General features: G+C 41.6%; 97 protein-coding genes, 3 tRNA genes and 2 pseudogenes (1 of these 102 running past the window's edge). 40 read left to right on the forward strand and 62 right to left on the reverse strand.

Going from position 1 to position 115,343, the window contains the following annotated elements; all coding sequences use genetic code 11:
- Nucleotides 1-383: 383 nt before the first annotated feature.
- The 7 genes from KN811_RS09640 to KN811_RS09670 all read right to left on the reverse strand — a co-directional run bounded on the left by KN811_RS09640 (nt 384) and on the right by KN811_RS09670 (nt 10,326).
- A complete protein-coding gene (locus KN811_RS09640) occupies nt 384-881 on the reverse strand; it encodes a lipid-binding protein (protein WP_187965972.1) in 498 nt (165 codons plus the stop codon).
- A 10-nt stretch (nt 882-891) separates the two neighbouring features.
- Nucleotides 892-1,539 (reverse strand): immunoglobulin-like domain-containing protein, encoded by a 648-nt coding sequence (locus KN811_RS09645; protein WP_187965971.1) that lies wholly within the window; start codon nt 1,537-1,539, stop codon nt 892-894.
- Between the two features lie 30 nt (nt 1,540-1,569).
- Entirely contained in the window at nt 1,570-3,033 is a 1,464-nt protein-coding gene (locus KN811_RS09650; RefSeq protein WP_187965970.1) for a SusD/RagB family nutrient-binding outer membrane lipoprotein, read from the reverse strand.
- A 24-nt stretch (nt 3,034-3,057) separates the two neighbouring features.
- Nucleotides 3,058-6,204 carry a SusC/RagA family TonB-linked outer membrane protein gene (locus KN811_RS09655; protein WP_247716456.1) on the reverse strand — a complete coding sequence of 1,049 codons (3,147 nt, stop codon included), beginning with the start codon at nt 6,202-6,204 and terminating at the stop codon, nt 3,058-3,060.
- 505 nt (nt 6,205-6,709) lie between these two features.
- Entirely contained in the window at nt 6,710-8,788 is a 2,079-nt protein-coding gene (locus KN811_RS09660) for a M13 family metallopeptidase (protein WP_187965969.1), read from the reverse strand.
- Nucleotides 8,789-9,065: 277 nt separating this feature from the next.
- Nucleotides 9,066-9,569: a nuclear transport factor 2 family protein gene (locus KN811_RS09665; protein ID WP_187965968.1), complete on the reverse strand. Its 504-nt coding sequence runs from the start codon at nt 9,567-9,569 to the stop codon at nt 9,066-9,068.
- A gap of 97 nt (nt 9,570-9,666) precedes the next feature.
- Nucleotides 9,667-10,326 carry a hypothetical protein gene (locus tag KN811_RS09670; protein ID WP_187965967.1) on the reverse strand — a complete coding sequence of 220 codons (660 nt, stop codon included), beginning with the start codon at nt 10,324-10,326 and terminating at the stop codon, nt 9,667-9,669.
- A 254-nt stretch (nt 10,327-10,580) separates the two neighbouring features.
- On the opposite strand from KN811_RS09670, the gene KN811_RS09675 reads away from it, so the two are divergent.
- Both KN811_RS09675 and KN811_RS09680 read left to right on the forward strand, forming a co-directional pair.
- Nucleotides 10,581-11,528, forward strand: a complete 948-nt coding sequence (locus KN811_RS09675; RefSeq protein WP_187965966.1) for an NAD-dependent epimerase/dehydratase family protein — start codon at nt 10,581-10,583, stop codon at nt 11,526-11,528.
- A gap of 46 nt (nt 11,529-11,574) precedes the next feature.
- On the forward strand, nt 11,575-11,994 hold the full coding sequence (locus KN811_RS09680; RefSeq protein WP_187965965.1) for a hypothetical protein: 420 nt from the start codon (nt 11,575-11,577) through the stop codon (nt 11,992-11,994).
- Between the two features lie 178 nt (nt 11,995-12,172).
- Here the strand turns inward: KN811_RS09680 and KN811_RS09685 are convergent, their stop codons facing one another.
- From KN811_RS09685 to KN811_RS09710, 6 genes are all read right to left on the reverse strand, one after another.
- Entirely contained in the window at nt 12,173-12,571 is a 399-nt protein-coding gene (locus KN811_RS09685; RefSeq protein WP_187965964.1) for a hypothetical protein, read from the reverse strand.
- Between the two features lie 214 nt (nt 12,572-12,785).
- On the reverse strand, nt 12,786-13,175 hold the full coding sequence (locus tag KN811_RS09690; RefSeq protein WP_187965963.1) for a GreA/GreB family elongation factor: 390 nt from the start codon (nt 13,173-13,175) through the stop codon (nt 12,786-12,788).
- 474 nt (nt 13,176-13,649) lie between these two features.
- Nucleotides 13,650-14,948, reverse strand: a complete 1,299-nt coding sequence (locus KN811_RS09695; RefSeq protein ID WP_187965962.1) for a Glu/Leu/Phe/Val family dehydrogenase — start codon at nt 14,946-14,948, stop codon at nt 13,650-13,652.
- A 544-nt stretch (nt 14,949-15,492) separates the two neighbouring features.
- On the reverse strand, nt 15,493-16,824 hold the full coding sequence (locus tag KN811_RS09700) for a sigma-54-dependent transcriptional regulator (RefSeq protein ID WP_187965961.1): 1,332 nt from the start codon (nt 16,822-16,824) through the stop codon (nt 15,493-15,495).
- Nucleotides 16,821-17,918 (reverse strand): sensor histidine kinase, encoded by a 1,098-nt coding sequence (locus KN811_RS09705; RefSeq protein WP_187965960.1) that lies wholly within the window; start codon nt 17,916-17,918, stop codon nt 16,821-16,823. The genes KN811_RS09700 and KN811_RS09705 overlap by 4 nt, the downstream gene beginning before the upstream one ends.
- A 175-nt stretch (nt 17,919-18,093) precedes the next feature.
- Nucleotides 18,094-18,687 (reverse strand): RNA polymerase sigma factor, encoded by a 594-nt coding sequence (locus KN811_RS09710; protein ID WP_187965959.1) that lies wholly within the window; start codon nt 18,685-18,687, stop codon nt 18,094-18,096.
- Between the two features lie 284 nt (nt 18,688-18,971).
- Between KN811_RS09710 and KN811_RS09715 the strand changes: the two genes are divergently transcribed.
- The 7 genes from KN811_RS09715 to KN811_RS09745 all read left to right on the forward strand — a co-directional run bounded on the left by KN811_RS09715 (nt 18,972) and on the right by KN811_RS09745 (nt 29,406).
- Nucleotides 18,972-20,126 carry a FecR family protein gene (locus tag KN811_RS09715; RefSeq protein WP_187965958.1) on the forward strand — a complete coding sequence of 385 codons (1,155 nt, stop codon included), beginning with the start codon at nt 18,972-18,974 and terminating at the stop codon, nt 20,124-20,126.
- Nucleotides 20,127-20,264: 138 nt separating this feature from the next.
- Nucleotides 20,265-23,723 (forward strand): SusC/RagA family TonB-linked outer membrane protein, encoded by a 3,459-nt coding sequence (locus tag KN811_RS09720; protein ID WP_187965957.1) that lies wholly within the window; start codon nt 20,265-20,267, stop codon nt 23,721-23,723.
- 91 nt (nt 23,724-23,814) lie between these two features.
- The gene (locus KN811_RS09725; RefSeq protein WP_216334798.1) at nt 23,815-25,350 is read left to right on the forward strand and encodes a SusD/RagB family nutrient-binding outer membrane lipoprotein; all 1,536 of its coding nucleotides are present in this window, start codon (nt 23,815-23,817) and stop codon (nt 25,348-25,350) included.
- Between the two features lie 17 nt (nt 25,351-25,367).
- Complete coding sequence (locus tag KN811_RS09730; protein ID WP_247716457.1) at nt 25,368-25,592, forward strand: RidA family protein; 225 nt, start codon at nt 25,368-25,370, stop codon at nt 25,590-25,592.
- 4 nt (nt 25,593-25,596) lie between these two features.
- Nucleotides 25,597-26,829 carry an aminotransferase class V-fold PLP-dependent enzyme gene (locus KN811_RS09735; protein ID WP_187965956.1) on the forward strand — a complete coding sequence of 411 codons (1,233 nt, stop codon included), beginning with the start codon at nt 25,597-25,599 and terminating at the stop codon, nt 26,827-26,829.
- Complete coding sequence (locus tag KN811_RS09740; protein WP_187965955.1) at nt 26,829-28,094, forward strand: amidohydrolase/deacetylase family metallohydrolase; 1,266 nt, start codon at nt 26,829-26,831, stop codon at nt 28,092-28,094. Before KN811_RS09735 ends, KN811_RS09740 begins: the two co-directional genes overlap by 1 nt.
- A gap of 70 nt (nt 28,095-28,164) precedes the next feature.
- Nucleotides 28,165-29,406, forward strand: a complete 1,242-nt coding sequence (locus KN811_RS09745; RefSeq protein WP_187965954.1) for an aminotransferase class V-fold PLP-dependent enzyme — start codon at nt 28,165-28,167, stop codon at nt 29,404-29,406.
- 294 nt (nt 29,407-29,700) lie between these two features.
- Here the strand turns inward: KN811_RS09745 and KN811_RS09750 are convergent, their stop codons facing one another.
- From KN811_RS09750 to KN811_RS09760, 3 genes are all read right to left on the reverse strand, one after another.
- On the reverse strand, nt 29,701-32,085 hold the full coding sequence (locus KN811_RS09750; protein ID WP_187965953.1) for an ABC transporter permease: 2,385 nt from the start codon (nt 32,083-32,085) through the stop codon (nt 29,701-29,703).
- A 799-nt stretch (nt 32,086-32,884) separates the two neighbouring features.
- Nucleotides 32,885-33,169, reverse strand: coding sequence for a hypothetical protein (locus tag KN811_RS09755; RefSeq protein WP_187965952.1), 285 nt, complete (start codon nt 33,167-33,169; stop codon nt 32,885-32,887).
- A gap of 94 nt (nt 33,170-33,263) precedes the next feature.
- Nucleotides 33,264-33,926, reverse strand: coding sequence for a hypothetical protein (locus tag KN811_RS09760; RefSeq protein WP_187965951.1), 663 nt, complete (start codon nt 33,924-33,926; stop codon nt 33,264-33,266).
- Between the two features lie 224 nt (nt 33,927-34,150).
- Here KN811_RS09760 and KN811_RS22110 point away from each other — a divergent pair.
- Nucleotides 34,151-34,927: pseudogene (locus KN811_RS22110) on the forward strand (transposase); the annotation flags it as partial.
- Nucleotides 34,928-34,971: 44 nt separating this feature from the next.
- On the opposite strand, the gene KN811_RS09770 reads toward KN811_RS22110, so the two are convergent.
- The 3 genes from KN811_RS09770 to KN811_RS09780 all read right to left on the reverse strand — a co-directional run bounded on the left by KN811_RS09770 (nt 34,972) and on the right by KN811_RS09780 (nt 37,194).
- On the reverse strand, nt 34,972-36,219 hold the full coding sequence (locus KN811_RS09770; RefSeq protein WP_187965950.1) for a GTP pyrophosphokinase: 1,248 nt from the start codon (nt 36,217-36,219) through the stop codon (nt 34,972-34,974).
- 303 nt (nt 36,220-36,522) lie between these two features.
- The gene (locus tag KN811_RS09775) at nt 36,523-36,672 is read right to left on the reverse strand and encodes a hypothetical protein (protein WP_187965949.1); all 150 of its coding nucleotides are present in this window, start codon (nt 36,670-36,672) and stop codon (nt 36,523-36,525) included.
- A gap of 207 nt (nt 36,673-36,879) precedes the next feature.
- Entirely contained in the window at nt 36,880-37,194 is a 315-nt protein-coding gene (locus KN811_RS09780; protein WP_187965948.1) for a hypothetical protein, read from the reverse strand.
- 477 nt (nt 37,195-37,671) lie between these two features.
- Between KN811_RS09780 and KN811_RS09785 the strand changes: the two genes are divergently transcribed.
- Nucleotides 37,672-37,953, forward strand: a complete 282-nt coding sequence (locus KN811_RS09785; RefSeq protein ID WP_187965947.1) for a helix-turn-helix domain-containing protein — start codon at nt 37,672-37,674, stop codon at nt 37,951-37,953.
- 35 nt (nt 37,954-37,988) lie between these two features.
- On the opposite strand, the gene KN811_RS09790 is transcribed toward KN811_RS09785, so the two are convergent.
- Nucleotides 37,989-39,095, reverse strand: a complete 1,107-nt coding sequence (locus KN811_RS09790) for a Fic family protein (RefSeq protein ID WP_187965946.1) — start codon at nt 39,093-39,095, stop codon at nt 37,989-37,991.
- A 645-nt stretch (nt 39,096-39,740) separates the two neighbouring features.
- On the opposite strand from KN811_RS09790, the gene mobA reads away from it, so the two are divergent.
- The 3 genes from mobA to KN811_RS09805 all read left to right on the forward strand — a co-directional run bounded on the left by mobA (nt 39,741) and on the right by KN811_RS09805 (nt 42,377).
- A complete protein-coding gene (mobA, locus tag KN811_RS09795; RefSeq protein ID WP_187965945.1) occupies nt 39,741-40,190 on the forward strand; it encodes a conjugal transfer protein MobA in 450 nt (149 codons plus the stop codon).
- 393 nt (nt 40,191-40,583) lie between these two features.
- On the forward strand, nt 40,584-40,745 hold the full coding sequence (locus tag KN811_RS09800) for a hypothetical protein (protein WP_187965944.1): 162 nt from the start codon (nt 40,584-40,586) through the stop codon (nt 40,743-40,745).
- Nucleotides 40,746-40,808: 63 nt separating this feature from the next.
- Nucleotides 40,809-42,377, forward strand: a complete 1,569-nt coding sequence (locus KN811_RS09805; protein ID WP_187965973.1) for a recombinase family protein — start codon at nt 40,809-40,811, stop codon at nt 42,375-42,377.
- Here the strand turns inward: KN811_RS09805 and KN811_RS09810 are convergent.
- The 4 genes from KN811_RS09810 to rseP form a co-directional block, all read right to left on the reverse strand.
- Nucleotides 42,340-42,411, reverse strand: a tRNA-Arg gene (locus KN811_RS09810). The two genes, KN811_RS09805 and KN811_RS09810, sit on opposite strands and share 38 nt — an antisense overlap.
- 156 nt (nt 42,412-42,567) lie before the next feature.
- Nucleotides 42,568-42,641: transfer RNA gene (locus tag KN811_RS09815), tRNA-Asn, on the reverse strand.
- A 176-nt stretch (nt 42,642-42,817) separates the two neighbouring features.
- Nucleotides 42,818-42,891, reverse strand: a tRNA-Asn gene (locus KN811_RS09820).
- Between the two features lie 124 nt (nt 42,892-43,015).
- On the reverse strand, nt 43,016-44,374 hold the full coding sequence (rseP, locus tag KN811_RS09825) for an RIP metalloprotease RseP (RefSeq protein ID WP_187967267.1): 1,359 nt from the start codon (nt 44,372-44,374) through the stop codon (nt 43,016-43,018).
- A gap of 612 nt (nt 44,375-44,986) precedes the next feature.
- On the opposite strand from rseP, the gene KN811_RS09830 reads away from it, so the two are divergent.
- The 3 genes from KN811_RS09830 (at nt 44,987) to KN811_RS09840 (ending at nt 46,933) form a co-directional block, all read left to right on the forward strand.
- Nucleotides 44,987-45,832, forward strand: a complete 846-nt coding sequence (locus KN811_RS09830) for a thymidylate synthase (RefSeq protein ID WP_187967266.1) — start codon at nt 44,987-44,989, stop codon at nt 45,830-45,832.
- A gap of 222 nt (nt 45,833-46,054) precedes the next feature.
- Nucleotides 46,055-46,438 (forward strand): 2TM domain-containing protein, encoded by a 384-nt coding sequence (locus KN811_RS09835; RefSeq protein WP_187967265.1) that lies wholly within the window; start codon nt 46,055-46,057, stop codon nt 46,436-46,438.
- A 3-nt stretch (nt 46,439-46,441) separates the two neighbouring features.
- A complete protein-coding gene (locus KN811_RS09840; RefSeq protein WP_187967264.1) occupies nt 46,442-46,933 on the forward strand; it encodes a dihydrofolate reductase in 492 nt (163 codons plus the stop codon).
- A gap of 346 nt (nt 46,934-47,279) precedes the next feature.
- Here the strand turns inward: KN811_RS09840 and KN811_RS09845 are convergent, their stop codons facing one another.
- The 23 genes from KN811_RS09845 to KN811_RS09955 all read right to left on the reverse strand — a co-directional run bounded on the left by KN811_RS09845 (nt 47,280) and on the right by KN811_RS09955 (nt 75,617).
- Complete coding sequence (locus KN811_RS09845; protein ID WP_247716460.1) at nt 47,280-49,598, reverse strand: GumC family protein; 2,319 nt, start codon at nt 49,596-49,598, stop codon at nt 47,280-47,282.
- A 74-nt stretch (nt 49,599-49,672) separates the two neighbouring features.
- Complete coding sequence (locus tag KN811_RS09850) at nt 49,673-50,467, reverse strand: polysaccharide biosynthesis/export family protein (RefSeq protein ID WP_247716461.1); 795 nt, start codon at nt 50,465-50,467, stop codon at nt 49,673-49,675.
- Nucleotides 50,468-50,596: 129 nt separating this feature from the next.
- On the reverse strand, nt 50,597-52,666 hold the full coding sequence (locus KN811_RS09855; protein ID WP_187967262.1) for a polysaccharide biosynthesis protein: 2,070 nt from the start codon (nt 52,664-52,666) through the stop codon (nt 50,597-50,599).
- A gap of 819 nt (nt 52,667-53,485) precedes the next feature.
- Complete coding sequence (locus KN811_RS09860) at nt 53,486-54,616, reverse strand: DegT/DnrJ/EryC1/StrS family aminotransferase (protein WP_187967261.1); 1,131 nt, start codon at nt 54,614-54,616, stop codon at nt 53,486-53,488.
- Between the two features lie 89 nt (nt 54,617-54,705).
- Entirely contained in the window at nt 54,706-55,737 is a 1,032-nt protein-coding gene (locus KN811_RS09865; protein ID WP_187967260.1) for a lipid II:glycine glycyltransferase FemX, read from the reverse strand.
- An 11-nt stretch (nt 55,738-55,748) separates the two neighbouring features.
- A complete protein-coding gene (locus tag KN811_RS09870) occupies nt 55,749-56,738 on the reverse strand; it encodes a sulfotransferase (RefSeq protein ID WP_187967259.1) in 990 nt (329 codons plus the stop codon).
- Entirely contained in the window at nt 56,735-57,358 is a 624-nt protein-coding gene (locus KN811_RS09875; RefSeq protein WP_187967258.1) for a sugar transferase, read from the reverse strand. The genes KN811_RS09870 and KN811_RS09875 overlap by 4 nt, the downstream gene beginning before the upstream one ends.
- A gap of 12 nt (nt 57,359-57,370) precedes the next feature.
- Entirely contained in the window at nt 57,371-58,510 is a 1,140-nt protein-coding gene (locus KN811_RS09880; protein ID WP_187967257.1) for a glycosyltransferase, read from the reverse strand.
- 46 nt (nt 58,511-58,556) lie between these two features.
- Complete coding sequence (locus KN811_RS09885) at nt 58,557-59,651, reverse strand: glycosyltransferase family 4 protein (RefSeq protein ID WP_187967256.1); 1,095 nt, start codon at nt 59,649-59,651, stop codon at nt 58,557-58,559.
- A gap of 46 nt (nt 59,652-59,697) precedes the next feature.
- Entirely contained in the window at nt 59,698-60,864 is a 1,167-nt protein-coding gene (locus KN811_RS09890; RefSeq protein WP_187967255.1) for an alginate lyase family protein, read from the reverse strand.
- A gap of 12 nt (nt 60,865-60,876) precedes the next feature.
- Nucleotides 60,877-61,989, reverse strand: coding sequence for a glycosyltransferase (locus tag KN811_RS09895; RefSeq protein ID WP_187967254.1), 1,113 nt, complete (start codon nt 61,987-61,989; stop codon nt 60,877-60,879).
- 224 nt (nt 61,990-62,213) lie between these two features.
- On the reverse strand, nt 62,214-63,629 hold the full coding sequence (locus tag KN811_RS09900) for a hypothetical protein (RefSeq protein ID WP_216334799.1): 1,416 nt from the start codon (nt 63,627-63,629) through the stop codon (nt 62,214-62,216).
- Between the two features lie 61 nt (nt 63,630-63,690).
- Nucleotides 63,691-64,740, reverse strand: a complete 1,050-nt coding sequence (locus KN811_RS09905; RefSeq protein WP_187967601.1) for a glycosyltransferase family 2 protein — start codon at nt 64,738-64,740, stop codon at nt 63,691-63,693.
- 10 nt (nt 64,741-64,750) lie between these two features.
- Nucleotides 64,751-65,569 (reverse strand): sulfotransferase domain-containing protein, encoded by an 819-nt coding sequence (locus KN811_RS09910; RefSeq protein WP_187967600.1) that lies wholly within the window; start codon nt 65,567-65,569, stop codon nt 64,751-64,753.
- 19 nt (nt 65,570-65,588) lie between these two features.
- Entirely contained in the window at nt 65,589-66,788 is a 1,200-nt protein-coding gene (locus KN811_RS09915) for an ATP-grasp domain-containing protein (protein ID WP_187967599.1), read from the reverse strand.
- A 10-nt stretch (nt 66,789-66,798) separates the two neighbouring features.
- Complete coding sequence (locus tag KN811_RS09920; RefSeq protein WP_187967598.1) at nt 66,799-67,500, reverse strand: WbqC family protein; 702 nt, start codon at nt 67,498-67,500, stop codon at nt 66,799-66,801.
- A 215-nt stretch (nt 67,501-67,715) separates the two neighbouring features.
- Nucleotides 67,716-68,783: a DegT/DnrJ/EryC1/StrS family aminotransferase gene (locus KN811_RS09925; protein ID WP_187967597.1), complete on the reverse strand. Its 1,068-nt coding sequence runs from the start codon at nt 68,781-68,783 to the stop codon at nt 67,716-67,718.
- Nucleotides 68,780-69,472 (reverse strand): sulfotransferase family protein, encoded by a 693-nt coding sequence (locus KN811_RS09930; RefSeq protein ID WP_187967596.1) that lies wholly within the window; start codon nt 69,470-69,472, stop codon nt 68,780-68,782. The genes KN811_RS09925 and KN811_RS09930 overlap by 4 nt, the downstream gene beginning before the upstream one ends.
- The gene (locus tag KN811_RS09935; RefSeq protein ID WP_187967595.1) at nt 69,469-70,917 is read right to left on the reverse strand and encodes a lipopolysaccharide biosynthesis protein; all 1,449 of its coding nucleotides are present in this window, start codon (nt 70,915-70,917) and stop codon (nt 69,469-69,471) included. The genes KN811_RS09930 and KN811_RS09935 overlap by 4 nt, the downstream gene beginning before the upstream one ends.
- Complete coding sequence (gene rfbA / locus KN811_RS09940; RefSeq protein ID WP_187967603.1) at nt 70,908-71,777, reverse strand: glucose-1-phosphate thymidylyltransferase RfbA; 870 nt, start codon at nt 71,775-71,777, stop codon at nt 70,908-70,910. The genes KN811_RS09935 and rfbA overlap by 10 nt, the downstream gene beginning before the upstream one ends.
- Nucleotides 71,778-71,788: 11 nt before the next feature.
- Nucleotides 71,789-72,832 (reverse strand): dTDP-glucose 4,6-dehydratase, encoded by a 1,044-nt coding sequence (gene rfbB / locus KN811_RS09945; protein WP_187967594.1) that lies wholly within the window; start codon nt 72,830-72,832, stop codon nt 71,789-71,791.
- A gap of 48 nt (nt 72,833-72,880) precedes the next feature.
- A complete protein-coding gene (locus tag KN811_RS09950; RefSeq protein WP_216334800.1) occupies nt 72,881-74,173 on the reverse strand; it encodes a nucleotide sugar dehydrogenase in 1,293 nt (430 codons plus the stop codon).
- 46 nt (nt 74,174-74,219) lie between these two features.
- Complete coding sequence (locus KN811_RS09955) at nt 74,220-75,617, reverse strand: UDP-glucose 6-dehydrogenase (protein ID WP_187964294.1); 1,398 nt, start codon at nt 75,615-75,617, stop codon at nt 74,220-74,222.
- Nucleotides 75,618-76,234: 617 nt separating this feature from the next.
- Between KN811_RS09955 and KN811_RS09960 the strand changes: the two genes are divergently transcribed.
- Nucleotides 76,235-77,794: a DUF4301 family protein gene (locus KN811_RS09960; RefSeq protein ID WP_187964293.1), complete on the forward strand. Its 1,560-nt coding sequence runs from the start codon at nt 76,235-76,237 to the stop codon at nt 77,792-77,794.
- Nucleotides 77,795-78,132: 338 nt separating this feature from the next.
- Here KN811_RS09960 and KN811_RS09965 read toward each other — a convergent pair whose 3' ends face one another.
- The 6 genes from KN811_RS09965 to KN811_RS09990 all read right to left on the reverse strand — a co-directional run bounded on the left by KN811_RS09965 (nt 78,133) and on the right by KN811_RS09990 (nt 81,951).
- Nucleotides 78,133-78,354: a hypothetical protein gene (locus tag KN811_RS09965; RefSeq protein ID WP_216334803.1), complete on the reverse strand. Its 222-nt coding sequence runs from the start codon at nt 78,352-78,354 to the stop codon at nt 78,133-78,135.
- Nucleotides 78,355-78,628: 274 nt separating this feature from the next.
- Nucleotides 78,629-79,171, reverse strand: coding sequence for a hypothetical protein (locus KN811_RS09970; RefSeq protein ID WP_187964291.1), 543 nt, complete (start codon nt 79,169-79,171; stop codon nt 78,629-78,631).
- Between the two features lie 2 nt (nt 79,172-79,173).
- Entirely contained in the window at nt 79,174-79,812 is a 639-nt protein-coding gene (locus tag KN811_RS09975) for a fibronectin type III domain-containing protein (RefSeq protein ID WP_187964290.1), read from the reverse strand.
- A gap of 122 nt (nt 79,813-79,934) precedes the next feature.
- Nucleotides 79,935-80,480, reverse strand: a complete 546-nt coding sequence (locus tag KN811_RS09980; RefSeq protein WP_187964289.1) for a C40 family peptidase — start codon at nt 80,478-80,480, stop codon at nt 79,935-79,937.
- Entirely contained in the window at nt 80,399-80,863 is a 465-nt protein-coding gene (locus tag KN811_RS09985) for a hypothetical protein (protein WP_187964288.1), read from the reverse strand. Before KN811_RS09985 ends, KN811_RS09980 begins: the two co-directional genes overlap by 82 nt.
- Nucleotides 80,864-81,117: 254 nt before the next feature.
- Nucleotides 81,118-81,951, reverse strand: a complete 834-nt coding sequence (locus tag KN811_RS09990) for an RteC domain-containing protein (RefSeq protein ID WP_187964287.1) — start codon at nt 81,949-81,951, stop codon at nt 81,118-81,120.
- A gap of 408 nt (nt 81,952-82,359) precedes the next feature.
- On the opposite strand from KN811_RS09990, the gene KN811_RS09995 reads away from it, so the two are divergent.
- The 8 genes from KN811_RS09995 to KN811_RS10030 all read left to right on the forward strand — a co-directional run bounded on the left by KN811_RS09995 (nt 82,360) and on the right by KN811_RS10030 (nt 89,922).
- Nucleotides 82,360-83,070: a LytR/AlgR family response regulator transcription factor gene (locus KN811_RS09995; protein ID WP_187964286.1), complete on the forward strand. Its 711-nt coding sequence runs from the start codon at nt 82,360-82,362 to the stop codon at nt 83,068-83,070.
- A 228-nt stretch (nt 83,071-83,298) separates the two neighbouring features.
- On the forward strand, nt 83,299-83,526 hold the full coding sequence (locus KN811_RS10000) for a hypothetical protein (RefSeq protein WP_187964285.1): 228 nt from the start codon (nt 83,299-83,301) through the stop codon (nt 83,524-83,526).
- A gap of 92 nt (nt 83,527-83,618) precedes the next feature.
- Entirely contained in the window at nt 83,619-85,652 is a 2,034-nt protein-coding gene (locus KN811_RS10005; RefSeq protein WP_187964284.1) for a tetratricopeptide repeat-containing sensor histidine kinase, read from the forward strand.
- A gap of 12 nt (nt 85,653-85,664) precedes the next feature.
- Entirely contained in the window at nt 85,665-86,345 is a 681-nt protein-coding gene (locus tag KN811_RS10010) for a response regulator (protein ID WP_187964283.1), read from the forward strand.
- An 857-nt stretch (nt 86,346-87,202) separates the two neighbouring features.
- A complete protein-coding gene (locus KN811_RS10015) occupies nt 87,203-87,697 on the forward strand; it encodes a MauE/DoxX family redox-associated membrane protein (protein WP_187964282.1) in 495 nt (164 codons plus the stop codon).
- A 71-nt stretch (nt 87,698-87,768) separates the two neighbouring features.
- Nucleotides 87,769-88,839 (forward strand): hypothetical protein, encoded by a 1,071-nt coding sequence (locus KN811_RS10020; protein WP_187964281.1) that lies wholly within the window; start codon nt 87,769-87,771, stop codon nt 88,837-88,839.
- An 84-nt stretch (nt 88,840-88,923) separates the two neighbouring features.
- Nucleotides 88,924-89,214: a DUF6520 family protein gene (locus KN811_RS10025; RefSeq protein ID WP_187964280.1), complete on the forward strand. Its 291-nt coding sequence runs from the start codon at nt 88,924-88,926 to the stop codon at nt 89,212-89,214.
- A gap of 408 nt (nt 89,215-89,622) precedes the next feature.
- Entirely contained in the window at nt 89,623-89,922 is a 300-nt protein-coding gene (locus KN811_RS10030) for a DUF6520 family protein (RefSeq protein WP_187964279.1), read from the forward strand.
- 167 nt (nt 89,923-90,089) lie between these two features.
- Here KN811_RS10030 and KN811_RS10035 read toward each other — a convergent pair whose 3' ends face one another.
- The 7 genes from KN811_RS10035 to KN811_RS10065 form a co-directional block, all read right to left on the reverse strand.
- A complete protein-coding gene (locus KN811_RS10035) occupies nt 90,090-91,289 on the reverse strand; it encodes a TlpA family protein disulfide reductase (protein ID WP_187964278.1) in 1,200 nt (399 codons plus the stop codon).
- 15 nt (nt 91,290-91,304) lie between these two features.
- Nucleotides 91,305-92,717: a TlpA family protein disulfide reductase gene (locus KN811_RS10040; RefSeq protein WP_187964277.1), complete on the reverse strand. Its 1,413-nt coding sequence runs from the start codon at nt 92,715-92,717 to the stop codon at nt 91,305-91,307.
- 50 nt (nt 92,718-92,767) lie between these two features.
- Nucleotides 92,768-94,147, reverse strand: coding sequence for a RagB/SusD family nutrient uptake outer membrane protein (locus KN811_RS10045; protein ID WP_187964276.1), 1,380 nt, complete (start codon nt 94,145-94,147; stop codon nt 92,768-92,770).
- A gap of 34 nt (nt 94,148-94,181) precedes the next feature.
- On the reverse strand, nt 94,182-97,379 hold the full coding sequence (locus KN811_RS10050; protein ID WP_187964275.1) for a SusC/RagA family TonB-linked outer membrane protein: 3,198 nt from the start codon (nt 97,377-97,379) through the stop codon (nt 94,182-94,184).
- Between the two features lie 352 nt (nt 97,380-97,731).
- A complete protein-coding gene (locus KN811_RS10055) occupies nt 97,732-98,991 on the reverse strand; it encodes a FecR family protein (RefSeq protein ID WP_187964274.1) in 1,260 nt (419 codons plus the stop codon).
- Nucleotides 98,992-99,033: 42 nt separating this feature from the next.
- Nucleotides 99,034-99,495, reverse strand: a complete 462-nt coding sequence (locus tag KN811_RS10060) for a protein-disulfide reductase DsbD domain-containing protein (RefSeq protein WP_187964273.1) — start codon at nt 99,493-99,495, stop codon at nt 99,034-99,036.
- A 159-nt stretch (nt 99,496-99,654) separates the two neighbouring features.
- Nucleotides 99,655-100,326, reverse strand: coding sequence for an RNA polymerase sigma factor (locus tag KN811_RS10065; RefSeq protein ID WP_187964272.1), 672 nt, complete (start codon nt 100,324-100,326; stop codon nt 99,655-99,657).
- 1,307 nt (nt 100,327-101,633) lie between these two features.
- Here KN811_RS10065 and KN811_RS10070 point away from each other — a divergent pair.
- The 6 genes from KN811_RS10070 (at nt 101,634) to KN811_RS10095 (ending at nt 104,583) form a co-directional block, all read left to right on the forward strand.
- Nucleotides 101,634-101,879, forward strand: coding sequence for a helix-turn-helix domain-containing protein (locus KN811_RS10070; protein ID WP_187964271.1), 246 nt, complete (start codon nt 101,634-101,636; stop codon nt 101,877-101,879).
- Between the two features lie 30 nt (nt 101,880-101,909).
- Nucleotides 101,910-102,383: a hypothetical protein gene (locus KN811_RS10075; RefSeq protein WP_187964270.1), complete on the forward strand. Its 474-nt coding sequence runs from the start codon at nt 101,910-101,912 to the stop codon at nt 102,381-102,383.
- A gap of 410 nt (nt 102,384-102,793) precedes the next feature.
- A complete protein-coding gene (locus tag KN811_RS10080) occupies nt 102,794-103,348 on the forward strand; it encodes a hypothetical protein (protein WP_187964269.1) in 555 nt (184 codons plus the stop codon).
- Between the two features lie 356 nt (nt 103,349-103,704).
- Nucleotides 103,705-103,959, forward strand: a complete 255-nt coding sequence (locus KN811_RS10085) for a DUF6364 family protein (RefSeq protein WP_187964268.1) — start codon at nt 103,705-103,707, stop codon at nt 103,957-103,959.
- The gene (locus tag KN811_RS10090) at nt 103,949-104,380 is read left to right on the forward strand and encodes a type II toxin-antitoxin system VapC family toxin (protein ID WP_187964267.1); all 432 of its coding nucleotides are present in this window, start codon (nt 103,949-103,951) and stop codon (nt 104,378-104,380) included. The genes KN811_RS10085 and KN811_RS10090 overlap by 11 nt, the downstream gene beginning before the upstream one ends.
- Nucleotides 104,381-104,442: 62 nt before the next feature.
- Nucleotides 104,443-104,583 (forward strand): hypothetical protein, encoded by a 141-nt coding sequence (locus KN811_RS10095; protein WP_425596709.1) that lies wholly within the window; start codon nt 104,443-104,445, stop codon nt 104,581-104,583.
- Between the two features lie 222 nt (nt 104,584-104,805).
- Here KN811_RS10095 and KN811_RS10105 read toward each other — a convergent pair whose 3' ends face one another.
- The gene (locus tag KN811_RS10105; RefSeq protein WP_187964266.1) at nt 104,806-105,783 is read right to left on the reverse strand and encodes a GlxA family transcriptional regulator; all 978 of its coding nucleotides are present in this window, start codon (nt 105,781-105,783) and stop codon (nt 104,806-104,808) included.
- Nucleotides 105,784-105,925: 142 nt separating this feature from the next.
- Between KN811_RS10105 and KN811_RS10110 the strand changes: the two genes are divergently transcribed.
- The 8 genes and pseudogenes from KN811_RS10110 to KN811_RS10145 all read left to right on the forward strand — a co-directional run bounded on the left by KN811_RS10110 (nt 105,926) and on the right by KN811_RS10145 (nt 111,330).
- A complete protein-coding gene (locus tag KN811_RS10110; protein ID WP_187964265.1) occupies nt 105,926-106,351 on the forward strand; it encodes an SRPBCC family protein in 426 nt (141 codons plus the stop codon).
- Nucleotides 106,352-106,361: 10 nt separating this feature from the next.
- Nucleotides 106,362-106,736: a DoxX family protein gene (locus KN811_RS10115; protein ID WP_187964264.1), complete on the forward strand. Its 375-nt coding sequence runs from the start codon at nt 106,362-106,364 to the stop codon at nt 106,734-106,736.
- A gap of 15 nt (nt 106,737-106,751) precedes the next feature.
- Nucleotides 106,752-106,982 (forward strand): annotated as a pseudogene (locus KN811_RS10120) (SRPBCC domain-containing protein); the annotation flags it as partial.
- Nucleotides 106,983-106,994: 12 nt separating this feature from the next.
- A complete protein-coding gene (locus KN811_RS10125; protein WP_187964263.1) occupies nt 106,995-107,396 on the forward strand; it encodes a VOC family protein in 402 nt (133 codons plus the stop codon).
- A gap of 487 nt (nt 107,397-107,883) precedes the next feature.
- Nucleotides 107,884-108,618: a DUF2846 domain-containing protein gene (locus KN811_RS10130; RefSeq protein ID WP_187964262.1), complete on the forward strand. Its 735-nt coding sequence runs from the start codon at nt 107,884-107,886 to the stop codon at nt 108,616-108,618.
- Nucleotides 108,619-108,909: 291 nt separating this feature from the next.
- Entirely contained in the window at nt 108,910-109,404 is a 495-nt protein-coding gene (locus tag KN811_RS10135; RefSeq protein WP_187964261.1) for a DUF3592 domain-containing protein, read from the forward strand.
- 540 nt (nt 109,405-109,944) lie between these two features.
- The gene (locus KN811_RS10140) at nt 109,945-110,412 is read left to right on the forward strand and encodes a hypothetical protein (RefSeq protein ID WP_187964260.1); all 468 of its coding nucleotides are present in this window, start codon (nt 109,945-109,947) and stop codon (nt 110,410-110,412) included.
- A 516-nt stretch (nt 110,413-110,928) separates the two neighbouring features.
- Nucleotides 110,929-111,330 (forward strand): hypothetical protein, encoded by a 402-nt coding sequence (locus KN811_RS10145; RefSeq protein WP_187964259.1) that lies wholly within the window; start codon nt 110,929-110,931, stop codon nt 111,328-111,330.
- Nucleotides 111,331-111,416: 86 nt separating this feature from the next.
- Here the strand turns inward: KN811_RS10145 and KN811_RS10150 are convergent, their stop codons facing one another.
- Nucleotides 111,417-115,343, reverse strand: the 3' portion of a protein-coding gene (locus KN811_RS10150) for an excinuclease ABC subunit UvrA (protein WP_187964258.1). It continues 564 nt past the right edge of the window; the window shows 3,927 of its 4,491 coding nt (coding positions 565-4,491); the start codon falls outside the window, past its right edge; its stop codon occupies nt 111,417-111,419.

The raw sequence follows: 115,343 nt of genomic DNA on the forward strand, positions 1-115,343 counted from the left end.
TGCCCTTGGGTATGTGCCTCCGGTTGAGTACGCAAAGAAAAATCTCAGCAAGGCTAGCCTTGCTGAGATGAATCAAAAAGATGATAAAATTGTACTAACTAACAGTTCTAATTAGGGGAAGCTTACAAGCCTTATTCATTACTCAAAATTATATATGGGTTTTCCAAAAATAATAGAACACTTCCTTATCGTATTATGGGTTTCCGTAAGTAGTGGTAAAGAAGGCCTCGAAAATTGGCCAAACTGTCAAAAAGCAAGGCTTTCTTTTTCTAATTTACAAACTAATCGGTTGAATTAATTTTATTCAATTCCGAAAGTGCTTATCTAACTGACGAAAAAAGGCTCCCGAACGGAGAGCCTTTTTCAGTTAAAGCTCAACAAAATCAATGTTCATCTTCTAAAAAGCCACTTCTTTTAAACCCTGCTACCAAATAGGTATTTTCGTCATTCGCAAAAGTAACTTTAAATGCTACACTATCTACTACCGCTTTAGTATTTGAAGCCATTCCTCCATCTTTGAACACTTTCCCCTCGGAAACAGTTGCTGCACCCTCTTCGTCATATACATTTTCGGTGTTTTGACCTGAAAATGTAAGCTCATCGACATTTGCCGACACTATCGCTTTTAATGGAAAAACACTATTGTGATCATCAACCCACATTGAAGCGTTATCCTCAGCAGTATTGTAAGTCGAAAACAGAAAATAACCTGTTAAATTATCATTTCCACTTTCATCATAAACAGACACATACCAATCTCCGGACAACTCTTTGGTCTTCGACTCATATGGACTATAGTCTTCATAGCCTTCTTCACTACATCCGTAGAAGCCTAAGGCAGCTATTAAAAAGGCAGATATAATTGTTATATTTTTTTTCATCTGTTTATTTTTATTGTTTAGTCAACTCTATACCATCAAAAATTGGATACCCCGCTACTCTCAGGTCCCAACCAATGGTAACATCATCAATGATTAAACCGCCGGCATCCGGGTCGTTATATTTATCGGCGGAAACATCTCCATAGGGCGATGGCTGTACGGGTATGACCAAAACACTGTCATTGACCTGCCCAAAAATTGCAGAAATACCATTTGAAGGAAACACATCCGGACAGTTGTAAAATCCATCTGCAATTTTCGTGATTGTCTGTGTTCCATCATTATCATTTCCCGGCTCATATTTCCCGCTCAAATCATTATTCCTCACATTTTCTATTTGGTCGGTAACAATTACATACCGCAAAGCGGTACCGTCAAAGCCATCCGAATTGGTTGCGGAATAATTTAAGACATACAACCCCTCTACATTGGTATCCACACTTCCTGTCGTAACTACCTCTATTTCCGTATCTCCTTCCATGGCGGTCACCACGTCTTCATAAGACGTGCCTTTTTCGACAAGCACATACGGCCCCCCGGCCAATTCAAATGTCGGGTAAAACGTTATATCCGACTCTATAGGCCTTTCTTCTGAACAAGAAACAGCAAGAAATCCCAGTACTACAATTACAAGTATATTTATTTTAAAAATCTTCATATCGAATTTATTTTAATTGTACCTAATCCCTTATTCCTGTTTCTGATCCCACCATATTTTATCTGTTATGGAAGATTTTTGCTCCATATTAGGATTTCTCGTAACCTCGGCATCCGGGTAGAATAACGAATTCGGAGTTTGTGTTCCGGGCAGGACCGAATTAATAGAAGATATCAGGTTTCCCATTTCATAATCCTCAGAACCTGAAGCCACTGTTTCCGGATATTTTGTCCTGTTCACTTCAAAAAAGGCTTCTATATTATTAATATAGGCCAGCGATGCCCATTTTTGTATCATGACCTGCCTGAGTGCAGTTTCTACATCCGCATCCGGAACATACTCATAATCCCCTCCGGGCGCAATAAAGGGTTGGGCTGCTGCAGATGTTAACCCATAAGTTAAAAACGAATTTTCAACACCGGCATTATATTTTGCCTCAGCCCCGTTACCGGAAGCATATCTGATCAGTGCTTCGGCCTGTAAAAAGTTACTCTCAGATACTGTCATAAGATAAACAGGAGTTGTAGGTGTAACGTTAGGACGGGAGAAACTTGGGGCCTGTTCGGAAGCAAAAGCTGCCCGATTACCCTGATCCAACCCCCTATAAATTTCGGCATTATTCAAACGATATACCATATCTATTCTCGGATCTGAATGCGCCTGGTAAAATTGTAATAGTGAATTACTCGCAACGTTATTTACATCTCCCAGTCTGTCTAACTGCACATCATAAAAAGGATTGCTCTTATCAATTTCACCGTCATATGCCGAAAATTTGGCATCGGCAGATATAAAGTTATCTTCATTAATCAAGGACATTACCTCCGAGGAGCTAACACTGGATGTATACGACATACGCAAATACAACTTAAGCATTAACGTATTGGCAAATTTCATCCAATTATCCATATCTGCATTATAAATAGCATCCTGCTTCCCAACCGAAGAAGGGGTTGGATTAGCCAAATATGCCGCTTTGGCATTTTTAATTTCAGCAATCAGGTTTTGATAAATTTCTTCTGATGGGTCCAAAGATGCAGTTATGTTATCGTTTCCCTGCAGGGCCTCTGAATACGGTATATCTCCAAACAGGTCTGTCAACACCTGAAAAGTATACGCTCTTAAAACCCTGGCGATAAACAAAGATCCTGCATCTCCGTCTTCATTGGATACACTTACCACATAATTCAAATCGTTTAAGCAGCCGGCATATAATTCCGTCCATAACCGATTTGCATAATCCGTATTAATATTATAGGTATCTATGTTCAGATATTGGCTGGCACTGGGAGCTTGCGTATGGTATTGCGCAAAAAAACCACCCAAATTGGTTAAATTTCCGCCCATTACCGTGACAAGTGATCCCTGTGCTGCGGTAAGGATATAACTTTTGTCCGGATTTGCAGGATTGTTTGGATCTGTATTAATATCCAAATCATTCTCACACGATACAATCAGGCAGAAAAGCATTAATATGTTGAATATTTTTTTCATCTTACTGTTTTTTGAGGTTTTTACTTAAAATTTCGCTTTCAATGTAAGCCCCAAGCTTCTAGTGCTCGGATTTGCACTAAATTCTCCAAACTGACTTCTCAAATCCGTACCAAAAGTAGATGACTCAGGGTCTATGTACTGGTTACTTTCCGGTGTAAATAAAAGTAAATTCCTACCTACAATACTTATGGAAAGATCATCAAAAGGAGTTTGTTCTATAATGCTCTTCGCAAACCTGTAACTCAAAGTTACCTCACGTAATTTCACGAAAGATTTGTCAATAACCGTTTCCCTGTCTAAAGCACTTGCACTGTGATAATCGTCCATATGTTCGGTATCTACGGCCGTAGTATTTTCCACATATGTGCCATCTTCCAGTTGTCTTACAGAATTAGGCACCACGAAGGGCTGCCTGTCATTTGTCATAGTCGTGATAGAATTTCCTGTAAACCTGGTTATGCTTGCCGTTCGCGAATACATCAATCCTCCCTGTCTGATATCAAGTGTAAAGCCCAAAGAGATTCCCTTATAAGAGAAATCATTTGAGATACCTAATGTATAATCATACTGTGTATCTCCGTATACTTCTTTTTCGGGGGATGCAATAGGCACTCCGTTATTATCTACCACAATACGTCCGTCGGGATCTCTTAAGGGCACAGTTCCTTCTATTAATGCAAGCGGTTCTCCTTCTCTTGCGACCAACGTTGTGGTACTGAGCCCTCCCAAATCTACCTGTTCAATTCTGTCATCAAGTTCCTCTAGAACCGCATCGTTTGTTCCAAAGTTCAGGGTAGATGTCCAGTTAAATCCATCCCTTTTCTTAAAGATGTCCAGCCTTAACAGAGCTTCTATACCTTTATTGGAAATGGTTCCTATATTAGCAGTCTGAGTAGTATACCCGGAAGAAGGAGAAAGCGGCAGGGCCAGTATCTGGTTTTCCACCTTGGCGTCGTAATACGTAAAGTCCAATCCTATCCTATTCTTAAAAAAGGACAATTCCGCTCCAATTTCAAATTCTTTTCTCCTTTCGGGCATCAAATCCGGGTTCTGCGCCCGGTTTCCTACTTCCCAGGCATTTAGCCCTCCAGTAGCAAATCGTAAAGACCTGAATCCCTGATTATCCACATTTCCACGAACAAAGGTCGATTGGACCTGATACGGGTCCGTATCTACCCCGGTTTCTCCGTACCCGGCTCTAAGCTTTCCATAACTTATAATACCGGAAAGCGATTCAAATGTCCTTGTAAAGACCCAGCTGGCATTTATACCACCATACAACACCGACCTGTTGGCCTTGGGAAGTGTAGAATACCAATCGTTCCGTATATTCCCGGTAAAGTACAGCATATCCTTATAGGATAAAGTAGTACTATTCAGCAAACCGACAAGCCTTCTCTTATTTACCGAAGATGCTACAGTAGGAGTACTTGCCGAATTCCCGAACGAATAATATCCAGGGATATCCTGTGTAGAAACACTCGCAGACGCCGCAGACGTATATCTTTCGTTATAGTTAAGCCCGAAATTAGACTGGATATTAACATCTTCACTCAGGTTTAAATCCAGATTATAAAAGATATCGTGATTCACCTGTTTTACAAATCTCATAAGTTCTCCATATGAACCGGGTTGTTCTGTACTCGATCCATCATTCGGACTACCCGGTTCGGCATCAACTATAGCCGCCCACTGTTTAAGGTAATCGCTATATTGGTCCAGGCCTAACCTGTAGGATACGTTAGACCAGTCATTTATTTTTGCGGTCAGGCTAACAGAACCATAGAACCTCTCTTTTTTATAAGAGTTACCATCCTCATTTAATGTAAAATACGGGTTAGTAACCCCATATGGTGTGTAGTAGTTTGACACATTATTAAAAGGATCGTTCTTATAATCCTTAAACTCCGTAATATCTATATCCGTAGGGATTTGCAAAAGGTTATTATAAACCGTCAAACCCTGCCCGGTAGCAACAGCACTCCCATCGGTATTAACATAGTTAAACGTTCCTCCGAACGTCAAAAAATCCAGTTCAGATTGAAAAGACAGTGCCAATGTATTCCTTTCATAAGAATCGGCTTTCGTAGGAAATATTCCATCGGTAGTCGTATTGGAATATGAAACTCTTCCCGAGGTACTCCCTTTACCACCTGAAACGGCAATATTATTTATAAAGGAATTTCCTATATCAAAAAAATTTCTCAACTGGTCCTTCTGAAATGCATATGGTTTAATTTTTTGGGCATTATCAACAACATTCCCCCATGGGATGACCCTATTGTCAAACCTTGGTCCCCAAGAACCATTCTCAATTAAATAGTGCTGGCCGTCCCAACCCTGTCCATATTTATCCTGATACTTAGGAACTCTTAATACATCAGAAAAGAAAACACTACTCGAATACTCTATGGATAGTTTTTCAGAACTCCCCTTTTTGGTAGTGATCAATATAACTCCATTTGCGGCTCTTGAACCATATAAAGAAGTTCCCGAGGCTCCCTTTAAAACAGTCAGAGATTCGATATCTTCGGGGTTAATATCTCCCGAACCTCTACCAAAGTCATATCCACCATTTAAATCATTATCAAAATTGGATTGATTGTTAATCGGCACCCCATCTACCACGTACAAGGGTTGATTTGAGCCTCCTAATGTGCTAAAGCCCCTGATTATCACACCCGAAGAAGAACCGGGATCCGTCGAAGCATTAGATATGACAACACCAGCCACTTTACCCTTAAGGGCATCAGATAAATTAGTTTGTGACCCCTTAACTATGTCATCAGACAATACCGTTGTGGTTGCAGACCCCACAGACGACCTTTCCCTTTGAATATTCATCGCGGTCACCACAACCTCTTCCAAAGCCTGTGCATCTTCTATCATCTGCACATCAATAGCCGAAGCAGTTGCAACGGTTCGTTCTTCGGTGGTCATACCTACATAGGTAAACACCAACACCTGCCCTTCACTGGCAGTAATACTGTAGTTCCCGTCAAAATCGGTCTGGGTACCCGTAGTGGTCCCTTTTATCACAATATTCACCCCCGGTAATGGCACACCCCCTGGGTCTGTGACATTACCCGTAATTGTCTTCTCCTGCGCAAAGGAGAACTGCATAATGAACGCTAACAAGAGCGTCAAAATCTGAGTAAACTTTGATCCCATATTACATATATTTGATTTAGCTATCAACAAATATCATAAAATTTATTCCAAAACAGCAAAATTTTAACATAACAAAAAGTTAATTCAATAACATAAATTTTACGTAAATCATACTAATATAACACACAATCAATCACAACTTATTTATTATAAACGAAATACATTAAATTAAAACATAACCAACAGGTGTTAAACAACACTAAAATATATGTTAATTTTATTTCCGTGAAGCATCAGAAAAAAGAGCTGAAAAAGTGAAAAAGTAGGAGAATACCCCGGCAAAGAACTATGGGATTGTAATGTGATCAGAGGAGTTTGATTTATGGCCCGAACGGGTCCATACAAAGCTTTAAAAATGACAAATCCCGGACCAGTTTTCGAACCGGGCCGGGATTTGATATGCTATCGGGAAATATATGGGTTTATCCCATGAAGGATTTTGAATAAAACTATGTATTCCCAGGGTAAATTCCCTTAAAACAAACGATGGGTCATAAGTGTACAGCTACCATATCTTCACCCGTTTTTCAGGCTCCAGGTACATGGCATCTCCTTCTTTGACATCAAACGTCTCATAGAAAGCATCGATATTGAGAAGTGGCTGCGTGGCCCTGTACTGCCCGGGGGAATGCGGGTCTGTTTTTATTTGGTTTTTAAGGGCTTCATCCCTTGTCTTGGTCCTCCACACGGTAGCCCAGGACATAAAGAATCGCTGTTCGGGGCTATAACCGTCTATCGGGCCGGGGTTTCCATGTTCTTTCAGATACATTTGAAGGCCGTCATAGGCTGCATTTACTCCGCCGAGGTCGCCTATGTTTTCTCCCAGGGTAAATTTACCGTTTATAAACACATCGGGCAGTACTTCGATACTGCTGTATTGTTCGGCCAGGTTACCTCCCAGTTTCTGAAACTGTTCGAAATCTTCGTCGGTCCACCATTTTTCCAGGTTTCCGTCCGCATCGTATTTGGCGCCCTGATCATCGAAGCTATGGGATATCTCATGGCCGATCACTGCCCCTATCCCTCCGTAATTCACTGCGGCATCTGCGGTAAAATTAAAGAAAGGAGGTTGCAGGATGGCAGCGGGGAACACGATCTCATTAAAAGAGGGATTAAAATAGGCGTTGACAATCTGGGGAGGCATATACCATTCGGTCTTGTCTACGGGCTTGCCCAGTTTTTCCACATCTTCCTTAAAGTTCCAGTTCGAAACGTTCAGCATATTTTCCATATAAGAACCTCCGTCTGCAGCAGTCCTGATCTCCAGTTCTGAATAGTCCTTCCATTTGTCGGGATACGCTATTTTTATGGTAACCTTATCCAGCTTTTCAATAGCCCTGGCCTTGGTTTCTTCATCCATCCAGGGTAATGCCTGTATACGGGCTTCGTAGGCCCGGATAACATTGGCTATCATTTCTTCGGCCTGGACCTTGGCCTCGGGCGGGAATTTTTTTTCTACATACAGCTTTCCGAGAGCCTCGCCCAGGGTCCAGTTGATCGTTTGCAAGGCCCTTTTGTCCCTCGATTCCTGTTCTTTGGTCCCTTTCAGGGTTTTACTGTAAAATTCCCAATCTGCGGTCTCTATTTCTTCCGACAACTGATCTGCTGCACGGTTCAGTGCTGTCCACCTCAGGTATGATTTCCAGTCATCCAGCTTTCCTTTGGCGAGGAACTCCGGCAATTGTTTAAAATATTTCACTTCGCCGATAACAACGGTATCTTCCTTTATACCGAGTGCTGAAAAATAATGGTCCCAGTTCACTCCCGGGGTTGTTTTTTTCAGATCTGCCACTGCTGTGGGATTATACCTCTTTTCCGGGTTTCGCCGCTCTACCTTGTCCAGCCTCGGGCTTGCCATTTTTGTTTCAAAGGCGAGTATGCGCTCTGCTTCTTTAGCCGCTGTTTCTTTATCATAATCGATAAATTGCAGCATACGGGCTATATGCGCCTTGTATTTTTCCCTTTTTTCCCTGGAATCTTCATCATCGGCAACATAATAATCCCTGTCGGGCAACCCGAGCCTCCCTGCGTTGAGATAAACCACATTTTTATTACTGTCCTTGGCATCTGCCCCAACACTGATCCCGAAAAATCCTGCTCCCCCGTAGGGTTCCATTTCGGTAAGGTAAGCCAGAAGGTCTTCCGGAGAGCCGATAGCATTGATCTTGTCGAGGTAAGGTTTTAACGGTTTTATCCCCTGGGCATTCCTCGACTCCATGTCCATGATCGTCTGATAGAGATTAGCGGCCCTGGCCTGATCGGAACCGGGGTCCAGCGAAGTATCATTGACGGCTTCTTTCAGGATGGCCAGGGCATCCGTATTTGTCTTTTCCCGGAGCTCGAGAAAACTTCCCCAGCTGGTCTTATCGTCGGGGATCTCGGTAGCATCGAGCCATCGTCCGTTCACAAACCGGAAAAAATCTTCCTGGGGTGCAACAGTGGTATCCATATATTCCAGGTTTATCCCGGGCACTTTTTCCACTTCCGCTTCCGCCACCTCTTTTTTCTTTTCCTGTTTACACGAAACAATCATACCGAGGGCCAAAGCCCCCATAAGTACAGGTTTGGTACACGTTATTTTCATCTGTTAATTTTTTGTTTATTTTTCAATGGTCAGATGTAACCTTTGATGACTAAAACAATCATTGCTTTATAGGTTAAAGATTATTTTAATCATGCCGGTTTCATTTATAACACTTTTTTGATTATCAGGAAGCAAGTTAGTAAAAAAACATTTCTCCTGTGGTTTTGTTACAGCATTAACACGGAAATGATTTAAACCTTTTTCAAGTTATACGTTTAATTCCTATACGATACTTTGTATAACCTCTATAAATCGCCTCAAAGAGAAGAACGGCTTTCTATTTCTTTTGCCGGAGCTTGTTTATCAATGCATCGTCTGTTTCTTCCTTAATCTTTATCAGTGCTTCAATGTCATCGTTCGGCACCGTAACAGACAGTACGTAGTGCTTTATTTTCCACCGGCCGTTTTTCTTTACCAAAACCCCGGACCCCCTGCATATCTTCATTTGAGTATCCAGAAGCTCATCGAACCAGGCCATATCGCTTTCCGGGTCCAGGTACACATTTCTTTCCAGAGATGTAAAGCTCCAGGCCTTTCCCTTGTCGAAATAAGGTTTGGCAAAGGCCTTAAATGCATCTCCCTTCCAGTTCTCGGTGGCATCCGTACCTATAAACACCGCATCGGAGGTCATATGACCGAAATAAGCCCCAAAATCGGCATTGGTCGCAGCCTGGTGCCAGGCATCAATAGTGGTATTGATCGCCTTTTCTGCTGTACTTTCCTGCCCTTTTATCCCGTAAGACAGGAAGATCATTATCAAAAGTGTGATTGTTCTTTTCATTTGTTTGTTTTTGGGACGGAAGACCGATGACCGGTGACGGATGAGTGTTTCCGTTGATTTTTTAGTATGTTTTTAAAAGCTGTCCTGCTTTCCGGTTTTATTTCCTTATCCCGATACTGTCTGCCGGAATACTGTCGGTTACCACCGAATCTCTTTCGGCCAGGGGTTTATTGGACAATTCGTCCAGGAATTCTTCTGTTACACTTCCCTGCATCATCACGTAGAGCTGCCGGTCCAGGGCATTGAAAGCATCGAGTATCTTCACTTTCTGTTTCATCAGGTAGCTTTCGGGCACCGGGTCCGGGGCTTCCAGCCTGGTTTGCATCAGGTAGGTCTTCAAAGCAGCCAGCCTGCTTTTTACGGAAGGATTGTCAAATTTTTCGGGAAAATCGGATGCTGCCAATTCCTTTTCCTTTTCCAGCAGGTTATCGAGCTGCAGGGGCACATCTCCCCCTTTTTCTTTCCTGAAATCGCGTATCGCCTTATGCAGTTCGGCATATGCCGCCCAGCGGTTCAGCTCTTCCTGTTTTTCCGCATCAAACTGACGGAGTTCCGGCAGGCTTATCTGAACGGCAGGTTCTTCTTTGACTTCCGGGGTATCGATCTCCTTCTTTTTTTCCTGGCATGCGACCACAAAAAGTATGGTCAGAGCCAAAAATACATTCTTTATCATTTTATATGGATATGCATACATTTTTACGAAGATACGGCATCCGGAAAATATATGGCAGGTGAAGCGGTTTAAACTTTTTTTCATTTTTTTAAAGTCTGGTGGTCCCGGGGAATCAGCGGAGATCTATATTTCTGATCTTGAGTTTTTTTTTGGCCATTGCCCGTCACTATCCTATCAATCTTTATCAATCTCATATCAACCTCCTACGGATCACCACGAGTCCTTATAAGACATAATCGCAAATCAGGTTTATGGTACATTTACCCCGGATTTATATTATTTTAAGCCGCAAAGTTTTTTGTTAAATATTATCTTTGCCGAAAATCAATTTTCACTTTATGACTCCAAAGATCCTGATCATAGGTGCATGCGGACAAATCGGTTCTGAACTGACCCTGGCCCTGAGAGAGATACACGGCGATAATCAAGTCATTGCCAGCGACATACGCGAAGGACATGAGGAACTGATGCAATCCGGTCCTTTTGAGATCTTAGACGTGACAGACCAAGCGGCGATAGCCTCGTGTGTTCGAAAACATAAAATTACCGATGTCTATCTCATGGCGGCCATGTTGTCGGCCACAGCCGAAAAATATCCGGACAAGGGTTGGGATCTGAATATGAACTCGCTTTTTCACATTCTGAACCTGGCCAGGGACAAGCAAATAGCCAAGATATTCTGGCCGAGTTCCATTGCCGTTTTCGGGCCTTCCACACCCAAGCAGAACACACCTCAGCAAACCGTAATGGAACCGTCTACGGTTTACGGCATCAGCAAACTTGCCGGGGAGCGCTGGTGTGAATACTATTTTAGGAATTACGGAGTGGATGTGAGAAGTATACGCTATCCCGGCCTCATCAGCTGGAAAACCAAGCCGGGGGGCGGCACTACCGATTATGCCATCGACATTTACCACAAGGCGCTGGAAAATGGTACTTACGAATGTTTCCTGAGCGGCGAAACTACCCTGCCCATGATGTATATGGACGATGCCATTACGGCTACCATCAATATCATGAAGGCCGATCCGCAATTGATAAAGATGCGGTCTTCCTATAATCTTGCAGGCATCAGTTTTAACCCGGAAGAAATGGCCAGCTCCATAAAAAAGCACCTCCCGGATTTTACAATTAGTTATGCGCCCGATTTCCGGCAGAAGATCGCAGACACCTGGCCACAAAGCATTGACGATTCCAGGGCAAGGAAAGACTGGGGCTGGGAAGCCCGGTATGACCTCGATACGATCACGGAAAAAATGTTGTCTAACCTGCAAAGCCTGGTGTAAAATCCCATATGCTCCCCGATATCACTTAACCTAAACCAAACGCAACATGATCGTCAAAGAAAAGAAAGAGGTCCGCCCGTTTATCGGAATTTTGCTCTTTGTCATTTCCATTGTATTGTTCATTACCACTTGTCCGATCGGGCTGTTATACGGCCTGCTCCATACGACTATACGGAAATCGGTGAAAGGATTGGGAGAATACACCCTGAAAATAGCTATTTCCATCGATCAGCTGGGCAATGTGGTGATGCAGCATATCCTCAACCTGCTGCTCATTAAAAAAGGCGGTTATAAATTCGGCAACCGGGACGAGACCATTTCCAGTGCCATAGGAAAGAACATTCAACTGGAAACACTGTCGGGCTTCGGTAAATTCATAGACAGGATGCTCAACTTTATCGACCCCGATCACTCCCTGAACTCCATAGACTATTTTATAGAACCTGTGGAAAAGGCGTATAAATAAAAAACGATCTCCGGAAAGCCAGGCCCTATTGTACTCGGGGTAAATACATCTTAAGTTTTCACTCCGCACGGTTTTAAGTTATTTCACAGAGCTTCACAAAGAAACACAGAGGTACACTGAGCAATATTCTTTGTGGTTCTCTGTGGATTTGTGTACTAATTAAGATGCGGTTGCCCTGCTATTGTGCATACTGTCCTCGGTTATGGAGCAGTTTGGAAAGTACCTTTAATTTCAGTTCCCTGTATTTCCTGAGATGTTCCATGCAGGAATTCCTGTTCTTTTCGTGGTTGTTCAGGTAAAAAGCATCGCACTGCATATCGTCGCATTCCAGGGCGTTTACCATACTGTTTTCATAGCGGCAAAGTGCGGCCATTTGCAGGGTATTTTCCCGGCGGATGTTATGAAGTTCACGGGATAGTGCGTCACTGCCCGGTATCCTGCTTTCCAGCCGTATCAAATATTCGATCTCCCGGGCTGTGAACTCCAGGTATTCCAGCCAGTTCCCGATCTCCGTTTTGTCCTTTTTCTTCATAATGACCCCGTCGTCTTCGTGGGTATGAAATGGTCTTGAATACATAGTTATATGTTAAAACCGTTACGCATTTTAGCTCCAACTGTTATCCGGAGAGATCTTCTCTTTTGCTCCCGGTCCGAAACCTGCCTGAGCCGGAAGGGAAGGGATATATGAGGATTTTCCATTTCACTCTCGGAGCAAAGCGGTGGCCCGCCCGGAAATATCAGTATCGGAAGGGATAGCCCTCCAAAATGCGCAACGGTGAATTAAATATTTCTTATTCTTGTTCTACTTCTACAATGGTCAGGGACCGGGAACCTGCGGGAAACTCCCAAACCAGGGTGTCCCCGGTGGCATACCCCATAACCGCCGCCCCCATTGGGGTGAGAATGGAAATTTTATTTTTCTTGATATCGCTGTCATTGGGCAATACCAGCTGAAAGCGTTTATTCCAACCCTCTCCGGATGTTATGGAAACAAAAGAATTGAACCGGATTACATCGTGCGGCATTTCTTCTTCATCACAGATACGTGCAGAGAGGAGTTCTTTATACAGATGCTTTATGGAATTCCGGAAAACATTATCCCCATAGTACCCCGAAAGCTGTATAAGCTGTTTTAAAAGCACGTATTCTTTCTTTTCAATGATCAGGTTTGTGTATTTCATCTGTTCTTTTTTATTTACCCTTTCAAAGGTCATGCTTCGATAAACTCAGTATAGTATTTACCGAAGTGTGATATACTGAGCTTGCCGAAGTGCTCAGCACAGGTATGTAATGCCATGAGAACGTTTTCGTCCCGAAAGCTTTTGGGAGGTTTGATATATCCGTTAACAGGCATTTCATGTCGAATTGTTACTCTTAAAAAAGCCTGTTTCCCCGGGCCAGGGCAAATGCATCCCAACCAGGTAATTTTGAAGCGTCAGGGTTTCGGGTTTCAAGGTTTACAACTTATAGGTTCCCGAACGGAAATCTCTTTCAATCTACTCCATTTCAACCCTTCTCACATTCTCACTCTCTCACATTCTCACTCTCTCACATTCTCACATTCTCACTCTCTCACATTCTCACTCTCTCACATTCTCACATTCTCACATTCTCACATTCTCCAGGACAGGTTTCCAGACCTTGTTTCTTTTTTCTCATGGGAATATCCCCCTTTGCCTATAGGCCTGCTCCAGCCTTTCCATAGCTATGATAAAGGCAGCGGTACGCATGTCCACTTCACGGTCTTCTGTGACCTTCATCACCCTGGTAAAGGATTCCCTAAGTTTTTTACGGAGTTTTTCCATGACCTCTTCCAGCTGCCAGATCTCTCCGTTGCGATTTTGAAGCCATTCAAAATAACTTCCGATCACTCCTCCGGAATTACAGAGAATATCGGGAATGATCGCCACGCCCCTGTCCAGCAGCATCTTTTCGGCCTGGACATCAGTGGGGCCATTAGCTCCTTCTGCAATGACCAGTGCTTTTATGTCCCCGGCGTTCTTTTCCGTGATCTGGTTTCCGAGGGCTGCGGGGATGCATATATCGCAATCCAGTGCAAAAAATTCGTCATTATTTATACGGTCCGCACCGGGAAATCCCGCAATCTTATGATCGTGCTGAGCCATATATTCGCTAAGCTCATCCACTACTATTCCGTCGGGATTGAAAATACTTCCCGAAGCATCCTGAACCGCGGTGAGCACAGCGCCTTCCATTTCCAGGAAAAGCGAGGCCCAGTAGCCCACATTGCCAAAGCCCTGGACAATGAATTTCCTGCCCTGCAGGTCTATATTGTTGTGTTCGGCCCAGAATTTTACACTCAGGTATACCCCATAACCCGTAGCCCGGTCCCGGCCTTCCGACCCTCCGGCACCAACAGGTTTCCCGGTAACGACATGCAGATTGGTAGAACGTTCGTTCGGGGATTTTGTAGACATATAAGTATCCAGTATCCAGGCCATGGTCTGGGCATTGGTATTGACGTCGGGCGCAGGGATATCGAGCTCCGGCCCTATATTATCGCCCAGGGCATAGGTAAACCTCCGGGTAATGCGCTCCAGTTCGCCAGTGGAATAACGCGAAGGGTCTATCTGTATACCTCCCTTGGCCCCTCCCAGCGGCAGGCCTGCCAGGGAAGTCTTCCAGGTCATCCACATGGCCAGCGCCCGGGCCGCGTCCAGGTCTACCGTAGGGTGATAGCGGAGCCCTCCTTTGTAAGGCCCAAGGGCATTATTGTGCTGCACTCGGTACCCCGTAAAGACTTCCACGCTACCGTTGTCCATCTTCACCGGAAAATGCACCACAAGCTCATTGTTGGTGATGCCCAGTATTTTTCTGATACTGGGATCCAGCCCGATCTTGTCGGATGCATTGTTGAACTGCCGCATTACGTTGTCCAGCATACCCTGTTTGGGCTTTTGTGTCTTTTCTTGTTTTTCCTCTTTGGTTATCATTTTTGTGTGTCTTGTGTGTTAGTGAATGTATTAAACAGGCCGCACAGATGTAGGCGCGGCATTGTGCTGCACCATTGTGTGGTCGTATTCGCTGCAGGAAATCACAGAAGATTTTTCTTCCGTAAGTATGCACGAGTACAGATAATTGCAGGTCGTGCAAATACTTTTGCCATACTTTTCCATAATTGTTTCGGATTAATGTTACCCATTCCGGGCAAGAGGTGTGCCGGAAAATACAGGAAAGGAGCCTCAACTCCGTAAAAAACTCATTTACAAATAGTTAATTTAGGATCTGAAAAAGGCCCAAAGGAAAGCACCGGGGGAATTTTTCCCGCAGAGGGGAATTTGTCCCCGGTATGGAAAAGGAGGCTACACGCCCCCGGAGAAGGACCTGGTGATCATTCTGTCTGGTGCTCGTTTGCAACGAGTTCCAATTTTAGCATTTGTAATACCTTTTTAAGCGCGTTATAAACGCTTCTTACGTAAGGTTCTCGTTTCCGCTTTGCTCAAACGAGCACCAGTGAGTCATTATTTACTACGGCATTTACGGCAGCTTACTGCGAAGTGTTTTCCGGTCTATGCCCAGGATCTCCGCTGCCCTGGTCTTATTATTGTTTACGGCGCGCAATACCTTCTGAACATATTGCTTTTCCATCTCGACCAGGGGAACAAAGGCATCTTCCGGGAAATCTATCTGGAATTTCAGGGTATCGGGCAGGTCCCTGAGCTCGATCTGTCCGTCGCACATAATCACGGCCCGCTGAATGACGTTCTCCAGTTCGCGGATATTCCCGGGCCAGTCGTACCTCAGCAAAACGTCCATGGCCTCGGGTACCAGCGACAACAGGCGGTCTTTGTATTCCACGCCGTATTTCCTGATATATTTTTCGACCAGCAGCGGAATATCCGTTTTTCTTTCGCGAAGCGAAGGTACATTGATCTCCACCACGGTGAGCCTGTAATAAAGATCTTCCCGGAATTTCTTCTGGCGGACCAGTTCCCGAAGGTCACTGTTCGTTGCTGCAATAACCCGGAGTTCTATTTTCTGCGGTTTCCGGGCCCCGACCCCGGTGACCTCCTTTTCCTGCAAGACCCGGAGCAACCCGTTTTGCACCTGCGGGGAGGCATTGCCGATCTCATCCAGGAAAATAGTTCCCTTATTTGCGGCCTGGAAAAAACCCATCCGGTTCTCAGAAGCCCCGGTAAAAGCCCCTTTTTCATAGCCAAAGAGTTCCGATTCCAGCAGGCTTTCCGGGATGGCACCACAATTCACAGCTACAAAAGGCTCCCTGGAAAACCTGCCGCTGTAATGGATGGCCCGGGCTATCAATTCCTTTCCCGTTCCGCTTTCTCCCTGTATGAGTACCGTAGCCCTGTTGTCCTTAACCCGGCCAATAATATCGTTGACCCTTTCAAACGCTTCCGACTTTCCGATCAGTTCGCCATAAGCAGCATTTCCCGTGTTTACGGTTGCCGGCCGTTTTCTCTTGTCCGTACTTTTGCCGGAGCTTTCGAGCGACTTGGTCACCGCACTCTGCAGTTCATCCCGGGTAAAGGGCTTGATCAGATAGTCTACCACCCCCGATTTCCCGATATTAAGGGCATTCTTCGTGGAAATATAGCCGGTAACGACCAGTACGGGCATATCCGGATAGTGCTCGGCGGTATATTGTATAAGCTGAAAACCATCCACTCCCGGCATTTTCAGGTCGGTGACCAGCAGGTCCACGGCAGAATCGCGGAGGATAGAGACTGCTTCCTTTACCGAAACCGCCTTATAGGTGTGGTAGTTCATGGATTGCAGGTGGCGTTGCACCAGCTCCAGAATGTGAACATCATCGTCTACGATCAGAATATTTTCCTTGCGATAACTCATTCGGTCGGCTTTTTTGGAAAGTTTATGACAAATACGGTCCCCCCCTCTTTACGCGGTCGGTGAAATATGTGCCCCCCGTGACCGGAAATAATGCCGTGCACCACGCTAAGCCCCAGCCCGGACCCTTCTCCTGTAGGTTTGGTGGTAAAAAAGGGTTCGAAGATCCGGTCTCCCACATTTTCGGGGATCCCTTTTCCCTGGTCGGCTATTTCTATGGTTATGGCATCTTCGCCTTCATTTACATCAATATCTATACTTCCGTGTTCGGGCGAATAATATACCGCATTCATGATCAGGTTGAACAATACCTGGGTGATCTGTATTTCATCGGCCTTTAATTCTGTTTTTTCATCACTGAAGTTTATATGATGTGTCAACTGACGGTTTTGGAATGTCGGTTTCAGCAATTGCAACACATTCTCCACGATGGGCTTCAGGGCCACGGGTTTCATCATTTGCGGTACCTCACAGGTAAAAAACATCAGTTTTTTCACCACTTCCCTGCAAAATATGGCGCTTTCCCTGATCTTGTGAAGGTCGTCCGTTTCTTCCCGGCCTGTCATTCTGCCCTCCAGTAATTCGGCAAATCCGAGGATATTGGTAAGCGGTGTATTGAGCTCATGTGCGATACCCGCGGTGATCTCCCCGAGGATACTGAGCCGGTCTGCCCGCTCCATTTGCCGTTTAATAGCAAGTTCGCTTTCCCTGATGCGCTTTCGTTCCAGGAGGTTGCCGACTTCCAGGCCAACATTGTCCAGCAGCCTTTTTTCTTCGTCCAGGAAATCGGACAGCGTGTATTTTTCTGCCGGGTATCCCACTTCTATGAATCCTTCCTCCTTGTTGAATACCCGGATGCCCGCCCTTATGGAGATACGTTCTCCCGGAGAAACAATTTCTGTAAATGTATAATCCCCGATCTTCATGACCACATTGGTGTCGTCCTCGAACTGCCATGCTTTTTTCAGGCAATGCCCGATAGCGTCCAGAGAGATCTCCGGCCGGTCGTAATCGCAGTTCACAATAATGGAAGTGACCTCGTACAGGCAGGTGAGTTCCTTGATGCGCTCCTTGAGTTTTTTTTCTGCAGTTTCCATAGGCATTTGCAATCCGTGTGTCCAAAAGTAAGAAACTGTTTTGATTTTATCGCCCGGTTCTTTTATATGTTGGTAAGGGCTGAAATTAAAAGATTGAAGAAGATTGATCCGGCTACGCCGGAAGATTGAATGAGATTGAATGATTTAAAATCAATCTCATTCAACCCGTGGAAGACTAAGCTGTGTTGAGCAGGAGCCTTTCCTGTTTTTTAAGCGTCCGCAACAGGAAAATGAGAAACAGCTCTTCGTCTTTAAATGCCTCCCGGATCTTTTGAAAGGCTATACGCATCTGCGATTCTACGGTCTTTACCGATATGCCCAGGATCTCGGAGATCTCACGGTATTTGAGCCCCTCGATCTTGTTCATTTCCAGGATCCTTTTACAACGGTCCGGCAATGTGTCTATGGTCATTTTTAGCCTTTGAATGCGTTTTTCTATGAGTTCTTCGCTTTCCTTTTCATTTTCCTCAATAGCCCTGGCCTTGAGCTGGTCGAGCAATGAATACCGGAGCTTTTTCCTCCTGAAATGATCTACATAAAGATGATAGGCAGTGGCGAACAGGTAACTTTTCGGGGAATCGTTTTCATCAATTTTTTTCCGGTTCAGCCAAAAATTGACAAAAGCCTGCTGGGTGATGTCCTCGGCCATGTCCCTGTCCATAACATAAGACAAGGTATAGGCAAAAAGCCTGTTGTAATATTCCGTAAAAAAGGTATAAAAGGCTTTTTCATCATCTTCCTTAATGGATTTGATTATGCTTTTATTCATTCTGAGTTGGTTAAAGAAACTGCTTTAATTTTATCCTTTGGCTCTTTTATGCGTCTTTTTCCGCCATATTTCAGCTATTTCTCGGTCCGTAGCTATGGCTATGCACCTCAAAATACCTTCATCTGACGAAAAAATACACTATAAAATATTCCAAAAACAAAATCAAAACAGTTTCTGGGTTTAGACTAAAAAAATTCCTTTAAAACATAAATATTATAAAAAAAATTAATTTATTGTTAAGGGTTTTATTGAAATTAACGTAATAGATTAAAAATAAGATTAACTTGGAAGCATTAATCGTTAAATTTTTATCTGATTCTTTGAAACCGGGAGAACTGATAAGGCTCCGGGAGTGGTTGACAATGCCCGGAAATCAAAAAATTTTTGAAAACTATGTTAAATCTAACCAGGACCTGTTACTCCTGTTCCACAATGGTAAGAAAGATGAAGCCTATTCAAAAATATGGAATAAAATCAATGAAAAGGAAAAACCCGTTAAAAAATTAAATACCAAAAAGTTAAGCTACACCATGGCCGCTGCCGTTTTGGTGTTTATTCTGGGATCCGTTTTTTTGATCCGTACCTATTTATCCCCGGAAAACAACACCGGCGATCTTGTTCCTTCCCGTAAATCGGTCGTCCTGAAGCTGAGTAACGGCGAGAGCCTTATCCTGGACCCGGACGATACCCTGGTAAACGTTACCAGTAATGGTATGGTAAAAAGCCGTCACCGGTCTAACCAGCTCAATTACCACAACCCGCAATTAAAAACTACGGGAGAGCCTGAACTCAATATTATCGAAGTCCCCAACGGAAACCGGTTTAAGCTGGTACTGGCCGATAGTACAGTAGTACATTTAAATGCAGGAGCCACCTTAAAATACCCGGTATATTTCCGCAAAACGGGAAACAGGGAAATAAGCCTCAACGGGGAAGCCTACTTTGAGGTTGCCAAAGATAAAGAACGGCCGTTCGTGGTAAGATCTGACGATCTGGAAATTGAAGTTTTAGGCACCAGGTTCAATTTTTCGAGCTATCAGGACAAGGAGCTATCGGAGGTGGTCCTGGTAGAAGGCTCGGTAAAGATGAAACCGAATCTTCCGGATCATCCTTCTGTCAGCGAAGTGGTATTAAAACCCGGGTTTAAGGGAGCGTTAAACAATGCATCAGAAACCATCGAGGTAGAAGAAGTCGACACCTATTTATACACGGCCTGGATCAATGGCAAGCTCATATTCCGAAACAAGACCTTTAATGAGATCCTCGAAACCCTGGAAAGGCATTACAATGTAAAGATCGTCAATGAAAACCAGGAACTGGGAAGATCGAAGTTCAACACCAGCTTCGGGGATGTAAAGTTAGAGCGGATCCTTTTTTACTTCGAAAAAATGTATGGGATCAGTTACGAGATCAAAGAAGATAAAATCGTCATAAAATAAAAAAATGCCTATGTAACAACTTAAACAGACACCATAACGCATCTCCATAAAAAAATCGGAAAATGTTAGCCCCATTTCCCGATTCGATACGATGCGATTAATCCTTAGTAATTAACCACTCATAAACATTACAAAAGTATGAAAAAACTTCTTAAGCGTAAAAGGAATTTTCAGCTATTAAAATTTGACCTTAAGATGAAGCTAAGTGCGCTCTTCCTCTTTACAGCACTTTTTGCCATGCATGCAAATAACTCTTATTCGCAGCGCAACAAGGTTACCTTGAACGTTAATCAGAAATCTGTCCACCAGGTTTTGGAACAGATAGAACGCAAAACAGATTACCAGTTTAGCTACAAACTGGAAGATGTGGACCTGAACAGAAAAGTAACATTAAAAGTATCTGACGAATTAGTGACCAGGGTACTTGATGTTATTTTTGATCACTCGGATACCGAATATACTATCATAGACAAACAGGTGTTTCTCTTAAAAAGAAAAAGGCCGGCTCCGGCCGATCCCCCCACTTCAGGCCTCCGGGCACAAGCACCCGTACAACTCCGGGTTACGGGTACCGTAGTTGACGATAAAAACATACCGCTACCTGCCGTGAACATTCTTGAAAAAGGCACAAACAACGGAACATCCACAGATTTTGACGGCAATTATTCCATAACGGTCGGGGAAGGAGCCGTACTCGTATTTTCCACCATCGGATTTGAAACCCGGGAAGTTAGCGTAGGCAGTGAAACCACCGTCAATGTCAGTTTAAAGCCCGCCACAGAACAACTGGGAGAAGTAGTAGTTACGGCACTCGGCATTAAAAAGGAAAAACGCGCGCTCACCTATGCAGTCACCGAAGTTGACGGAGAGCAGTTCACCCAGGCCAAAGAAACGAACCTGGCCAATGCCCTCTCGGGCAGAATAGCCGGTGTCAATGTGTCCAGCCTGGCAACCGGGGCCGGTGGTTCGAGCAGGGTTGTTATCCGCGGTAATACCTCCCTGTCCGGAAATAACCAGCCTTTGTATGTCATTAATGGCATGCCCATGGACAATACCACGATGGGAGGCAGTGCCACTACAAGCGGCGGCGGGTTTAATATCGATCACGGCGACGGGACCGGCGGTATTAATCCGGATGACATCGAGTCCATAAGTGTGCTGAAAGGAGCCACCGCGGCTGCTCTATACGGTTCAAGAGCATCGAACGGGGCCATCATCATTACCACAAAAAAGGGGGCGTTACAACAAGGGCTCGGCATAGAAATAAATTCCAGCTTTACCCTGGACTCCCCTATGGATTTTACCGACTGGCAATACGAATACGGCCAGGGCAACGGAGGAAAAAAGCCTGCCAATCAATCAGAAGCCGTTACCTGGGGCCGGAGGAACTGGGGGGCCAGGATAGACGGTTCTCCCTATATCGCTTTTGACGGGCAGGAACATCCTTATACGGGCAAGAAGAACAATATTAAAAATTTCTACGATACCGGGAGCACTTTTACCAATACCGTAGCGATCAGCGGTGGCGGGGAAACCACCAGTTACAGGTTTTCCGCATCAGACACGGACAACAAAGGTTTGGTGCCGAACAATACCTTTAACAGGCGGATCTTCAGTTTAAACTTCAATTCCAGGATCGGGGAAAAATTAACCCTGGAAGGCATGGTGCAGTTCAATAAGTCCAAAGCCTATAACAAATCGAGTGCAGGCGATGCCACCGGTAACCCCAACTGGGTAAATATGCTGGCCAATACGGTAGATGTCCGATGGCTCGATCCCGGCTATGACGAAAATGGCACCGAGGTGGAATGGAATGAAACCCCTTATGCCTCAAATCCGTATTTCGTGGCCAATAAATTCAAAAATAACGAGGTGAGGGAGCGCTTTATAGGCCAGTTCTCCTTAAACTATCAGTTAACGGACAACCTGTCTGTCAAAGGTTCGGTAAGTAAGGACTATACCGATTTCAATTTTACGGCCATACTGCCTACCGGAACACTTTACACCATCAATGCGGCAGGTGAATATCACGGTTTTGACCTCATGGTCAGTGAAACCAACAGCATGTTGAACATTAATTACAACAAAGACCTGTCTGAAGACATAAACCTCGGGGCCATGATCGGGGGAAATATCAGAAAGTACAAAAATGAACAAACCTCTTATGACGGCACCCAGTTCATTATCCCGGATTTTTACAGTTTCACCAACCTGGCCACAAGCACCACCGTGCCAACCAACAAGCACTTAACGACGAACTCTCTTTTTGCTTCGCTGGATTTGAGTTACAAAAACTTTCTCTACCTGAATGCTACGGCTAGGCAGGACTGGTTTTCAACCTTAACGGCTTCGGACGGCAGCAATAGCGATAACAGCATTTTTTACCCTTCTGTCGGTGCCGGATTTATATTTTCGCAGGTATTAAAATTACCCGAATGGATCAGTTACGGAAAACTCAGGGGTTCCTGGGCCCAGGTCGGCGGAGGCCTGCCCGATCCCTATACCTTAAGTGAGAGCTATACCATGACACCGAGTAGCGGAGAGCCGTTACAACAGGTCACCCAGGTTTCCGGGCAGCGTTTGCTGGCCAACTCAAACCTGCGGCCCTATACTTCCACGACCTACGAATTTGGCCTGGAAGCCAAAATGTTCAACAACCGGTTCGGTTTCGATATCGCCTACTACGATAAAACAACTACCGACGATATTGTAAATGCACAATTGCCGGTAACCACAGGTTATGAATACACCTATTTCAATGTAGGTAAGGTAGCCAACCAGGGTGTAGAATTAACGCTGGACGGAACTCCCGTGAGAAACGATAATTTTACCTGGAATGTCAACTACAACCTGGCTTACAACAAAAGCGAGGTACAGCAGCTGGCCGAAGGGCTAAACACCATCTCGGTAGCCAGCAGTGTAAATAACTGGGCAGAGATCCATCACGAGGTCGGGGAGCCTTTTGGTATTATTAAAGGCTATTCCATGCAGCGCGATGAAGCAGGGAACATCGTTTTTGATTCCTCATCCGGGTTTCCCGTAAAAAGTGAACTGAAGAAGATCGGAAATTCTGTTGCCCCTCTTTCTATGGGTTTTAACAACAGGTTTACCTACAAGAACTTTACGCTCGATGTATTGGTCGATGGCAAGTTCGGCAACGATGTTTTTTCCGTATTGAACATCTATGCCACGCGTTTCGGCCTCTCCAAAAGAACGCTGGAAGGGCGCGAAGACGGTTTAACACTGACAGGGGTTGACCAAAGCGGCAATCCTTATACCAACCATATCCCTTCAACAGATATCCGGTCGTATTATCAGAACCTGAGAAATTATTCCGACCAGTTTGTATACGACGGGAGTTTTGTAAAACTGAGGCAGGTGGTTTTCAGCTACAATATTCCCGTAGAGAAGTTAAAACTTTTCAAATTGCAATCGGCCTCCATATCGTTCATCGCCAGAAACCTGGCCCTGCTTTACAGCAAGACCGACAATTTTGATCCGGAATCGTCATACACCAACAGTAACGCACAGGGTTTCGAATCTTTTGCCCTGCCGAGAACAAGGAGTTACGGATTAAACCTGAAGCTAAAATTTTAACTGAAACACCTCGGAAGTCGGAAGCTCGAAGCTCGAAGTAAATATACTTCGGACACCGGACATCGGACTTCGGACCTCAAAAACAAACACTATGAAAACACTTTATACAAAACACCTTTTGGCCTTATTGGTATGTGCACCCTTGCTTATGGTGTCGTGCGACAAGAGCTTTGAAGAAGAAAACACCAATCCGGACGCTTCTACGAAGGTGGAACCGGAATACATGTTCAGCAAATCCCTTTACGATGCGCTCAATAACAGCACCAGTGCTGCATATGAGTTTTCCAGCGGCGGTTTTGTACAACACTTTGCCACCTATCTGGAAGTCCCGGGCCTGGGCGACAAATACGTCTATACCTCCGGCACATATCCCTATGCCTACTTTTCCGGAGCCTATGTTGACGGGATCAATGAAATACAAAAGACCATCCAGGCTCTGGAAGATGATGCAGACAAAGTGAATATGCGTGCCATAGCCAATATCTGGAAAGTATATATTTTTCACCGGATAACGGACCTGTACGGAATGGCCCCCTATACCGAAGCCGTTACCGCCTACGGGGAAGCCAATTACAGCCCGGCCTACGACACCCAGGAAGACATCTATACCCATATGCTTTCTACCCTGCAAACTTCAATTGATGAATTTGACAACAGTAAGGAAAGTTTTGGCAGCGGCGACCTCATCTATGGAGGGGATACCGGAAAATGGAAAAAATTCGCCTATTCCCTCATGTTCCGCCTGGCGATGCGCATGACCAAGGTAGATGCCGCCTCTGCGCAGACCTGGGCACAGGCCGCTATTGCCGGAGGGGTCATAGAGAACGCCGCAGACAATGCCATTATAGCATATGTAGGCGGACAGGAGATCAATTCAAACCCCATTTCCTACCAGTTGCGCAATAATAATTACAGCGAGGCCAACCAGGGAACGAGCAATACCGAAGGCGGAAAATTTTCAGAGACCTTTATCAGCCACCTCAAAGAAAACAACGACCCCCGTTTAACATCCATCGCCGCGGTCTGGGTCAATGGCATACAGGACACTACCGCCTCCATGCAACAAGGTATGCCCAATGGCCTGGTAAACAGGCCTGCCGATTTTGCCTCATTGTCCGAGCCCAATTTAGGGACGTTCCTCTCTCTTACCGCATCGTTGCTGGTTATAGGAAGCCCGGAAATGAACCTGTTGCTGGCCGAATGTGCCGCCAGGGGATGGGTTTCCGGAGACCCGTCTGCCTATTACGAAAAAGCAGTGACCGATGCCATGAATAATATGGGCGTGCTTTACGGCAGTGCAGCGGCCATTTCAAACGACAGGATCCGGAATTATATAGAAGATCACCCCCTGCCCTCGTCCTTCGAAGCACAAATGGAAGCCATTCATACCCAGTTCTGGGTATCCGTTTTCCCCGATGAGATAGAAGTCTATTCGAACTGGAGAAGAACGGGATATCCGAAATTGGCCCCGGTAAATGTCACCGGGAATCTGACTAACGGAACCATTCCGCGGAGATTAACTTATCCACCAAGCGAAATAAGCGTAAATTCAGAAAGCTACCGGGAAGCCATTGAACTCCAGGGAGCAGACAATTTTACGACAAGGGTTTGGTGGGATGTCGAATAATAAAAACACCAATACTTATGAAAACACATCGAAGAAGCGCTTTGCACAAGATTGCAACTTCAATTTTCGGTTTAAAAGTAAATGTATACCTCGCCGACCTGCACGATTATAAGGCCATGAATGAAGTATACCGGGGCAAATTCGGAAAAAACCCTCCCGTCCGGACCACAGTGGCCGTTTACGGAGGCGTTCCCGGAGATTCCCTCGTGGAAATGGATTGTATAGCGACCCTGAAATCATAAAGCCATGATAAGCAGACGCAGACTCATACAGCAATTATCGGCCCTCCCCCTCATGGGAGGCCTGATGTCTTTTGACCTGGCCGGGGCATCCCGGCTCATACAGCCCGGCGCAACCACACCTGCTACCCGTAATTATTTCCAGGAGTTGGGAATCCGGACATTTATCAACGCGGCAGGCACCTATACTTCCATGACAGGCTCCCTGATGACCGATGAGGTAAAACAGGCATACCTGGAGACCTCCGAAGATTTTGTCGATATCGATGAACTCCAGGACAAAGTCGGTGAACGCATAGCATCCCTGTTGGGGTGCGAAGCAGCTACGGTAACTTCGGGCGCGTCTTCGGCCATCACCTTAGGCACGGCCGGGGTGCTTACCGGGACAGACCCGGAAAAAGCGAAAAAGTTGCCCCACCTGCAAGGCACCGGTATGAAGACCGAAGTCATTATGCAGCGCAAGCATTATATAGATTACGCTCATGCCATGGAAAACTGCGGGGTAAAAATTGTATATGTAGACACCAAAGACGAACTGAAAAAGGCCATCAACAGGAATACGGCCATGTACTATTTCGTGAATTTCCTGAATTACGAAGGACAGATCCAGTGGGAGGATGTCCTCGAAGTTTGCCAGGCACACAAGATCCCGACAATGATAGACTGTGCAGCCGATGCACCTCCTGCAGAAAGCCTTTCGAAATACACCGACATGGGATTTGATATGGTCTGTTTTTCCGGGGGAAAAGGCCTTCGTGGCCCACAGAGTGCCGGGGTACTGTTAGGTAAAAAGAAGTATATCGAGGCTGCCAGGGTAAGCGCCCCGCCAAGGGCAAATACCGTTGGCAGGGGCATGAAGGTCAACAAGGAAGAGATCGTAGCCATGATGGTAGCCATTGAAAGCTATCTGAAGCGCGACCATAAAAAGGATTGGGCCCTATGGGAAAACCAGGTCAATCTCATAAAAAAAGGAGTTGACGATATCCCCGGGCTCAAGGCCAAAATAGATGTGCCTGTTCTGGCCAATGTGGTGCCTACCCTGAACCTTTCATGGAACACGAAACAGGTAAAGATCTCCGGAGATCAATTGAAAGAAGAAATGCGGAAGGGACATCCTTCCATAGAAATTGCAGGAGGCGGCAAAAACTCGGTCAGTATTACCACCTGGATGCTAAAACCCGGCCAGGAACGCATTGTCGCTTCCAGGCTATCCGAAATCCTACATCAAAAAAGTATGTAATGCAAAAAAGAAAAATAACCCTCAGCCTCATCATATGTATCTTATTTCCCCTATGCCATGCCATTGCCCAGAAATATGACCTCTTACTCCAGGGGGGCACAGTGATAGACCCGAAAAACAAGATACACGAAAAAGTAATGGATATAGCCATTGCCAATGATACCATTGTGGCCATATCTGACCACCTGGACCCGGGAGATGCCCGGAAAGTCATTTCCGTAAAAGGCCTGTATGTCACTCCCGGCCTTATAGACCTCCACAGCCACCATTTTTTTGGCACCGAAGAAGATCACTACCTCTGTAACGGTTTTTATGCCGTACAACCGGATGCCTTTACCTTCCGTTCGGGAGTCACTACGGTGGTCGATGCCGGAAGTCCGGGATGGAAGAGTTTTGAGAAATTCAAAAAACAGACCATCGACCATTCCAAAACAAGGGTCCTCGCCTTTTTGAATATTGTGGGCGAAGGTATGCGCGGCGGTGTGTGGGAACAGGACCTCCGGGACATGAATGCAAAAATGACCGCCATGACCATTGCACAGCATCCGGAATTGGTGGGCATAAAAGTAGCACATTATTCCGGGGCAGAGTGGGCCCCTATTGAACGTGCCGTAGCGGCCGGAAAACTAACCAATACTCCCGTAATGATAGATTTCGGAGGCCATGAACCACCGCTCTCCCTCACCAGGTTATTACTGGAAGAATTGCGCCCCGGCGATATTTTTACCCATATGTATGCCAACCTTGCCGATGTCCGTATGACCCTTATCAACCCCGAAACCGGGGAACTTTACGATTATGCCACCAAAGCAAGGGCCAGGGGCATTGTCTTTGACGTGGGCCACGGCGGGGGCAGCTTTGAATTTTCCCAGGCCGTGCCCGCTGTAAAAAAAGGGTTCTTTCCGGATGCCATCAGTACAGACCTGCATACGGAGAGTATGAACGCAGGGATGAAAGACCTGCTGAACGTCATGTCCAAATTCCTGAATCTCGGCATGCCCCTTCCCGATGTCATTAAGGCCTCAAGCTGGAAACCCGCCCAGGTGATCCACCGTGAAGAATTGGGAAGCCTCAGCAAAGGGAGCGCCGCAGATATTGCCGTTTTGTCCGTGTTAAAAGGGGACTTCGGTTTTGTAGATAGTGCAGGCAACAAGATGAAAGGCACTCAAAAACTGCAATGCGAAATGACCCTGAGGGCCGGGAAGGTGGTATATGACCTCAACGGGTTGTCCAGCCCGTTGTGGAATACAGCAGGCGCCCGCTAACCCCAAAAAAATCTTTTCGGATATTTGAAAAAGAGAACCTTATAATACACCACAACCAAAACCGAACTAAATGAAACGAAGAGACCTCATAAAAGGACTGCCATTATTCCCCCTGATGGGAAGTATAACAGGAGGACTACTCTCCCCGGGCCTGCTGTTTGCAGCCCAAAAAACTCCCCGGCCCGATACCCCCGACTATTTTGAAGAACTGGGCGTTACACGTGTCATTAACGCCGCAGCCACAATGACCTATTTATCCGGTTCTTTAATGTTGCCCGAAGTCCTGGAGGCCCTTACGGCCACCGCCCACGACTTTGCCAATATGCACGAATTGCAGGATAAGGCAGGAGCGAAAATTGCAGAGATGTTGCATTGTGAAGCTGCCATGGTAACTTCCGGTGCCGCCTGTGCACTCGTTTTGGGGACCGCTGCGGCCATAACCGGAACGGATGAAAACAAACGTAAGCAGATCCCCAATCTCCCCGGGCCCCGGCCGGAAGTGATCATGCAAAAAAAACACCGCTATGTTTTTGACCAGGCCATCACTACCACAGGGGCAAAGATCGTCGAAGTAGAAAATGCAGAAGAAATGGAAAAAGCGATCAATGAAAGAACGGTCATGACCCTCTTCTTTAATGCCGCAGTATCGTGGTATGGCGGAAAAGACAGTATTGGCCATGAAGAATTTATCGCTATTTCCAAACGCCATAACATCCCGTCATTTATCGATGCCGCTGCAGATGTGCCTCCCGTAGAAAACTTATTCAAGTATCAGAAAATGGGATTTGACCTCGTAACATTTTCCGGGGGTAAAATGATCCGGGGCCCGCAAAGCGCCGGACTGCTTTTCGGCAGAAAAGACCTTATCGAAGCCGCAAAATTAAACCACAGCCCCCACGAAGCTCCCATAGGAAGGCCCATGAAGGTCAACAAAGAAGAGATCTTTGGCATGTATGCCGCTTTAAAAGCATACCTGGAAAGAGACCATAAAAAAGAATGGCAGGACTGGCTCAACAGGATATCTTCCATCAGGAATATTATAGAAGATGTTCCCGGGCTCACCACACAGGTACATGTACCGGCCGGCCCTGCAAATGTATTGCCCGCACTGGATGTCTTCTGGGAAGAGGACAAGATAAAAATAAGCCCGAAAGAAATCTATGAAAAACTCAAAAGCGGACAACCGAGTATCATGACCAGCCTGGCCACCAGAAATGATAAAGAAATACTGAATGTCGGTGTGGCCCTGTTAAAACCGGAACAGGTAAATATAGTAGCTAACAGGATAAAAGAAATACTGCAGACCGCCTGACCGGTTATCCGGTATTCGGCCACCGGTCATCAGCCATTCGCCGGTCGATTTGAACCGTTTTTTAAAGTACATGACAAAACAATACCCATTTGATTTTCCATATGTTTAACGGGTATTTCCCGCAGATGGCGCAGATTTTCGCAGAGCGCACTGTCTGGCTGTAACCGGAAATATATGCGCCAATAGCTGCTGCCAAAACTCCGGAATGGAGATTATGAACATTTGAAACACGGTACCATCATAACAAAAGCACATCCCGGACTATCTGCCGGTTGCCGTACACTCCCGATCACTTTATTCATCCCTCAAACTATCCGCCGGATTGGCCACTGCCGCCCTGATGGCTTGCCAACTCACCGTTAAGATGGCTATCAACGCCGCCAGCCCTCCCGTCAGGGCAAATACCCACCATTCGATACCGATTCGGTACGAATAGCTGACTAACCACTTGTTCATAGCATACCAGGCGATAGGGGAAGCGATGACAAAAGATAACATTACCAGTTTCAGAAAATCCCTGGACAATAGCCGTGTAACGCTCCATACCGATGCGCCAAGCACCTTCCGTACCCCGATTTCTTTGGTGCGGCTCTCTGCCATGTAAGCCGCTAACCCGAACAGGCCCAGGCACGAGATTACAATGGTAAGTATGGCAAACAGTCCGGCCAGCTTTCCCGAACGCTCGGCATTCCTGAATTTCAGTGCATAATTTTCATCGGCAAACACATATTCAAACGGGTATTGCGGATTGTATACTTTGAAAATCCTTTCCATCCGGGCGAGGTTGTCGGTTGTGCTGTTATCCGGGTTCAGCTTTACGTGCAGGATGTTCGGCGAGTACCCGGCGGGCCCGTTTATCATCATCGGGCTGATGGTTCGCTCGAAAGGTGACTGCAGGATGAAATCCTTAATGACCCCAACCACATGGAAGTACTCGGTGGTCCCCACCCATTTCATACGCGTTCCGATGGGATCCTTAAGTCGCATGGCTTTCACAGCAGCCTCATTCAAGAGGATTGCCATACTGTCGGTGGGATATTTGTACACATCGATATCGCGGCCTTCAACCAATTCGATGCCGAAGGTCTCAGTGAAACCGGCATCCGTGCCCAACCGTACAAAGTCAATTTTCTCATCAGCTTTCGTGCTACCTTCCCAATGGAATCCCCAACTGTCGCTCCACTGCTGGGTAATGGGATTGGCCGAAAGGGAAACGGATGTTGTGGCATTGCTTGCTAGTAATTCGTTTTTAATGGAAGTATAATTCTTCTCCATATCCCCTTGAAAAAAGAGGTATACCAGGTTATTACGGTTGTACCCGGCATCCCGGTTCAGCCCGTATTGGATCTGTCGGTAAACGATGATGGTAGCGATAATGAGGATACTGGCAAAGGTAAACTGTATGGTGACCAATATTTTCCGCGGAGCGATCAGGGCATTTTCCTTCTTGAAGGTCCCTTTGAGTACACTTACCGGGTTGAATGAGGAGAGGTAAAAGGCCGGATAGCTGCCCGCAACCAGACCGGTGAGCAGGATAAACCCAAGAGCAGACAGCCAGAAAAGCGGGTTACCATATGGAACGAACAATTCTTTCCCGACCAACTGGTTGAAACCACCCAAACTCAATTGAACGATCAGCAGCGCTATAAAGAACGAAAAGATACTCAACAGGATGCTTTCGATAAGAAATTGGGTAATTAACAGGGTTTTGCTCACACCGACGACCTTCCGGATCCCCACTTCCTTCGCACGCCGTTCGCTCCGTGCGGTGCTCAGGTTCATGAAGTTGATACACGCGATCAGCAAAATGAATGCAGCAAGCACTATAAATAGCCTTACGGTGACCAGGTTTCCCGCTACCAATCTGCCGTCTTCCGACTTGTTGTACAGGTAATAGCGGCTCAGTGGCTGCGTAAACACCTCGGTTGTGGATGCGTTTGCCGTCTCTTTCGTATGGTCTATCGTGATGGTCCTTATTTTCCGGTCAAAAGCCGCCTGGCTTGCTCCCGGTTTCAGCAGCGTATACGTTTTGACCGAGTTGTTGCCCCAAAACGTATCGTTCCAGCCCAACCTGTCCATATGTTCCCAGGGGAGCAGGTAATCGAACGCCAATAACGTATTGTTCGGCAGGTCTTTCAGGATACCGGTTACCGTGACGTTTCGGTTGCCATCAATGCGGATGGTCTTGCCCATGGCATCGGTATTGCCAAAGAGGGTTTTAGCGAATTGCTCGGTCAGGACAATACCGTGCCCGTCTGCCAATGCTGCGGAGGCATTTCCTCGTATCAATGGAAAACTGAAGACGTTGAAAAAACCACTATCCGTAAAGGCACCTCTGGCATTCAGGTTTTTATCCCCAACCGTAAATAGGAACGTGATGTTGTTGAACCGAACGGCATCCTCCACCTCAGGATAGTCTGCTTTCAGGGTGGGGGCCAGTATTTTTGGGGTATTGTTCCATGCCCAGCGGTTGCCTTCGGAATCGGCATCGCGGTTGTACATGGCATAAATACGGTCTTCCTTTTCGTGAAACCGCTCCATGCCCAGCTCATTCCGGATCCAAAGGATAATCAACAAGGCAGCCGCCATGCCCACGGATAATCCAGTCACGTTGATCAACGAATAGGTCTTGCTTTTAGCAAAGTTCCGGAATAATGTACTTAAATAATTCCTGATCATATTTTTTAGTGTTCAATGGTCGAGTTCCGGTATTCCGCAAGTTGGTTCATGGGTTCTGCTTTGCTTCTGCCCATGGCCACACTCCGCCCTATTCCCATGGTCTTGCCCAAAATACTGAACATGAACTACGCCAAAGGTATAAATATCTGATTTTTTGCAACATATATTAAAAACACCGGGGCAAAAGTGTTCGGCACCGGACACTTTCTGTTCGTATTCGGACGGATTACAGCATGTTACCCCTGCAAATTCTGATGTTCAACATTAAAGTAGAATATGGCCCGATATCCGGAAGATAAGACAATCATCGCCCAACCGGGCTACCGGGGGACAACCTGTTATAATACGTTAAACCATCCGGCAGGTTTGGGATCCCGGGGAAACGGATATGCAACATAAGGTCAATGCATCATCGGGTAAGAAAGTAGATTTCGTCGATTTCCTCTTGTCCTCCACGCCCTGCAATACGTGCAATAACAGTCTATAGACTTTATCGAAATCCCGGAAAAACCGGAATCTGACGGAAAAAGTTATCGAACCACCCGAATGAATGTGGCTTCCTGCCATATCTTCAAGGCAGGCAATGGATTAGATGAAAATAAAAACAGGAAAAGCGACCATTTTAATCACTTTTCCTGTTACGTAGCCGACACCGAACAAATCTCGAAATATTTTGTTGAAGATTTGGAGCGATTGGCGGGGTTAAATCCGGAAGTCGAGGTTCTATAAATGCTTTACGATACACCTATAATCATTCCAAAAATTTTCCGCAATACCGCTTGGTGGATTATCTATATTATTAGAGTAGAGAGAACATTTCCCAACACAAGAGGAGAAAAAGCGCAGCAAAGGTAGTGCCCGCCGTCAACTCCGAGCGCATAATGACGGGTGTGCCACCCGTCACCCTCCGGGACTTATAGCTCTCCGTTTCCTTGCTGGGCACTTCTGCTTCGCTTTCTTTTTTTCCTCTTTTTTTCTTTTGGGAAATGTTTTTTAAGAGTGGCAGGGCGGGAAGAAAACAGGAGGCATCACTCAGTGGTTTGGGAGAAACGTGGGGGTTATATAGCCTTATCCAATTTGGCACAAATAGGTAGTTTCAGTTTTGCAAGATTTTATCTAATTGTCAAAAAAACAAAACCGCCTTAAAAGCGGTCATGAATAATAGTAGCTACTGGGTTTTATTTTAATATGTGCTTTCTCATTTTCATCCCCATTTTACTAATCACATAAACCAGCATGTTCTTATTATTATCGTCTATGATTACCGAGTCGCCATACATTGACTTTATATCCATGATAATTGGTGTCATAAGTCCAAGCGAACTAAGGTTTGCTTGGATTTCTTTCGGTAAATCATCGTTTTTCTCCATTTTGGAAAATAGCAATAAGTCATCGATAAATGCTTTTTCTATAATTGAGCAAAATTGTGTAAGCTCAGATTTTGAAATTTCCGTCTTCAAGTATGCAGCAAAAATATTCGCAATGAAATGGGTTTTATCGAGTTCATCTATTTTGTCAAGAATCATTATCAAAGTCTGCCCAATTTTGGTTTTTTCTTTTCTGTCTGAAGTGATTTTCTCAAGAAACTCTTCTTTGTCTTTTGGTTTTATTTGCTCAAACTCTTTGATGAACTTATAAACTTTCATCGCAAATAGAGCATCTCTTATACCCTGCACAGTTTTTATGCTTTTATAAAAGATGGAAAAGAATGGAATTTCTTTAAGAAGATCATTTTCAATGAATTGGTCAATCGTTAGTTCGGCTATATCGACACCCAAATTCAAAGATTTATCAGTTATTGTTTCGAAAAGAGAAATTTCAAGATTAGAATTTTTACTCATTTTAAGTTTTTTTGCCTTGCAGCTAACGATTCTCGACTATGAGTAGTTGCATGGGTTAGTATTAAACTTTGAAAGTATACTCCAAACTGAAAAATCAGCGAGGATTTTTAGAAGTAGGCCAGAACAAGCAATTACTTATAACCATTGTGCCTGCTGTTGCACAAGTTAGCAAAAAAATGATATAGGGTTGATATTATCCTTATCTAAGCAAGGTATCTTGGAGTATGCAAAGTAAAAAACAGTATCAGGAAAAGCTTTTCAATCAATTTCAGTTAAGTGATCGGGTACCCAAAGACAATTTCTACCGTCGGTTAAAAGAAGTATTGGATTTAAATTATTTATATCCACTTACCAAACAATATTATGGCAGCAGTGGACAAAAGAGCATCGATCCGGTAGTGTTCTTTAAACTCTGTCTGGTGGGCTATTTAGAAAACATTACCAGCGACCGTCAGCTTATAACGCATCGCAGTATGCGTTTGGACATTTTGTTCTTTTTGGACTATGATATCGATGGGGATCTTCCCTAGCACTCGACCATCAGCCGCACCCGACAATTGTTTCCTGAAGCCGTGTTTGAAGAAGTTTTCACCAAGGTATTTGAACTATGTGTATCAGCCGGGATGGTCAGCGGCCACACCCAAGCTATTGACAGTGCGCCTGTAAAAGCCAATGCTTCAATGGACAGCCTGGAACTGAAAGTACCTGAAGAAGAGTTAGAGTCGCATCTTCGAAAAGTGCGCCATATCAGTAAACACGACAAAGATAAACCATTACGTCAGGCCAAAGCGAACAAAGCAGATAGAGAGCAGCAAACTCTGTCGGCCAGTAAAAAAGAATTGTAGGATATTAACAGCAGAAATATCAAGTGGGCAAAGGAACAGGATGGGCGTCCCGGAGCTGGTAATAAAGGAGCGAGGTATACCAGTAACAAAACCCATTACAGTCCTACCGATCCCGATGCCCGTATTAGTGTCAAACCGGGCAAAGCCAGGAAATTAGTGGGTTGTGCAACAGTTACCGGTGTTGTGGTTAGGTTAGTACTTTATTTCAGTTCATTGGTTAATTTAAGTCTAATATTTTCGTCTTGTATTGCTAAAATACATTTCGCAACAATTGCTTTTAAGTCTTTGTAATATTTCTCAAGTTGTTCGTTTGAAAACGATTCGTAACCGTGAAGCATTTGATTTCGTATTTTTCTTAATCGATGTATTTGGTTTTTTTCTTTTTGAGTTAAATGAGAAACTTCTCCAACTATATCTAAATTTGGAATGAAATTTTTACGATTCTTGTTTCCATTTTCATGATTTAATTGAGCTATCACTTTTTCAAACACAATCCAAGTTTTTGTAAATAATTCAAATCCAGAAACCTTCTTTTTGTCAGTTGTTATTTGACTAAAATATTTTTTCAGATTATCATTTTTTTCGTTGAGTGCAATAATATTTTGAAAAAGTTGGTCGGAAAAGGTCTCGTTTATATTGAGATTAATTTTACTAATTGCTTCTTGTATTTGGTTAGTGTCAATTTTGTCAATCGCTTTTAAATAATTATTTAAGTATTCTGTATTACCGAAATTAATTTTCTTAAAATTGTTTTTATAATTAGAGAAAATCAAATTTGTTAAATCATACTTATCGGTTATTTCAGCTTGTTTTGTAGTTCTTTCAGTAATTGCTTTCTGTAGTCTTTCCAATGCAATTTCTCCAGTTAATACTAAACCATTTATTTCGTCTAATATTGACAGCTCTTCTTCGGTCAGATTTCCAGAAAACGGTTTGTAGACTAAATCATGTTCAACTTCAGACCAAGCGTGCATTAAAACACTTGCTACTTGTATTTCAAAAACGGTATTAGTGAATCTTTTCTCAACTTCGTCAGATTTTTTTAGTCTCACACGATAATGAGTTGCCCAATAACCTGAAAACCGCTTATTATGCTTTGGCTTATGTGGATTTTCAGGAAATGTTTTGGTTTCTTCAATATCAAATAACTCTTCGATAACTTGCCCAACAACTTCTCTGTCAGACGGGAAATATAGAGCCACTCTTATTCCAGCCAAATCAACTATATCTTTTTCAATTGCTCGTTTCGATTTGTAGTTTTTCTTTTGGTTACGCTGTACGACTTTTTCCTTAAGTCTGTCGATTCTTTTAGCTCGATTTGAAATGATGGCTTTTAAACCTCTATTTATAATTTCAGTTTCTAATACATCGTGTCCAAGACGTGCAAGTTGTCTATAGAAATCATATTCCTTTTCGTATTGTGTTATGAAATTATCAATTATACTCATTTAGTTTCTTCGGTATTAACCACAACACTCAAATATACACAATTCACGACTTCAGTTTACTTGAAAGTATTTAATCTTATAAAACATCAATATTCACATGGTTTTAGAAAACTTTGATATATTCATTATTTTATATATCGTTAATTATTTTGTATATCAAACTTTAAAACATCTCTTCCTCCGACCAATATATAGCCATTATCAAAATAAATTTTACGGCTTTCCGTAATATCAAAAAAATCCCGGCCTCCATAAAAAACAGAAGCCAGGAATCGGTCCGCAGAAAACCTGAAAAGGAGAAGATTAAATAAAGATCATGGCCAGGACAGCCATGACCAAAACACCTGCTATCATACCAAACAGGAAGCAGATATAAGGCAAGCGAAGCCAATCTGTTGCTTTAAGGTGTTCGGTGCTTGTATTAATATCATTATCGTAGTAATTTTTACACATAGTCAATAATCGTCTGAAACTCCTATGATATTCTTTCAAAATCTCTTCCAGACATTCCATTTATCGATAGTGCACGCCACACCTGATTGGCCGGGTGCATTTTTGAATTCGGGGCAAGCCACGAGTTGTTGTTCTTCCAAACCCGTGGCCTACACTTTAAAATTACCGAATCCCCGGGCGTGAGCTTTTGTAGTTATGGTTAATAGATCATTTATCTATCAGTCGGGCTATCTTCGATTCCGGGACGAACTCTTTTACCTTTTCCCGGAAAGCCATGCGCTCCCATACTGTATTGCCTTCCTCAGAGCATACTTTTTTGAAGTTATCCAGTCTGGAAACTAAAAAGGAAATCACATCATCGGGGACACGTACTTCTTTGATCTTGTTTCGCTTTCTATTCATTCGTAGTAGCAAATACCTGGAATTAGCATAGCTTTTCGAAAAGATGGCCCATTCAAAGTACCTCACGATAGCGATGGGTTCCTGGCTGTCTATCAAATTTTTGACCTCTGTACTCTTCATTGACGAGCGATTTTAAGATTAATGAAAAGGTGTAGAGGTAGTAGATGGATAAGTGGAGTATTTAAAAGAAAGGAAAAGGCGTCCCTCTTCCTTTCCTACTACCCCAAAATAACAGGACAAAACTGCCCCGTTATGCTTTAATGTGCGAAAACTCCAAAAGGTTTTTGTAGATAGCTTTTTGCTAAAGAGAAGTAGAGTAACAAAAAAATAGGCGTGGAACTCAACTTACCGGATGAAGGTACTGGTATACCTGTACACGAATAAGTGAGCCCACGCCCGGGTCGTGAGCTTTATCACTTATCATCTCGCGTACATAAAAAATTACCAGTTTTTCATCCGAGACTCTAAGCGAATAGCTTCTAATATTTTTCTATAAGAAGTGTCGCAAATATATGTAACGTTGAACAAATATATACAAAAACGTTTTGTCATCCAAATGGATTACAAAAATAAAATTATTATTTCCAAAATTGCAGTATGGCAGAACTTTCAAAAGAGGATATAATTTTAGCTAATAAAATAGCCAAGAGAATTAAACAACTCCGCATTCAAAGCACCGGAGTTAAACAAATAGATTTCGCCAATAAGTACAATATTGACCGACAAATAGTAAGCCGATGGGAAAGCCTGATAGTCGTTGATCCAAAAACGGGTAAACCAAAAGGACGGGGAGTTACTATTTATACAGTGGAGAAATTCTGTAAATTACTTGGCATTACTCTAAAAGATTTCTTCAATGATCCGATATTTCTCAAATAAAAACACTTAGGTCAGGACACTACCTTTTGTTTACATTATAAAAGACCACCAGGATAATCTATATTCAAATAGTACCTTGTCCCCTTCCGCTCACCTGTTCTTATAAAAGCCTCCAGCTCTACTAACTTTTGCAGATCACGTGTTGCGGTGGAAGCCGTAGTTTTAGTAATACGCCTGTAATTATCAGCACTTAATCCTCCCTGAAATCCATGAATCCCCTCTTTAAAGATCCGCGCCACTACTTTTTGCTGTCTTTCGTTTAACTTGGCCTCAAAACGCTGATAAAACCCTGCTTTTTCGATAAGAAAGTTTATCCTGCCCTGTGTATAGTTCTGGGCCTGAAGAACCATTTTACAGAAATACACCAACCATTCCGTAATATCCAGCCTGGTACTGTTTTGATGAAGCGCTTCATAATACTTCTTTTTGTCGTGTTCAATGGTATGGGAAATTGCAATAAGTGTAGGTCTTTGCAAACTTTGGGATAATGCTTTTTCCGAAACAGCACGGCCTATTCTCCCATTCCCATCCTCAAATGGGTGAATACTTTCAAAATAGAGATGGGCAATCCCCGCCCGGGTAAGTGGATCGAGGCTTTCGGTACTATTGAACCATGAAATGAAAAGGTCCATCTCTTTTTTCACCTGATGTGAAGGCGGAGCCTCATAATGGATTCTCGGACGATTCATAGGGCCGGATACAATTTGCATTGCATCGTCATGGGTCCTATAGCTTCCTATGTCCAGCAGATCACGACGCCCTTTGGCTAACATGGCATGCCATTGGCATAATTGCTCATGGGATAAAGGGGTATGATAATTTTTATACAGATCAATCATCATTTCAGAAATTCCTTGCTCAGCCGGTGAAATCCGACGTACATCCCCTTTTAGTCCAAAATGTTTTCGAATGGAAGATTGCAACGAATCCCTGTTGAGCAGCTCCCCTTCTATTTCAGAGGTTTTATATGCTTCATCACTAATCAGCATAACTTTCAATACATCCTGATCTTTACTACTTACGTGTTTAAGACTGCCGTACAACATTCCTGCATTATGCAAAAAATCTTTCTCATAAGCCGTTAAAAGGGTTGTATCATAGGTAAAATCCGGCCAGTTTTTATGTTGCCAATTCCATGCCATGGGCTATATTATTTATATTATAGCTCAATATACATATTAAACATGAGCTATAAAAATATTTTTATAGCTCACTAACTATTGCGTTATCCATATTTCAATCCAAACGCCCTCCTTACTAAGGTCACCCCCCTGTTTACCTTTTGCCCATATCAAAGGGAAAGCCCTGTCCCAAAAGCCCCATATCTTACCTGAACTAATACTATTTTGCATAGACAACATCTTTATATATCCATTCTATTACCGTAACTACGTAGCTACACATGCACAGCCGTGCATACCTAAATAAATTTAATCATCTATACATCGGCATGTAGATATCTATATACCGTTTTTTGCCAAGTTGTCCTGTTATGGCTTCCTGTAGCACTGTTTGGCCACGTCCAACAGTATAGTCCTTCCATCATCTGTCCTTTACTTTGTTTTAAGGATTTTTCGGGTTTTCAGGGGTAGGGGGTAGCTTCGGGCTAACCATCTTAGCTAAATTCTATCCGTACCGAAGGGCGGATTTTTGTGTTCACCGGAACGCAGCAAGTTGTGTTTTGAGCTGCTCGAATTGCATTCCGCAGCGCAAAACAACTTGCCCTTGCAAGGGGCTGAAAACCCCTCCGAAGTCGGGATTTTGTAGAACTTAAAAATGGGTACATCATGGACGAAAGAAACAACAATGAGAAAAGAAAACGATTATGGAAAGGCGGGCGAAAACCCAAAAATGACCCTGCGGTTTACCGCTATTCCATATCGCTCAACGCGGCGGACAACGCCCGTTTTCTATCACTTTTTGAAAAGTCGGGTATGAAAGTTAAAGCTCATTTTATTACGGCCTGTATCTTCCAAAAAACGGTAAAGACCGTGAAAATCGACAAGGCGGCCATGGATTATTACATGCGGCTCACCACTTTGTATGGCCAGTTCCGTGCCGTAGGCGTAAACTATAACCAGATCGTAAAATTACTTTATCGCAATTTTTCCGAGAAGAAAGCTGCCGCTTATCTATACAGACTGGAAAAACAGACCGCGCAGATGGCAGTGTTATGTCAAAGGATTATCAAGTTAACAGAAGAATTTGAAGCAAAATATTTAGGAAAAGACAGATAAGATAATGGCAATCGGCAAAGGATAGAACCTTTGGAGCACTTATATCTCCTTTCAATATGCTTCACAAGCTGGGTTAGATCAATCAAAACTTCATTATAATGGTTGTTGCAAGGTAAAGCAGATGTTTATGGTGTTCATAAAAACTGTTTTGCAACAAAAAACAAACTATATTTTGTCAATAAATAACGTTTAGTGTCAAAATATAGTTCACATAGTATATATCCTCTACCCAAAGGGGATTGAGATTGGGATTTGACTTCCCTTCCTTGTCAATAGTATCCATGGGTTATCTCCCATAATCGCCAACACACGACAAATAAGACCCCTCGATGCCATAATCCCAAGTCTCCCTATCTCTACATCTATTTTTAATGTAGCAGATACATCGCAGGGATGCACGGAAAAAAAGAAATAAAGAAAATGCCCATCGGGGAAGCCATGGAACTCCTCCGGAAGGAGGGTATTGTCGTAGACAGGGAAGAAGCAGAACTCATCATGGAGTTCCTGTACAACCTTACGATGATCGTTATCCGGGAATACTTTGATGCAGAATAGTTTATTTCGTATCTTAGCTACTATCTTCAGCAGTTTAGTGCACCCAACCACAATAAATTATCTATGAAAATAGCAGATTTATACATCCGTGTTTCCACTGATGAGCAGGCGGACAAAGGATATTCCCAAAGAGACCAGGAAGAGCGGTTAAGGCGTTTCTGTTCCGCAAACGGAATCACCATTGGACAGGTTATTCGTGAAGACTATTCCGCCAAGACCTTCAATCGTCCTGAATGGATAAAGCTGCTGGCCAATCTTAAAAAGAAAAGTTCGAAAACGAATCTCATCCTTTTTACAAAATGGGATCGCTTCAGCCGCAATGCGGGGGATGCCTACCAGATGATAAGCACATTGACAAAGCTGGGTGTGGAACCACAAGCCGTGGAGCAACCTCTTGACCTTACCATCCCGGAGAACAAAATGATGCTTGCTATTTATTTGGCTGCTCCTGAAGTGGAAAATGACCGCAGGGCGCTCAATACCTTCTATGGTATGCGCAGGGCAAAGAAAGAAGGGCGTCTGATGGGGAGAGCTCCATTTGGATATATCAATAGAAGCAAAGAAGATAGCCAAAAGTATGTCGCCGTAAAAGAACCCGAGGCATCAAGTTTGCGATGGGCATTCAATGAAATCGCCAAAGGGGTCTTGGCTGCTGACCAGGTTCGTAAAGAAATGAATAGACTTTGCTCAAAAAAACTAAGCAGAAGTGCTTTCCATGTAGCTGTCCGCAACCCGTTGTACTGCGGTAAGATATTCATCGAGAAATTTAAGGACGAGGAAGCTCATTTTGTACAGGCACAACACGAACCATTGATAACCGAAGTGCTTTTCAATAAAGTACAGCAGATGCTGGATGGTAACAAAAGAGCGGAGCGCCCGAACACCAAAGTCCTTTCCGATACCAATTTACCTTTACGGGGCTTTCTGACCTGCCCCAGATGTGGGCACAACCTGACTGGTAGTGCATCCAGGGGAAGTACCGGTCGTTGCTACTATTATTATCACTGCTCATCTACCTGTGGTTTCCGGCAAAAAGCCAAAGTAGCCAATGATGTTTTCGAGAAAGGTCTGTCTCAATTGAAGATCAACAATGGCATAAACAATATTCTTAAAAAACTGCTGCTTGACAACTACAAACAGTTTGTAAAAAATCCGATGGACGAACGGAAAAGGATTTCAGAAAAGATAGATATGCTGAATGCAAAACTTTCCGTTGCGAGGAACAAGCTGCTCGCCGAAACCCTGGATGATGAAGATTACCTTAAAATCAAAAAAGAGTGCAAAGCGCAGATCGAAAAACTGGAAGAACAATTAAGTAAAAAGGGGTTAGAAACTCAAGGCATCAACATCAACGAACTGTTAGACAAGGCATTAAAAGGTGCCGAAAACATCGCAAAACTGTATGGAGATGGGGGAATCAGAACCCGAAGGGATATCATTAGTTCGATATTCCCTGAAAAACTGGAATTTGACGGAACAAATTATCGAACTTTTCGGATGAACGTAATTGCACATCGTATCTTTCAGATAAACAATGAATTACCAGAAAATAAAAACAGGAAAAGCGACCATTTTAATCACTTTTCCTGTCAAGTAGCCCCGCCAAGAATCGAACTTGGATCTAAAGTTTAGGAAACTTCTATTCTATCCATTGAACTACGGGGCCTCCAAGAGTTGGATACAACTCTTACAAAACAGTACAGTAAGTTTAAAACTTAAAACAAAAAAGCAACCGTAAGTTGCTTTTTTTTCTTTGCTCCTCCTCTTGGGCTTCCTTCGGCTACGCTCAGGATAAACTTCTCACCCAAAAGTATTCGCTTTGCTCCTCCTCTTGGGCTCGAACCAAGGACCCTCTGATTAACAGTCAGATGCTCTAACCAACTGAGCTAAGGAGGAAAATATCTTCAATACTACACGTTATGAACGTTTTTTTGCTCCTCCTCTTGGGCTTCCTTCGGCGAAGTTTATACTGAGTTTACCTGTACTGAGCCTGTCGAAGTATCGAAGTGCTCAGGATAAACATTTCGGCTCTGCTCAATGCATCGCTTCTCACCCAAAAGTCATCGCTTTTGCTCCTCCTCTTGGGCTCGAACCAAGGACCCTCTGATTAACAGTCAGATGCTCTAACCAACTGAGCTAAGGAGGAAAATCACTGCCGTCTATATTCAAAAATAATGACAGTTAAACCTGTTTTTTCACTAGGCGGGTGCAAATATATATATTATTTTTATTTTTTGCACCAAATAAAAAGGATTTTTAGGCACAAATAATCACTTGAACAACCACCTGTAAATATCGTTTCCATTAGCAAACAATACCAGGGCCATCAGTACAAAGAATCCCGCGATCTGGGCGTATTCCAGGAACTTGTCGCTGGGTTTTCTTCCCGACACCATTTCGTAGAGCAGGAACATCACATGTCCGCCATCCAGCGCGGGTATGGGTAACAGGTTGAGCACTCCCAGCATAATGGACAACAGGGCGGTTATTTCCCAGAATGCCTGCCAGCTCCACGTTTGCGGAAAAAGGTCGAAGATCGCTTTGAATCCGCCTACACCTTTATATGCCCCGGTTTCGGGGTTAAAGATCATTTTCAGTTGTTTTCCGTAGCTCACCAATCGGTCCTTTCCTTTTTGAAGGCCCCTGGGGATCGATTCCATAAACGTATATTGTTTTCTGCTCACCTCGTACAGCCCCAGTCGCTCCAGGTTGGTAAGCCCCAGTCCGGGAGCATAGAATATCCCCATTTTCCCGGTATCGTCTACCGTCAGATCTACTTTTATTTCTTTATCGTCCCGTTTTACTACGGCGGGTACAGTCTGTCCTGTTAAACCTTCTACCCTGGCCAACGCCTCATCGGCATAAGTGATCTTTTCTCCGTTAAGGCTTACCAGTATGTCCCTGGTTTTTATCACCCCTGCATTCGGAGAATCTTCATCAGTCCCCATGATCACAAAAGGTATACGCACCCCCATAATAGGGCCAGCGCCTTCTTTTCCTTCCCTGCTTTTCATCAGCTGGTCGATAAAATCTACGGGCATCATTATTTTCTTTATATCCCCGTTCCTTTCCACCGTTACTTCTTTACTTAGCAGGAGCCTTTCGGTAGATCCCGAAAAATTCTCTATCGGCTTGCCATCAATGGACACCAGCTTATCACCGGTACGAAATCCGATATCTTCCATTGCGCTGTTGGTCACCCAGATCCCGTCTTTGACATTGTCATTTTGTATGTACCGTTCGCCATAGGCATAAGCGATGCCAATATAAATGATAAAAGCCAGGATAAAGTTTACCGTGACCCCTCCCAGCATAATAATAAGTCGCTGCCAGGCCGGTTTGGAACGGAATTCCCAGGGCTGGGGCGGTTGCTCCATCTGCTCCTTGTCCATACTCTCGTCGATCATCCCGGATATTTTTACATATCCTCCCAGGGGCAGCCAGCCTATGCCGTAAACCGTTTCTCCTATCTTCTTTTTGAACAGGGCAAACTTCACGTCAAAGAACAAAAAGAACTTTTCTACCCTCGTACCAAAAAGCCGGGCGGGAATAAAATGCCCGAACTCGTGCAGCACGATCAGCAAAGAAAGGCTCAACAAAAACTGACTTAGCTTAATAACTATATCCATGGTGTTTCGTTAATGATCTAAAACGCACAAAAGTAATCTTTTCGTATAACTTAATAAAACTTATCAGAAAGAACTCCCCGGGTTTTAAGAATGTTTTAGGTATTATCTTTCTCTTTCTGTGTTTTTTGCATCCTTTCCGCCTGTAAAAAGATTGATTGGAGATTGGAATGCTCAGGCAAAACCAGTTTCCCAGGCCAGCGGGATTCAATCTTCTATCAATCTCATTCAGTCTCCTGTCAATCTTTTATAAAAGAAAGCTGTTTAATACATGACAAAAAACACATCGACTTAGCAAAAATCGGGCTTACGAACACCTCTTTATCGTCAGCCCGGCTAAAAAGTCCTCCCCCGGCCTCCCGATATACATCGGGACAGGCTCTCCCATGCTTCGACTACACTCAGCACAAGCGGAGGGGAGCCCATAGCTCCTCCCCTTGGGGGAGGTTGGGAGGGGACAAACGCCAAAAAAAAATAAATTGATCATTTTTAGCAAGTTATAAAGTTTTATCATGTACTAAAAGAAAGTTGATAAACCATGAATAATTTTCGCCGGATATTTTCCGCCTGTGCCAACCTATTCCCTACTTTTACCCCTGAAATATTTCGTTTGACATGAAACAATACCATCAACTGCTAGAACATATCTTAGAACACGGAAACGACAAACAGGACCGTACCGGTACGGGAACCCGCAGTGTCTTTGGCTACCAGATGCGGTTTGATCTCAGTGAGGGCTTCCCCCTGGTCACCACCAAAAAGCTGCACCTCAAATCCATTATATACGAACTCCTCTGGTTTCTGAACGGCGATACCAATGTAAAATACCTGCAGGAAAACGGGGTACGTATATGGAACGAATGGGCCGATGGGAACGGCGATCTGGGCCCCGTATACGGCCATCAGTGGCGCAACTGGAACAGTAAAGACATCGACCAGATCTCCGAAGTGATACACACCCTGAAAAACAACCCCGACAGCCGCCGTATGCTGGTTACTGCCTGGAACCCCGAGGTTATGCCCGATACTTCGGTCTCTTTTGCGGAAAACGTGGCTAACAATAAGGCCGCACTACCGCCGTGCCATGCTTTTTTCCAGTTTTATGTGGCCCCTTCGACAGGCTCAGGGCAAGCTCGAAAACTTTCCTGTCAGCTCTACCAACGCAGCGCCGATGTCTTCCTCGGAGTGCCTTTTAACATTGCTTCTTACGCCTTGTTCACCATGATGATGGCACAGGTATGCGGGTACGAAGCCGGGGACTTTATCCATACCTTCGGCGATGTTCATATCTACAACAATCATACGGAACAGGTCAAACTCCAGCTGAGCCGGCAACCGAAACCGCTACCCAGAATGACGCTCAATCCCGAAGTAAAAGATATTTTCAGCTTTAAGTTCGGGGACTTCACCCTTACGGGGTACGATCCGCATCCGCATATCAAAGGTGCCGTTGCCGTGTAGCAGGCAAACGCATCTTGGCTATTACACAAAGTTTCACAGAGTTCCACAGAGAACCACAAAGAATATTGCTCTGTGTACCTCTGTGTTTCTTGGTGAAGCTCTGCGGAATAACCCAAACCCATGCAGAATGAAAACTTATGATACGCTTACCCTGATCACAGACGGCATTTTAGGATTTTTCAATCAAAAATTGTGTAAATTTGCTATATAAGCTATAATCTTATGTGGTTTAAAAGCAAAAAAACAAAGAAAGTTGACGAGGAACAGTACGAACTCCTCAAAAATGCGGAAGCCAGGATACGCCAGAAAAAAAGGTTGTACAATCATTTTGTAATCTTCCTTATCGGCAGTATTTTCCTCATTATCGCCAATAAGATCCTGAAGTACGGAGAGCAATACAACTGGTTTGTATGGGCCATTACGTTCTGGGCTTTCTTATTTGTCATCCACTTTTTTAATGTATTTGTCACCCATAGGTTTATGGGAAAGGAATGGGAAAAGGTCCAGCGCGAAAAACTCGTCGAAAAGCAAAAGGCAAAGATCGTTAAGATAGAAAAAGATGTGGAACAGGAATTCCTGGATTCCGACCTCAACAAAACAGAATAAAGCATGGTGACCATCATAGCCGCTGCTGCGGAGAACAATGCCCTGGGTAAAGACAATGACCTCGTATGGCACTTACCTGACGATTTTAAACGGTTTAAATCCCTCACCACGGGCCATCATATCATTATGGGAAGAAAAACCTTTGAGAGCTTTCCCAAACCCCTCCCTAACCGTACCCATATTGTGGTTACCCGTCAAAAAGATTATCAGGGAGAAGGGTGTATTACCGTACACTCCATAGAAGAGGCCCTGCAACTTGCCCGGGAAGACGACCAGCCCTTTATCATAGGCGGCGGAGAGATATATAAACTGGGAATGCCATACGCTGATAAAATTGAACTCTCCAGGGTCCACGCCGGTTTTGAAGCGGATACCTTCTTTCCTGAAATTGATCTGAATCAATGGGAATTAATAACTTCGGAATATCATCCTAAAGACGAAAAACATCAATACGACTTTACATACCTTACCTATATAAGGAAATCCCTGTCTTAGCCAAGAGTATCTTCCCCCAAAAAAAAGAATCTCCAAGAGCTCCTCCTACTTCGACAAGTGCTCAGCACAGGCTTTGTGACGAAGGGAGGTGGTCCCGATCTCTGATCGGGAGCGGAGAGCCTGTCCTGAGATATCGGGAGTTAGAAAGCCCAAGCCATAGGAAAACATAAGTGTTTAGCGATAATCCCCAAGCTTAGGCCGTGTCAAACTCCCCGACCCCCTAAAGTGGGCCACCCTGCTTCAGCAGACTCAGCACAGGTCTTCATCTGAAGCGGGGAGCTTCAAAAAAAAGGCCGTGCAATGCACAACCTTTCAGAGAACCTTAAATTTAAAACCTTTCGGCCCCTTAACTATATTTCTTCATAATCCGCTTCCACCAGGGTTTGGTCTCCTGGCCATAGCCATAGCCATAACCATAGCCATATCCTTTTTTGGCATCCGTATCATTGATCAGGATGGCCATATTGGGGAGGCGTTTTTCCTTGTAGAGATTTTCCGGGATCACTAGCAGACGTTTATCCAGGTAACCGGCACGGCATACATAGACAAAGACATCGGCATACTTACTGATAAGCAGCGTGTCTGTCACCAGGCTTACCGGGGCAGTATCCACTACGATATAATCATAGCGATCTTCCAGCTCGGCAAACAACCGCCCTACCTTGTCACTCATCAGCAACTCTGCCGGGTTGGGTGGTATAACCCCCGAAGTAAGCACATCCAGGTGGTCGAAGCCTTCCTTATTGAATTTAAAGATCATATCGTTCAAAGAAGTCTCTCCGTTGGTCAGGTAATTGGTGAGACCTCGAGAATGTGGGAATTCCACATATTCCGTAAGCTTGGGGTTACGGATATCCATCCCGACCACTAACACTTTCTTACCAGACAAAGCCAAAGTTCCTGCAAGGTTGATCGATACAAAGGTCTTTCCTTCTCCACCTACTGTTGAGGTGACAAATATTTTTTTCGCCTTGCCCTTGCCTGCATTGGCCAGCATAAAATCCAGGTTGGTCCGTAATATCCGGAAAGCTTCTGCCGTACTGCTACGGCTGTCCATGGAAATGATCTCTTCACTCGTTTGAGACTTAGGTACATCCCCCAGAAAAGGCACAGTAAGCCTACCTTCGATATCTTTACGTCCCTGTAGCTTGGTATCCAACAGGTCTTTTAAATATATTGTCCCGAAAGGAATTAAAAGCCCTAACATAAATGAAGCTAGCAATATAATCTTATTTTTAGGAGACACAGGCTTATCTGCACCATAAGCCGCATCAATGATCTTGGAATTAGGAGCCGTGACCTCCAGAGAAATAGCGGTCTCTTCCTTCTTTTGCAATAAATAAAGATACAATGTCTCCTTGATTTGTTGCTGACGCTCTATGCCTCGATAACGTCTTTCTTGCCCAGGCACATTGGATATTCTGGAACTCAGAAGGTTTTCCTGCTGTTTTAAATCATTCAGAGCAATGGTCTGAGATGTTTTCAAATTGTTCAGGGTTTGTCTTATGGTTTGTCGGAGCTTAGATATTTGACTATCCAGGTTTACAATCACCGGGTTGTTTTCAGTAGAGCCCTCCATCAACCGGCTCCTCTCCTGTACCAACTTGTTATATTCCATAATCAATGGACTTATACTGGTATTCTCTGTCCCTACATTGGCTGGTATGAGGCTACTGTTATCCTGAATATCCGCTAAGTAATCAATTAAAAAATTAGTCAATTGTAGCTGGGTTTCCACCTCTACAATACGCTTAGCATAATCACTGGCATTCCCTAGGGCTATCTCTGCCTCAGAAGTAATATCTGTCAGTTGATTGGTTTCCTTAAAGTTCTCCACATTTTCCTCCACTTCTCCCAATTCGGCCTCTATAAGCGCCAAACGTTTTTCGATAAACCTAGCCGTGTTCCCGGAAACCAGATTCTTATCTGCAACAACATCAATATTATACTGTTCTATTAAGGTATTAAGGATATCTTGGGCCTTTTGCCTAACCACATCTTCAAGTTTTAACTGAATGACACTGGTGTTCTGCCCTGTTGGAGCTATTTCTATTCTATCCCTATAAGCTAATGTAACCTTTGCCAGAGGTTTAATAACCACATCCACCTCTTTACTACTTAGTTCTTCAACTCTATCAAATCGCGGCAATATCATCATGTTTCCAACACCAGAATTCAGTTTTTCTCCAAACCCATATTTCCCCATGTTATTTCCATCTTCATCAAATAAAGTAAAACCCATCTCCGTGTTTATCTTCACTGTAAAAGTAGTATCTACTTCATACAACACGGAGTCTGGTACAGAAAAATTAATATGTATAGGAGTATTTTTATATGCCTCAGAAGTTCGTATATTTCCTTTAACAAAATAAGAGACATTTATACCCAGCTTTTTAATTACATTTTCCATTAAGGTCCTGGATTTTAGCACCTCTATTTCATTATCCACACTATTAGTCACATTACCAAATAAGCCAATATCCTGGAAAGCTGAAAGTTCAGAAGTTATCCCTCCTTTTTTATCATCTTTTATCATTATGGAAGCAGAAACACTATAATGTGGCGTAGTGTAACGGAGATAAAGCAAAGCAAAAGCTATACAAAAAACCACACTAAGGACAAACCATTTCCAATGGACAAGGTAAGCCTCTAACTGATCTCTCAAGCTTACTTCTTCATCTCCAGCCGGCCTTATAGGCTGCTGTATTTGTTGATCTGATTGCATTATAGAACTACTGATTATCGTGTTAAAATGGAAATTAACGAAATTATAATAGAAGCCACCGATACGATGACCGATGCATTCCTATTGTAGGCTGAAGCCTGCACTTGTGCTCCGTTAGGCTCTACGTATATCACATCGTTTTGTTGCAGATAGTAATATGGGGATTCAAGCATGTCCTTTTTTGTCAGATCTACTCTCGTATAAGTTTTTTGTCCATTTTTATCCCGTATAACCAAAATGTTATCCCTCTTACCATATACAGTAAGATCACCTGCCAACCCTAGTGCCTCCGGTATGGTAATACGTTCGTTGGGAATGGTATAGGATCCAGGCCTGGCCACTTCCCCCAGTACCGTAACCTTGTAATTCATGATCCGTATATTTACAATAGGATCTTTAACATAATGAGATATTTTGCCTCTTAGTAAGTTAATTGCTTCCTTACGGGTAAGACCTCCTAACTGCACAGTACCTATTACAGGGAACTCTATATTTCCTTCATTGTCTACAAGGTAAGTTTGGTATTGAGTCCTTCCTGCAGCAACTCCATCCGCTCCCATAAAAGCTACCACTGGCAAATTAAATAACTCCACAGTTTCTCTATTAACTGCAGAAACAGTAATCGTCAATAAATCATCAGGCTGTAATACAGGATCATAGATAACTTTACTAGCCAGTTTATCAATATCTTCAATATCTTGAAAATATACGATATTCTTGCGTGAGGCACAGGAGGTCATTAAGACAACACTAAAGATCACTAATAAAAAAGAAGGGGCGTGGTAGGGCACTAAACATCTTATTCTCATTATCTCTCGTTTATATCACTTCACTCACTCTTTTAACGACTAAACAGGGCAAAGCGTATATTATTTGCTGCAAATATAACATTTGCGAATTAAAATTCTACTTTAAAAGTTAAAGGGATATTAATTCTGTTATCCGGAGAAGCCTATACGGTGTTTTCCCGTACCATACAGTTCCTTCCGCTCCTTTTCAGAAATCTCTGCGGGAAGAACTCCCTCAGACACTGTCTTTATACTACCATTGTCCAGGGATTCAAACAAAGAATTCATGCTTTTATACTCAGGAACGAGGTTTTTCATACGTTTTACCGTCTTGTCATTTTTATACCGCTTAGCCACCTCAAAAATGGAAAGTATAGCTTTGTTTACATACTCAAAATCGTCGATAGTTTCTGTGGCGATCATGATCTTTTCATGATGAGTAGGAAGTGTTTTCGCCTTGTCACTCAGCAATTCTTCATATAGCTTTTCTCCAGGTCTAAGTCCGGTCACTTTGATCTCTATATCTTCTTCGGGGATAAAACCAGCCAGGCGGATCATCTTAGTGGCCAGGTCCATGATCTTTACGGCTTCGCCCATATCAAAGATAAAGATCTCCCCGCCTTTCCCCATGGCCCCAGCCTCCAGTACCAGGCGGCAGGCTTCGGGAATGGTCATAAAATAGCGGATAATATCCGGATGAGTAATGGTTATTGGTCCGCCTTTGGCGATCTGCTCCTTGAACAGGGGAACTACCGAACCATTAGAACCCAGTACATTGCCAAAACGGGTAGTGATAAAGCGGGTTGTCTTTTTCTCTTTTTCCTTATTCGTAAAGTACAGGGATTGTACATACATCTCGGCAATCCGTTTGGAAGCGCCCATAACGTTGCTCGGGTTTACGGCCTTGTCCGTAGACACCATCACAAATTTTTCTGCCTTGTGTTCCACAGCCAGGTCGGCCATATTTTTGGTCCCCATGATATTGACAAACACCGCTTCGGAAGGATTTTCTTCCATAAGAGGCACGTGCTTATAGGCTGCAGCATGATAGACCACATGCGGGGAAAACGCTTCAAAGACACGGTTCATCCGTTCGTAATTCCGAACATCTCCCATCACTGCCTCATACCGAACCTCATCAGGCAAGTTGTTCAGTTCAAGCCGCAACTGATGGAGAGGGGTTTCGGCCTGGTCTACGATAATAAGAAGCTCGGGGTCGTATTTTAATACCTGGCGTACGATCTCGCTACCTATGGAGCCCGCTGCCCCGGTAACCAGCACTCTTTTCCCCTTGAGTTCTTTGGAAATACTTTTGTTATCAAGAACAATAGGTTTCCGCTCCAGCAGGTCCTCGATCTGTATGTTTTTGATCTGTCTCGAAAAATCCTGTTCGTTTTCCCAGTCAGACACCAATGGTGCTGTAAATACCTTATACCCGTTCTCGAGGCAATCGTCTACCAGTTCTATTTTTTCTGCCTTGGTAAGATGCCTGTCTGCCAGGATCACCCCTTGTGCTCCGCGGGCCCTCAGCAGTACGGATATACGCTTGTTCTTGCTAAGTATGGGAAGGTCCAGGATACGCTTGCTGGTATTATGGTTGCTTTTATCTACAAAACCCAGTATCTTAAACCGGGCCGGCTGTTCCGTACGGATCGCATTGGCCACCGATATAGCGTTGGAATCCGCCCCGAAAATAAGTACCTTGGTCTTTTCCGCCTTCCTGGTCTCACCGAAATACGTGTGAAACACCTGCTTGACCACAACCCGGAACAGGAACAGGAATGCAAAAGAAATGATAAAGTACATAAACAGCCCCGGCACGAGGAAAAGTTTTTCCCCGGTAATAAGATAACTCGCATAGCTGATACCTGCCAGGGTAACAAAAGAAGCAAAAGTGGAAAACAGCAGTTTTAAACCGTCGATATACGAAGAATACCGTATCAGGCCAGCATAGGTCCGGAACAGGAGAAAATACACCGTATTTACTCCAACCACCATAAGCAATTCTTCCATACGGGTCAGCCGGGTGTAAAAACTAAGGGTAAGCCCCTGCAGCAACAGGAAAGTCACCACAGCAGCACACACCAGTATGGAAATATCAATTCCCAAAATAATCCACCGGGGCAGGTAGCCTATGTTCTTCAGGTCCAGTTTTCTTCTCCCGGGTTCAAAGACCAGCTTTACTCCCTGCCTCAATTTATCCCAACTTACTTTTTTCATATACTACGAAAATTGCCCGATAAAACTCAAAAAACAAGTCCCTTTTGACCTTCAAGATCAATAAAGATATTAAAAAAATCCTTGTTTTGTTAAAATAAACCTAATTTTTAAGCATTCATACACATAAAAAGGGAAAAACACCCTTTTTAAATTGTCGTATTTTCTTTCGATAAAGAAATCTGTTTCCTGCGAATATAAGATTTTTTTTCTTTATTAACGTTTCGTTAAGATGAATTGGATGTTATGAAATCGCTTTCCACATATTTCTTCTCAACTGTTAAATCTTCAACCAAATATCAACACTTCTTCAGTATGAATCACCTTAATACCTTCCGTCCTTTCCCTATTTAGATCAGTCACCGGAAAATATCGTTGATCTTCTTACCGTTTTCGAAAACGGGAAAATACACCGGCTCAATTTCAGAAAGGTTTAAACGGTATATCCCGGATATAAAAACGTCATATGCCGAAAATATTGCATCATCACAAAAAAATACCCTACAAATACCGGTAACATAAATTTCTTCTCAGGTATTCAGGGTATTGCCATACAATCCGTAGTGCATTATGATCTAAAATACTGCAATATATCTCAGTTTTTATATTTATAATATCATATATCTTATAAGCTCCTCTACTTCGATAAACTCAGCACAGGCTCTTGTGACTAATATCATTACAGAGGTCTTCTAAAGAGAAGAGCTATCAGCTATTACGAATGATTTTCCCTTTTTAGCCGGAGATTAATCCTCAACGGATCAGAACTCAAAAGTGTTGTTAATTATAACCAGCCTGTAAACATCAATCGCTATAGATTTACTACAAATTCAGAAATTTCATTACTGCAGAACGAATACGATCCCTGTCTGTATCCGTGAGATTAGAACCGGAGGGAAGACATAGGCCCTTATCAAAAATATCTTCGGCTATCCCACCTCCGTAATAAGGAGCCTCCTTAAAAACCGGCTGTAGGTGCATGGGTTTCCATATGGGCCGGCTTTCTATGTTATCTTCTTCCATGGCCAGGCGCAAGGCTTCGCGTTGTTCAAAACTTTCGGTCAGGATCGCCGTCAGCCAGTGGTTACAAAAATAATCTTCATCCGGCTCCTTCAAAAGTGTAATTCCTTCCACATCGGAGAAGACCTCCGTATAAAAAGCATGCATGGCCCGGCGTTGTGCTACCCGTTCTTCAAGCACTTCCATCTGCCCACGTCCTATCCCGGCACAAATGTTGCTCATCCTGTAATTATACCCTATATGGCTGTGCTGGTAATGCGCCGCCTGGTCCCTGGCCTGCGTGGCAAGGAACACTGCTCTTTTCTTCAAACCTTCATCCGGGCACACCAAAGCACCACCACCGGAAGTAGTAATGATCTTATTTCCGTTAAATGACAAAATAGCCATTGGCCCGAAAGTACCACAATTTTGCCCCTTATAATGACTCCCCAGGGCTTCAGCTGCATCTTCTATTACAGGTATGCTATATTTACCTGCAACGGCATGTATCTCATCCACTTTATAAGGCATACCATAAAGATGTACTGCAATAATGGCCTTGGGTTTCTTCCCAAGAGCTATCCTGTCTTTTATGGCTTCTTCCAAAGCATCGGGGCATATATTCCAGGTATCGGGTTCACTGTCCACAAAAACAGGAGTCGCGCCCTGGTATACGATGGGGTTTGCCGAAGCCGAAAAGGTCAGACTCTGACAAATCACTTCATCACCGGCCTCAACCCCCGAAAGGATCAGGGCCAAATGCAGGGCTGCAGTACCGGCGCTTACTGCTGCTATCTTTTTTTCTTCTCTGAGAAAGCTTTCAAGGTCTGCCTCCAGACCATTGACATTAGGACCCAACGGGGCAACCCAATTATCGTCAAATGCTTCTTTTATATACTTTTGCTCTGTGCCTCCCATATGGGGGGAAGAGAGCCAGATTTTAGGATTATCCATATACTGATTATCTTTTTATCTCTTTTGAAATTTTACATTCGGCAGTTGGTCTCTTAAAAAGAATGACCTCCTTTAATCCTCCGATAACATCATGCCCTATATAAAGGAAAAAAGCCTGCTGCTTTTGTCACATCAACATTATTTTGTGCAACCAATTGATCATATTTTGCCTGGTCGACAATAAGGTTCCAAACCTGAAATTGAAAATTATTTTTCGAAAATCCCGATTTAAACCGGTATAAAGAGTCCTCATCACTTCCGCCTACGCCACCTCCCAAATGTAAGTACTCCAGTCCCAGTTCATTCCCCAGCAAGCGGGCCTCATCCAATATTAACTTCATCGGGGTATCGCGTATGTATGCATCCCTGGTCCCGGCCAAATGATACTGCATTATTTTATCTGTAAGAGTAAACACCGCCCCCGCTGCTATTTCTCCGTCTTTAACAGCTACCAGCAACCGGGAATTAAAGCAGGGATTGTCCAATAGCTTTTTAAAATAATCTTCATCGAAATAATAATATGCTTTAGCCTCCACCCGGTCCATGGTCTGATGGTAGATCTCCACAAACACTTTTAATTCTTCCGGGTGAATTTCCCGCACACTATATCCTTTCTTTTTTTTGAGCTGGTTTATTTCAGATTTGTTTGACTTTCTATAGTCCTTTCTTTGTTCCTCAAGGGGAAGTGTTAGATCGATTGCGATCGTTTTATTGAGATCTAATACTTGTCCGAAATCATTAAAAAACGGCATCGTTTCCATTAAAGGATGAAGACGCGAGAAAGCGCTTATAATATTCTCCTTTTTTAAATATGTCAATAGCTCCGCCTGAAATTGCCTTATAAATTCCGGAGAAAATTCATCAAAGCTCTTAGATGCTACAGGCCCGCAATAACCATATGCAGATGTGGCATCGTACCAATCCGTTTGGGGAATTTTCCGTATAAGCAAAGGCAAAGCTATTGTATTGCCTTCCTGTGTCCCTACAAATAATAAGGCTTTGTCCTCACTATTGGTTTCTAATGAATGATAACAGGAAGTATGATGGAAATCATATATTATACTCTTTGAAATTATTTGCTGCCATTCGTTGTCTTTTACACTTAGAACGGAAAAGTCCATTTTCTTTAATTTTACAGGTTTTCAAATTCAGGGAATAATTGTAGTACTCTATCTTTAGCTTTCAGGAATTTTGTCTTTTCGCCCTCAGAAACTTCAGCGATTCTTTTTTGAAAAGGCTGTACGTTTAAAATTTCCGGATTAAAAGAAGTGTCGTGGGTATTTAGCAATTCTCCTATTTCTCCGAGAAAACTAGCCGGGTCTTCACAAATATCCTCATGCCGAAAAAACAATTTATTTTTCTGCGGTACTTTATCTAGCTGATTGAAATATTCGTATTCCAGGGCCAGTATCTGGCCGGATATCTGGGCATACACATCCAATTCTTTTAAACGTTCATATTGAAGAGGTTTTATGGAGCCCCATGTATTGACATCCCCATTTAGTTTTTTCCGCAACTTCAGAATGGATAGTGCATTATCCAGAAAATTACGTTTTATATATATAAAGCAGGTCTTAGGCATTACCTGACAAACTTTTGCCGCATGGAACCCCAATAAGAAAGATTTAAAAACTGCCGGCCTGTCAAATCGGTAACATATGTTGTTTAGGATGATACTCAGATCTTCCCAATCAATTTCTTTCTCATGCTCCTTTTCCTGTTGTTGTAAACCCGGATATTTTAAATGATAATTCCAGAAATACCCAAACTCATGAGGTTCCCTGATCGCATCAGTACGCCCGAATGAGGACTTAAAATTGCTAACGTATTCCAGCCCCAATAATTTTTTTGATAGTTCTATGCCATATACCGGAGCTTTCCAATAGGTAGCTATAAAATTATTGATATACCCTACAGGTAAAAAAGACGAAATGAGTTGAGATGCCAAAGTAGTCCCGGATCGGGGCGCTCCCAAGATATGCAGTGTAGGATATATATGCCCGTGGTCTTCCAATAAAGCACCCTGTTCTTTGAACAGGGCCTCATTCATGGAAACAAGTACTTTTTCAAACCATTGATCCTTCAAAAATTCTCCGGACAGCTTCTGCTCCTCTCTTTTCATCCCTGCTGCTTATTTTTTATATATTCATCAAAAGGTATTTCAAAATTTCCTCCTTCCGGATTGGTATCTTTTCGCTTCAAAACATTTACTGCTGTTTGAAAAATAATTTTCATGTCCAGCAAAAAACTTTGATTTTCCACATACCAAACATCCATGTTTAACTTTTTGTCCCAACTAAGATTACTACGTCCATTGGCCTGGGCATATCCTGTAATTCCCGGAAGGACTTCATGCCGTTTGTTTTGCCCCTCTGTGAAATAAGGCAAGTAACGCATTCGTAATGGCCTTGGACCTACAATACTCATTTCTCCTTTCAATACGTTGAGCAAACTGGGCAACTCATCTAAACTGGTAGCCCTTAATTTTTTACCAAATGAAGGCAATCTTTGTTCATTGGGCAATAAATTACCCTCTACATCCTTTTCATTCGTCATAGAACGAAATTTATACAGGTAAAACGGGTTACCGTTTTTTCCGGGACGTTCTTGTTTAAATAGAATCGGATAATTTAATTTACATAGTATAACTACGACTATGACTATTAAGATTGGACTTAATAACATTAAACTTATAAAAGCTATAAAAAAGTCTATCACACGCTTAAAAAAAGCTCGGTACATACGCCTTATTTATTATTCTTCATATATCTTTTTAATCCCTTCCCATATAACATTTTGATCAAATCCCTTCGCCCAAATCTTACCATTTTCTCCATATATTCTTAACATTTCCACATTATCCATTAATGATAACATTTTGTTTTTCAACACCTCAGAATTCTTAATTTCTTTAATCAAAACACCATTATAAGAATCACTCACTGCGTCTTTACAACCAGTAACATCATTGCCTATTATTGGTATTCCCATTGCAGCAGCTTGTATAAATACATTTCCAAAACCTTCTGCCCATGTAGGTAATACGAAACAATCAAACAAAGACATATATATAGGCATTTGCTCAAACGGCTTTCTTCCAACCATAATTATGCCTGGGTGAGAATTATATTTATCTATAAGCTCCTTATCGGAAACTTGTGTTGCCTCAATCCCTCCAACCATCATTAAACGAACATCTGTCCTTTCTCCATAAAGTCCTTGAAACGCTTCATAAAGTTCATTAACCCCCTTCCGGTCATTAAACCTGCCAACAAAACCAAATGTAAAAAACCCATTTATAGCATATCGAGTTTTATATTCAGTTTTCAAATTTTCAGTTATTTTCTCCGGCATGAACAAGGAAAGATCGAGTCCATTACTACTACCATTCCCTATAACAATCGTTTTATTCTCTCTGAAAATACCATGCTCTTTTCCAAGTACCTCTATGGACTTGCTGATGCAAATAATCCGATGACTATATTTAGCTATAATCCTTTCAAAAAACATTAAGAGACGTTTAGTTTTCCCCGACTCACTTTCATATCTAAAACCCCGGCAAGTATATATTCGCTTTTTAACATTACACAATTTACCCGCAAGCATACCCAAAAGGCTAATTTTAGGGGTCCCTACATTTATGATATCAGGTTTTACCCTTATAAAATGGAGGATTATCACATATAATGCCTTAAAATCACTCCACAAACTAATCTCTCTTTTAATGTCCACCGGTAATAGTGTACACCCTTCTTCTAAACAGAATTGAATAGTTTTTTCAGTTTTTGGAGCAAGCAAAAACACGTTATATCCACGAACAATGAAATATTTAATTTGTCCTTTTAATAAACTAATGCTGTTTGGAGCAGTAATTCCGACTATTAATTTTTTCATCTTATACAATTAAGTCCATCTTCCATTATTTCTATAAGAAAATACATTATTTCCCGTCAATTACATTTATATATTTATCAACTATTTTTCCCCACTCAAAATCAAAAGATCTTTGATAAGCCATTTTACTGATTTTTTGGTACAAAGGTATTATTTGCTCTATTCGTTCGGCAAGTTCCTCTTGGGAAGTACTATCACATGAAAATCCAACTTCTCCCTCTTCAAAGAAACCGTCCATTCCTTCTCCTTTAGTGTAAATAATCGGGAGGCCACGACTAATAGCTTCAGTATACACTGCTCCAAATGTTTCTGATTTAGAAAGAAGTACAAAAATATCGTTATTATCATATACTGTTTTAAGTTCCTCTTTAGAATTTAATTTACCTAAATACACTACTTTATTATCTGGAGGTAGTTGTTTATTTATCTTTTTAAAGTCCATTTCAAGGGTGTTTTCCCCCACTATGGTAAGCGTATATCCTCGTTTGTGTTTTCTTTTCATAAATTCCAAAAGGATATCCAAGTTCTTCCGAGGAATAATTTGACCAACAAATAATAATCTTATATGTTCGTTTAACTTTTTTTCTTTTCGGTTACTCATTTCTTCCTCGATCCAATATGGAGCAAGGCCATTAGGTAAAAGATAAAATTTCTTGTTATCCAACTCTGGATAAATTTCTTCAATCTTAACCTTAAGTGAAGGTGAAATAAAAAAAACAGCCTTAGCTTTAGTGAGAATTATACGACCTATTGCTTTAAAAATAACACTACGCCTTATGAATAACGTTATATCTGTAATTCGTACAGAAACAACATACTCCTTTTTCTTTAATAAGCTTAAGATATAGGTTGGGATACCGTCACTCATAAGAGTATGTCCATGTAAATAACTAAAATCTTGATATTTCTTTTTATAAAACAATCGAATTACTTTCCATACTTTGGTCACAAAAATTGTCTTATCTATTCTACCAAAAACATAATCAATATCTATCCCCGGAATATCATCATCTCTAAAGTGTTTATATACAGGAATAAGAAATTGATCTTTACGTTTCTTTAAAAGTTCCTTATATAGGTTATAATGAATTTTATTACTTAAAAAATAGCTATTAATGTGCAAGGCAGTCTTTGAAAACATAAAAAGGATGTATTACAAAGTTATTATCTTTTGTCAAGTTCAGAATCTAATAATGCTGTGAAGCTTTTCGTTGTAGCTTTTTAAACTGTTTGTCTTTTGTAGGGTCTACGTTACCTTTCCTAATCCATTTTTTATTTCCTTTAGCGTATGGTAACAACCATTCATATGCCTTTTTAATGCTTTTTCCTTGAGGAGTTTTATAATTCCATAAATCTATATCTACTTTATCTGCCATATGTGCAATATTGAAAAGGAGATTAAGGTTTGCTACTGAATATCTCCAAGGTTCAGTCCTCCTTAATTCAAAAGGCTGTTGACCATTATCTGATATCTGAGTATCTATTCGGGGAATAACCTTTTCATTTACAATCATTTTCGCTATACTATCTTGTCCTGTAAATATTGCATAGGCAATCACTTGCATATCGTAAGAGGCTCCTATATTATTAGATTGGGTCATTCCTTGCATACCTATTTTACTGGTTAACATCCAGGTCAACAACTCTGAAAACCATTTTTTTATCTCCTCAGTATCTTTTTTTGACCAACTATCAGAACCTTCAATAAGCAATATACCATCTATAGCTTTAATTAAGTGCTGTGTATCGATAAAAACCATTGACCTTCCCTTGGCTTTTCTGCCAGGAACAATCTGTCCATACTTAAATCTTGGACGTAGGCTTTTATCCTTATCTATAAACCACAAACGTCCAAGTTGAGCAGCCTTCTTTGCATACCTTTCATCCTTGGTATGATAATATGCCAAACCTAGGGCACGTACATCAAAACAAAATTGACGCATATATATATCATCCTTTTTGGGATTTGATCTTTCAGGGTTGGTTTTCCCATCTTTATGAATATAAGGAAATCCATCCTTAGTATTTGGATTAGGCCAATAATAAGGAGCTACACTATAAAATTCTCTCTTGTCACCATTGGGAGGGACATCTTCTTTATCTGCCGGGGCATGGATTTTTCTTTTGAGGGCTTTGTCAGCATTTTTAAGAATACTTTTAATCTTTTCCTCTTTATTGAGAGAGCTAGATAAACGTGAAAACAAACCTTTGTTCTTAAGTCTAATAATGTCGGTCATTTCTTGATCCAACAGAAGAAATTTGTTCTCTTCTTGCGTATATGCTTTATTGACAAGCAATAAAAGCCATAGGATTATTAAACTATTTATCCACTTCTTTCTTTTTTTTAGTCTCATATACAAATTTCTTTATGGGTTTTCCTCAAAAATATAATCTAAATATTCTTGAGCTATTTTTTCCGTATAAAAATCTTTAGCCCTTTCTATCAATACATCGGGATTATGGGGAGTGCTTAAAGTGTCTATCATAGCATTTGCCATTTCTTGAAGGTTTCCAACCGAAACCAATTTACCGTATTTTCCATCTTCTAAAATTTCTGCTGGTCCGCTGGGGCAATTCGTAGATATAATAGGGGTCCCCACACCCATAGCTTCTACAATAACGTTACCAAAACCTTCCCATATAGAAGATAAGACAAAGGCTGATGCTCGTCGAATATAATATTGCGGATTATGCACAAAGCCCAAAAGAAAAACATCTTTTTCTAAGTTTAATTCAGTAATTAAATTTTCTAATTCTTTACGTAAAGGACCTTCACCCAAGATAATCAATGCAACATCCATTTTCTGTTTGACTATATGATAAGATTTAATTAAAGTAAAAAAATCTTTTGCTTTAGTAAGCCTCCCCACGCCAATAATATATTTTTTATCTTCGCGTAACAGTTGTTCATATGTCAGGGGTATTTGGACATCCCTAAGTTCGGTGTATGGTTTATAAACTGGGTTATAAATAACTTCTACCTCAGTGCGTTTTACATTTGCCCATTTTGCAAAATCATCAGCTACTCCTTTAGAAACAGCAATAAATTTATTTGGAACCTTATATAATAGTTTAGATAGTATCTCAATGAATATACTCTTTTTTCTTACACCTATCTGTTCCTTGTTTTCGGCACTCACATTGGTATGAATAGAAATTACAGGTTGAACTTTCCTATATGATATTAAGCACCCGATCACATTTAAAATATCTTGTCTTTGTCTCGATGAAATTGAAACCATAGGCTTTTCTTTGTTAAGATAAGAAATATACCTTACCATTCGCCCTAAATAAGACCCACCATGAACAAAAATACGAACCTCCTTCGGGATTTGATCCATATATTCCCCGTCGTCCTTATATAGGAAGAGATCAACCATTATTCCTTTTTTTACAAATTCTTCCACAAGGTGGAGAGTAAGTTTTCCAATACCCCCCAGCCCCATGTTTCCAACAAAAAAACAGATTCTTTTTTGCATTTATAAATGGATTATTAGTACTAAATTAAGATAATACTTTATTTTATTCTGTAATAAAACCCTAGGCTTTTGCATTTACAATATCTACTTCACCTTCCGAAAAAAATTACTTACCCAGTCGGTTTTAACATAAAATATATAACAGCTTTGGAACAAAGCACATAATTATCTTTAGAATTCGTTTAAAAAATATATAATTAACTTATTTAGAAACTATTTCTTTTTTATAGCATTTCCTTAGCCACTACATATAAAGCAAAAGCACCTAATTGAAAAAGAACTATGTTTTGTATAAGTGTTTTTCGCTTTTTTTTATCTAAATTATAATAAATATAAGCAGCAACTAGATATAAAATTGGATAAGCTCCCATCATCCTTCTATACTCATAAGAACCTGTACATACGGCTACAAGCAATAAAACAGCTATGGCAAGAGCATATTTCAATTGCTGAGGAATAATTGTTCTATATTTTTTATAAAAGAATCCATATATCAACACCCCCCATACCAATATCCAATACATTTGAGATATAACAAGGGGGAATAACAGGTATTGATTTTGACCGATAACACTTACATAAATAGCCCTATCTGGGGGATAAGGATAGGTTTGACTGATCACAATATTACCAAAAGGCTGAAGAACACCTGGAAGGCGGTTAACTAAAGCTGTAAAACCACTAGATTTTTCAAATTTTCTTTCATGATACTCCTGATAAAGTTCCACTTTTTCTACAGTGTCTTCGCCATATGCTTCAAAGTTAAAAACTATGGAGGCTACAAAACCCATTATAAAAACTATTCCTAAGAGAAAAGAAGCAATTTTATTTTTAAATTTTTTAATCCTAACAAAAAGATATGCAGAAATAAACGCTATAAAGAAGAGACCATGTTGCATCCTAAACTGTGCAACTAAAAACCCAACTAAAACAAGTAGAATTAAGTTACGAAATTTCCATTCACTCATAAAAATATAAAAGCCTATCACAAAAAATAAAAGTATGTGGGGATCTCTGGTATACGTTCCGGAAAAGGCAAAGATGTGAGTAAGAAGCCCAAAAGTAACCGCAATTATCCATGTTCGCTTATGGGGCAAATACAAACGACCTATATTGTAGAGAAAGATTATAGTCATCGCGCACGTAAATACTATTTGGGTTTTTTGTAAAACTATACTGTTTACCTCTCCCATCATATTCGCAATCCGGCCCAATAGCCATGACAAAAACGCAAAACCAGGATAATTTTTAATCCTATAAAACTCCCAATCAAACATTTCCAGGTTAACTTTTTGCCTTATTAAAGAATCTGTCACTGTATAAAAATCTAGGCTATCAAAATGAAAAAAGAAATCTGAATTTGGGTCTCTGACATACACATAATTAGTAATGATCATATACAGATAATAGATCGTAAAAAACAGTAGCCAAAGTCTGTAGGATTCATGTCTATTTACCCTTGGAAAAGAAATCTTTATCAACAGCACCCCCAACAAAAACCACAACCCCGTCACTATAAACACCGCAATATTATTCTCTATCAATAACACTATAGAAGTAATAAGCAATAAGAGAATTCCTGAAAATACGGGCCTTTTTCTTTTTGGTGGAATAATCATAATACTACTACTGCTACTCATATGCCTTATATTAATATCAAGTAAACAACAACCATATACAGGTATAACTGTCAATAAAATTCTACGGGATTATTACTTTTTTTGTCCAAATATTTTTAACCCGTGATATCAAAGATCTGTAAATATATTTTAACAGCTTTGGCAAAAAATTCTCTATAGGCATTCCAGTTTCTACTCTTCTCAAATTGTTATAATGAAAAGCCTTCTTGGGTTTACCCCTCACTATGCACCTACATATTTCATAGATATATAAATCATTCATTCTTTGATTAATCGCCAACACGACATCTTCTTTCTGCTTAAAAGTTAGCTTGAATATTTTATATAATTCAAATCTTGTCGCTCTCTTTATTCTTGCGGATTTCATGGAATGAATACCACTTCCCCATCTGTAAATTCCAGACACAAAATCCAGGTATTTGATCTTACCGTACTGTGCCATCATCACCGCTAAAACTCTATCTGCATTTAAAAAGTCTGTAAACTCACTCATTTTATCAACGGCCTCCGGAATATTCTTATACATCACCGTTAGCGTTTGTGACGAATGTTTACCAAATACAGATAACTTATCGAAGAACGGAGGATGATCTTCTTTAAGCTTCCTCGATTCTATAACTCTTCCATCCAGGTCACAAATATTATAATTGGTATACACTCCCACATAATCTTCCTCATTAACCGCTATAAAGTCTACTTGCTTTTGTAATTTTAAGGGATCAGTCCAATAATCATCTCCTTCGCAAATAGCTATGTATTTTCCCTTAGCATTGTAGAGGTTATATAAAAAATTAAAACGTCCGGAAGGCTTTCCGTCTATTTTAATATTATTCTCGCGATGATGCAGGAATAACCGAATTTTGTCGGCATGTTCTTTTGCATATTCCATACAAATCTCCCGGGTACCATCAGAAGAATTGTCTTCTCCCAGTAAAATCTCATATACAAAGTCTGTCTTTTGCATTAGTATTCCATCCAGGCATTGCCGAATATAGGCTGCATGCTCATAGGTTTGCACACAAACAGACACCAATGGTGTATTCTCGACTTTATTGGAATTTGTCGTTACTTCTTTATGTTGATATTTTTCTTTAAATTCCTGAAAATCCATATATTTATTTCTATACCCAATGATATCTGTTATTGAAATCAATAAAGTCTTGGTCTTTGGTGATTTCCTCTATAATAAATTTTGGCAAATGTTTTTTCCATCCATCATCCTTTATTTTTGCCTTAAATACCGAATAGGCATCCCTTTGATCCATGGATGAGGATTGATGAATAAAGTCCAAGGTTTGTTGTGATATATTTAAATCACAAAAAGAAAAAAGATCTTTAACAGTAGTAATCTTATTGTGTAAGATATCATCATAATTAAGCAGATAAAACCTTTCAGGATACTGTATCCGGAGATCTTCAAATAAAGTCATTACTTCCTTCCATTTTTCATATCCATTAAATTCTTCAGGCTTATTCAAATTCTTTTTAAGTGCATAACGCCATTCTTCTTCCTCTCTCCAACCTAATTCCTTTTTAAATTCTTTAGGAGCTCTTAGCCATGAATGAATAACAGCCAAAGGATTTCGTATCAATCCAATTACTTTTAAATCACCATCTTTTTCCAACATATTTTCAAGCAAATGATGATACCTTACCTCTTTATAACAGATATGAGTAATATCGTCTTTTTGAAATGTTGGGATTATTCCTTTTTGAACGCCTTCTTCCTGGTTGATAAAACCATCAGATGACTTCTTAATCTTCTGAAAGAAATTTAGTATTTCTTCTTTGGAAGAACCCGGACTTAAAGCATCTTTAAAAGCATACGAAAACAAAGGTTGATAACGAAACGCCACATTAGGATGGCTGTTAAAAATATTACCTAACCAGGTTGACCCACTTCGTGGTACACTGTGTATTGCTATTCTTTTACAACTCATAATACATAACCTACTTTAATCATTCTACCACCACTTCAATATATTGGGAATAATCAGACAATATGGCCTCCAGGCTGTCCTGGGACTCAAACTTTAACACCAAAGTACCTATGGCTTCATTTGCTGCAGTAAAAGCCTTTACAGCATCCCTTTTTTCAACCCACAAATCAACTTCAACAACATTTTTAACAATTTCATCAGCTATTTTAAGTTCCTTAAACGTTCCCGATTTATTGCTGTACAATATGATCTCTCCCCAATTTCCGTTATAGTTTGGTTGGGATAACTTGTCTATTTTTTCGCCTAAAGCAGCCTGTATACTACACGTAATCAGATCAACACCCGTTGCATAGTGTAGCATCTCCGAAAGTCTGTTTCCTCCTCCCCGGGGTGAAACTTCCATAATATAGGCCTTGTTGTTTATACCTTCCCTAACTTCAATATTATAGATTGAAGACCTCATATCCAACAGGCTGATTAACCGTTGTAATTCTGTTTTTAAATATTCCTGGTTTTCTTTTGAAATATTTGATGGCCAGCTATATGCCGAGGGCGTATAAGGATTAGGGGAATTGGGGTCAAACCGCTGGCTTGAAAATGAAACAAAAGAAAGCTCTCCGTCAATTGAAAAACAATCCGTGTCTGACGAAAACCCTTTACTTTCTATAAATTCTTCTATGATAAAGGTTTTTGTTGAAGAAAAACCAATAGCATATGTAATAGCAGCTTCCAGGTCCTGTTGCCGCGTAACCTTTGTAACCCCTTTACTTCCGGCCGCATCTACTGGCTTAACAATTACAGGCAGGTCATTAACATCAAAGTCACGCAATGCCAGTTCAACATTTGAATAACTATGCGACTTTGGCACATTGAAATTATGCATTTCCAGAAAATTCCTGAACAAAGCTTTGTTCTGAAGGATCTGAACCGATTGGTATGGTCCCGCACAGCTCAGTCCCATTTTGTCACTTACATAAGCTGCTGTGGTGACCCCAGGATCTACCGCAAAAGACATAACCCCATCAACCTGTAGCGATTGCGCTAATTTCAACATATTTTCCTTATCGGTAATACTCACATTATGATATTCATCTGAATATATATGAGCAATATTATCGGGTAAGTAATCACACGTAATGACATAATGCCCCATATTTTTTGCTGCTTTGATAACCGGAATAAGGTACCGAAGTCCACCAAACAATAATAACTTCTTCATTTATTTCTTATTAAACCAAGGTGTAATTGGTTAACAATTCTTTTACCTTTTCTTTATCATTAAACATCAATACATCTATAATGGACAAGCCGGGAACAAATTTTTCATTAGACTGATAATAAGGCTCAATGCCAGGCTTTAAAAAGTTTAGTTGCACTCCCTGGTTTTTAAAATATTTTTTATCATATAGTTCTTTCCCGCCAATGGCATTAATATAATGCTTAATATTCATTTTTTTAGCTATAGCAATTAGCCTATCAGCTTTTTCCAAGCCTTTTGTCTCATTGAACTCCTCAGAGGATTCGTAAAAACTCGTTTTGATTCCAATGTAATTCGCGAACAATTGAACGCTTTTAGTCGCAAGCCTAGCTATTGTATTAACTTCAGAATTTAAAACTTCTTCAATGAGAGGAAATACAGATAAAAAATGAGGTGCTTTTTTGTAGGATTGCTCAATTGTCATTTTCAATTTACCATATTGCTTTTCTTTTAAATTGACCGCAACTTCATTTATTAATTTATTTTGGCTTGCCTCTATACAAGGAAATGTAACCAGTTTTTCCTTCCCATTTAGCAATATTCTGTTCCTATTAATCCAACCCCTCTTTATAAAATTCACGTCATCATAGAACACAAAAATATCTACTGCTGCAATTAACTGAAAATACCCTATATAGGGAAATACGTAGGGTTGCATAATAGCAATTTTCATTATTCTTTTTTTTTTATTACATTTATTTCTGAGTTACAACTTTGCTCTTGTTACAAAATTTGCAACAATCAAAAGTGCTTTTTATTTTTCTCATCCAAAGCATTTTTAACATCCCCCCTATTTACATCCTTGATAACCAGAAAATTTAATAGTGACTACACTAAAACAACTTACTTTACATAAAACTATTTCTCTTTATCCTACACTTATTGTTATTAATTTATTAAACCAATAATTTTTTCAACTTCTCCTTCATCCAAATCATAATATAAAGGTAAGCATACTACTCTTTTTGCAATGGCATCTGCAACCTTAAAACTCTGTGTTCGTAAATAAGGGACACTATTAGCCAAGGAAGGGTAAAAATACCTTCTTGCTTGAATGTTGTTCTCCTTTAATTTTTTCAATGTCTTTAATAACATTTCCTCATTTTTGAGAATTATGGGGTAATATGCGTAATTTAAAGTAGCCTTGCTATGCCATTGGGGTTTATAAGCTGTAAAACCGGTTAAGCCTTTATCGTATGCTTCGGTTAATGCTTTGCGCTTTTGGTGTATTTTATCAACGTAGTTCAGATTTGTCAGGCCCATCGCAGCATGGAACTCCGAGTTTTTCCCGTTAATCCCCAGTTCATCAAAGGCTTCCGAGCCGGCAAAACCAAAATTCCGCATTGATTTTAATTTTTTAAAAATTGTTTCATCTTTAGCCATAATCAGTCCACCCTCAATAGAATGATATAATTTGGTAGCATGCAAACTACAGGTACTGATATCACCGTATTCAAAAATGGATCTTCCGTGAACTTTTACTCCAAAGGCATGAGCAGCATCATATATCACTTTTAGGTTATGCTTATCAGCTATTTGCTGTATTTTCTCTACATCACAAGGATTACCATATACGTGAGTAGCAAGAATCGCCTGCGTTTTCGAGGTGATGGCCGCTTCAATTTTATCGGCGTCGATGTTAAGGCTTTGCGCGTCAATATCTACAAAAACCGGGGTACAACCTTCCCAAACAATGCTGCTGGTAGTTGCAATAAAGGAAAACGGAGTGGTAATAACTTCCCCGGTAATATTCAGGGCCTTTAATGCCATCTGCAAGGCAATGGTACCGTTTGTCACAAACAGGGTATTGGAAACTGACAAGTGTTTCTGTAACTTTTCTTCCAACTCGTTCGCTAATGGCCCCATATTGGTCAGCCACTGGCGTTGCCATATACCATCCAAAAGGTCCTGGTATTCTTGCTGTGGGGGTAAAAAAGGTTTGGTTACTGGGATCATTGCTTTGATTTAATAGATGATGTTTTGTTTTCCCAAGGAAAATCAACTTGTTTACTTTCTACTCCAAGAAAATCACAAAATTTTTGATATGCACTATTTTCAGAAAGATTTATCACCAATAAGTCCTGGGGACGATCGCGAAAGTATTCTTTTACTGAATTATTATAATCTATATAGGTTTTTATTAACTTATCTTTATTATACAAATCATCTTCCGGGGTTTTATACATTATCCTATTACACTCCCACATCCAGCCTCTCCATACATATTCTGCATTGACAAGATCTTGTTTAACAGGTATTTTCCCATTGCCGAATCTTTTTGCGTGAAATTTGGTGACCGAATTATACCATTGTTCCGGAGTATCCCGAATTGACAGAATAAACTTTGATCCGGGATAGGCTTTGTCTAAACATTCGTAAGTTTTTGGGTATGAAAAAGGAAAATCCTGAAACACCTGTGCTGATTTACAATAATCTACTATGGCTTCAAAATTACCTGCTTTATATTCGCCAAGCAATTTTTCGGCTGTTCTTTGATTTCCAACAATAAACCCTAAATCCTCAAAAGCTGCTTTTAAAGAAGTTGTTCCTGTTTTGTTCCGGCCAATACAAAATATCTTTGTTTTGTTTTTAACTTGAACAGGATGAATAACTTTACGCTTTATATAGTTAAAATACTTTTTCATAGTTTACGCTTAATTTTGGTAAAAGCAGGTTTTATATGGCTTTTTACATAGAGCATTCCCTCGTTCTGTAAAACTATACTCCACAGCAAATAAGCCGTCACAAAAATAACCGAGTAGGTAATATTATTTAATATTTTATTTTCAAATAAAGTAACATTAAAGAATAGAAAAATAAATGGAAAAAAAACAATAACTCCCTCAAACACCTTCCTCAAATGCTTGCTTAACTCAATCTTTAAAATTCTTTTCATAAAAAGCATATTACAAAATGTCAAAAAGTAACTGCATGCAACCAGAGCATAAATAAAAGGCATCAATCCATAATAAAAACCTACTAAAAGCGGGAAAAGTCGAATAAATTTTCTAAATAAACCTACATAGAAATTCTCTTTTGCTTTGCCTTTTCCAAGAAATGCATTTACCATCATTGCATTAATTGGCCTGGCAAAAGCCATTAAGATCAATACCTGAAAAATAATTACAGAAGGTTGCCATTTCTCACCGAATAGAACAACAATTATTGTTTCTCCCCAAAAGACCATTAGACCACTCACCAGGAATGTAAAAAAGCAAATGATACTGATTACACGAAAATACACCCTTTTAAACCCTTCCTCATCATCCTGAAATTTACTTAAAACTGGGAAAAAGATCTTCGTAAAACTAGTAGAACTGTATTGAGACACCATATTGTTTAGCGATTGCGCCCGGGTATAATACCCAAGAGTTGCCGGACTAAAAACTTTCCCCACAAAAAAAACATCCAGTTGGTTCGATATTCGTGAAAGGATTTGATCCATAAACATAAAGGCGCTAAATCCGGTGAGTTTTTTCACTTCTCCCCAGGAAAATTCCATTTTCGGATACCAATCTGTCCAAACCCAAAGTAAAATTCCGTTTAATAGAACCCCTAATAGATTTTGAACAACCAAGGCATAAACTCCCCATCCCGAAAAAGCAAGTATTACGGCAATAATTCCGCTGGCAGTTTGTGAAATCACATCTGCCAGACTTATGGCTTTAAAATTGATCTCACGAGTTAATATTGATTTTTGAACAATGATGAAAGAGGAAAACACAAAATTCAGCGATAACCATTCGATCAGAGGAGTTAAGTCCTTATTATTAAAAAAATCAGCTACAAAAGGAGCTAATCCATAAAAAAGACCACTTAATAAAACCCCGGCAATTATATTGATAAAAAAAACCGAAGAATACGCCTGCGAGGTGTTTTTTTTATTCTGAATCAGAGCCGAACCAAAACCAAAATCAGCAAAAGCCTGTGATATTACTATAAAGACCAAAGCCATTCCTACCAATCCAAACTCTTCGGGTTCTAATAAACGTGCAAGAAAAATAGAAACCACAAATTTGATCCCATGACGAGAAAACATCCCGACTAAATCCCATATAAAACCTCTTAAAGCAGCTTTTTTTAGCGACATATTCTCCTTATATAACTAAAATAGTCCCCTTTTTTTCCTTTAATCTGTTCAGAAAGAAAAGCACTATTTATCCACCTCTTTCGCCATGCGATTTCCTCCAGACAAGATATTTTCAATCCCTGTCTTTTTTCAATAGCATGAACAAATTGTGTAGCTTCACTCAAAGCCTCATGTGTCCCCGTATCCAACCAGGCATAACCTCTTCCCAGAAGTTCTATAGCCAACTCTCCTTCTTTTAAGTAAACCTGATTTACACTGGTAATTTCCAGTTCACCCCGATCTGAAGGCTTCACCTTTTTTGCTACTTCCACGACATTATTGGGATAAAAATACAAGCCTACCACCGCATAATTAGATTTAGGATCAGCTGGTTTTTCCTCAATGGAAATAACATTTCTCTCCTTATCAAACTCTGCAACGCCATAACGTTCCGGGTCACTGACATAATATCCGAAAACAGTTGCTTTCCCCTCTGTTTTTACATTCGTTACTGCCTTTTCGAGTAATTGCGGAAAACCTTGTCCGTAAAAAAGGTTATCTCCCAACACCAAGCAAACATCATCTTCTCCAATAAACTCTTCTCCAATAATAAAGGCTTGGGCAAGACCGTCCGGAGACGGTTGCTCGGCATAGTTCAGTTTTATACCAAACTGCTCGCCATTACCCAACAATTTTTTAAACAAAGGCAGGTCCTGGGGTGTGGAAATAATCAATATATCCCGAATATCCGCCAACATCAAAGTTGACAAAGGATAATATATCATCGGTTTATCATGGACCGGCAACAATTGCTTGGAGATCACTTGTGTTAACGGGTGCAATCGTGTTCCTGAACCTCCTGCAAGTATTATTCCTTTCATCATTGTGGATTTTAACTGTATTGTTCTTTATAATATTCCTGATATGCTCCGGAGGTTACATTTTCCAGCCATCCTTTATTTTCCAGGTACCAATCAATAGTTTTAGACAAACCTTCTTCGAAGGTAACGCTCGGCTCCCAGCCCAATTCTTTATTGATTTTAGAGGCATCAATGGCATAACGCAAATCATGCCCGGGGCGATCTTTTACAAAGGTTATAAGATTTTCACTTGTCCCTGGCTCTCTTTTTAACTTTTCATCCATTTGCTTACACAGCAACTTTACCAGATCAATATTCTTCCACTCATTAAAGCCCCCAATATTATAACACTCCCTGTCCCTTCCTTCATGAAAAACCAGATCAATAGCCCGGGCATGATCTATAACATACAGCCAGTCCCTGGTATAATTTCCATCGCCATATACCGGCAATGGTTTTTCATGAATAATATTGTGGATCATCAGGGGAATTAACTTTTCCGGAAAATGATTAGGTCCGTAATTATTAGAACAATTGGTAAGCACAACAGGAAGCCCGTAAGTATCTGCATATGCTCTTACAAAATGATCTGAAGCAGCTTTGGAAGCAGAATAAGGAGAATGCGGATCATATTTATATTCTTCCGTAAACAAGCCTGTATCTCCTAATGATCCATATACTTCGTCCGTGGATACATGATGAAAACGCTTACCCTTGAAGTCTCCTTCCCAAGTTTTTTTTGCTGCGTTTAACAGGTTCACCGTTCCTAACACATTTGTCTTTACAAAATCTAAAGGCGAATTTATAGACCGATCGACATGAGATTCAGCGGCAAGATGAATCACCCCATCCGGACAGTATTTCTTAAAAATATCATTTATCTCCTGTTCATCTGTGATATCAGCCTTTACAAATGTATAATTAGGAAATCCTTCAAGATCTTTAAGGTTCTCCAGGTTTCCGGCATAAGTAAGTAAATCCAAATTGATAATATGATAACCAGGATATTTGGTCACAAATTCTCTAACCACATGCGATCCTATAAAACCGGCTCCTCCTGTAATTAATATTTTCATTTTGTTTTCCATTGTTACTTACTAATAAAAATTTTACTTTTCCAGAGTCTACAATCTCCCATCTACCAAAGACCTGTCCAAACAAGACTTAGTATCAAAGATCACCCCATCATTTTCTTTTATCGACTTATAATCCATAGCTAAAAACTCCTTATGTGCAACGGCCAGGACAACAGCCTGATATTTACTACCATTATTCAGTTCTGTCAAAATATCAATTCCATATTCCTCTTTGACCTCTTCCACATCTGCCCAAGGATCATAAATATCCACCTGCAATCCATACTGCAATAATTCCTTACATACATCAACTACTTTGGTATTTCGTATATCCGGACAATTTTCCTTAAAAGTAATCCCCAATATCAGCACCCTACCATTTTTGATAACGTGGCCCTTGCCAATCATCAGTTTCACCACTTTACCTGCCACAAATTGTGGCACAAAATCATTAACCCGTCTTCCGGAGAGAATAACCTGGGGATCATACCCCAGCTGAGTAGCTTTATGCATCAGGTAATAAGGGTCTACTGATATACAATGTCCACCTACCAGACCGGGTTTATATTTTAAAAAATTAAACTTGGTCCCAGCCGCTTCCAATACATCCGTGGTATCGATACCAACCCGATCAAAAATAAGCGCCAGTTCATTTACAAAGGATATATTTACATCGCGTTGTGCATTTTCTATGGCTTTTGAGGCTTCAGCCACTTTAATATTCGGAGCTTTATGGGTTCCGGCAACAATGATCTTTTTGTACATCTGGTCTATTTCCTCAGCAATTTCTGGTGTAGAACCTGAAGTCACCTTCATAATTGTCTTCAAGGTATTTACTTTATCCCCCGGCACAATCCGTTCAGGAGAATACCCTGCATAAAAATCTTCATTGAGTTTCAGTCCGGATTCTCTTTCCAATACCGGAACACAATCTTCTTCGGTACATCCCGGATATACCGTGGATTCATATATAACAATATCGCCCTTTTTAAGAATTTTCCCGATCATTTCCGAAGCCTTGATCAGGGGCCTTAAATCCGGAGCATTAAACTGGTCTATCGGGGTAGGCACAGTAACGACATAAACATTTGCCTCCTCTATTTCTTTCAGATCACAACTGGCTATATACCCTTTCTTAAAACCGGTATCCCTTGCCGCATTGATCACATTTTTAAGTAAGTCCATATCCGCTTCCAGGGTATGGTCTTCCCCCCGATTAAGCTCCTCTACCCGTTCTTTATCGATATCAAAACCTATAACTGGGTAATGTTGTGCAAACTCTAATGCCAAAGGCAGACCAACATATCCCTGCCCGATCACTGCTATTTTTTTTTGCTCCATTTTAATTTAATATATTGTTATTCTCAATCTCAAGTAAGACAAGAGATTATTGTTCTTCCCCCACACCAATAGTATACATCTCAAAACCTATTCCTTTGAGCTGTTCCTTATCCAGTAAGGCCCTACCATCAAACACAAACGAAGGTTTTAGCATTTCCCGATATATTTTTTGCCAGTCATAGGCCTTAAACTCATCCCATTCCGTCAATACAGCCACTGCGTGAGCCTCATTCACAGCTTCATAAGGATCATTCACCACAGTTACAAGATTCCTGTTTTCTTTTTCACTCCGTGTATTCAGGTAATCCAGGTCGGCATAAATCTGTTCTTCCGGCACTTTGGGATCATATACCACGATCTCCGCCTGTTCATTCAGCAAATGGTCCGCTACATAAATAGCCGCGGACTCTCTGGTATCATTGGTATCCTTTTTAAAGGCCCAACCCAGAAAAGCGATCTTTTTACCGGAAACTGTGTTGTAGAGTGTACTGACTATATTATCCGCAAAACGTCTTTTCTGATGGTCGTTCATCAAAATGACCTGTTCCCAGTAATCAGCAACCTCTGTTAAACCATAAGTTTTGGCAATATATACCAGGTTCAGAATATCTTTCTGGAAGCAAGACCCTCCAAAGCCGACTGAAGCCTTCAGAAACTTAGGTCCGATACGACTGTCCGTACCGATAGCCCGGGCCACTTCATTGACATCGGCCCCGGTCTTTTCGCACAACTCAGATAAGGCATTAATCGATGACACCCGCTGTGCGAGAAAGGCATTGGCTGTTAGTTTAGACAATTCGGAAGACCATACATTGGTGGTAAGTATATTTTCATTCGGCACCCAACAGGCATATACATCTACAAGTGCCTGTATGGCTTCCGGGGAATCTCCGCCTATAAGCACCCTGTCAGGCTTATAAAGGTCCTGTATAGCTGTACCTTCGGCAAGGAATTCCGGGTTGGATAAAATGTCAAAATTCACCCCGTTACCAGTATTGTGCAATATGCTTTTTAAAGCCTCTGCCGTACGTACAGGGAGGGTGGATTTTTCCACAACGATCTTATCGTTTTTCGCCACCCGGGCAATCTGGCGGGCGCAGAGTTCTATATATTTCAGATCGGCAGCCATCCCCTTGCCCTTTCCATAGGTCTTGGTCGGGGTATTGACCGAGATAAAGATCATCTCTGCCTCATCGATAGCCTTGTCGACCTCGGTAGAGAAAAAGAGGTTCTTTCCCCTGGCCTCAGCCACCACCTCGCTCAATCCCGGCTCATATACCGGTATTTTATTTACATCTTTATCATTCCATGCAGCGATTCGTTGTGCATTGATATCTACTACGGTAACTTCTATATCCGGACATTTCTGCGCTATGACCGCCATGGTAGGTCCGCCAACATAGCCTGCCCCTATACAACAGATCTTGCTTATTTTTTTACTCATTATTTATATGGATAAATATTTTTCCTTTAAGGATTTCACCCCGGTTAACCGGATTTTTCTTTAATTTCTTTAAGGTTATTTTTCCCGGGTCAAAAGTACTACTCTACAATTGCAAAAGCAATTAAAAAATGCACAGTACCTACAACGGCGTTTATAAAGATAAATTATATTCCGGACTACGCATTTTGAAAAAACATCACAAAACATCAAAACACATCCTCCATACTGCAATTTACATGTTGATAAAATGCGATGCGATAGTACTAAAAAAATACGTATTTACCTACTTTTTGCGTGAGATTTAATAAAGAAGTTACAATTTATTAAAAAGTGCGCCATCAGGTTTTACCGACAAATTCTCCAGATGATAAATAACTCCTGTTTTGAATGGTTTAATGATAACCATTCAGGTTTCAGTTAAATTATACCCGGTTATAATCTACCATAAACATACGCAAAGAGGAGTCTATAATATTCCCTTCCAATATCTTTATGCTTACTATCTGGTACCGGAAAATCCCCCTACAAAACAAGTGCGATTTATACTTTTTGATGTATCTTGGCGTTCCTGAAAAACGCCTTCTTTCGAAGTCACAACTTATTAGCAAAAAGTCATTATGTTTACAGAGAGAGACGATCAGCAACTCCTTGAAAAAGGGATCACCACAGCACAGGTATCGGAACAAATAGAAATTTTCAAAGAAGGAGTTCCCTTTATCAACCTGTTGAGATCTGCAACAGCAGGGTATGGCATTCTTTCTATTTCCGGGGAAGAAAAACAACGCCACATCTCGCTGTATGAAGAGCAAAAAGACAACCTGGACATCATGAAATTCGTCCCGGCCTCCGGGGCGGCCACCCGAATGTTTAAATCACTGTTTAAATTCCTTGACAGCTTCAACCCGGAAAAGGACACTTTTAACACCTATGTCAACCGGGAAAAGGCACAGGACATGCAAACCTTTTTTGTAGGGGTGGAAAAACTGCCCTTTTACGATGAGGTGATGCAACATCTTTTAAGCAAAGACCCGGATTTTGAACGTTTGCCGGATGACCGGCAGAAATACCTTTTTGTCCGGGAAATGCTGGCAGAAGACGGGTTTGATTACGGTGCTTTCCCTAAAGGGCTTCTCCCGTTCCACAAATACAAGACCCATAGCGCCACGGCCTTCGAAGAACACCTCTATGAGGCAGCTCTTTACAATGCTTCCAATGGTGTGGCCAATCTCCATTTTACCATTTCAGAAAAACACACCCGTAAATTCGATCTCGAATTCAATAAAATTAAGCACGCCGTGGAGGAAAAGACCGGGGCTTCGTTTGCCATTTCCTTTTCCTACCAGAAGAAATCTACAGATACCATAGCGGTCACCCCCGAAGATCAGCCTTTCCGCAATAATGACGGTTCCCTGTTGTTCCGCCCGGCGGGGCACGGGGCATTGATCGAAAACCTCAATGACCAGGATGCCGATGTGATCTTTGTAAAGAATATAGACAATGTAGTGGTCTATCGCTACAAACACGAAATGGCCGACTACAAGAAAATGCTGGCCGGCATCCTCCTGGAATACCGCGACCAGGCATTTGCCTATGCCCGGATGCTCGATGAAGAAAAAGTCACGGAAATACAGGTCAAAACGATCAAAACCTTCCTTCATGAAAAGCTCAACACCCTCACTGCCCCCAACTTTTACAAATATACCCGTCATTACCAGGTGGAACACCTGAAAGAAAAACTCAACAGGCCTTTACGAGTCTGTGGTATGGTGAAAAATGAAGGAGATCCCGGTGGAGGACCTTTCTGGGTAAAGGATGAAAACGGGCATATATCCCTCCAGATCGTCGAAACAGCACAAATAGACAAAAACAACAAAAAGCAGGTAAAGATCCTGAAAGAAGCTACACATTTTAACCCCGTAGATATTGTATGTGCCATAAAAAACTACAAAGGCGAAAAGTATGATCTGCTCAACTTCATAGACCCAAAACAGGCCTTTATTACGACAAAGACCAAAGAAGGAAAAGAATTAAAAGCTCTCGAACGCCCCGGTTTGTGGAATGGGAGTATGGCCTTCTGGAATACGATCTTTGTGGAAGTACCACTTATGACCTTTAATCCTGTAAAGACGGTAAATGACCTGTTGAAACCTGCACATCAGGTGAAATTAGAGGGGTAACAATCCCCATAAATCCATGTAAAGTAGTCATTAGCAAGAGACAATGTGACCATTTTATGTGGAGGCAAGTATCATAACACCAATGGCATGCGCAAACCTGCCAGGAGACTGCCACCCTTCGACAGGCTCAGGACAGGCTGCTTCGCTTCGCAGTGACGTGCTTGGTTGTTGGCCTGGACATTTACTTCCAAACTGTTTAAAGCCCGAAAAACCGCCATAAACACAACCCCGTATACATGGAAGGGAGACCGGTATGCGGCTCTCCCGTTTCTTTTGGCCGCTTACCGGATTGCTTTTGATTTCATGCCCGGCTGCTTTAGCTGCTAACAGGCTTATGTTTATATTCTCTCGGGAACAGTTGAACGGCCGGAGGGGTTCTGTTTGGCATATATGGTGTTCTGTGTACCGCTTACCGGGTTGCTGTTATTTTCATACCCATATGGGGGTACCACATACCGGGGCAGGTTCCCGGCATATTGCGTTGGGTTCATCACATACCGAATTATGTTTACGGCATATCGCCTTGGGTTGACTGCTAACCGGATTACTGTTGATGACATACCGGGCTATGTTTACCGCATACGGGATAGTTCCGGCAGCCGGGAGGGTTCCGTTTACGGCTCCGGAAGCGGGGTATGCAGGGCAATACCTCCCCTCAGTGGTAAAGGGAACAGGGAATGAATGCATAAGGGGGTGGGTTAGCGGTAAACCCGGTTGCCTGTGAATGTATACGCAACTACAAAAGCGGCGGACCTCATAAAGTCCGCCGCTTACCGGGTTGCCTTTGCAGCAAACCTAATCCGGTCCGGTGTATACGCATTCCCTTATATGGGGCTATTTAGGCTTGTCCGAGAATAAAAACCCCAGTAGTTTCCATAACCGGGGGCGCTTCCGGAGCACCCGGGCAAGGATCATAAGGGCAATGACCGCTATAACGATCAACCACCAGCGCCAGCCGGGGGTACCGGTATGCTCTACGGTCTTTGTACGGTAGCGCTGTGACTCCCTGGTATGGCTACTGTCGCGGAGCTTCTGTCTTTCTCGTAAGGTATACCTGTGGTGTTTGTTTTGCAAGGAATCGTAAATGGTGTTACGTTTACCAAAGATCACCACCTTTTCGGCCTCCCCGCTAAAGCCCGAACCGGGGTGGTAGCTAAACCGGCCCACAGGTACGATAGCCACCGCGTCCTGCTGTTGGTATACTTGGTGTACCTGTGCCACGGACAAGCTGTCGAGCTGTTCGACGGACATGGCGCGGAAGTCGAGTATACGTTCTTCCCTACGCTGGTTGACTTCGCTTTGCCGGTGGCGCTGGGTACTACAGGCCATAAAACAGCAGCCTACCCACAAGACGAAAAACTTTAGCAAGGTGCCCATGATCATTCTTTTACCATGGCGCGCATCGATGATACGGGGCTCCAGGCACTTACCCCATTCTTGTTGCGTGCCCGTACCCGGAAATAATACGTTACCCCGTCCTGTACAGGTGCATGGAAATTGCCGCGTGAGCTGGAACTATTGCCCGCAGACTGCCATAGGGGCTGCCCGTTTTGGTCCACCTCATCGGCGATCTGCTTCTCGTACTCGTAGGCTTCCCGTATGGCCGGGAAATCGAGCAATATCTCGGCCGGCCTCAGGGAAGCGCGAATACGTGTCCATTCGCAAGGCCTGGGGGCACGGATACTGCTGGGGCTGGCTACGGGATAGAAACCTGAGCTGAGCTGTACGGAAGCCAGGTCCGTAAAGTTGTTGATATACGTGCTTACCCGGCGCATCATTGTAATGAGGGCTGTGCGGGCTTCGTCCTTTTCCTTGGTTTCCCGGAGGTTGCCACCCGCGGCGGTAACAGCCTGTTTGTTCAGGTAATCCTGTGCTACGGGTTCGTATTCCGCAAACGGGGGGTCCAGGTCCGGAAAATTGGTGTTCTCCCCCAGGGCATCCAGGGTACGTGTGGCCAGTACGGCCAGTTCGCCATCACTCAGATGGCTATAGTTTGTGATTAATTTGGGTCGTCTCATTTTTTTAAGTTTTTTAATGTTATACATTTTGTTCTGTGGTCCTCTGTGCAACTTTGTGTCATAATTATTTCACAGAGATCCACAGAGGTTTCACAGAGGTTCACAAAGGTTTTATAGTAGGTCTAATCTGCCGTCCACCGGGCAATCACTGCGATGGTACGAACGGGGCGCCGTTTACGTACTACGGCATTGTCTACATTGCCTTCTACGGTATAAGCCCAGTTGCCCGCCCACCGGTCTATAAAACCGGCGTGGGCTATACGCCCCAGGTTCGCGTAGTAAAGGCCAAAGACATCACCGGCACGAGGGGTTTGCTGCCCAACTGGTTCTCGTTTGAGTGTAACGGAAACGAGGACCTCTTTTTTCGTCCGGATCACCTTGTTGCCCGGGAAGAGCGAAGGGCTCCAGGGCGTTCGGGGCTCGGCGTAGCCCGCCCTGCCGAAACAGAAGCTTACGAATGCGGCACACCAGTTATAGCCCTCGCCGAGGCCGGTATAGCGGAGGTATTCCCCTACCCGCCTGCCATCGTTGTGCCCGGTGGCTTCTTTGACGCCCACTTCGGCCGTGTATACCCGGCGCAGGGCGCTTACATCATTTGCGAAAGCCAGGTGGCCATACCCCAGAACAAGGATACATAACCCCCGAAATAAATACACAGGTGTTGCCATGAGTTCAGTTTTATGGAATGTGTGGTAAATGAGCTATCCAGCAGCCGTCTGAAGCTGCGGTAGAGTTGGGTGGTCAATACACAGGCCAGCAGGTGGCAGGCGGCTGCGCCCAGCAATACCAGCAACAACAGGCTCAGGGTGCCTGCATCTACCGTAGCCGCGGTGCTGTCTGCCAGCCGCAACAGCGGGCCGGCATAGAGGAAGGCCGATAACAGGACAAGGACCAGGGCAGCCTGTTTTGCCCATCTTCGCAGGTGCCGGGGCCGCGGCCCCTGGGCCTGGTGGTGCAGGAAGTCGACATAGTCGTCTTCCGGTTTTACTTTCCGCAGCCGGAACGATTCCGGACGCGGGGGTCTTCGGGTGTTGTTTTGTGTGTTCATCATCTTATATGTTTTAATGTTAATCGTTGTAATTATATGAGCCGGCATCATCAAGGTTGATTTGACTTTCCTGATGCAAAGCTGAAAAGACTCATAGAAAGTTTTTCCATAGTTGTACCTTACCCGGAAAAATTTATTTCCGGGAATTCAAGGGTCAAATCGTTTTAAAATGCTTTAAAAAGAATGAGATTTTTTGGCCTGAACCATACTTTAAGGAGATATCCCGTATAATTCCATAGTTTACCCGTACTTGGATTTTAGAGGTCCCCCTCCTCTATTTTTTTGAGGAGTTTTTCCGTTAACAAATTCAGGTACTTTGTACGGTCTATCTTGCGGGCGCGTATTTCAGAGAAGGTATTATAAAAATTTCCCAAATCGGTGTTCAGGCTCTTTTCGAAAAGGTGAACAACCTCTTTGAGTTGTGCATTTCCGTGATTAAAGGCTCCACTATAATGCAGGGCATAAAGAAGTTCCACCGCGGCGGTTTTTGGAAGCGTCCATCTCAGATTACTTTCCGGGGTGCTTTCAACCCTTTGGTCTCTTTGCAGGAGTTTTTGAGTTAAGGATTCATGTAGATAATCGATAAAACGATTCATCGCTTTGATCTTTGCCCATAAAAAATCGTGTGAAGTAGAAAAATCCGGATCCCGATAATAATTTTCTTTTTGCAACAAGGGAAAGTCATTGGCTACCTTTCGGGTAAAAAACCGGGAATCCCAATAGGTATGTTTTTGCTCCATGTAATGGATAAAATCCCGATGCTTTTGAAAGAAGCATTCCGTTTTGTGAAGTTGTTTTTTAAAAAATTGTTTCTGGAATTCAATATCCGACCGGGGCTTGCGTAGTTCACAGCCTCCCACTTCTACAAAGTAGATCAGCCAGCTCAAAGGTTCTGCCTTGATCTCTTTAAAGAAACGGATTTCTGCTTCTTCGGAATCCAGCCCTACTTCGCTTACTTTTTCTTTTAATTGAAATAAAGTGCTGCGGCACAAATGTATTCCTTCCCTAATTTTTTCTATGTTTTCAGGGTTTAAAGGTATTACAAATGGCAATTCTCGGTTAAACCTGGTAATAATTGGTTCAAATACCATATCCTCGGGGTGTGCATATCAAAAATATCAGGGGGAATATGGTCGTTAAGCTAATGAATCCAAGGTATTGTTCACCATGGTATTGGCTCACTTTTCCGGGGTAGTACAGGAACTCACAATTTCAAAATACAGTCCAAAAAATTAAGTCAGTTTATGTAATTAATAATTCCCGTTAATGAGGAAAAATCTCTTTAGATTAGTTTTTGCTAAAGTCACTTACAAAATGACATCACCTTTTTGCCGGTATTTTCTTTATAACTTTTATAGCTACAGAAACTTCCGTAGCAAGTTCTAAAAGTAACATATCATTCCGGGAATCCCGGTAGTGCAAATCCATACTTTTTTTATTTATTATACATATCGCACTGCTATATGTCTTCTCTATTTTTAAGATCAATAGGATAATTTTTGAGAAGCTATTTTGTCATAGAAGAAGATAGTAGTACTATTGAGATCATAGAACACGTCTTACAGGATTTCGGGCAATTTCATTTCCTGGGAAGTACATGCTGCCCGGAGACTGCCATGGAAATCATTTTAAAAGACAAACCGGATCTTGTATTTATCCGTATAGACCATATTCTGGAAGACCCTTTTAAATTTGTTTCGGAACTACAGTTTTATCTTCATCACCTCCCCCGTTTTATTGCTATTTCCAATTCCAAAGACCGGGCTTATACCGCTTTCAAGTACAATTTTCAGGACTACCTCCTTTCTCCCTTAACTGCACTGGAAGTCCGGAAAAGCATATTAAGACATGAAAAAAACAATCCGGTAGGCACTTCCCTCATTTGTATAAAATCTTATAAGGACTATCGATACCTGAATTCTGATAATATTCTCTTTTTAAAAGCCGATAACAACACCACAGATTTCCACCTCGAAGACGGCCGGGTAATAGGTGCTTTCAAGACCCTGAAAACCTATGAAAACCGATTGCCCGGGAATTTTCTACGGGTTCACAAAAGTTACATTATCAATGCCACACATGTGTCCAGGATCCATTACGGGAAAGCCATATGCACGCTCGGGCAGTATAAACAGCCTATTCCCTTTACCAGGACTTTCGAGGAAAACATTGCCAGGATACACTATATCCTGAACAGATCTTCGTATTAGCATTTTCCTCGCAAAAAACAGGGTTTCCCTATCAGAACCCGGCAGGTCACTAACAAGCCTTCTTCGCATGCTTCCACCCCTGGAAACTCCCTGTAAATTAGCCCCGTAAGAAACACGTTTCACGCATTGACCCACACCTTGGTCAATGCCTCCATTGTGCACAATCGGATGATCACCGCCCTCCCGGGGGGGCAGAAAAACTATTTGTTCAATCTAAAATTATGCACAATGAAAATCATACTAAAGATTACTGCATTATCCATGCTTATGATATTCTTTTCTGCCTGTACACAATCTGACGATTTTGTAGAAGAAACACAAAATACCCTGATGACCTCAACGGTTGACACTATCCCGGAGGTGGAGGAAGACAAAGACGAGGGAACGCAAGTTTCGCCCGGGACCTCAGCCACCGGTGATGACGCAAGTGTCTGGCCGGATAACGAAAGGGATTAGATCCTATTAATATAAAAACTGCTTTATTCAAAGCCTTTAACATTAATTGTTAAGGGCTTTTCTTAACTTTGGTATGCCCCAATTGCCAAATTTTGAGTACCAGCAGACTAAAATATCCATGTGCAATACTTCTTCTTACCCTGGTATGGGCCGTCCTTACCCGATGTGAGACAGTACAGCATTCGTCACCGTCAGAGAAAGAAAAAGACAGTGTCACTATCTGGTTGAAAAAAGCCAGAGCAGATACTATTGCCCGGCCTGTCCGTAAACAATTTCTGGTTCGGGCTTATGACGAGGCTATCCTGCAAAACGATTCCTCCAGGCAAAGGTCTCTCTGGAGTATTGCTTATGAAGCCATCCGACTCAGGGACTCCTCCATGTTCAGAAAAAGCAATAAAGAAGCCCTGCAACTGGCTCTTAAAATGCGCGATACTTTCGGTATTGCTGATATACACTGGAATTACGGTGCATTTTACCTGGATAGAAAACATTATGACAGCGCATACTATCACTATAGCACAGCACAAAAACTTTTTAAATCGGTCCCCCATTCCTATTATTCGGGGAAAATGCTGTACAATATGGCTTTCATTCGTGGACGTATAAAAGACTATACGGCATGCGAAGTCTTACTGTTCCAGGCCATAGCGGAGTTTAAACCCGAAAACAGGTATAAGCAGTTATACCAATGTTATAATCACCTAGGGGTAATTTTTGATGAGCTTAAAGAATTTGACAAGGCTGTTTCCTATCACAAAATAGCTTTGGAATATTTGGACCGGATAGAAGATACATCCGTGTTCCTGCAAAAAAGTCAGAACAATATCGGGCTTATCTACCAAAAACAAGGACTTCATGAACAAGCACTGACATATTTTAATAAGGCTCTGAATACTCCAAATTTAAAATCCAGAGATATAAGCCTATATGCCAGACTTATAGACAACATAGCTTATAGCAAGTTCCTTAATAACGATACTACACAGCTTCCCGGTGAATTTCACCGGGCCTTACACATAAGAGACAGTATGCATAACGGTTTGGGTGTTACTATCAGTAAACTACACATGGCTGAATATTATGCACAATATAAAGATACGGCCTTAGCTCTATCTCTTACCAAAGAAGCCTGCAAACTCGCTCAAAGTAAACAAAATAACAGGGATGTACTTTCGGCGCTGCTCTTACTTTCCAGGCTGGATAAGAAAAACGGACAGGATTATTTGCAAAAGTATATCGAGCTAAACAACGACATCCAGGAACGGGAACGCAAAACCCGAAATAAATTCACCCGTATACAATACGAAACCGACCAGTACATCGAAAAAACAAGGGTACTATCCACGCAAAAGGTATGGATACTCACCATCGGCATCGCGCTTGTACTCCTGCTGTCACTGTTGTATATCCTCAACCGGCAGTATGCCAGGAACAAGTTTCTGCACATGGAAAACCGGCAGCAAAGGGCCAACGAACAGATTTACCTGCTCAGCCTGAAACAGCAGGCCAAACTGCAGGAAGGCCGCAACCAGGAGAGGATACGAATATCCGAGGAACTACACGACAGCATTCTGGGCAACCTTTTTGCCATACGTATGGGCTGGGGATTCCTGAAACTGCAGGGCCACCCCGATGCCCTGCAAAAGCACCGTCATTACCTGGAAGAACTGCAACGCATAGAAAAAGAGATCCGGGACGCCTCGCACGAATTAAAGGACAAGCTGGTTGCTTACCCGATCAATTTTATCAATGTCGTGGAAAAACTGATCCAAAACCGGGGGAAAACGGGAGATTTCAAATACAAACTCATACACGACGACGCCATTCCCTGGGAGGATATCGACGAACAGGTCAAGGTAAACCTGTATCGCGTTATCGAGGAGGCGCTTCAGAATTGTGTAAAACACGCCGGGGCCGGACTGGTAGAGGTACGGTTCGAACTCAGTGAAGACAATCACCTCCGGCTTATTATACGGGACAACGGCGTGGGGTTCAACCTCCGTAAACGCCACAAAGGCATCGGGATACGGAACATGCAATCGCGCGTGCAAAAGATCAAGGGAGAATTTTGTATCAATTCGGAAAAAAACCGCGGAACTACAATCACGGTTTCAGTTCCTGTCTAAAACAAAATCGTCATGAAAAAACAACAATGCAACATTCTATTGGTAGACGACCACCCCCTGATTACCGACGCCTACAAAAACGCCTTCGAAGATGTCCGTAAAAAAGACGGTATCGACTTTGACATTGTCACTGCCCATTCCTGCGATGCCGCCCTACACATCCTGCACAGTTCTTCACCTCTGAACACTATTGATATCGTATTCCTGGATATCCAGCTTCCCCCTTCCAGCGAAGAAAACGGCGTTATTTCGGGAGAAGACCTGGGACTGAATATACGGAAAACCTCTCCCCAAACAAAAATCGTCGTCGCTACCACCTTTAACGATCACTACCGTATACACAGCATCTTCGAAAGCCTTAACCCTGATGGCTTCCTGATCAAAAACGATGTTACCCCCGGGGAGCTCGTCACCGCGATCAGCCGGTTGATGAACGATCCTCCCTACTACAGTAAAACCGTGATTCAATCGTTGCGCAAGTATGTGACCAATGATCTCTTATTGGACAAGATAGACCGGCAACTGCTCTACCAGCTTTCCCTTGGTACCCGAATGAAAACCATGTCTACCATCCTCCCCCTGTCGCGCGCCGCCATCGAAAAACGAAAACGCCACCTCAAGGAGATCTTCGACATCCGAAGCGGGGAAGACCGGGAACTGATCTTCAAAGCCCGGGAGAAAGGGTTTATTTGATGGTTTTCGGGTGTTCGGGTGTGCGGGTGTTCGGGTTTTCAGGTGTTCGGATTTTTGGGTATGTGGGTGTGGGGTTGTTTACCGGATCTCCCTCCTCAATATAACTATAACTATAAGGCCGCAGTTAAACACAACCTTATCTTTCTCTACACCAAATAACCACCGAATACCGGCCACCGATCACCGAATACCGACCACCGGTCACCGATCACCGAATACCGAATACCGAATACCGGCCACCGAATAATCCCTACCAAAAGTATCAAAAAGCCCTACCCTCTTCTTTTTATACTTCACTAATTTTACTCTCGTATTCCGGTAATACCAACAGCCATAAACCCGAATACCCCCAAAAAAGTAATGAAAATACTTAAGGCGCAAGCGAGGCGGTCCCGTTCTTCTAATCTATAAATAAAGGGGTAGATTAAGGTGGACGCTGGCTACCTGTTTTAATGGTAACAGCCTCCGACCGCCCCGCTTCGCCTTTTTCCCTTTAAGCCATCACCCTGCGTACTGTTAAGGGGTATAAAACGCAACAACTAAGAACTAAAATCTACCCAACAATGAAACACACAACCTATATAACACCCTGAACCCCTGCGGGAAACGAAATTTTTCATGGTTATTTGATGCTTTCCCTGCATATAACAGCCCGGGGGAACCCGGCTACCCAAAGCCCGGAGCGAAAGCGGGACGGCCTTCCTTACTGCCCGGAACATTGCCCGTTTAATTATTACTTAAATTCCGCCAATAACCCTGGCCGCTTCCGCTTTCTCCTGTGCTTACGACACAAGCAAAAAACAACACAAAAACCCAAACCATTAAACACTCTAAAAGAATATTAAACTACCCCGATTATGAAACGTATCATCTCCACATTAACCCATTTTGGGCAAAGAAACAGAGCCATTATCCTGGAAACTATCTGTTTTCTTTTTATCCTTCTGTTCGTTTATGCTGCCGTAAGTAAACTTATGGATGTGCAGAAGTTTACCGTACAAATAGGGCAGTCTCCCTTACTGACCAACATTGCCTGGTTTACGGCCTGGTTTATCCCTATTATAGAAATTGTAGTAGCCCTTATGCTCACCTGGCCAAAAATGCGACTTATTGGGTTATATGGTGCCTTTGCCTTGATGGTGATGTTTACTGCATATATTATTGCTATTCTCAGTTTTAGCGAAAATATCCCTTGCTCTTGTGGCGGAGTCCTTGAAAAGTTGGGTTGGACCGAGCACCTTGTTTTTAATATCGGTTTTATTATCCTGGCAGCTATTGGCATACTGCTGCAATCCCAGTCGAAAGACCGTCTACATGGTTCGGTAGAATATGGAGAAACTACTTCTGCATGAAAGCTCCGAAGGATTTGTGTTCTGATAATAAAACTAAAAAATTCCAGAACTCCCAACTCAAAAACTATAACATGAAATATACCACCACATTAATAGTAGTCACTTTATTCTTTGCTGTTTCTGTAGTCCTGGCATTGCATATTGCCGCGCCTAAAAAAGAAAACCACAAGCATGCCGGATTTGACCGGGTATTTGCGGCAAATGATATATTGCGGCCATTAGATACACTGGATTTAAGGTATCACTCATATTATATTGCCGGGGTGGACAACAGCCATCTATATTTGGGAAATTCCCAGGTTCCCTCTCACATAGTGGAAGCAAAATTGAACAACCTTAAGGACACAATACATCACAATATAAGTGTGGGCAATTTAAAATACAGATCTATACAGGTAAAGGTTGTCGCTCCTTATTTCTATTTAACGGATGGAGTGATCCCGTTTATTTACCGGGGGAATATTACCGACTGGACCGCAGCTCCATATAAAAACAATGCTTATTTCATGAATGCTGTTCCCATGGACAACGGGATGCTGGCATTAATAGGTCTGGACAATGATATGGGGAAAGTTTTTTTTAAAGTTACCAAAGGAAACCCAAAATTGGAGGTTTTCCCAGGTCTTTTGGAAGCCCAGGGAGGAGAGGTTATCTTTAGTACAGAAGGTAAATTACATTACGACAAAAAAACAAAGCAGTTAACTTATGTGTATTTATACCGCAACCAATTTCTCCTAATGGATGACGGTTTTAACCTGCTCTACAAAGGAAATACTATAGACACCATAAGCCGCGTAAAGATTAAAGTAGGAGAAATAAGTTCAGAAAGTACATTCACGATGGCAAAACCTCCTATAAGCGTTAATAAAAGGAGTACAGTATCGGGAAATTACCTGTATGTGAACTCCAATATACTGGCAGGAAATGAAGATCCGGACACTTTTGAAAATGCCTCTATAATAGATGTGTATCATTTAGAAAAAGGAGAATACGAATTTAGTTTTTATATCCCTACCTACAAAGAAGAAACACTAAAAGAATTTATGGTAATAGATAACGATACTGTAATAGTTAAATACAGACAATATATCGTTACCTATACCTTAAACACTACTTATTCAAACAGATCACTAACCATCTAAAAATATTGTTGCAACGATCAGGGGTAAAGACCGAAAACCTGTAATAGAGTAGGCGCATATTTGTCTAATTTAAATGTTTCAATCATGAAAAAATTAAAAGTAATTTTATCGTCTGTCGCATTTGTTTCTGCCATTACACTGGCTTTTGCATTTTCTTCTACTAATAATGTAGAAAAAGCATCTTTAGTTCAAGCTTTCGGAGAGTTCTCCATTGGTTGTGAACTTGGCACGTTATTGGATACAAATTGTTCTCCGATACATACAGGAGAGATTTGTAGGGTTCGAAAAGAAGTGAGTCCAGGGGTTTTTGAAGAAAGAGATGCCTTTGACCAGAAAATTAACGGCCAATGCGTGGATCAACTAAGACTTCCATAACAGCTCGATCTATTAATTATTGTATCAAGGTAGTTTGGGTAAATCCAAACTACCTTTTATATGAAGAACCATGACGTTCTCATATCTTTACATTTAGTATACTTCCATAAAATCAGGTCAGCAACTCTTAATCTGGTTAACTTTTCTTGAAGGTAACTTGAAAAATGTACTAAGTACTATTCAATCCTTTGAAATTCGTAAGTGATGAGCTAATTGTATAATAAATTCCATATTAATAGTACACTTATTACACTTTATCAAATCTATTCAAGTATACAACCGCATAACACAAGGCATGCAAGACATGTATCCAATATATCATCTAACGCTCTAAACTTAGTGTTGCAAAGATCAAGGTAAAGACTAAAAAACTGTAAAAGAGTAAACATTTAATTAAATTTTAATATCATGAAAAAGTTAAAAGTAATTTTATCCACCTTAGCATTTGCATCTGCCATTACATTGGCTTTTGCATTTTCTACTACTAATAATGCAGAAAAGGCTCCTTTAATTCTAGCATTTGGAGAGTTCTCTACTGGTTGTATGCTTGGTACATTATTGGACACAAATTGTTCTCCAGAGCATACAGGACCAGCATGTAGGGTTCGAAAAGAAGTAAGTCCTGGGGTTTTTGAAGAAAGAGATGCCTATAACGAAAAAGTTAATGGAATATGTGTAAACCTGTTAAGACGGCCCATAGAGCAGTAAGTTATTTATTTGTTATGTTAGAAAGGTTGTTGGGGATTCGCTCCAACAACCTTTCTAATATATGTCTTCGTCTTTACACTTTGTAAGAAGCTATAAAACAGACAAATAACTTAAAAGATAAATACTATCCTATTCATTAAAATTAAAAACATCTTTGTTATTTCATTTTATTTATCATTTTTTTGTTCAAAATATCTTTTCTTTAAACCACCCAGTCTCGCCAGAAATAATTTCCTGTATTCAGATCCGGGAGTAGTTAAGTTTATCGCTTTCGACATAAATTCCTCTCCTTTTTCCAAATCTCCTTCCATAAAAGAAAATTCAGATGCATCATTATATGAAAACGCAGCTAAAAGATCATCTTTTGAAAGTTCTGCCGATTTAAGACACATAGCTATCGCCAAATCATAATCTGGACGCTCTCCTTTAAAAAATTCCTTTCTAATTAGTGGAACCCAGCTCTTGGCAAGATCCCATGAATTATTCATTTCCTCCCACGGATAGCTGTCCAGCACTTCTCTTGCATATGCGTATGCGGTTTGTTTATCAATTGCGAGCAGGAGTCCAAACTTATACTTCTTATAAGTTATATCATCTGGAAACAGGTCTATCAATTCTTCCATATACTTTAGTGCATTTTCGAGTTCTTCCTGTTCTAAATGATCATAAGTATCACTCGTTATAAACCCATCAAGCTCATCATCATAATACTTGATAATATTTAAATATCCGTCATATAGTTCCTGTCGTTTTTGCTCCTTTCGTTTGTGTTTAGTAATAGCTTTTTTGTTCAAATTACCTAATAAACTATCCAGTTGATATTGAACATTGGTTTCCCCATCTCCAACATAGGAGATACTCCCTTTTTTATCAATAAAAAATATAGTTGGGTATCCCATATTTTTTCCAAGACCTTTTCCGGCAGCTTTGACCCATAAGCTATCTAATACCCAATTCTGCTGATTATCTCCGATAGATGCCAAGGTGTCCACAGCAACATTCAAGTTCATTCTGTTCCCCATTTTTTCAAGGTATTTTTTTACCCGGGGACCAGTACTTGTCATTACAACAACAAAAGTAGCTTCTTCCTTATATTTCTTCTGTAATTCTGATAGTTTGGGCCATCCTTCCATACAAGGTAAACAGCCAATAAAGCCAAAATCTACGATATAAATATGTCCTTTTCTAAATTCTCTAACCGGATCACCTTTTATCCATGTTGCAGCACTGAGCGATGGGGCGGGGTCGCCAATTTTTAAATTATTTCCTATCTGATCGGTTTGGCCATGGCATATATAAATTGTAAGCCATAACATGACCGAAAATACGCTTTTTACTGCTTTCATGATTTTTTGTAAGCTCTTCATGATTATTATATTTTGTTATATCTTTTTATTGAGTGGAGCCCGGTCATCTTCCGAATCTTGGATAACAAGTATATCTACCTCCCGTTCTTCTAACACAAAATGTATTTTGTATTTTTTATACAAATATTGGTCAAACTCCTTATGTTTTTTGTAATCGTCTGAAAGATCGGTTGGAAATTCAATATCGAGTAATCCTTTAAACCTCATTTCATCTATTAGGGGATAAGGACAGTAGAAATAAGCTTTTGAATTTAAATAGGCCAAGAAACGTGAAGGGCTATGATTCACAATCTTTTTAGTAGTCGCGTCCTTCCCCGTATACAAAACCTTTTCCTTCCCATTCTTAAAATCACTTATTAAAGTCGTGTCTTCAGCTTTAAGCACCAAGCATTTTCTTTTTCTTTTTTCCCAACGGATATTCACATTAAAATAGACCTGGATATCTTCCTGCATTTTTTTCTTTAATTGTTTAAATGTCTTGGGCTCCTGAGAAATCAACTGGTAAGTGTACAGGTTAGGCAAATATCTTCTTCCCTTAATAATTTTATTTAGATACCTGATGGAGTCTTTGGCAGCCAATATATAACGATTTTCAGGAAGTCGGGGATAAGCATTTAGTGGTGCTCCTGGACGTGGATCATGGAGTGAATACGCATACCGAATCATTTCCAGGATAGTAGTATGGGTTAAGAGAATACCAAGACCATATCCACCTGAGTCACTTATAGTGTCTGGAATAAACCATGTCACCCCATCTCTCACTTCTGGAGAATATGCTGAAACTGTAGAATACCATAGCATTTGGCGGGTATCTCCTCCATTACCATCTATGTATAGGGGCTTCGTTACATCAAATTTTTTAATTCTCTTTATATTTTCTCTTCCAACCATCTTCTTTATCTTACCATTTAAAAAGTATTGTATGTTTTTTTCATTTAACCCTCCTCCATTGGTAAAGGCCTTATAATTTCCCTCTTCGTTTATCCAAACTACACTGGGATAGCCCGAAGGGGGAAAGGCTTTATATAGAGTGGTATCCCCGGTAACCGAAGGCAGTGTAAACGGGCGTTCCTCGTTTTTGCTCCAATTGTCTATAAACTTCTGGACGGTAGTTTTATCTTGCATATGGTTTACCAGCACAATTTGAATTTTATCTCCAAATTTTTGTTGTAATTCCAACAACTTGGGCCAGGAGGCAATACAGGGCTTACAGCCGGTAAACCAATAATCCAGGATCAAGGTTTTCCCTTTAAAATCGGAAATGCTGGCCGTTTCTTCCGGGAAATTGATCAAATTAGCCAAAGGGTAGTTTGGTACTTTTTCGTCAAGGTCTAAAACCCGAATGTTCTTATCCGGACTGGTCTGCGCACAGGCTATACTCATTACAAACCAAAAGACAGTTACTATTTTTGAGGATGGAATTTTCATATACTCTTATTTGAATAAAACTTTTATTTGAATAAAACTTTAGTGTCTAATCAATACCCTTCATTTTGAGTAAGGTTTGGATTACTCTCTCTTTCCTTTTGAGGAATAGGGTATAACGCATTGGTGGGGTTCCAATCTGTTTTTATGGAACTCAGGACTTCATCTATCTTACCCGTACGTTTTAAGTCAAGCCAACGATGTCCTGCTTCGGCAAATAACTCCACCCTTCTTTCGTGCATTATGGCATCCAATACTTCTTCCTGGGTATTTACCATAATATCTTCTAATCCGGCACGGTTCCTTATCATATTGATATCTTCCAATGCCCCAGTGATATTGCCCTGCCCTGCCCGAGCTTCTGCCCGAATCAGGTATTGTTCTGCAAGACGGAGTACCATAGAATATTCGGTAGGAGGAGCTTGGACATCATGTACTTTATATTTAAAAGGATAATAAAGGGTAACTGTGCTCGGAGTGACTTCTCCTATCCAATCTATACGCCTGTTATCTCCCTCTTCAAATGCATTAAGCAGATGATCTGTCAGGGAGGCGGAAGGTTGGACAGTTTCACGTATAGGTACAAAATAGAGTGCTTCTTCAGTATTATTTAGTCTTACGGGTTTTAACTGCCAAATCGTCTCCTCACTATTGGCCAGAAATACTTCGTTTAAATCTGAAGATAAATGATATAATGGATTATTGATCACTGCAGTAGCCTGGGCTTCTGCGTTAACCCAATCTTCCATAAATAAATATACCCGTGCCAAAAGAGCTTCGGCAACCGCTCGGTTAGGTCTCACCCGTTCTTCGTTTGAAAAAGAATAATCTTCAGCCAATAATTCCCGGGAGTGCTGTAAATCTGTAATGATCTGCTGGTAAACCTGTTCTTTTGGAGTTCTCGCTGCAAGACGATTAACTTCAAAGTCAGTAGTAGTAACCATTGGGATATCACCAAACAAGTTTACCAGATAGAAATAACATAACGCACGTATAAATCTTGCTTCCCCTTCTAATTGTCGTTTTGTTTCTTCCGTTATACCAGTGGTTTCTTCTAAACCTTCCAATAATGAATTTGAAAAATAAATAAAGTTATACCCTGGTTGCCATAAAGAACTCAGGACAGTAACATTGTTTGCTAATATAGTGTTGGTGAAAAAATCGTTAAAGAAACGAGGTACAAGTTCATCTCCGGAAAACCCATTTAACACAGCAATGCTACCATCTCTGCCAACTATAAAATTACCTGACTTAGCCATCTCACTGTATATCCCTAGTACAGTAGAGGTTGCTGTAGCATCATCTGTAAAAGCTGTTTCCGTAATAACTTCATTCCTTGGCGGGTCTGCATCCAAAAAATCACTACAAGAAAACATCCCACCAAGAAGTAACATTGCTAAACTCCATATGATATAAATCATTTTATATTTCATGTGTATGTGTTTTTTATATTTTATCTGTACGTATTTAAAAACTTAACTGAATCCCAAGAGTAAGTACTCGAAGAGGTGGAAGCATACTTGAACTCTGGGTTTCCGGATCCAATCCTGGAAAATTGGTTATAGTAAACAAATTTTGTCCACGCAAATAGAGCTTACTATTACTTCCAAAACCCAATTTTTTCGGAAGATTCCAGGATAAGGACAGGTTAGTCAGGCGGATATATGATGCATCTATAATACCACCGTCACTTGATCGATACGCATCATATGCCTCAAGTGCTTCTAAATCATTAAAAAGGAATCGCTGTATATGGGTCATGTCCCCTGGTTGCTGCCACCGGTCCATTACCCTTACCGGTTGATTGAATGGTCCTCCAGGTGAGTTAAAACTTCCTATATAACTACCCGTTTGCTTAACAAATTGCAGAAAAACATCTAATTCAAAGTCTTTATAGTTTACGGTATTTTGAACTCCCCCTTCATATTTACGGGATATTTCCTTACGAAATTGCAAATCCAATGGCCATTCCGGATTGCTTGTGCTGTTTCCCTCTGTATTTTCAAAAGTATAAAGGCCAGTTTCCTCGTCTACCCCAAGAAAGTGAAAGCCAGGAAAAACGAACAGAGATTTCCCTACCTGATATTGATTAGCAAAAGGTGACGCTTCTATATTTTCATACTCCAATAGTTTGTTTTCTGGAAAGGATATATTAAAACCTGTATGCCAACTAAAATGATCTGTTCGAATATTGATGGTATTTAATGTAAACTCCCAACCTTTATTTTCTACCGTAGCGGGCAAATTAAATTGTATAGTGGGCTGTCCAGTAATAACGGGAAGGGGAAATCCTACTAACTGATTAGAAGATCGATTGCGATACCAACTACCGGAAAGAAAAATACGATCTTGGCTTAATCCTATTTCCAGGCCTACTTCTAGTTTTTTATTTGTCTCCCATTGGTAATCCGGATTAGCTAGGCGGGTAGGGATCAGACCGGGTTGCCCTAAATATGGATATTGAGTGGAAGTATAAGTGTCCAGATATCCGTAATCGCCTATAGCATCGCTGCCTGTAGTGCCATAACTCCCCCGGAGTTTGCCAAAGCTAATAAAACTATTCTCCAAGAACGGTTCCTTAGAAAATATCCATGCTGCTCCAACTGCTCCAAAATCAGCAAAGCGTTTTCCGGGGCCAAAACGGGTAGAACCATCCCTACGTCCGGTCAGATTTACAATATATTTTTTTTTCCAGTTGTAATTTATACGTCCAAAAAATGCATTATAACGGTACTGAGTGTAACTTGATTGTCCAATTCTAATATCAGATGCAGCCTGAATATTTTTTAATAAGGCATCATTGGTATATCCTGAACCCGAGATTCGTCGTACTTCATTTACGTTTTGTTGAAACGTGCCTCCTACTAAAAGATCAAGCACACCTTGTCCAATATGTCTTTTATATTGTACCTTGGGTTCTACAATCCAGGTTTTCCGGTAACTGTCCGAAAGAACAGAAAGTCCTGTACGACCTGCACGTAGAGCAGGATCAATCATGCTTAAAGGTCGAATCCTCATCTCTTTCACCTGTATATTGGTATAACCTAATTGTGAAGAAATATGTAACCCAGGAATTAATTGGTAATCAAGCGTCGCGTTGGCTATAAAATTATCAGTTATCCCATTGTATTCTGCTTCTAAAAAGGCTAAAGGGTTTTCCCAAGTAGAATTTTCCCAATTGAGACCTCCTTTATCAGTATACAGAAGGGGAGCATTGGGAGGTAGTGTCATCGCCCTTTGGGTAAGGTCCTCTGTAAACAAATTGATATCATCTGAAGTATAGGATGCGGTCAAAGAAACCTTAAACTTTTGGTTTGAAGTAGTATGTGATAAATTAAAATGACCCGATATCCGGGTATCATCTTGGTCACCCGGGTAAACCGTGGTTTGTCGGAAATAACTGCCTCCAATCAAATATTGGGTATTCTTATTTCCTCCGGAAAGAGAAATTTTTGCATTATTATAATAAGCCGTTCCCCCAATTAGTTCCTTTTGCCAATCAGTATATCTGTTTTGATCCCATATTTTTAGCTCTGGGAAAAACCTGTCAAAGTCCGGGTTTTCAAGAAATGATTCGACATCATCATTGGCAAACGCTTCATAGCGCATTTCTAAGAATTGCTTCGTATTTAGCAAATCCATCCTACCCGTTACCTTACCGGCTCCACTATATATATTAATATCTACACGTGACTTTCCAGGTATTCCTTTTTTTGTTGTAATTAATACTACCCCATTAGAACCCCTGGAGCCATAAATTGCTGTGGCGTCAGCATCTTTTAACACTTCTATGCTTGCTATATTGGATGGATCAATACTATTAAATGGACTAATAGAATTGGGGAGCATATTGGAATCCACTCCAAGTGGATTTAACGGTGAAGAAGGAAAAGGCACCCCATCAATAATATAAAGAGGGGCATTAACTCCAATGTTATCCCTAATACTATTCTGCCCGCGAATACGAACTCTGAATGTTGCTCCTGGAACTCCAGATTCTTGGATTACCTCTACTCCTGGCATTCTGCCTGCAAGTGCCTGTAAAGGATTTGCTACGGGCTGTCTTTCTATTTCTGCCGCAGTAATCCTGGAGATATTCCCTGTCCGTTCCCGGTCTTTTACAGTATAGTACCCCGCATTCACCTCTACCTCCTCTAAAGCGGTTACGGCTTCCTCCATTTGTATATTAATTGTGGTACGTTTATCAACAGGTATTTCAACAGTTTTATAGCCAATAAAAGAAAAGCTAAGTGTATCTGAAGATTTCACATCAATACCATAGTTGCCATCAAGATCAGACATAGTGCCTTGATTCATTCCTTTAAGAATAATATTAACCCCAGGCAAAGGTGTATGGTCAGGAGCAGTAACAGTTCCATTTACCCGGAATTGTTGGACTTGAGGTTTATCTATATCTTTCTGTTTTGGAAAAACTTTTGTAGCTGGGGAAACCTCTATATTACTAAGAATTATATCTCTATCATTAATTTCATAGGTTATCGAAGAATCTTTAAAAAGGTCCTGAAGTATCTTTCGAATATTTTTTTTCTTCATTTTAATACTGACCAGACGATTTACATCCAGGTCCTTCTTTTCGTAATGAAACTGGAATTCTGAGATCGCTTCTATTTTATCAATAACTTCCAGTACGGTTACAGCTTTCATGTCCAGGGAGAGTTTGGTCTTCTGGGCATACCCGCTGTCCGCATGTATCTGGAACAGTGTTACGAAGAACAACAACAAAGAGATCTTCATCTTCAGGTCAAATAGTGGAGGCGGGCTATGCCTAAACCCCCACGTGTTAATATTTTTCATAACTTTATATGATTTTAGTTGTACTAAGGCTAAAGTCACCTGTTTTATCGGAGGGTGTGGACGCACTCTCCGATTGTTTTTTACCCGTGCTCCTCCCGGTATTTTAGGGCAAAGAGCATCCGGGCAATAAAGTAATATTACTGCTTCATAGGCCTACTTATTTTAGTTGAACTCCCGTGTATATATTGTAGTTCCTGGTAAGTTATTCCGGGGTAGTTATGGTAATGGTGTTTCTTTCTTTTACATAATCGAAAGGAACGATCTTTTGAAATATATGTAATACGCGTTCCAGGTCGGGTTCATCTTTAAAAGTGGAGGTTAGGCGCCTTTTGTTCAAGGCCTCATACTTGTTTTCGATCTTTACATTGTAGTGCCGCTCTAATTCTTTTATGATCAGGTCGAACTTGTCGTCTACAAAGTACAACTGGCCCCTGGTCCAGGCGGTATATTTCTCTATTTTGACTTCCTCTACACCAATGCTTCCGTTTTCAAAAACAGCCCTTTGCCCGGGTTTAACAAGTAGCGGTTCTTCTTTCCCCTGGGTATCATCGGGCTTATAAACCCCTACACTCCCTTCTACCAGCACCGTATGGGTGTTGTTTTCATTTTTGTAACTGGTCACGTTGAATTTAGTACCTAATACTTTGGTATTCATCTCCCCGGTAACTACGGTAAAAGGGCGGGTTTCGTCTTTTTCTACCTCGAAAAAGGCTTCACCATCCAGGAAGACATCCCTGGGCCGTTCAGATAAGAACTTTACGGGGTATCGTAATTTGGACCCGGAATTCAAAAAAATATGAGAACCATCTGATAATACTAATTCAAATTTCTTCCCGTATGGCACAGTCAATTGATTATATACCAGGCCTTCTGTTTCTGTATTGGGATCGTTAGCATAAACCAATACATTTTTCTCCTGGCTGACCACCCGTTGCCCTTTTGCCGTAGTAATTATTTGGGATGTTGTTTCGTCTATAACCTCTATGGAACCATCCTGTAATTCCAGGGTAACCTGTGGAGAAGCAGTTTCCGAAAGTCTAGCTGCCTTCTCCAGTATTCCGGATTTATCAATACCGTAAAAAACACCGAAAACCACACAAAAACCGATGGCAACTTTAAGCCAGGGGTTCTTCTGCCGTTTTTTACCCTGGTTGCCAAACGGTGGTTGCTGAGCGGAGCCGGAATAAGCCGGGGTTCCTGGCTGGGTTTTCTTTGCTGTTCGCCAGTCTATGTCTTGCCAGGACATTTTAATAGCTGTCCCCGATAATCCCGGGTCCTGCCCCTGCCATCGATCCAGGATAGAAACCATTTCCCTGGCCTCCTCCACAATGTCTTTTTTCCCGGGATTTTCTGTTAGCCAGTTTTTCCAAAAATCATCGGTGACAGGGTCCGGGTCGAGAATCCATTGCTGGAAATACTCGTCGGCAATAAAATCTTCTGTTTTATAGTGCTTATATTTCATTTTTAATGAATGTCAGGTTATGGTTATTTGGGGGTATCCATTCTAATTCAGTTTCACATTAAATTCCACTTCCTGTGGCAGAAGACATTGTTGATCTGTACAGGCCATAAAGGTGACGCTTCCCTCCAGTGTTACGGGGCGATCTGATCCGTTTTCCAGTTGAACAACCTGGACAAAATCGACCATCCCTTCAAAATAGCGGGTATCTACCATAAAGACCTCTTCATATTTTTCAATAAGACTTCCTTCCTCCTTAGGGTCACCCTCAAACTTTACACCCGGGTTTCCTTTAAACGCAATTGTAGTAGGTACAGGCCCTCCGTCTTCAGTGTATTGCGAATAGATGTGCCAGGGATATTCCATCTCTGCCGAGATACGTACTTCATAAGTTTGGTTGTCCAGTTTTTTGGAGGTAAACCGCCATTCTACCGGGTCCAGGCCTTGTGATGAAGCAGTTATCGCAGCAAAAAGAAACACCGAGAGTATGTATAGTTGTGTTTTCATGTTTTCAAGAAATCAATTGTTTGGGGTTTTTGGCAACTGAAAAGATCAACCCCTCTATTAGTATAGACAGGAGAGGTGCTTATTTTTCAATGTAAATTGAAACTCTTTTTGAAAAAAATCATGAAATGCGGTATTTACGGGGGAATAATGGCTTTTTGCTTATGCAGTCAAAGCAAGGAACAAAGCCAAAGAAAACAAGTGGCCCAGATACCGGTTGAGCAATTCTATGGCGCGGGACATATGGTGATAAACATTTCTGACCTTCATGTCCATGACCTCTGCAATTTCGTCATAGCCTAAACCGCTATTGAACCTGAGGTGAATAAGCTGCTGATGTTTCCTGTTTAATTTTGCTAAGGCCTGATTTAATTTATGCTGTTCTTTTTCCAGTTCTTTTTCTCTTTCGGCAACATCATATTCAGGAGAAGAAGCTAACTTGCTTTTTTCGATATGCTTTTCCGTCTCCACCAGGGAAAGCAGCTTTCTTTTTTTACTTGCCCTGGCAATGATCTTTCGTTTAACCGATTTGTAGAGGTAAGGTTTAATACGTTTTACCTGGCCTAATCTCTCCCGCTTCTCCCACAGGCTTACGAAATAATCCTGAATGACATCCATAACCAGGTCTTTGTCCCTGACCAGCGTTAAACCGTAGCGATACAGATGGGAAACATTGTTTTTATAGATCATTTCAAAGGCCTTTTTATTTCCCGTTTGAAACGCCAGCCATAACCGTTCCTCAGAAATTCCCGCCATGTCCTCCTCTTGTCCCATAAGGTTCCCTGATATATTATCTTGTTCCTGTATTTCTTCCAAAGAAAAATGTGCATCCATAACATATCGTTTAAACAGGCTTCGACGAGGCTATTGGATGTTTATAATAGTATAACAAAAAAGGTGTGGGGTGGATTGTTTGGCAAGAAAAAGCCCTGAATGTATTTTAGTAAAAGGTATGCATCATATACCTTGCTAGCCAGGTTGCCTTTCTTTGTGCTATAAACGACAACAAAGAAAAAGTTATAACAGACAGGCCATGCTAACAGCTCTTTGACCTTGCACCCTTCATAAGCAGGTGCGTCAATACATACTATATGGGGAGTTTAACGGAGTAAATACGAAATTTACTTTTTATATGTTAAATATAAATTATTAAAGAACACAAATGACTATAAATGTCAATTATTTTTCAAAGTTATCAATAAATTATGAAAACACAATTGTTAAGATGTAAAAATAAGATGCCATTATTGAAGATTTATTAAACATTATTATAATGTGTTTTTGATACCTATTTCAAAACAAAATCAACACAACACTTGTGCTTTACGTACCTACCCCCTTTAATTCCGGAAGTTACCAAAACTCTCAAAATGGAAACCGGGAGATTTAATTCTCAAAACAGGTATAAACTATTCCCGGGTGTGAGCTTCGGTTAGGGCTGTATGCAAAAATCTGACGGCTTTTAAAAACCGGCCACCATACTTTAAGAAAGCAAATTTGCAGGTCATAAGAAAACAAATTACTTTTATAGGCATTGCGAGTACCCGATAGCTGTAACTGTCTTTTATCCCTGTGGCAAACCTTATTGTGTTTTCCGCGGGTACGGGGCCGGTGGTACCGGACAGCATGCATGGCCTAACGCCTTTGCTTTTTGCTGCCGGTTGTGCCCTCATTCGGGAGGGCGTTTGATTTTTTGGAATATAGATTGGGGTTGTAGCTGGCTGTTTTGGCACAGGGCAAAGCCTGTTGCTGGAGACGTACCACGAAAGTGCTCTGATGGGTTTGTTTTACTCGCCTTCATATACTCCTTTGGTTTATGATGAACGAGCTTAAAAAGCGAAAAGGCCGGAATTCTACCTCCTACCTTTGTCCAGGCGCTAGCAAGCCTACAACACGGTTTTCAGTAGAACCCAGCCTAAAGCATGCGTAAAGATACGCAATATCTTTAGACGTGGGTTTAATTCTACCGCCTCGTGTTGTGTCGAAATGCTAGCTTCGGACGCTGAGGCTCATTAAACTCACAATCTATTTGATAGATGTAGTAATCAAGTTAAACAGCACAACAAATACTTAGTTATGACTATGCAAATATAAAATGTTAGTCTGAACTAAGCAAATGTTTTAAACATTTTTTTTCTCTAATGGCAAAAGAAGTTACTCCCAAAACAAAAATAGAGTTGGAAATAGTCCAGCTTGTAAAGGATAGAAGAGCTGAATTAAATCGTACTCAGTCCCATATCTCTGACCTACTTGGGGTTACACGTGGTTACATTGGCCAAATTGAAATGGAAAGTTCTCCCAGCATGTATTCTTATGACCAATTGAATGAACTCGCTAAATATCTTGAATGTAGTATGAGGGATTTTGTGCCTGAACATCCACTATAAACAACTGATATAGACGCTTAAAGAAAAAAATTGAAAAACAACAAATTACAAACAGATTATTTTTTAGAATTTGTTCTAAAGATAATCTCAAAAGAATATTCTGGAAAGTCCAAACGGGAATTAGAAACTGTTGTTAGGGATATTCTTGGTATGAGAAATCTTGTTTTAGCAGAATCTTTTTACGGTGTACTGCAACTGCTAAATATGAATATTGATGTATTGTGTGATAAACTGTTTAAAGATCATAAGTTCACACGACTCCATTTAGTCTCTGAATCTGGTAACAAGTTAAAGGACTTTTTGTCGCCCTTTGTACAAGGCACAAAGGATGTTGCCTCTGCCGCAAATATTGAAAATACCAGATTGAGCAGGTTGTTAAAAGGTGAATTTATGCATCTATACCCTAATGAAGTATATGGCCTTTCCAAGTCTCTAGGTCTTAAACCAAGCCAACTATTTTACTATTTATATGGTGACGGAGAACGGCCGGTGGTAGGGGTGTAATTAGTAGTTAGACTACGGGAGTGATAAAAAGCGGGGCATTGAAACAACAGAAAATAATACTGAATAATAAAACATGCCAAGTTTAGAGTACATTCTTCAAGGACCTTTTGAGGGTTACCTGACCGCCAAAACAGAAAGTTTTGCGGGAAATGCGCTCCTAACCGGTCCTTGTTTGAGTAAAACAGGAGTCAGTGTCAAAAGAATAATTATAAAACAAAAATGAGCGATAGACCTATTATTCAGAGTACTTCCATCCATGACTCGGATGTGGATCAAATCAGAAAGATTTTTGGAGTAACGCACTACAAAAGAACATTACAAAACCAAACTTAAAAATAAATGCTTGTCACGAACGAACTATAGACTGGAGCACCAGACTATATCATCAACAATAAAATTTAATTAAATCCGTGAAAAAAATTCTATTAGCAGGTTTAATAGCAGTACTATTTATATCATGCTCCAATACAATAAGCAAGGCGGAAGCTGAAAAAATCATAAAGGATTGTATAGAGGAACATCCCAAACATGGAAAGATCTATGTATGGAAAGGGAGGAATACCTTTTATAAAGACAGCATTTTACATAATGAACGTTTAGACGTATTAAAAAAATTGGGAGAAGAGGGCTACCTGAAATTAGATTTAGAAGAACAAAGAGACACCTGCACCATTTATAACTTAACATTAAATAATAAGTCAAAAGAATATACTTTAAAAAGCTACGAAAAGACTGGCTGGAATATCGAAACAGATTACGAAGTATTAAAAACATATGATTATGAGTTTGTTAGCATAAAAGAAATTTGGAAAGTACCAAAAACCAAGGCTACTCTTGTAACGGTAGTTTATAAAAAAGTAAATAAGACTCCTTTTTTCGAACTCAGTGAGGATAAAACAGATTTTAAAACAGTAAAAGAGACCATTTGGGAATCCTCTTATGATTATTGGAAATCTTGTGATTAAAATAGTAAGGGTAGACCCTTTTCCCCCAACTGGTTCTCATTTGAGTCCAAGTCAGTTGTTTCAATGTTGTACCCGGTGAAATGATGAAGGCGTATGTTGAAAAATACCCTGTAAAGAAACGTAAGTAAAGGCCACAAGCCGTATTATTTTTGGCTTATAAAGAAAATAACGCCCCGTGTTTTAGTCGAGGCGAAAGAGAAAGTTGGTGAGGTGATGAAAGTGGAGCCGGTATAGAAATAGGTAGTGGGTAATTTTGTATTCACGACAAAGAATTGTATATATCTATAATTAGCTCTCATTTCGAAACACGTGTTGTATGTTAAGAAATTAACACGTATCTTTGTTAGAAAAGCATTATGAATACTAAATTGACATTGACCATAGAAAAAGAGGTAATTGAAATTGCCAAAGCGTACGCCAAAGAAAAAGGGCAAAGCCTGTCTGAAATGGTTGAAAATTACTTTAAACTGGTAACTGTAAGCCGAAGAAAAATTAAAGAAAAGCAACTTTCCCCTAAAGTCAGGAAGCTAAGAGGAATAATCAAGACTGACGGAAACATTGACTATAAACAAACTTTAACCGAAGAATTATCTAAAAAATATGGCGTTTAAACTGTTTATAGATTCAGATGTAGTCATTGACTTTTTTACGGATCGAGAGCCTCATGCAAATCCGGCAAGCGAACTTTTTGAACTGAACGAAAAGGGCCATGTTGTTTTGTATCTGTCTGCTGTAAGTATCAACAATATTTACTATATCGTCAGGAAGTTTTTAGGACCTAAGAAAACACTTGAAGTTGTAGAAACGCTAACAGAAATGACAGAAATTATCGGAACAACAAAGAAAGAAGTAATACAAGCTCTAAAAAATGACTTTAAAGACTTTGAGGACTCTATTCAATATTCTTCAGCATTGGCAATTAAAGGTTTAGATGCTATTATCACACGCAATATAAAAGATTACAGAAATTCGAAAATTGCAGTTATGACACCACTGAATTTCCTGAAAATGAAAGAAAAAAACGAAAGTTAATCGAGATATTCATTTTGAATGAACAATCCTGGACCGATGCCAGTGTTGTGAACAGGCTATCGGTGGATCTAAAATCGGAGTGCCCGGATATGGGGGTGTCGCCCCGTAACCTATGGGATATGAAACGATTCTATGAACGTTATCGCGATGCTTCCATGAGACTTTACCCACACCTATGGCCGAACAGGCCAGTGAACTTTTAAAAAATAAATATAACTTAGGGTTCCCCGGTTTAACCGAAACGGTAAAAGAAACGGAGTTGGAATGCAGGCTGATTAAAAAAATCAAGTACTTTATCCTGGAACAGGACCAAGCGTTAAAAAAACAGCCGGTGGCTGTTTTTAGCGAAGGGGCCAGGTGGCGCTCCGGCAACAAAAAGGGCATTTTTTAGCCCATTGAATTCTTTTTAAACAAGCTCTAAACAGTTACACCTCATGGGCCACCTTTGCAAACTTATTTCTGTACTCAATCGGGGTAAGTCCCGTGATCTTTTTAAATATATCCCTAAAAGCCTTCGTATCGGTGTAACCTACATCAAACATGATCTCCGTGACATTCTTTCTCGATGCTTCAAAGAACGTTTTGGCAGCTTCTATTCTTACCCGTTGTATATATTCGATGGCTGTATTGTTGGTAGCCTCCTTAAATCTTCTTTCAAATGTTCTGCGGCCCGAATTGATTAAATTGGCTAAAGTTTCTATTTTTATTTTATCGCCATAGTGTTTTTCGATATAATCCTGTACTTTTTGGATATCGTCATCACCGTGATTCCGCTGGCCTTTGAATATGGCAAACTGAGATTGGCTGTCTCTCCCGATATCCAATGCAAAATATTTTGAGATCATGACTGCTGTTTCCCTGTCGGAAAACTTTTCAACCAGATACAATATCAGATTCCATAAACTACTTGCCCCACCACTACTGTAAATATTATCGTGTTCGGTGATTATTGCACCATCTTCTACCTCCACCTCCGGGAATCTTTCTTTGAACTCACTGATATAAGCCCAGTGTGTAGAACATTTTTTGCCATTGAGCAAACCTGTTTCGGCTAAAAGGAAAGCGCCGAGGCATAAACTGGCAAGGCCGGAACCTTTTTCGTGTAATTTCTTAAAATAAGGTATCGCTTCTGCATTGGCCCGAATCCCTTTGCCCGTATCACCGAATGCAGGGGGTATAATAAGCAGGTCGGTTTCGGTTACATCTTTGAGCAACCTGTCGGTTTTTATCATGTATTCGCCATTGTTAGCGGGTACATACGCCCTTAGCCCCACATACTCGACCTCGAAAATGGGCTTTTTGCCAAATGTGGTTAAAAACTCATTAGCGGTATGGAAGGTTCTGAATGGCGGTGTAACGGCTTCAATAACGCCATACTCGGGTACAAAGACAGAAATCTGCATGGCAACTATTACGATTAAACCGCAAGATAAAAAATAGTTTTGTCATAATCCCCCCCTAAAACTGTCATTTTCACAACAGCCGTGATTTCATACCGCATTGTAACTTTGAATTATAAAATTTAACCATCAAATATTAATCGCAATGGAACAAGTAACAAAAATTACGGTAGAAGCAACAGCAAATGCTCCCGTAGCAAAAGTATGGAAGGTATGGAATACACCGGGCGACATCATGCAATGGAACACGCCCGACCCGAGCTGGCATACGCCAAGCAGCGAAAACGACCTGCGGGTTGGCGGTACGTTTAAGAATAGAATGGAAGCCAAAGACGGCAGCTTCGGTTTTGATTTTGAAGGCATTTATGATACGGTGGAACTGCATAAGGAAATCAGCTACACCATGAGCGATGGAAGAAAAGCCACCACCTTGTTTGCCGAGCAAAATGGCAAGACCAGCATAGCAACCACATTTGATCCTGAAACAGAAAATGATCCGGAGTTTCAGAAACAAGGATGGCAGGCTATCCTGAACAACTTTGTAGCATATGTTGAATCGGCTAACCCGTAAATGAATAAAGATGAAGAAGTACAAAATAATCTTTTGGGTGGCCACTGCCATCATTATACTCTGGGAAGGGGTAATGCCGCTCGGCACCATGCTGTTTGCGCCGGAGTATGTGAATGCGGGCACAGCACCTTTGGGCTACCCCGATTACTTTGCCTACGCGCTTATTAGCTGTAAAGTACTCGGCGTTTTTGCGATTGCTTACCCCAATATACCGGGCAGGCTAAAGGAATGGGCATATGCAGGGCTGACGTTTAGTTTAATCTTTGCATTCATCAGTCATGCCTGTGTAGATAAGAACGTTGGGTTTATGCTACTGCCACTGGTGGTGTTGGGTATTCTTGCCGTTTCCTACATGTATAACCATAAGATCCGTACTCATGGCTAAGGCGGAACGTATCTTGAAATAAAACCGAATGAATTTATTAAATATACCGACAGGTTTGACGATCCCGATTTGCCCGGAGAAATAACCACAACCATACAACTGAACAGGGTTTCGTGCGGCACTGAACTTCATGTGGCCCAGGAAGGGATCCCCGAGGCAATACCGGCAGAAATGTGTTATTTGGGCTGGCAGGAGTCGCTGGAGAAATTAATAAAACTTGTAGAGCCCGAAATACCTGATGCTTAATTTAATCTCATTATGACTGATGCTAATAACGGTAAATTTGTGAGTGCGGTTTTCATAACCTTTTCCGGGAACTGTAAAAAGGCGCTCACCTATTACCAGACCTGTTTTGGCGGTACCCTGCAATTCGAGACTTTTGGAAGGGAATTGCAAGGGTATGCCGAAATGCCTGTTGTCAGCGGATCGCTGGTTTCCGACAGGATAGTCATTCACGGTTCGGACCTGGTACACGACGAAGGAAGAACACTTGGAAATTATATGTCTATTTTTCTACACTGCAGAAATACATATGATAGAAAAGCGCTTATTGAAAAACTAAAATTTAATACACAGATTCCTTTTGTCAATGATGGCGATGACCAAAAACTGGTTGAGGTAACCGATGCTTTTGATGTGAGGTGGGTATTGAACGTTTAGGGACAGCTTAGGTACGACAGGCTTTGGGCAGGGATTTTTTTATTTTTTACGGGAATCCGCAAAATACGCTGTGGGGTATTTGTTTTCTTTGTAACTGTTAAATTCACTACCTCTATGAGGTGTCCCGACTGGTCCTCGTTTGAACCCCAATGAAATTTTGTTGGCTCTGAAATTATACTTTCGACAGGTTAATTAAGATTTTTATATATTTATAAGCGTATTACTGACTTTTTAGTGAAGTGGTGATACCTTCTTCCCCCTACTTTAATGCCTGAAATGAGGTTCGTTTTGGGTAAGCATCTTATGGCTTTATTGGATAAAATAGTTGGGGTTATGGCATTCCGTAGAATAATTTGCGGATCGTACTATAAAATCCAATGCTATTAAAAACAGGTAAAAAAGTGTTATTGCCCTGAAATTTTAGGGGTTATATCGCTGTTTTAGTGTTAATTATAACGAATTGGCAAAATTTAAACTACGAACTCAAATGAACAGAATACAATTACCCTTACTGCTTATTGGAATCACCCTGGTGGCGTGTTCACCAAAAATCAGAAGCAACCTGGCAAACACAACTTTTCCGCCACTGGAATCCAAGGATAAAATTATTATACTTGACGAAAGTGAAAAAGTTCCTGAAAATTCGGTGTTGGTTGGGGACTTGAAAATAGGGGATTCAGGATTTTCAACAGATTGCGGATATACTACTGTAATTGAAAACGCCAAAGAAACCGCCAAAAAGTCCGGAGCAAACATCATAAAACTGACCGAAGTTAAAAAACCGAATTTCGGTAGTAGCTGCTATCGAATAAAAGCAAAACTTTATAGGAACTCCGGCCGGGAGGCCATGGCAACTCTAACTTCTGAAAGAACCCTGAAAAACAAGTCAAGATTACCTGAAGATGCCGATTATGCCATCATTTATTTTTACCGGCCAAAAAGTTTTCAAGGAAGCGCCATTGGTTATAAAGTAAGACTTGATGACGAAACCGAAATCGGGAGGGTTCGGAATGGCGAAAAATTTGAATATAAAACCAAAGATTTTGGAAAACACAAATTTTGGGGCAAAACGGAATCTCAGGATTCAGTTGTTATTGACATTCAAAAAGGCCAAGAATATTTTGTGAGATGTGGAATGAAAATGGGAATAGGTGTTGGAAAGCCTGAAATGTATTTAATAGAAAATCACGTTGGAATTAAAGAATATGAGAAAATAGAATAAAGGCTTTTGCCAATGGTATGGCTACACAATAATAAAAAGCATTTAGCATCGCCCCAATGGTCCCCGTTTGAACACTGTGGAAACGGGGACCCGTCGTGTAATGTGTTTACTTCGATACTTCGATACTTCGGTACTTCGATACTTCGATAAACTCAGTACAAGTAAACTCAGTACAGGTAAACTCAGTACGAGTGTAACGCGTATGAAAGGGCATTACAAATGCCGGATAAAATGCCCCCCCGTTGCAAACGGGCGCCAGCGGGGTTAGCCACTTTGATTCCTATTTCGGATATGACAAAAATACCCGAAAAGAAAGAAGATAGACACCAAACTGAAAACGCCGTTGCAATTATGGCCTTTATCATAGTAGTATTCGCAATATCGGATTATTCATTATATACAGGATGGATATTTCTCCTGCTGGGAATAATCCAGTTTGTTGACTTATACAAAAACATGTATTTGAAATATAAAAGAATACGAAAGAACGGGGTAGAAACAACCGGCATTGTCACCGGGTATGCCGGAACCTTGCACCTGTACTATCCTATCATAAAATATCAGACCACGGACAATTCCTGGGTTACAGCAAAGTACGGGCACGGATTTAACTTTAAAACCTATAAACCGGGAAACAAGGTTCGTATTAGATATAATCCGGACAGACCACAGGATATTATTATCGTCCCGGACTTCCTTAGAAGTCTTACTCCCTGGATTACTCTTATTTTCTCTTTATCAGTTATCACTGCCGGAATCTACATTATAATCAAGCAAAGCGGTTAAAATCAAAAAAAGCTAATTGTGTATATTTGTATGTTGGGCAACAAGCTGAAATAAATTATTGCGGTTTGTTTTAAACTTTAAGATACAAGTAATTAATAAAATAATAGGATTATGATACTCTTTTTGATAATACTTACCGTTATATTTTGCGTCACTGCCTATTTTTTTCGGGGGCTCATTTTAAAACAGTACAGGGATCATATACCAAATAAAAGACTTAGGAAAATTGGTATAGGTGAAGGTGTTTTATGGATTGCTTTTGGCGCTGTTTGGTTAATACTTATCCTCGCGAAGTGGGCAGACCTTATACCTCAGATAAATTAATAAAACTGGTAAAAACAGCTGTTTACTTCCTGGCGCTCGTTTGAGCGCAACGGAAACGAGTGTCTATCGTAAAAAGCGTTTACTTCGATAAACTCAGTACGGGTGTAACGCACCATAAAAAATGCATTGCAAATGCCGGATAAAATAGACACCCGTTGCAAACGGGCGCCAGCAGAAAATTCACGATTTTAAAAGGCCTCTGATTAGCAAGGAACAATGAAAAAAATAATAATCGGCATTATAGTTTTAGTAATTACCGGGGTAATAGCTTTAATTTTTTATGTACTGACAGACAAAAATAGAGATGTAAGCGGAAAAAAGCCGTATCTGAATTATATCAATCGGGAATTGCGGGTTATTCATCCCACATATTTACGTTGGGACGAATATGATCGTATTTATTATTTGCCGGATCCGGATATTTCACCGGAGAGCACGGATTTAGAAATTCCCCGGGGAGCCATATTTCGATTTAAGAAAGTGATCCATCGGAACAAAGCAGTCAGTGGCGTATCATTGAGCTTATGGCATGGAAGTTTAACGATTGACAATAAAAGCCAGGACATCATATTGGCCTGGGGTGAAAAACATATAATCTGTCTTGAAGCACCTTGTGGCTACTGGACTTATCCGAAAGCCCCTTGGCAAAACAAGGCAGATCCGAACAAGTATTTTATCGATTAATAAAACCAGGTGTTCCAGTCGTATCAAACTGGCAGATTTTGTTGGCTGGACATTGTATATTAACTTTCAATTACATGTTAAATATTTAGTATGAAAAAAATTGGGGATTATTTTTGCTTTGGCCGGGATGTTTATGGAATGCTCCTGTAACCCTCCCCAAAAAGCGGACCGGTAGTAATTGGGCAAAAAGTTTAATTTTAACAGTCAGATCCTACGAAAAGGCCCGGTATTGGGTTTCCTGTCTTAGTCTTCTAAGTCTATTCAAAGAACCTTACCAGGTGCTCGTTTGAGTGCAACGGAAACGAGGCCCCCCTTTACCTTTAGACAAGGCAAAATGCTCTTACCCCTGAAAAATACCCCCAACTGGTCCTCGTTTGAGCGTCGCGGAGACGAGGACCCATCGTAGTAATGCGTTTATAACGCGCACAGGAGGGTATTACAAATGCCGGATAAAATGAACACCCGTTGCAAACGGGCGCCAGCTGGGTAACATATAAATACGGATGGCTAAAACAAATGAAAGTTTACGGAAAATGTAAAAATTGCAAAACTGAAATCGGATATTTTACAAGTACGCATACAAGAGTTGAATTTGCAATGCAAGACGGAGAAAAAAAAGCGCTGAATTGTAAAAATTGCGGAACAACAACGGAATTTCATGTTGATGAATTATTTACGAAAGAATCAAAAATTGCTCAAATAGGAGCAGGACTGATTTTTTTAATTGGAACCCCATTAATGTTCTTCTTCGTGAACCCGATATTTACAGGAAGCAGGAATCATTATGTGATTTATATTATTGGCGGATTTTTGCTCATACCCGTAATAGTTTATGGAATTATAAAAAAACAAGACCAAACGAGGGTGAATTCATTTAATAGAAGTAAACTGAAAGGAAGAATTCATAACCTCGGATAAAAAGCTACTGACCCCTTCTGCCCTCCGGTTCTCCGACTTTTTTGACACTATCCCAAAAAGTGTGTAAACCAACCTTTTTCATTACATCACTCCAACACCACGCCAACGCCTATCTTTTCCAGTAAATAAGGGTTATGATCTATCACTAAAAGATCATTGTGCACACTGAGTTGCTGCAATACCCCGTACAACAAATCGATATCGGCATAATGCAATCCTATGCTGGGTTCATCTAATATCAATAGTTGATCTTTCGTTTTGTTTTGCAACCAATTGAGCAACAACAAACGTTGTTTTTCTCCGGAAGAAAGTGATTTTACCGTTTGGTCGAGTCGCACATGAGAAAGACCTATATGGCTCAATGCCTGTAATTGTTGTACTGCCCTGGCTGTACCGGTATAAGCGGCTATCCAGGCCAGCAATTCTGTAACGTTCATTGCCAGGACATCTGCCATATGTTTTCCGCCTATGGTATATGCCAAAACAGCTTTTTGATAGCGTTTTCCCTCGCATACATCACAAATTTCAATATGCCTGGCAGCTACATCCAAACTCGTGGCTACAACACCACTTCCCTGACAATGCGAACATTGACTCGTTTTGGTCTTATACGAAAAGTCTTTGGCCTTACCCCCTGTTTCCTTTACAAATACCTTAGTGATCACTTTTAAGATATCCAAATAGGCTACCAGCAAAGTACTGTTATAGGCTTGTAGTTTCTTAGGTTCAAAATAATGTATGCCCTGGTATGGCTTCGGAAAATCGATACGCTTGCAATATACAGGTCGATGCTGCTGTAAACCTGGCATTACCACCTCTTTTACCAAAGTAGTCTTCCCGATACCCGACTTCCCTGTTATGGCTGTAATACCGCCTACCGGAATGTTTGTTTGTGCTCTTTTCAGACTGTGACGTTCTATGCCTTCTATATGAATATGCTCTTTTCCTTGCTGAAAGCGTACCACACTACTTTCTGTTTTTATATAAGGATGACATACTTCTGAAGACCGGTAAGCGGCTGCACTTCCCTGAAACGTAATTTCACCCCCCATGCTTCCTGCTTCCGGACCTATCTGCACCAAATGGTCGGCCGCCAACATAATGTCTTTGTGATGCTCAATGACAATGACCGTATTGCCTTTGGCTACAAGCGTTTTCAGCAAAGCGATCAGATCTGGTATATTGTTTTGGGATAAGCCCGCCGAAGGTTCATCCAGCAAATAGGTGACCCCTTGTAACGGACTATTTAATTGTTTGACGAGCGAAACCCGCTGTTGTTCGCCGCCACTCAAAGTACCCGACTTTCGGTTGAGCTGTAAATGGTCTATATGCAATTGACGCGCCCGCTCCAGGGTATGTTGCAGATGCGCATGTAATTTTGCTACCAATTCAGCATCAATAGCATCTTTTGGCCGAATATTTACCAACCATTCTTCAAACTCCTGTAAACTCATCGCTTTCAGGTCTCGCATAGTGTTGCCACCCAGGGTAACCGCCAAACGCTCGGGTTGTAACCCGCTGCCCTGGCAATGGCTACAAACTTCCGGTGCTAACAAAGCACGTAAATGTTGAATATTTTTGTTCTTACGGGTAAGAAAGTATTCGTCCGTTAAATAGGTAAACAAACCTTTCCACTCCATCTTTAGCTGTTGGGTTCCCGCTCGTGACCTTGTTTTGAAAGTCCAGGTAGTTTCCCAGGTTTTCTCCGGGATTCCATGAAAGATCACAGCCCGTTGCTCCCGGGTCAATGCCTTAAAAGGCGTTTGCAGATTAAAACCATACACCTTCCCTATTTCACTTACGATCGCCATATACTGTCCGCCTGCCTGCCCATAGTAATACAAGGCTTTGTTGTGCTCAAAGAGTCCGTCGGCAATGCTCAGGGCTGAATCCAGCACTATTTTAGACAGATCGGGAAGCAATTCTTGTCCCACACCGTCACAAACACCGCATTTCCCTAATTCGTGTGCATTCGAAAAATGACTGGCGGACCATTCCCTGCCTTCGTATTGTGCTTTACGCGAAAAGGCAAAACGCAAACTTTTATCGATATCGGTTTGCCTGGCTACATCTGAACGCTCAGAGAACTGCTGATCTTTCCGGGTAATACAAATGCTGGGCGTTAACCCGGTGATATGGTCTACTTCAAACTGATAATCAACTCCTACCCTGTTTTGTTGATAGCTTGAAAATTGTTTGCTCATTTCCTGTAATCCGTAGCCATGCAGGGTATCGATCACCAAAGAAGATTTTCCCGATCCCGAAATTCCCGTAACCACCGTGAGTTGTTGTTTAGGCAACGTAATATCAATGTCTTTCAGCGCATGGGTCCGTGCTCCCTTGATACGAATGGCGTCAGTGGCCGATTGTTCGGGAATACGTTCGCTTACCTCAGCTATACTTTCGGCATTATTTACCCATACATCACAGCCCGACTGAAACAAAGCGTGATTCTCAAAACATACGATCCCCGAAGTTTCGTGTTTCAACTGATGCAAAGCCTTTAGCAGTTGCACTACATTTTGCCGGTGCAGCCCGATACTCGGTTCTTCTAACAATAAGATGGTCTGTTTGGCAGCCTTCGCAAAGTGTTTGGTGAGTTTAATGCGCTGTGCTTCGCCTCCGCTTAATGTATTAGACGGTTGCCCGAGTTTGATATATCCTAAACCTAAACGCAGCATCAACGCCAGAATTTCGGATAATTTCTTTTCATGCCGAAAGAAATCATAGGCTTCTGCTATACTGAGATCATAAATTTCTGCGATGTTCTTAGTCTTCCAATATACCTGAAGTACTTCCGGCTTAAAACGTTTTCCGTTACACTCCGGGCAGGTTTGATTAATGGTTCCCATAACACTCATCGAAAGGGTAATAACACCTGCTCCTTCACAACGAGGACAACGCCCTGCTTTGTTATTAAAAGAAAAGGCACTTTTCTTTAATTGCAATGTCCCGGCTTCATCGGTTTTTGCCAACAGGTCCCGGATCTTATCGGCCATTCCCGTATACGTCGCCGGATTGCTGCGTGGCGTTTTTCCTATCGGCTGATCGGATACTGTGCGTAATTGCAGCGCTTGTTCTTTGCTATAAGCTTTAATCGAATCTAATACCGCAGCTGTTTTTCTGCTTACTACCGATAAACTTTGCGCTGCCGGGTGAAAGTCTGCCTCCGAAAGCTGTTGTCGTTCGCTGTTCAAATTTTGTGCGGGAGAACGCAATTCAGCCAATGTCGGGCTCGCTATACCTTCTGCCTGGAGAAAATCTGTCCGCTTACCGTTAAAGATCACCTCTCCGCCATGAATGCCGGCTTTTGGGCCTAATTCTACAATCCAGTCTGCTTTCTGAATCAGATTCAAATCGTGCTCTACGACCATTACGGTATTTCCACGGCTGATCAAACGTCGTAAAATGCTATACAAATGCTGCTGATAGGCCGGTGACAATCCAATAGAAGGTTCATCAAAAACATATAAGATCCCCTGTAAACTGCTGTTTACCTGTTTAATGAGTTTGATGCGTTGCCCGTCTCCACTGGAAATATCCATGCTCGGCGTACGCAAGCGGTAATGATCCATCCCCAACCGGATCAAATCGTATAATGGGGTGCACAATTTGTCTACCAACACCTGCTCTCCTGCCCGGTACTTCCCTGCCCGGAGTTTATTATACAATTCTTGTAAAGGTAACTCCATCCACTCCTGAAAATTCAATCCTTTCCATCGATACTTCAAATGTTCGGCCTTGATACGTGCGCCCTGGCAACCGGGGCAGGGTTTAGCACTTGTAAACCGGAGAATACTCGGATTTCGATCCAGTCGGAGAATATTGTTCATAATGGGCAAAATCCCCTTATAATAACCTATTTCACGAGGTTTCGCCTTAAAACCTTCCCAACGCAGGCGCGATTCCAAACTATGCTTTCCGTAGTACACCTGTATGCGTTCACTACCCTTCCAGATCACCTCTTGTTGTCCGGGAGTTAAGTCTTTCCACGGAATATCTACATGAAACCC

Origin of the sequence: Sinomicrobium weinanense (assembly GCF_018863395.1) — a bacterium.
Lineage (GTDB): Bacteria > Bacteroidota > Bacteroidia > Flavobacteriales > Flavobacteriaceae > Sinomicrobium > Sinomicrobium weinanense.

What these genes read in the sequence shown, in the direction of transcription:
- KN811_RS09640 (WP_187965972.1), bottom strand. Translation starts at nt 881, where the DNA reads ATGAAAAAAAATATAACAATTATATCTGCCTTTTTAATAGCTGCCTTA.
- KN811_RS09645 (WP_187965971.1), bottom strand. Translation starts at nt 1,539, where the DNA reads ATGAAGATTTTTAAAATAAATATACTTGTAATTGTAGTACTGGGATTT.
- KN811_RS09650 (WP_187965970.1), bottom strand. Translation starts at nt 3,033, where the DNA reads ATGAAAAAAATATTCAACATATTAATGCTTTTCTGCCTGATTGTATCG.
- KN811_RS09655 (WP_247716456.1), bottom strand. Translation starts at nt 6,204, where the DNA reads ATGGGATCAAAGTTTACTCAGATTTTGACGCTCTTGTTAGCGTTCATT.
- KN811_RS09660 (WP_187965969.1), bottom strand. Translation starts at nt 8,788, where the DNA reads ATGAAAATAACGTGTACCAAACCTGTACTTATGGGGGCTTTGGCCCTC.
- KN811_RS09665 (WP_187965968.1), bottom strand. Translation starts at nt 9,569, where the DNA reads ATGAAAAGAACAATCACACTTTTGATAATGATCTTCCTGTCTTACGGG.
- KN811_RS09670 (WP_187965967.1), bottom strand. Translation starts at nt 10,326, where the DNA reads ATGAAAAAAAGTTTAAACCGCTTCACCTGCCATATATTTTCCGGATGC.
- KN811_RS09675 (WP_187965966.1), top strand. Translation starts at nt 10,581, where the DNA reads ATGACTCCAAAGATCCTGATCATAGGTGCATGCGGACAAATCGGTTCT.
- KN811_RS09680 (WP_187965965.1), top strand. Translation starts at nt 11,575, where the DNA reads ATGATCGTCAAAGAAAAGAAAGAGGTCCGCCCGTTTATCGGAATTTTG.
- KN811_RS09685 (WP_187965964.1), bottom strand. Translation starts at nt 12,571, where the DNA reads ATGTATTCAAGACCATTTCATACCCACGAAGACGACGGGGTCATTATG.
- KN811_RS09690 (WP_187965963.1), bottom strand. Translation starts at nt 13,175, where the DNA reads ATGAAATACACAAACCTGATCATTGAAAAGAAAGAATACGTGCTTTTA.
- KN811_RS09695 (WP_187965962.1), bottom strand. Translation starts at nt 14,948, where the DNA reads ATGATAACCAAAGAGGAAAAACAAGAAAAGACACAAAAGCCCAAACAG.
- KN811_RS09700 (WP_187965961.1), bottom strand. Translation starts at nt 16,824, where the DNA reads ATGAGTTATCGCAAGGAAAATATTCTGATCGTAGACGATGATGTTCAC.
- KN811_RS09705 (WP_187965960.1), bottom strand. Translation starts at nt 17,918, where the DNA reads ATGGAAACTGCAGAAAAAAAACTCAAGGAGCGCATCAAGGAACTCACC.
- KN811_RS09710 (WP_187965959.1), bottom strand. Translation starts at nt 18,687, where the DNA reads ATGAATAAAAGCATAATCAAATCCATTAAGGAAGATGATGAAAAAGCC.
- KN811_RS09720 (WP_187965957.1), top strand. Translation starts at nt 20,265, where the DNA reads ATGAAAAAACTTCTTAAGCGTAAAAGGAATTTTCAGCTATTAAAATTT.
- KN811_RS09725 (WP_216334798.1), top strand. Translation starts at nt 23,815, where the DNA reads ATGAAAACACTTTATACAAAACACCTTTTGGCCTTATTGGTATGTGCA.
- KN811_RS09730 (WP_247716457.1), top strand. Translation starts at nt 25,368, where the DNA reads ATGAAAACACATCGAAGAAGCGCTTTGCACAAGATTGCAACTTCAATT.
- KN811_RS09735 (WP_187965956.1), top strand. Translation starts at nt 25,597, where the DNA reads ATGATAAGCAGACGCAGACTCATACAGCAATTATCGGCCCTCCCCCTC.
- KN811_RS09740 (WP_187965955.1), top strand. Translation starts at nt 26,829, where the DNA reads ATGCAAAAAAGAAAAATAACCCTCAGCCTCATCATATGTATCTTATTT.
- KN811_RS09745 (WP_187965954.1), top strand. Translation starts at nt 28,165, where the DNA reads ATGAAACGAAGAGACCTCATAAAAGGACTGCCATTATTCCCCCTGATG.
- KN811_RS09750 (WP_187965953.1), bottom strand. Translation starts at nt 32,085, where the DNA reads ATGATCAGGAATTATTTAAGTACATTATTCCGGAACTTTGCTAAAAGC.
- KN811_RS09760 (WP_187965951.1), bottom strand. Translation starts at nt 33,926, where the DNA reads ATGAGTAAAAATTCTAATCTTGAAATTTCTCTTTTCGAAACAATAACT.
- KN811_RS09770 (WP_187965950.1), bottom strand. Translation starts at nt 36,219, where the DNA reads ATGAGTATAATTGATAATTTCATAACACAATACGAAAAGGAATATGAT.
- KN811_RS09775 (WP_187965949.1), bottom strand. Translation starts at nt 36,672, where the DNA reads ATGTGTAAAAATTACTACGATAATGATATTAATACAAGCACCGAACAC.
- KN811_RS09780 (WP_187965948.1), bottom strand. Translation starts at nt 37,194, where the DNA reads ATGAAGAGTACAGAGGTCAAAAATTTGATAGACAGCCAGGAACCCATC.
- KN811_RS09785 (WP_187965947.1), top strand. Translation starts at nt 37,672, where the DNA reads ATGGCAGAACTTTCAAAAGAGGATATAATTTTAGCTAATAAAATAGCC.
- KN811_RS09790 (WP_187965946.1), bottom strand. Translation starts at nt 39,095, where the DNA reads ATGGCATGGAATTGGCAACATAAAAACTGGCCGGATTTTACCTATGAT.
- mobA (WP_187965945.1), top strand. Translation starts at nt 39,741, where the DNA reads ATGGACGAAAGAAACAACAATGAGAAAAGAAAACGATTATGGAAAGGC.
- KN811_RS09800 (WP_187965944.1), top strand. Translation starts at nt 40,584, where the DNA reads ATGCACGGAAAAAAAGAAATAAAGAAAATGCCCATCGGGGAAGCCATG.
- KN811_RS09805 (WP_187965973.1), top strand. Translation starts at nt 40,809, where the DNA reads ATGAAAATAGCAGATTTATACATCCGTGTTTCCACTGATGAGCAGGCG.
- rseP (WP_187967267.1), bottom strand. Translation starts at nt 44,374, where the DNA reads ATGGATATAGTTATTAAGCTAAGTCAGTTTTTGTTGAGCCTTTCTTTG.
- KN811_RS09830 (WP_187967266.1), top strand. Translation starts at nt 44,987, where the DNA reads ATGAAACAATACCATCAACTGCTAGAACATATCTTAGAACACGGAAAC.
- KN811_RS09835 (WP_187967265.1), top strand. Translation starts at nt 46,055, where the DNA reads ATGTGGTTTAAAAGCAAAAAAACAAAGAAAGTTGACGAGGAACAGTAC.
- KN811_RS09840 (WP_187967264.1), top strand. Translation starts at nt 46,442, where the DNA reads ATGGTGACCATCATAGCCGCTGCTGCGGAGAACAATGCCCTGGGTAAA.
- KN811_RS09850 (WP_247716461.1), bottom strand. Translation starts at nt 50,467, where the DNA reads ATGAGAATAAGATGTTTAGTGCCCTACCACGCCCCTTCTTTTTTATTA.
- KN811_RS09855 (WP_187967262.1), bottom strand. Translation starts at nt 52,666, where the DNA reads ATGAAAAAAGTAAGTTGGGATAAATTGAGGCAGGGAGTAAAGCTGGTC.
- KN811_RS09860 (WP_187967261.1), bottom strand. Translation starts at nt 54,616, where the DNA reads ATGGATAATCCTAAAATCTGGCTCTCTTCCCCCCATATGGGAGGCACA.
- KN811_RS09865 (WP_187967260.1), bottom strand. Translation starts at nt 55,737, where the DNA reads ATGGACTTTTCCGTTCTAAGTGTAAAAGACAACGAATGGCAGCAAATA.
- KN811_RS09870 (WP_187967259.1), bottom strand. Translation starts at nt 56,738, where the DNA reads ATGAAAAGAGAGGAGCAGAAGCTGTCCGGAGAATTTTTGAAGGATCAA.
- KN811_RS09875 (WP_187967258.1), bottom strand. Translation starts at nt 57,358, where the DNA reads ATGTACCGAGCTTTTTTTAAGCGTGTGATAGACTTTTTTATAGCTTTT.
- KN811_RS09880 (WP_187967257.1), bottom strand. Translation starts at nt 58,510, where the DNA reads ATGAAAAAATTAATAGTCGGAATTACTGCTCCAAACAGCATTAGTTTA.
- KN811_RS09885 (WP_187967256.1), bottom strand. Translation starts at nt 59,651, where the DNA reads ATGTTTTCAAAGACTGCCTTGCACATTAATAGCTATTTTTTAAGTAAT.
- KN811_RS09890 (WP_187967255.1), bottom strand. Translation starts at nt 60,864, where the DNA reads ATGAGACTAAAAAAAAGAAAGAAGTGGATAAATAGTTTAATAATCCTA.
- KN811_RS09895 (WP_187967254.1), bottom strand. Translation starts at nt 61,989, where the DNA reads ATGCAAAAAAGAATCTGTTTTTTTGTTGGAAACATGGGGCTGGGGGGT.
- KN811_RS09900 (WP_216334799.1), bottom strand. Translation starts at nt 63,629, where the DNA reads ATGAGTAGCAGTAGTAGTATTATGATTATTCCACCAAAAAGAAAAAGG.
- KN811_RS09905 (WP_187967601.1), bottom strand. Translation starts at nt 64,740, where the DNA reads ATGGATTTTCAGGAATTTAAAGAAAAATATCAACATAAAGAAGTAACG.
- KN811_RS09910 (WP_187967600.1), bottom strand. Translation starts at nt 65,569, where the DNA reads ATGAGTTGTAAAAGAATAGCAATACACAGTGTACCACGAAGTGGGTCA.
- KN811_RS09915 (WP_187967599.1), bottom strand. Translation starts at nt 66,788, where the DNA reads ATGAAGAAGTTATTATTGTTTGGTGGACTTCGGTACCTTATTCCGGTT.
- KN811_RS09920 (WP_187967598.1), bottom strand. Translation starts at nt 67,500, where the DNA reads ATGAAAATTGCTATTATGCAACCCTACGTATTTCCCTATATAGGGTAT.
- KN811_RS09925 (WP_187967597.1), bottom strand. Translation starts at nt 68,783, where the DNA reads ATGATCCCAGTAACCAAACCTTTTTTACCCCCACAGCAAGAATACCAG.
- KN811_RS09930 (WP_187967596.1), bottom strand. Translation starts at nt 69,472, where the DNA reads ATGAAAAAGTATTTTAACTATATAAAGCGTAAAGTTATTCATCCTGTT.
- KN811_RS09935 (WP_187967595.1), bottom strand. Translation starts at nt 70,917, where the DNA reads ATGTCGCTAAAAAAAGCTGCTTTAAGAGGTTTTATATGGGATTTAGTC.
- rfbA (WP_187967603.1), bottom strand. Translation starts at nt 71,777, where the DNA reads ATGAAAGGAATAATACTTGCAGGAGGTTCAGGAACACGATTGCACCCG.
- rfbB (WP_187967594.1), bottom strand. Translation starts at nt 72,832, where the DNA reads ATGAAAATATTAATTACAGGAGGAGCCGGTTTTATAGGATCGCATGTG.
- KN811_RS09950 (WP_216334800.1), bottom strand. Translation starts at nt 74,173, where the DNA reads ATGGAGCAAAAAAAAATAGCAGTGATCGGGCAGGGATATGTTGGTCTG.
- KN811_RS09955 (WP_187964294.1), bottom strand. Translation starts at nt 75,617, where the DNA reads ATGAGTAAAAAAATAAGCAAGATCTGTTGTATAGGGGCAGGCTATGTT.
- KN811_RS09960 (WP_187964293.1), top strand. Translation starts at nt 76,235, where the DNA reads ATGTTTACAGAGAGAGACGATCAGCAACTCCTTGAAAAAGGGATCACC.
- KN811_RS09965 (WP_216334803.1), bottom strand. Translation starts at nt 78,354, where the DNA reads ATGTCATCAACAGTAATCCGGTTAGCAGTCAACCCAAGGCGATATGCC.
- KN811_RS09970 (WP_187964291.1), bottom strand. Translation starts at nt 79,171, where the DNA reads ATGGGCACCTTGCTAAAGTTTTTCGTCTTGTGGGTAGGCTGCTGTTTT.
- KN811_RS09975 (WP_187964290.1), bottom strand. Translation starts at nt 79,812, where the DNA reads ATGAGACGACCCAAATTAATCACAAACTATAGCCATCTGAGTGATGGC.
- KN811_RS09980 (WP_187964289.1), bottom strand. Translation starts at nt 80,480, where the DNA reads ATGGCAACACCTGTGTATTTATTTCGGGGGTTATGTATCCTTGTTCTG.
- KN811_RS09985 (WP_187964288.1), bottom strand. Translation starts at nt 80,863, where the DNA reads ATGATGAACACACAAAACAACACCCGAAGACCCCCGCGTCCGGAATCG.
- KN811_RS09990 (WP_187964287.1), bottom strand. Translation starts at nt 81,951, where the DNA reads ATGGTATTTGAACCAATTATTACCAGGTTTAACCGAGAATTGCCATTT.
- KN811_RS10000 (WP_187964285.1), top strand. Translation starts at nt 83,299, where the DNA reads ATGAAAATCATACTAAAGATTACTGCATTATCCATGCTTATGATATTC.
- KN811_RS10010 (WP_187964283.1), top strand. Translation starts at nt 85,665, where the DNA reads ATGAAAAAACAACAATGCAACATTCTATTGGTAGACGACCACCCCCTG.
- KN811_RS10015 (WP_187964282.1), top strand. Translation starts at nt 87,203, where the DNA reads ATGAAACGTATCATCTCCACATTAACCCATTTTGGGCAAAGAAACAGA.
- KN811_RS10020 (WP_187964281.1), top strand. Translation starts at nt 87,769, where the DNA reads ATGAAATATACCACCACATTAATAGTAGTCACTTTATTCTTTGCTGTT.
- KN811_RS10025 (WP_187964280.1), top strand. Translation starts at nt 88,924, where the DNA reads ATGAAAAAATTAAAAGTAATTTTATCGTCTGTCGCATTTGTTTCTGCC.
- KN811_RS10030 (WP_187964279.1), top strand. Translation starts at nt 89,623, where the DNA reads ATGAAAAAGTTAAAAGTAATTTTATCCACCTTAGCATTTGCATCTGCC.
- KN811_RS10035 (WP_187964278.1), bottom strand. Translation starts at nt 91,289, where the DNA reads ATGAAGAGCTTACAAAAAATCATGAAAGCAGTAAAAAGCGTATTTTCG.
- KN811_RS10040 (WP_187964277.1), bottom strand. Translation starts at nt 92,717, where the DNA reads ATGAAAATTCCATCCTCAAAAATAGTAACTGTCTTTTGGTTTGTAATG.
- KN811_RS10045 (WP_187964276.1), bottom strand. Translation starts at nt 94,147, where the DNA reads ATGAAATATAAAATGATTTATATCATATGGAGTTTAGCAATGTTACTT.
- KN811_RS10050 (WP_187964275.1), bottom strand. Translation starts at nt 97,379, where the DNA reads ATGAAAGCTGTAACCGTACTGGAAGTTATTGATAAAATAGAAGCGATC.
- KN811_RS10055 (WP_187964274.1), bottom strand. Translation starts at nt 98,991, where the DNA reads ATGAAATATAAGCACTATAAAACAGAAGATTTTATTGCCGACGAGTAT.
- KN811_RS10060 (WP_187964273.1), bottom strand. Translation starts at nt 99,495, where the DNA reads ATGAAAACACAACTATACATACTCTCGGTGTTTCTTTTTGCTGCGATA.
- KN811_RS10065 (WP_187964272.1), bottom strand. Translation starts at nt 100,326, where the DNA reads ATGGATGCACATTTTTCTTTGGAAGAAATACAGGAACAAGATAATATA.
- KN811_RS10070 (WP_187964271.1), top strand. Translation starts at nt 101,634, where the DNA reads ATGGCAAAAGAAGTTACTCCCAAAACAAAAATAGAGTTGGAAATAGTC.
- KN811_RS10085 (WP_187964268.1), top strand. Translation starts at nt 103,705, where the DNA reads ATGAATACTAAATTGACATTGACCATAGAAAAAGAGGTAATTGAAATT.
- KN811_RS10090 (WP_187964267.1), top strand. Translation starts at nt 103,949, where the DNA reads ATGGCGTTTAAACTGTTTATAGATTCAGATGTAGTCATTGACTTTTTT.
- KN811_RS10105 (WP_187964266.1), bottom strand. Translation starts at nt 105,783, where the DNA reads ATGCAGATTTCTGTCTTTGTACCCGAGTATGGCGTTATTGAAGCCGTT.
- KN811_RS10110 (WP_187964265.1), top strand. Translation starts at nt 105,926, where the DNA reads ATGGAACAAGTAACAAAAATTACGGTAGAAGCAACAGCAAATGCTCCC.
- KN811_RS10115 (WP_187964264.1), top strand. Translation starts at nt 106,362, where the DNA reads ATGAAGAAGTACAAAATAATCTTTTGGGTGGCCACTGCCATCATTATA.
- KN811_RS10125 (WP_187964263.1), top strand. Translation starts at nt 106,995, where the DNA reads ATGACTGATGCTAATAACGGTAAATTTGTGAGTGCGGTTTTCATAACC.
- KN811_RS10130 (WP_187964262.1), top strand. Translation starts at nt 107,884, where the DNA reads ATGAACAGAATACAATTACCCTTACTGCTTATTGGAATCACCCTGGTG.
- KN811_RS10135 (WP_187964261.1), top strand. Translation starts at nt 108,910, where the DNA reads ATGACAAAAATACCCGAAAAGAAAGAAGATAGACACCAAACTGAAAAC.
- KN811_RS10140 (WP_187964260.1), top strand. Translation starts at nt 109,945, where the DNA reads ATGAAAAAAATAATAATCGGCATTATAGTTTTAGTAATTACCGGGGTA.
- KN811_RS10145 (WP_187964259.1), top strand. Translation starts at nt 110,929, where the DNA reads ATGAAAGTTTACGGAAAATGTAAAAATTGCAAAACTGAAATCGGATAT.